Source organism: Chitinimonas naiadis, assembly GCF_054780835.1.
In genome coordinates this window covers 1-113,003 of sequence record NZ_BAAGVO010000003.1, presented here as the reverse complement: position 1 = coordinate 113,003, position 113,003 = coordinate 1, and the positions used below count along the sequence as shown (strand labels likewise).

General features: G+C 60.9%; 108 protein-coding genes and 2 tRNA genes (1 of these 110 running past the window's edge). 49 read left to right on the top strand and 61 right to left on the bottom strand.

Annotated elements, in window-relative coordinates; genetic code table 11:
• The 3 genes in view from ACYVHK_RS05830 to ACYVHK_RS05820 are tightly spaced (at most 51 nt apart) and all read right to left on the bottom strand, a layout consistent with a single transcriptional unit that may run on beyond the window.
• Positions 1-33 carry the 5' portion of an ExbD/TolR family protein gene (locus ACYVHK_RS05830; protein ID WP_460528573.1) on the bottom strand. Its footprint begins 342 nt before the window's first position, so the window shows 33 of its 375 coding nt (coding positions 1-33); the start codon lies at positions 31-33; its stop codon lies beyond the left edge, outside the window.
• 46 nt (positions 34-79) lie between these two features.
• The gene (locus ACYVHK_RS05825; RefSeq protein ID WP_460528571.1) at positions 80-829 is read right to left on the bottom strand and encodes a MotA/TolQ/ExbB proton channel family protein; all 750 of its coding nucleotides are present in this window, start codon (positions 827-829) and stop codon (positions 80-82) included.
• A gap of 51 nt (positions 830-880) precedes the next feature.
• A complete protein-coding gene (locus ACYVHK_RS05820; RefSeq protein WP_460528569.1) occupies positions 881-1,531 on the bottom strand; it encodes an energy transducer TonB in 651 nt (216 codons plus the stop codon).
• 133 nt (positions 1,532-1,664) lie between these two features.
• Between ACYVHK_RS05820 and ACYVHK_RS05815 the strand changes: the two genes are divergently transcribed.
• Positions 1,665-2,702 (top strand): YheT family hydrolase, encoded by a 1,038-nt coding sequence (locus ACYVHK_RS05815; RefSeq protein WP_460528567.1) that lies wholly within the window; start codon positions 1,665-1,667, stop codon positions 2,700-2,702.
• 4 nt (positions 2,703-2,706) lie between these two features.
• Complete coding sequence (locus ACYVHK_RS05810; protein ID WP_460528565.1) at positions 2,707-4,077, top strand: phosphomannomutase/phosphoglucomutase; 1,371 nt, start codon at positions 2,707-2,709, stop codon at positions 4,075-4,077.
• A 123-nt stretch (positions 4,078-4,200) separates the two neighbouring features.
• Here ACYVHK_RS05810 and ACYVHK_RS05805 read toward each other — a convergent pair whose 3' ends face one another.
• From ACYVHK_RS05805 to purU, 11 genes are all read right to left on the bottom strand, one after another.
• On the bottom strand, positions 4,201-6,996 hold the full coding sequence (locus ACYVHK_RS05805) for a TonB-dependent receptor plug domain-containing protein (RefSeq protein WP_460528563.1): 2,796 nt from the start codon (positions 6,994-6,996) through the stop codon (positions 4,201-4,203).
• Between the two features lie 304 nt (positions 6,997-7,300).
• On the bottom strand, positions 7,301-8,236 hold the full coding sequence (gene gspK, locus ACYVHK_RS05800; protein ID WP_460528561.1) for a type II secretion system minor pseudopilin: 936 nt from the start codon (positions 8,234-8,236) through the stop codon (positions 7,301-7,303).
• Positions 8,233-8,814 carry a GspJ family type II secretion system protein gene (gene gspJ, locus ACYVHK_RS05795; RefSeq protein ID WP_460528559.1) on the bottom strand — a complete coding sequence of 194 codons (582 nt, stop codon included), beginning with the start codon at positions 8,812-8,814 and terminating at the stop codon, positions 8,233-8,235. The genes gspK and gspJ overlap by 4 nt, the downstream gene beginning before the upstream one ends.
• Positions 8,801-9,175, bottom strand: a complete 375-nt coding sequence (gene gspI, locus ACYVHK_RS05790) for a type II secretion system minor pseudopilin GspI (protein WP_460528557.1) — start codon at positions 9,173-9,175, stop codon at positions 8,801-8,803. Before gspI ends, gspJ begins: the two co-directional genes overlap by 14 nt.
• A complete protein-coding gene (locus ACYVHK_RS05785) occupies positions 9,172-9,693 on the bottom strand; it encodes a GspH/FimT family pseudopilin (RefSeq protein WP_460528555.1) in 522 nt (173 codons plus the stop codon). Before ACYVHK_RS05785 ends, gspI begins: the two co-directional genes overlap by 4 nt.
• A 5-nt stretch (positions 9,694-9,698) precedes the next feature.
• Complete coding sequence (gene gspG / locus ACYVHK_RS05780) at positions 9,699-10,124, bottom strand: type II secretion system protein GspG (protein ID WP_460528553.1); 426 nt, start codon at positions 10,122-10,124, stop codon at positions 9,699-9,701.
• A 34-nt stretch (positions 10,125-10,158) separates the two neighbouring features.
• Positions 10,159-10,494, bottom strand: coding sequence for a nucleotide pyrophosphohydrolase (locus ACYVHK_RS05775; protein ID WP_460528551.1), 336 nt, complete (start codon positions 10,492-10,494; stop codon positions 10,159-10,161).
• The gene (gene gspF, locus ACYVHK_RS05770; RefSeq protein WP_460528549.1) at positions 10,494-11,702 is read right to left on the bottom strand and encodes a type II secretion system F family protein; all 1,209 of its coding nucleotides are present in this window, start codon (positions 11,700-11,702) and stop codon (positions 10,494-10,496) included. The genes ACYVHK_RS05775 and gspF overlap by 1 nt, the downstream gene beginning before the upstream one ends.
• A gap of 1 nt (position 11,703) precedes the next feature.
• Positions 11,704-12,279 (bottom strand): hypothetical protein, encoded by a 576-nt coding sequence (locus tag ACYVHK_RS05765; RefSeq protein WP_460528547.1) that lies wholly within the window; start codon positions 12,277-12,279, stop codon positions 11,704-11,706.
• A gap of 52 nt (positions 12,280-12,331) precedes the next feature.
• Positions 12,332-12,721 carry a hypothetical protein gene (locus tag ACYVHK_RS05760; RefSeq protein WP_460528545.1) on the bottom strand — a complete coding sequence of 130 codons (390 nt, stop codon included), beginning with the start codon at positions 12,719-12,721 and terminating at the stop codon, positions 12,332-12,334.
• Between the two features lie 193 nt (positions 12,722-12,914).
• Positions 12,915-13,769, bottom strand: coding sequence for a formyltetrahydrofolate deformylase (purU, locus tag ACYVHK_RS05755; protein ID WP_460528543.1), 855 nt, complete (start codon positions 13,767-13,769; stop codon positions 12,915-12,917).
• Between the two features lie 325 nt (positions 13,770-14,094).
• On the opposite strand from purU, the gene ACYVHK_RS05750 reads away from it, so the two are divergent.
• The 3 genes from ACYVHK_RS05750 to ACYVHK_RS05740 all read left to right on the top strand — a co-directional run bounded on the left by ACYVHK_RS05750 (position 14,095) and on the right by ACYVHK_RS05740 (position 17,641).
• Positions 14,095-14,844 (top strand): electron transfer flavoprotein subunit beta/FixA family protein, encoded by a 750-nt coding sequence (locus ACYVHK_RS05750; RefSeq protein WP_460528541.1) that lies wholly within the window; start codon positions 14,095-14,097, stop codon positions 14,842-14,844.
• Between the two features lie 2 nt (positions 14,845-14,846).
• The gene (locus ACYVHK_RS05745; RefSeq protein WP_460528539.1) at positions 14,847-15,782 is read left to right on the top strand and encodes an electron transfer flavoprotein subunit alpha/FixB family protein; all 936 of its coding nucleotides are present in this window, start codon (positions 14,847-14,849) and stop codon (positions 15,780-15,782) included.
• Between the two features lie 74 nt (positions 15,783-15,856).
• Positions 15,857-17,641: an acyl-CoA dehydrogenase gene (locus ACYVHK_RS05740; RefSeq protein ID WP_460528537.1), complete on the top strand. Its 1,785-nt coding sequence runs from the start codon at positions 15,857-15,859 to the stop codon at positions 17,639-17,641.
• A gap of 48 nt (positions 17,642-17,689) precedes the next feature.
• On the opposite strand, the gene ACYVHK_RS05735 is transcribed toward ACYVHK_RS05740, so the two are convergent.
• Entirely contained in the window at positions 17,690-18,484 is a 795-nt protein-coding gene (locus ACYVHK_RS05735; RefSeq protein WP_460528535.1) for an oxygen-binding di-iron domain-containing protein, read from the bottom strand.
• A gap of 83 nt (positions 18,485-18,567) precedes the next feature.
• On the bottom strand, positions 18,568-19,302 hold the full coding sequence (locus ACYVHK_RS05730) for a hypothetical protein (RefSeq protein ID WP_460528533.1): 735 nt from the start codon (positions 19,300-19,302) through the stop codon (positions 18,568-18,570).
• A 215-nt stretch (positions 19,303-19,517) separates the two neighbouring features.
• Here ACYVHK_RS05730 and fabI point away from each other — a divergent pair, with 215 nt between their 5' ends.
• Positions 19,518-20,300, top strand: a complete 783-nt coding sequence (fabI, locus tag ACYVHK_RS05725; protein ID WP_460528531.1) for an enoyl-ACP reductase FabI — start codon at positions 19,518-19,520, stop codon at positions 20,298-20,300.
• A gap of 94 nt (positions 20,301-20,394) precedes the next feature.
• On the opposite strand, the gene fliD is transcribed toward fabI, so the two are convergent.
• Complete coding sequence (gene fliD / locus ACYVHK_RS05720; protein WP_460528529.1) at positions 20,395-21,753, bottom strand: flagellar filament capping protein FliD; 1,359 nt, start codon at positions 21,751-21,753, stop codon at positions 20,395-20,397.
• Positions 21,754-21,883: 130 nt separating this feature from the next.
• On the opposite strand from fliD, the gene ACYVHK_RS05715 reads away from it, so the two are divergent.
• Positions 21,884-22,651 (top strand): class II glutamine amidotransferase, encoded by a 768-nt coding sequence (locus ACYVHK_RS05715; RefSeq protein WP_460528527.1) that lies wholly within the window; start codon positions 21,884-21,886, stop codon positions 22,649-22,651.
• Here ACYVHK_RS05715 and ACYVHK_RS05710 read toward each other — a convergent pair.
• The 6 genes from ACYVHK_RS05710 to ACYVHK_RS05685 all read right to left on the bottom strand — a co-directional run bounded on the left by ACYVHK_RS05710 (position 22,648) and on the right by ACYVHK_RS05685 (position 32,083).
• The gene (locus ACYVHK_RS05710; RefSeq protein ID WP_460528525.1) at positions 22,648-23,397 is read right to left on the bottom strand and encodes a FecR family protein; all 750 of its coding nucleotides are present in this window, start codon (positions 23,395-23,397) and stop codon (positions 22,648-22,650) included. The genes ACYVHK_RS05715 and ACYVHK_RS05710 overlap by 4 nt on opposite strands.
• Positions 23,366-27,799 carry a beta strand repeat-containing protein gene (locus tag ACYVHK_RS05705; protein WP_460528523.1) on the bottom strand — a complete coding sequence of 1,478 codons (4,434 nt, stop codon included), beginning with the start codon at positions 27,797-27,799 and terminating at the stop codon, positions 23,366-23,368. Before ACYVHK_RS05705 ends, ACYVHK_RS05710 begins: the two co-directional genes overlap by 32 nt.
• Before the next feature lie 66 nt (positions 27,800-27,865).
• Entirely contained in the window at positions 27,866-29,401 is a 1,536-nt protein-coding gene (locus ACYVHK_RS05700) for a ShlB/FhaC/HecB family hemolysin secretion/activation protein (protein WP_460528521.1), read from the bottom strand.
• A gap of 137 nt (positions 29,402-29,538) precedes the next feature.
• Positions 29,539-30,636: a hypothetical protein gene (locus ACYVHK_RS05695; protein WP_460528520.1), complete on the bottom strand. Its 1,098-nt coding sequence runs from the start codon at positions 30,634-30,636 to the stop codon at positions 29,539-29,541.
• Between the two features lie 29 nt (positions 30,637-30,665).
• Positions 30,666-31,244, bottom strand: a complete 579-nt coding sequence (locus tag ACYVHK_RS05690) for a malonic semialdehyde reductase (protein ID WP_460528518.1) — start codon at positions 31,242-31,244, stop codon at positions 30,666-30,668.
• Positions 31,245-31,396: 152 nt separating this feature from the next.
• Positions 31,397-32,083, bottom strand: a complete 687-nt coding sequence (locus ACYVHK_RS05685) for a Bax inhibitor-1/YccA family protein (protein ID WP_460528516.1) — start codon at positions 32,081-32,083, stop codon at positions 31,397-31,399.
• Between the two features lie 209 nt (positions 32,084-32,292).
• Between ACYVHK_RS05685 and ACYVHK_RS05680 the strand changes: the two genes are divergently transcribed.
• Positions 32,293-32,382, top strand: a tRNA-Ser gene (locus ACYVHK_RS05680).
• Between the two features lie 135 nt (positions 32,383-32,517).
• Here the strand turns inward: ACYVHK_RS05680 and ACYVHK_RS05675 are convergent.
• A complete protein-coding gene (locus tag ACYVHK_RS05675; protein WP_460528514.1) occupies positions 32,518-33,564 on the bottom strand; it encodes an alpha/beta hydrolase in 1,047 nt (348 codons plus the stop codon).
• Between the two features lie 222 nt (positions 33,565-33,786).
• Between ACYVHK_RS05675 and ACYVHK_RS05670 the strand changes: the two genes are divergently transcribed.
• From ACYVHK_RS05670 to rbsD, 8 genes are all read left to right on the top strand, one after another.
• Entirely contained in the window at positions 33,787-34,845 is a 1,059-nt protein-coding gene (locus ACYVHK_RS05670; RefSeq protein ID WP_460528513.1) for an acyltransferase family protein, read from the top strand.
• Positions 34,846-35,145: 300 nt separating this feature from the next.
• The gene (locus tag ACYVHK_RS05665) at positions 35,146-36,114 is read left to right on the top strand and encodes a methyl-accepting chemotaxis protein (protein WP_460528511.1); all 969 of its coding nucleotides are present in this window, start codon (positions 35,146-35,148) and stop codon (positions 36,112-36,114) included.
• Positions 36,115-36,817: 703 nt separating this feature from the next.
• Positions 36,818-37,762: a sugar ABC transporter substrate-binding protein gene (locus ACYVHK_RS05660; protein WP_460528509.1), complete on the top strand. Its 945-nt coding sequence runs from the start codon at positions 36,818-36,820 to the stop codon at positions 37,760-37,762.
• 84 nt (positions 37,763-37,846) lie between these two features.
• Positions 37,847-39,373, top strand: coding sequence for a sugar ABC transporter ATP-binding protein (locus ACYVHK_RS05655; RefSeq protein WP_460528507.1), 1,527 nt, complete (start codon positions 37,847-37,849; stop codon positions 39,371-39,373).
• 39 nt (positions 39,374-39,412) lie between these two features.
• The gene (locus ACYVHK_RS05650) at positions 39,413-40,378 is read left to right on the top strand and encodes an ABC transporter permease (RefSeq protein WP_460528505.1); all 966 of its coding nucleotides are present in this window, start codon (positions 39,413-39,415) and stop codon (positions 40,376-40,378) included.
• Positions 40,375-41,394 (top strand): LacI family DNA-binding transcriptional regulator, encoded by a 1,020-nt coding sequence (locus ACYVHK_RS05645; RefSeq protein WP_460528503.1) that lies wholly within the window; start codon positions 40,375-40,377, stop codon positions 41,392-41,394. Before ACYVHK_RS05650 ends, ACYVHK_RS05645 begins: the two co-directional genes overlap by 4 nt.
• Positions 41,391-42,344: a ribokinase gene (gene rbsK / locus ACYVHK_RS05640; RefSeq protein ID WP_460528501.1), complete on the top strand. Its 954-nt coding sequence runs from the start codon at positions 41,391-41,393 to the stop codon at positions 42,342-42,344. Before ACYVHK_RS05645 ends, rbsK begins: the two co-directional genes overlap by 4 nt.
• Positions 42,341-42,736, top strand: coding sequence for a D-ribose pyranase (gene rbsD / locus ACYVHK_RS05635; RefSeq protein WP_460528499.1), 396 nt, complete (start codon positions 42,341-42,343; stop codon positions 42,734-42,736). The genes rbsK and rbsD overlap by 4 nt, the downstream gene beginning before the upstream one ends.
• A gap of 46 nt (positions 42,737-42,782) precedes the next feature.
• On the opposite strand, the gene cydX is transcribed toward rbsD, so the two are convergent.
• From cydX to ACYVHK_RS05540, 19 genes are all read right to left on the bottom strand, one after another.
• On the bottom strand, positions 42,783-42,926 hold the full coding sequence (cydX, locus tag ACYVHK_RS05630; RefSeq protein WP_460528497.1) for a cytochrome bd-I oxidase subunit CydX: 144 nt from the start codon (positions 42,924-42,926) through the stop codon (positions 42,783-42,785).
• A 13-nt stretch (positions 42,927-42,939) separates the two neighbouring features.
• On the bottom strand, positions 42,940-44,076 hold the full coding sequence (gene cydB / locus ACYVHK_RS05625; RefSeq protein ID WP_460528495.1) for a cytochrome d ubiquinol oxidase subunit II: 1,137 nt from the start codon (positions 44,074-44,076) through the stop codon (positions 42,940-42,942).
• A 10-nt stretch (positions 44,077-44,086) separates the two neighbouring features.
• Complete coding sequence (locus ACYVHK_RS05620; protein WP_460528493.1) at positions 44,087-45,655, bottom strand: cytochrome ubiquinol oxidase subunit I; 1,569 nt, start codon at positions 45,653-45,655, stop codon at positions 44,087-44,089.
• Positions 45,639-45,899, bottom strand: coding sequence for a cytochrome oxidase putative small subunit CydP (gene cydP / locus ACYVHK_RS05615; RefSeq protein WP_460528491.1), 261 nt, complete (start codon positions 45,897-45,899; stop codon positions 45,639-45,641). Before cydP ends, ACYVHK_RS05620 begins: the two co-directional genes overlap by 17 nt.
• Positions 45,900-45,902: 3 nt before the next feature.
• On the bottom strand, positions 45,903-46,469 hold the full coding sequence (locus ACYVHK_RS05610; RefSeq protein ID WP_460528489.1) for a GbsR/MarR family transcriptional regulator: 567 nt from the start codon (positions 46,467-46,469) through the stop codon (positions 45,903-45,905).
• A 110-nt stretch (positions 46,470-46,579) separates the two neighbouring features.
• Positions 46,580-46,873 (bottom strand): hypothetical protein, encoded by a 294-nt coding sequence (locus ACYVHK_RS05605; RefSeq protein ID WP_460528487.1) that lies wholly within the window; start codon positions 46,871-46,873, stop codon positions 46,580-46,582.
• Positions 46,858-47,703 (bottom strand): aminotransferase class IV, encoded by an 846-nt coding sequence (gene pabC / locus ACYVHK_RS05600; protein WP_460528486.1) that lies wholly within the window; start codon positions 47,701-47,703, stop codon positions 46,858-46,860. The genes ACYVHK_RS05605 and pabC overlap by 16 nt, the downstream gene beginning before the upstream one ends.
• Positions 47,700-48,485: an alpha/beta hydrolase gene (locus tag ACYVHK_RS05595; RefSeq protein ID WP_460528484.1), complete on the bottom strand. Its 786-nt coding sequence runs from the start codon at positions 48,483-48,485 to the stop codon at positions 47,700-47,702. Before ACYVHK_RS05595 ends, pabC begins: the two co-directional genes overlap by 4 nt.
• 30 nt (positions 48,486-48,515) lie before the next feature.
• Positions 48,516-49,814, bottom strand: a complete 1,299-nt coding sequence (locus ACYVHK_RS05590) for an aminodeoxychorismate synthase component I (RefSeq protein ID WP_460528482.1) — start codon at positions 49,812-49,814, stop codon at positions 48,516-48,518.
• A gap of 66 nt (positions 49,815-49,880) precedes the next feature.
• Positions 49,881-51,122: a beta-ketoacyl-ACP synthase II gene (fabF, locus tag ACYVHK_RS05585; RefSeq protein ID WP_460528480.1), complete on the bottom strand. Its 1,242-nt coding sequence runs from the start codon at positions 51,120-51,122 to the stop codon at positions 49,881-49,883.
• A gap of 188 nt (positions 51,123-51,310) precedes the next feature.
• Positions 51,311-51,550: an acyl carrier protein gene (gene acpP, locus ACYVHK_RS05580; protein ID WP_331981653.1), complete on the bottom strand. Its 240-nt coding sequence runs from the start codon at positions 51,548-51,550 to the stop codon at positions 51,311-51,313.
• A gap of 91 nt (positions 51,551-51,641) precedes the next feature.
• Complete coding sequence (fabG, locus tag ACYVHK_RS05575) at positions 51,642-52,385, bottom strand: 3-oxoacyl-ACP reductase family protein (protein WP_460528478.1); 744 nt, start codon at positions 52,383-52,385, stop codon at positions 51,642-51,644.
• 23 nt (positions 52,386-52,408) lie between these two features.
• Positions 52,409-52,690 (bottom strand): hypothetical protein, encoded by a 282-nt coding sequence (locus tag ACYVHK_RS05570; protein WP_460528476.1) that lies wholly within the window; start codon positions 52,688-52,690, stop codon positions 52,409-52,411.
• Positions 52,687-53,613 carry an ACP S-malonyltransferase gene (gene fabD / locus ACYVHK_RS05565; RefSeq protein ID WP_460528474.1) on the bottom strand — a complete coding sequence of 309 codons (927 nt, stop codon included), beginning with the start codon at positions 53,611-53,613 and terminating at the stop codon, positions 52,687-52,689. The genes ACYVHK_RS05570 and fabD overlap by 4 nt, the downstream gene beginning before the upstream one ends.
• A 16-nt stretch (positions 53,614-53,629) precedes the next feature.
• The gene (locus ACYVHK_RS05560) at positions 53,630-54,265 is read right to left on the bottom strand and encodes a glutathione S-transferase family protein (RefSeq protein ID WP_460528472.1); all 636 of its coding nucleotides are present in this window, start codon (positions 54,263-54,265) and stop codon (positions 53,630-53,632) included.
• Positions 54,266-54,379: 114 nt separating this feature from the next.
• Positions 54,380-55,339, bottom strand: coding sequence for a beta-ketoacyl-ACP synthase III (locus ACYVHK_RS05555; RefSeq protein ID WP_460528469.1), 960 nt, complete (start codon positions 55,337-55,339; stop codon positions 54,380-54,382).
• Between the two features lie 122 nt (positions 55,340-55,461).
• The gene (gene plsX / locus ACYVHK_RS05550) at positions 55,462-56,490 is read right to left on the bottom strand and encodes a phosphate acyltransferase (RefSeq protein WP_460528467.1); all 1,029 of its coding nucleotides are present in this window, start codon (positions 56,488-56,490) and stop codon (positions 55,462-55,464) included.
• 108 nt (positions 56,491-56,598) lie between these two features.
• Positions 56,599-56,778, bottom strand: a complete 180-nt coding sequence (gene rpmF, locus ACYVHK_RS05545) for a 50S ribosomal protein L32 (RefSeq protein WP_099405109.1) — start codon at positions 56,776-56,778, stop codon at positions 56,599-56,601.
• A 38-nt stretch (positions 56,779-56,816) separates the two neighbouring features.
• Positions 56,817-57,365, bottom strand: a complete 549-nt coding sequence (locus ACYVHK_RS05540; protein ID WP_460528464.1) for a YceD family protein — start codon at positions 57,363-57,365, stop codon at positions 56,817-56,819.
• A 66-nt stretch (positions 57,366-57,431) separates the two neighbouring features.
• On the opposite strand from ACYVHK_RS05540, the gene ACYVHK_RS05535 reads away from it, so the two are divergent.
• The 5 genes from ACYVHK_RS05535 (at position 57,432) to ACYVHK_RS05515 (ending at position 62,047) form a co-directional block, all read left to right on the top strand.
• Entirely contained in the window at positions 57,432-58,016 is a 585-nt protein-coding gene (locus ACYVHK_RS05535; RefSeq protein WP_460528462.1) for a Maf family protein, read from the top strand.
• A complete protein-coding gene (locus ACYVHK_RS05530; RefSeq protein ID WP_460528460.1) occupies positions 58,013-58,729 on the top strand; it encodes an SAM-dependent methyltransferase in 717 nt (238 codons plus the stop codon). Before ACYVHK_RS05535 ends, ACYVHK_RS05530 begins: the two co-directional genes overlap by 4 nt.
• Before the next feature lie 22 nt (positions 58,730-58,751).
• Positions 58,752-59,318: a LemA family protein gene (locus ACYVHK_RS05525; RefSeq protein ID WP_460528458.1), complete on the top strand. Its 567-nt coding sequence runs from the start codon at positions 58,752-58,754 to the stop codon at positions 59,316-59,318.
• A 31-nt stretch (positions 59,319-59,349) separates the two neighbouring features.
• Complete coding sequence (locus ACYVHK_RS05520; protein WP_460528456.1) at positions 59,350-60,357, top strand: GIDE domain-containing protein; 1,008 nt, start codon at positions 59,350-59,352, stop codon at positions 60,355-60,357.
• Between the two features lie 76 nt (positions 60,358-60,433).
• Positions 60,434-62,047, top strand: a complete 1,614-nt coding sequence (locus ACYVHK_RS05515) for a glutamine-dependent NAD(+) synthetase (RefSeq protein ID WP_460528454.1) — start codon at positions 60,434-60,436, stop codon at positions 62,045-62,047.
• Positions 62,048-62,207: 160 nt separating this feature from the next.
• Here ACYVHK_RS05515 and ACYVHK_RS05510 read toward each other — a convergent pair whose 3' ends face one another.
• From ACYVHK_RS05510 to ACYVHK_RS05500, 3 genes are all read right to left on the bottom strand, one after another.
• Complete coding sequence (locus ACYVHK_RS05510) at positions 62,208-64,961, bottom strand: TonB-dependent receptor (protein WP_460528452.1); 2,754 nt, start codon at positions 64,959-64,961, stop codon at positions 62,208-62,210.
• Between the two features lie 478 nt (positions 64,962-65,439).
• Entirely contained in the window at positions 65,440-68,139 is a 2,700-nt protein-coding gene (locus ACYVHK_RS05505) for a TonB-dependent receptor (protein ID WP_460528450.1), read from the bottom strand.
• A 396-nt stretch (positions 68,140-68,535) separates the two neighbouring features.
• A complete protein-coding gene (locus tag ACYVHK_RS05500) occupies positions 68,536-69,555 on the bottom strand; it encodes a GGDEF domain-containing response regulator (protein ID WP_460528448.1) in 1,020 nt (339 codons plus the stop codon).
• A gap of 119 nt (positions 69,556-69,674) precedes the next feature.
• Between ACYVHK_RS05500 and ACYVHK_RS05495 the strand changes: the two genes are divergently transcribed.
• A complete protein-coding gene (locus ACYVHK_RS05495; RefSeq protein ID WP_460528446.1) occupies positions 69,675-70,010 on the top strand; it encodes a hypothetical protein in 336 nt (111 codons plus the stop codon).
• Between the two features lie 24 nt (positions 70,011-70,034).
• Here ACYVHK_RS05495 and ACYVHK_RS05490 read toward each other — a convergent pair whose 3' ends face one another.
• Positions 70,035-70,748 carry a hypothetical protein gene (locus tag ACYVHK_RS05490; RefSeq protein ID WP_460528444.1) on the bottom strand — a complete coding sequence of 238 codons (714 nt, stop codon included), beginning with the start codon at positions 70,746-70,748 and terminating at the stop codon, positions 70,035-70,037.
• A 210-nt stretch (positions 70,749-70,958) separates the two neighbouring features.
• Here ACYVHK_RS05490 and ACYVHK_RS05485 point away from each other — a divergent pair, with 210 nt between their 5' ends.
• Complete coding sequence (locus ACYVHK_RS05485; protein WP_460528442.1) at positions 70,959-71,714, top strand: helix-turn-helix domain-containing protein; 756 nt, start codon at positions 70,959-70,961, stop codon at positions 71,712-71,714.
• A 122-nt stretch (positions 71,715-71,836) separates the two neighbouring features.
• On the opposite strand, the gene rpsT is transcribed toward ACYVHK_RS05485, so the two are convergent.
• Positions 71,837-72,100: a 30S ribosomal protein S20 gene (gene rpsT, locus ACYVHK_RS05480; protein WP_460528440.1), complete on the bottom strand. Its 264-nt coding sequence runs from the start codon at positions 72,098-72,100 to the stop codon at positions 71,837-71,839.
• A gap of 121 nt (positions 72,101-72,221) precedes the next feature.
• Here rpsT and murJ point away from each other — a divergent pair, with 121 nt between their 5' ends.
• The 3 genes from murJ to ACYVHK_RS05465 all read left to right on the top strand — a co-directional run bounded on the left by murJ (position 72,222) and on the right by ACYVHK_RS05465 (position 75,708).
• Positions 72,222-73,772 carry a murein biosynthesis integral membrane protein MurJ gene (murJ, locus tag ACYVHK_RS05475; RefSeq protein ID WP_460528438.1) on the top strand — a complete coding sequence of 517 codons (1,551 nt, stop codon included), beginning with the start codon at positions 72,222-72,224 and terminating at the stop codon, positions 73,770-73,772.
• Positions 73,773-73,800: 28 nt separating this feature from the next.
• Positions 73,801-74,313, top strand: a complete 513-nt coding sequence (locus ACYVHK_RS05470) for a GNAT family N-acetyltransferase (RefSeq protein WP_460528436.1) — start codon at positions 73,801-73,803, stop codon at positions 74,311-74,313.
• A gap of 198 nt (positions 74,314-74,511) precedes the next feature.
• Positions 74,512-75,708 (top strand): pyridoxal phosphate-dependent aminotransferase, encoded by a 1,197-nt coding sequence (locus ACYVHK_RS05465; protein ID WP_460528434.1) that lies wholly within the window; start codon positions 74,512-74,514, stop codon positions 75,706-75,708.
• A 187-nt stretch (positions 75,709-75,895) separates the two neighbouring features.
• On the opposite strand, the gene ACYVHK_RS05460 is transcribed toward ACYVHK_RS05465, so the two are convergent.
• Together ACYVHK_RS05460 and ACYVHK_RS05455 are read right to left on the bottom strand one after the other, a co-directional pair.
• A complete protein-coding gene (locus tag ACYVHK_RS05460; protein WP_460528432.1) occupies positions 75,896-76,531 on the bottom strand; it encodes a hypothetical protein in 636 nt (211 codons plus the stop codon).
• Between the two features lie 132 nt (positions 76,532-76,663).
• Positions 76,664-76,739, bottom strand: a tRNA-Asn gene (locus tag ACYVHK_RS05455).
• Positions 76,740-76,818: 79 nt separating this feature from the next.
• On the opposite strand from ACYVHK_RS05455, the gene ACYVHK_RS05450 reads away from it, so the two are divergent.
• Positions 76,819-78,078, top strand: a complete 1,260-nt coding sequence (locus ACYVHK_RS05450; RefSeq protein WP_460528430.1) for an AsmA family protein — start codon at positions 76,819-76,821, stop codon at positions 78,076-78,078.
• 74 nt (positions 78,079-78,152) lie between these two features.
• Entirely contained in the window at positions 78,153-79,169 is a 1,017-nt protein-coding gene (gene ygfZ / locus ACYVHK_RS05445) for a YgfZ/GcvT domain-containing protein (RefSeq protein WP_460528428.1), read from the top strand.
• Positions 79,170-79,240: 71 nt separating this feature from the next.
• On the opposite strand, the gene dxs is transcribed toward ygfZ, so the two are convergent.
• From dxs to ACYVHK_RS05430, 3 genes are all read right to left on the bottom strand, one after another.
• Positions 79,241-81,088: a 1-deoxy-D-xylulose-5-phosphate synthase gene (dxs, locus tag ACYVHK_RS05440; RefSeq protein ID WP_460528426.1), complete on the bottom strand. Its 1,848-nt coding sequence runs from the start codon at positions 81,086-81,088 to the stop codon at positions 79,241-79,243.
• A 62-nt stretch (positions 81,089-81,150) separates the two neighbouring features.
• Positions 81,151-82,047, bottom strand: coding sequence for a polyprenyl synthetase family protein (locus ACYVHK_RS05435; protein ID WP_460528424.1), 897 nt, complete (start codon positions 82,045-82,047; stop codon positions 81,151-81,153).
• Positions 82,044-82,274, bottom strand: a complete 231-nt coding sequence (locus tag ACYVHK_RS05430; protein ID WP_460528422.1) for an exodeoxyribonuclease VII small subunit — start codon at positions 82,272-82,274, stop codon at positions 82,044-82,046. Before ACYVHK_RS05430 ends, ACYVHK_RS05435 begins: the two co-directional genes overlap by 4 nt.
• Positions 82,275-82,705: 431 nt before the next feature.
• On the opposite strand from ACYVHK_RS05430, the gene ACYVHK_RS05425 reads away from it, so the two are divergent.
• The 6 genes from ACYVHK_RS05425 (at position 82,706) to ACYVHK_RS05400 (ending at position 88,320) form a co-directional block, all read left to right on the top strand.
• Positions 82,706-83,899, top strand: a complete 1,194-nt coding sequence (locus ACYVHK_RS05425) for an efflux RND transporter periplasmic adaptor subunit (RefSeq protein ID WP_460528419.1) — start codon at positions 82,706-82,708, stop codon at positions 83,897-83,899.
• Positions 83,896-84,600, top strand: a complete 705-nt coding sequence (locus ACYVHK_RS05420; protein WP_460528416.1) for an ABC transporter ATP-binding protein — start codon at positions 83,896-83,898, stop codon at positions 84,598-84,600. The genes ACYVHK_RS05425 and ACYVHK_RS05420 overlap by 4 nt, the downstream gene beginning before the upstream one ends.
• Positions 84,601-84,603: 3 nt before the next feature.
• Complete coding sequence (locus tag ACYVHK_RS05415; RefSeq protein WP_460528414.1) at positions 84,604-85,767, top strand: ABC transporter permease; 1,164 nt, start codon at positions 84,604-84,606, stop codon at positions 85,765-85,767.
• A 43-nt stretch (positions 85,768-85,810) separates the two neighbouring features.
• Positions 85,811-86,980 carry an ABC transporter permease gene (locus ACYVHK_RS05410; protein WP_460528412.1) on the top strand — a complete coding sequence of 390 codons (1,170 nt, stop codon included), beginning with the start codon at positions 85,811-85,813 and terminating at the stop codon, positions 86,978-86,980.
• 121 nt (positions 86,981-87,101) lie between these two features.
• Positions 87,102-87,677, top strand: coding sequence for a DUF5610 domain-containing protein (locus ACYVHK_RS05405; RefSeq protein ID WP_460528410.1), 576 nt, complete (start codon positions 87,102-87,104; stop codon positions 87,675-87,677).
• A 91-nt stretch (positions 87,678-87,768) separates the two neighbouring features.
• A complete protein-coding gene (locus ACYVHK_RS05400) occupies positions 87,769-88,320 on the top strand; it encodes a DUF2062 domain-containing protein (RefSeq protein ID WP_460528408.1) in 552 nt (183 codons plus the stop codon).
• Between the two features lie 27 nt (positions 88,321-88,347).
• Here the strand turns inward: ACYVHK_RS05400 and ACYVHK_RS05395 are convergent, their stop codons facing one another.
• Entirely contained in the window at positions 88,348-89,178 is an 831-nt protein-coding gene (locus tag ACYVHK_RS05395; protein WP_460528406.1) for a mechanosensitive ion channel family protein, read from the bottom strand.
• 126 nt (positions 89,179-89,304) lie between these two features.
• Positions 89,305-91,077: a PHA/PHB synthase family protein gene (locus ACYVHK_RS05390; RefSeq protein WP_460528404.1), complete on the bottom strand. Its 1,773-nt coding sequence runs from the start codon at positions 91,075-91,077 to the stop codon at positions 89,305-89,307.
• Between the two features lie 199 nt (positions 91,078-91,276).
• Between ACYVHK_RS05390 and ACYVHK_RS05385 the strand changes: the two genes are divergently transcribed.
• The 13 genes from ACYVHK_RS05385 (at position 91,277) to ACYVHK_RS05325 (ending at position 103,212) form a co-directional block, all read left to right on the top strand.
• The gene (locus ACYVHK_RS05385) at positions 91,277-92,062 is read left to right on the top strand and encodes a dioxygenase family protein (RefSeq protein ID WP_460528402.1); all 786 of its coding nucleotides are present in this window, start codon (positions 91,277-91,279) and stop codon (positions 92,060-92,062) included.
• A 121-nt stretch (positions 92,063-92,183) separates the two neighbouring features.
• On the top strand, positions 92,184-93,797 hold the full coding sequence (locus ACYVHK_RS05380) for a methyl-accepting chemotaxis protein (RefSeq protein WP_460528400.1): 1,614 nt from the start codon (positions 92,184-92,186) through the stop codon (positions 93,795-93,797).
• A gap of 236 nt (positions 93,798-94,033) precedes the next feature.
• Complete coding sequence (locus ACYVHK_RS05375) at positions 94,034-94,486, top strand: hotdog family protein (RefSeq protein ID WP_460528398.1); 453 nt, start codon at positions 94,034-94,036, stop codon at positions 94,484-94,486.
• A gap of 144 nt (positions 94,487-94,630) precedes the next feature.
• Positions 94,631-95,038 carry a DUF2141 domain-containing protein gene (locus ACYVHK_RS05370; RefSeq protein WP_460528396.1) on the top strand — a complete coding sequence of 136 codons (408 nt, stop codon included), beginning with the start codon at positions 94,631-94,633 and terminating at the stop codon, positions 95,036-95,038.
• A 35-nt stretch (positions 95,039-95,073) separates the two neighbouring features.
• Positions 95,074-95,349 (top strand): 2TM domain-containing protein, encoded by a 276-nt coding sequence (locus tag ACYVHK_RS05365; RefSeq protein WP_460528394.1) that lies wholly within the window; start codon positions 95,074-95,076, stop codon positions 95,347-95,349.
• A gap of 1 nt (position 95,350) precedes the next feature.
• Positions 95,351-96,826, top strand: a complete 1,476-nt coding sequence (locus ACYVHK_RS05360; protein WP_460528392.1) for a carotenoid oxygenase family protein — start codon at positions 95,351-95,353, stop codon at positions 96,824-96,826.
• A gap of 126 nt (positions 96,827-96,952) precedes the next feature.
• Positions 96,953-97,225: a 2TM domain-containing protein gene (locus ACYVHK_RS05355; protein WP_460528390.1), complete on the top strand. Its 273-nt coding sequence runs from the start codon at positions 96,953-96,955 to the stop codon at positions 97,223-97,225.
• A gap of 10 nt (positions 97,226-97,235) precedes the next feature.
• Positions 97,236-98,417: a sensor histidine kinase gene (locus tag ACYVHK_RS05350; RefSeq protein WP_460528388.1), complete on the top strand. Its 1,182-nt coding sequence runs from the start codon at positions 97,236-97,238 to the stop codon at positions 98,415-98,417.
• Between the two features lie 13 nt (positions 98,418-98,430).
• Positions 98,431-99,207: a LytR/AlgR family response regulator transcription factor gene (locus tag ACYVHK_RS05345; protein ID WP_460528386.1), complete on the top strand. Its 777-nt coding sequence runs from the start codon at positions 98,431-98,433 to the stop codon at positions 99,205-99,207.
• Positions 99,208-99,294: 87 nt separating this feature from the next.
• Positions 99,295-100,716, top strand: coding sequence for a HAMP domain-containing sensor histidine kinase (locus tag ACYVHK_RS05340; protein WP_460528384.1), 1,422 nt, complete (start codon positions 99,295-99,297; stop codon positions 100,714-100,716).
• Positions 100,706-101,272 carry a hypothetical protein gene (locus tag ACYVHK_RS05335; RefSeq protein ID WP_460528382.1) on the top strand — a complete coding sequence of 189 codons (567 nt, stop codon included), beginning with the start codon at positions 100,706-100,708 and terminating at the stop codon, positions 101,270-101,272. The genes ACYVHK_RS05340 and ACYVHK_RS05335 overlap by 11 nt, the downstream gene beginning before the upstream one ends.
• Complete coding sequence (locus ACYVHK_RS05330; RefSeq protein WP_460528380.1) at positions 101,269-102,627, top strand: sigma 54-interacting transcriptional regulator; 1,359 nt, start codon at positions 101,269-101,271, stop codon at positions 102,625-102,627. Before ACYVHK_RS05335 ends, ACYVHK_RS05330 begins: the two co-directional genes overlap by 4 nt.
• Positions 102,628-102,870: 243 nt before the next feature.
• Positions 102,871-103,212, top strand: a complete 342-nt coding sequence (locus ACYVHK_RS05325) for a BON domain-containing protein (RefSeq protein ID WP_460528378.1) — start codon at positions 102,871-102,873, stop codon at positions 103,210-103,212.
• A 169-nt stretch (positions 103,213-103,381) separates the two neighbouring features.
• On the opposite strand, the gene ACYVHK_RS05320 is transcribed toward ACYVHK_RS05325, so the two are convergent.
• Together ACYVHK_RS05320 and ACYVHK_RS05315 are read right to left on the bottom strand one after the other, a co-directional pair.
• Positions 103,382-104,089, bottom strand: coding sequence for a class I SAM-dependent methyltransferase (locus ACYVHK_RS05320; protein WP_460528376.1), 708 nt, complete (start codon positions 104,087-104,089; stop codon positions 103,382-103,384).
• Positions 104,090-104,139: 50 nt separating this feature from the next.
• Positions 104,140-105,615 carry an aminotransferase-like domain-containing protein gene (locus ACYVHK_RS05315; RefSeq protein WP_460528374.1) on the bottom strand — a complete coding sequence of 492 codons (1,476 nt, stop codon included), beginning with the start codon at positions 105,613-105,615 and terminating at the stop codon, positions 104,140-104,142.
• 197 nt (positions 105,616-105,812) lie between these two features.
• Here ACYVHK_RS05315 and ACYVHK_RS05310 point away from each other — a divergent pair, with 197 nt between their 5' ends.
• A complete protein-coding gene (locus tag ACYVHK_RS05310) occupies positions 105,813-106,088 on the top strand; it encodes a DUF2917 domain-containing protein (protein ID WP_460528372.1) in 276 nt (91 codons plus the stop codon).
• Between the two features lie 81 nt (positions 106,089-106,169).
• On the opposite strand, the gene ACYVHK_RS05305 is transcribed toward ACYVHK_RS05310, so the two are convergent.
• The 3 genes from ACYVHK_RS05305 to ACYVHK_RS05295 form a co-directional block, all read right to left on the bottom strand.
• Positions 106,170-107,735, bottom strand: a complete 1,566-nt coding sequence (locus tag ACYVHK_RS05305; protein ID WP_460528370.1) for a SpoVR family protein — start codon at positions 107,733-107,735, stop codon at positions 106,170-106,172.
• Positions 107,732-109,000, bottom strand: coding sequence for a YeaH/YhbH family protein (locus ACYVHK_RS05300; protein WP_460528368.1), 1,269 nt, complete (start codon positions 108,998-109,000; stop codon positions 107,732-107,734). The genes ACYVHK_RS05305 and ACYVHK_RS05300 overlap by 4 nt, the downstream gene beginning before the upstream one ends.
• A 73-nt stretch (positions 109,001-109,073) precedes the next feature.
• Entirely contained in the window at positions 109,074-110,996 is a 1,923-nt protein-coding gene (locus tag ACYVHK_RS05295; protein ID WP_460528366.1) for a PrkA family serine protein kinase, read from the bottom strand.
• Positions 110,997-111,228: 232 nt separating this feature from the next.
• Here ACYVHK_RS05295 and ACYVHK_RS05290 point away from each other — a divergent pair, with 232 nt between their 5' ends.
• The gene (locus ACYVHK_RS05290; protein WP_460528364.1) at positions 111,229-111,816 is read left to right on the top strand and encodes a LexA family protein; all 588 of its coding nucleotides are present in this window, start codon (positions 111,229-111,231) and stop codon (positions 111,814-111,816) included.
• Positions 111,817-111,943: 127 nt separating this feature from the next.
• Here the strand turns inward: ACYVHK_RS05290 and ACYVHK_RS05285 are convergent, their stop codons facing one another.
• Positions 111,944-112,801, bottom strand: a complete 858-nt coding sequence (locus tag ACYVHK_RS05285) for a DUF2306 domain-containing protein (protein ID WP_460528362.1) — start codon at positions 112,799-112,801, stop codon at positions 111,944-111,946.
• Between the last annotated feature and the right edge of the window lie 202 nt (positions 112,802-113,003).

The window sequence follows — 113,003 nt, the reverse complement described above, 5'->3', positions numbered from 1 at the left end:
GTCGACCAGCGGCGTCATGTTGATCTCGCTCATCTGGCCACCGGGACCTTGTCCGTCCAATCCGCCACCAAATGCCATCTCAGTGGCCTCCCACGTTGCTCGGCATCGTCTTGACCGAGGTCAGTACCGGCTTGCCGCCTTCGTTCTTGACGACCGGCGCGCCGGTCACGAAGTAGGCGTGCAGGTCATGGGCGAAGCGGTTGACGCGGCCCAGCAGCGCATTGTTGCCACGGATCAGGGCGTTGTAGCCCAGCACGGCTGGGATCGCCACGACAAGGCCAAAGGCCGTCATGATCAACGCCTCGCCGACGGGGCCGGCCACCTTGTCGATGCTGGCCTGGCCCGAGAAGCCGATGCTGATCAAGGCATGGAAGATGCCCCAAACCGTGCCCAGCAGACCAATGAACGGAGCGGTGGAACCGACCGAGGCCAGGATGGAGAGGCCGGACTGCATGCGCTCCATCGACTCATCGATCGAACGACGCAGGCAGCTCGTCACCCAGTCGGACAGTGTCAGTTGACCATGCAAGTCGCCCTGGCTGTCGCGGTGGTGGGCGACGGCATCGCGGGCTTCTTCCGCCAGATCACGGAACGGGTTGCTGTCACGATTGCCGTCCAAGAGATGCAGACCTTCGCTGAAGGACTGGGCGTGCCAGAACTCGGTCGTCGCCGCCTGCGCCATGCGGCGCTGCCGTATCTGCCGCAGGAAGCGGGTGACGATGACGTACCACGATGCGATGGACATCAAGAGCAGGGCGATACCTACGCCACGCGTCACGAAATCGCCTTGCGACCAGACTGCACCAAGGCTGAAGTGATACTGATCCATTACCTGATTCTCCTGAAACTTTGAAACTCGCCCAGGCAAGGGCGCAAAAGGTTAACTGTTGAGCGACCAGTCGAACGGCTGCACAAACCAGAAGTTGATGGGTGTGCCAGCCTGCTTGGCCGGGATGTATTTCCAGCGCTTGACGGCATTCAACGCCGCATCATCCAGTCGATCGTAGCCGCTGGATTTCTTGAGCTTGATCTCGCCGACGGTGCCATCCGCCAGGATGTAGACCGACAGCAGCACTCTGCCCTGCTCACCCAGCTTGCGCGACAGGCCCGGGTAGGCCGGCATCTGGTTATTCAAGTGTTGTGCATCGCTACGCGGGTGTTCGATCGGGGCCGGAGCAGGCGGCGCTTCCGGCGCGGCTTTCGCCACCTGCACCGGAGGCGGCGGTTCTACCGGCGGGGTGCTGATTGCATTGGGGGATGGCGGGGTGTTCGGTATCGGCGGCAAAGGCGCAGGCGTCGGCTTGGGCCTGACAACAGGTTGCGGCTTCGGAGGTGTCGGTGTGGGCTCGCTTGGCGCAGCCACGATCGGCAGTGGCGTCGGCGGCAACATCATCGCGGTGATGGTCTCGGGCAACTTGGGCGGGTCAGGCCGCACCACGCCGGCAGCCAGCGCATAAAGTGCAGCACCATGGGCAGCGGTGATGAGGAGTAGCGCAGGCAGCTCGCGGGATTTGATCAGTTTGCCGTTCATGACGGAGATGTGAGCCGGGACACTTGCAAGGGTGGATGATTATTCTAATGAGAACAATTTTCATTAGCAACCTAAATTGATGCCGTGCAACATGCCAGATACCAAACGGCTTCACACCCGATACAATCAAGACATGGAATCCCTCTTGCCTGCCTACCACCCACCGCGCTGGTTGATCGGTTCGCATACCGAGACCATCTATCCGGCACTGGCGCTCAAGCGACCACCACCGGCCTATCGCCGTGAAATCTGGCCGACTCCGGATGGCGACGAGATCGCAGTCGACTGGCTGACCGGCCAGGCTGACGGATGGACGCCACTGCTGGTTCATTTCCACGGCCTGGAAGGCAGTGCCAACAGCCATTACGCGGTCGAGCTCATGCAGGCGACCGCCCAGCGTGGCTGGCACGGCGCAGTCGCGCATTTTCGTGGTTGTGGCGGGCATCTGAACCGCAAGCCCCGGGCCTACCATGCAGGTGACTCGGCCGAGATAGACTGGATACTGAGACGGTTCCGCGAACGGCATGCCGGCCCCATCTATGCAGCGGGTGTCTCCCTGGGTGGCAACGCCCTGGCAAAGTGGCTGGGCGAGCAAGGGAGCGAAGCACGGTCCATCCTGTCAGCAGCAGCCGTCATATCGGCCCCGCTTGATCTAGTGGCCGCCGGACGAGTGCTGGACCGCGGCCTGAACCGTGCCATCTACACCCGGGAGTTCCTGCGTACGCTGCGGCCCAAGACCCTGGCCCAGCTTTCCACCTTCGGGCATGAACTGGCCTTCCTGGGCGTCTCGGCCGAGGAGGTCAATCGAACCCGAACCTTCAAGGAATTCGACAACCGGGTCACCGCACCGTTGCATGGATTCCAGGATGCGCACGATTACTGGACCCGTTCGAGCAGCAAGACCGGGCTCAATCAGATCATCGTACCGACCTTGCTGATCAATGCCCGCAATGATCCTTTCCTGCCGGCCGATGCCCTGCCCGGCCGGGATGATGTCAGCGCGGCGGTCACGCTGTTGCAGACAGATCGGGGTGGCCACGTCGGCTTTGTCGAAGGCCCCTTTCCTGGTCGTATTGACTGGCTGCCACGCTGCCTGCATGCCTATTTCGATGCCCACTCGCAGCCCGCCGATCGGCTGCTAGAATCCGCCCTGATTCCCACCCCGACCTGAGCCCATGCCGTCCATCTCCCCCCTGATATTCAAGGCTTACGACATACGCGGCATCGTTAGCAAAACACTGGATACAGACAGTGCCCGGCTCATCGGCATCGCCATAGGCAGCGAAGCCGCTGCGCGCCAGCAAGCACGAATTGTCCTCGGACGCGATGGGCGGGATTCCAGCCCGGCACTCGCCCAGGCGGTCATCGAGGGATTGCTGAGTACCGGGATCGAGGTGATCGATATCGGCATGGTCACCACGCCACTGGTCTGGTTCGCCGCGCACCATCTTGAAACGCTCACCGGCGTCATGATCACCGGCAGCCACAACCCACCCGAATACAACGGGATCAAGATCATGCTGGCGGGTGAGACCCTAGCCGGGGATGCAATCCAGCAGTTACGGCAACGGATCGAAGCGGGCGACTTCGCCTCCGGTATAGGCAAGTATGGCGAGACCGACGTCCGCGAGGATTACTACCAGCGGATCTGTGGCGACCTCAACCTGCAACGCCGCATGAGTGTAGTCGTCGATGCCGGTAACAGCATCTCGGGCAGCATCGCCCCCCTACTCTACCGGCGACTGGGTTGCCGGGTGCGCGAGCTGTTCTGCGAGGTTGATGGCAGTTTCCCCAATCATCACCCAGACCCGGCCAAGGCCGAGAACCTGGTGGATCTGAAGCATGCGCTGGCGGTCACCGAGGCCGAGCTAGGTCTGGCCTTTGATGGCGATGGCGATCGCCTGGGCGTGGTAACCAAGGACGGCAATATCATCTACCCCGACCGTCTGCTGATGGCGTTTGCCGCCGATGCACTGAGCCGACAGCCTGGTGGCAAGGTGGTCTACGACGTCAAATCCAGCCGATTGGTCGCTCCTTGGGTGAAGCAGCACAAAGGCAGGGCGGTGATGGCGCGTACCGGCCACAGCTATATGAAGGCCAAGATGAAAGAGACTGGCGCCCTGGTTGGTGGCGAACTGAGCGGCCACCTATTCTTTGCCGAGCGCTGGTATGGTTTCGACGATGGCATCTATGCCGGAGCCCGCCTGCTGGAGATTCTGTCGCAGATCGATGAGCCCAGCCTGTTACTGAACAACCTGCCACAGGGGGTCAGCACCCCGGAAATCCAGATACCGATGGCCGAAGGCGCAGCGCATGCCCTGATCGAGAGGCTGCAGAAGGAAGCCCACTTTCCAGATGCCGACGTGGTGACCCTAGATGGTTTGCGGGTGGAGTATCAGGATGGCTTCGGTCTATTGCGCGCGTCCAATACCACCCCTGTTCTGGTTCTGCGTTTCGAGGGTGATGACAGCAAGGCGCTCAAGCGTATCCAGGCGACCTTCCGCAAGCTGCTGGCTACGGAGATCAGCGGAAAATTGCCGTTCTGAGCAGAGACAGCCGGTTGTACCTATCTAGTCCAATGTGGCTGTATATAAAAAAGACCCGCTCGAGAGCGGGTCTTTTTATCGGCCTATGTCGGCGGGGTGAACCCCACCTATCAGACCAATCGCTTACCAGAACTTGTAGTTCGCACCGACGTTCAGGTAGCGACCGTACGGGTTGTGGAAGCCAGGGTTGTAACCCAACGCGGTGTTGTCCGGATCGTACGGTGCCTTGCGGTTGGCAACGTTACGCATCACGGCGCTCAGGGTCAGGTTCTTCACGCCCTTGTACACCACACCCAGGTCCACGGTGGTCCAGGAACCCACGCGGCAAGCACCCCAATTGTCACCCAGCAAGGTGCCGGCTGCGTTGTTCAGGGCACACTCGCCGCTATCACCGTAAAACCAGCCGCCGGTGTAGTTCAAGCGGGCGGTACCGGTCCAGGCACCCTTTTCCAGCGCCGTGGCGATCGTGCCCTTGAAGCGCGGCAACTCGCCAGCCGGACCGTAGGAACCGACGTACTCGATGAACGGATCACCCTGGAACTGGGCTTGCTTGTAGCTCAGGTAGTAGGTGCCGTTGAAGGTAGTGTTCAGACGACCGAACTCACCCAGATTGTTCTTCAGGCGCAGGTCAAGGTCGATACCCTTGACGCGCGACTCACCCAGGTTGAAGAACTTACGGGTCGTGCTGGTGATCAGGCCGGAGTTCGGGATCACATTGCCCTGCTTGTCCTTGACCCAGGTAGCCGGGTTTTCGGAGCGCTGGATCTGGCTGGCGTAGAACTGGTTGCCTTCCTTGTAGACCTGATTGATCAGGTACTGCGAGCTGAGGCGGTCAATCTCGTTACGACGACGGATTTCCCACAGATCGAAGGAGCCGTTGAAATCGTTGGTCGGCGAGAACACCAAACCGAAGGTGTAGCTCTTGGACTTCTCAGGTTGCAGATCCGGATTGGCGGCAATACGCGACGACAAGGTGATACCGGTTGTGCATTCGGTCGTGGTCGAACGAGTAGCTGCATCCACCGTGGGACCGCAGCGCAACGGGTCGATGATACCGCTGTTGAACGACTGCACGCTGGACTTCGATACCTGGGTCAGGCTAGGCGCACGGAAGCCTTCTGCATAGGTACCACGCAGCGAGATCTTGCTGTCCGGCGTCCACTTGAAGCCGATCTTCGGCGTGGTGGAGTTGCCGAAATCGCTGTAGTGGTCATAGCGCAGGGCGGTTTCCAGCGTCAGAGACTTCAGCACCGGCAGGTTGACTTCACCGTACAACGACTGGACGTTGCGGCTACCGCTGGCGGAAGACGAACCCAGACCGATGAACTCGGCATTCTGCAAATGCGAGTCAGCCGTCACCTCGATGCTCTCGCGACGGGCTTCTGCGCCGATGGCTACACCAATACGACCGCCAGCCAGTTGGCCGAACTCGCTCGAACCCTTGATATCGCCAATGGTGACTTCGGTCTTGCCGCTGTCAACACGAGTCGGGCTGATTTTCGCAATCGTGGCAGCACTGTTCTGACGACCCGGACGGTAGGACAGGTCGTTGATGGCGTCCTGCAATTCCTTCGCCAGGATACGACCGGTTTCATTGGTTTCACGCTCAGCCTTGTTGTACAGCAGGCCGGCTTTCCAGTCCCAGTCGAAGTTGCTGCCATCAAGACCCAGCAACACGCGGGTGTTCTTGGTGGTGACTTCGGTTTCTACCGGTACATCAGTAAAGCGATAACGCACGGCCACCTTGGCCTTGTTGTTCGCATTGGCCTGGAACAACGGATTATCCGGGTGGTTGGCCGGCAGCAAGAAGGTGAATTCCTTGCGCACGCCATCTACGGTGAACCAGGTAGTTGCCGAGTTACCGTTCAGACCCAGGGAACTGCCTGGATAGGAGCTCTTGGTTTCGTTGTAGCCCAGTTCGGAGAACGCAGTGATGTCCTCAGTCAGTGCCAGCGAACCACGGACAAACAGGTTGCCCGACTTCTGGTCGCTTTGCTGGATCTGCTTGTTCCAGGTATTAAAGTAACAGGCCTTGCCGTTGTCAGCCGTCGAGGCCGGCAGGATGTGCTCAGGTGCGCAATTCGCATCAGCGCCGACGAGCTTGGTATAGGCACCGTTGCCAACCGTGGTCTCACGATAGTAGTTACCCGGGTTGGACACGGTTGTGTAGTTCGTGTCCAGGCGAGTATTGATCTTCTTGTACAGATCCTGACGAATACCATTGGTCTTGTAGGCATCGGTTTCATGGCGATTGCGATAATCACCCGCCACAATCAGGTTCCAGTGATCGGCTGCAAAGTCGCCCACACCGACAATGGCGGAAGCCGAATCGGTACGGAAACCACCTTGGGTCGCGCCGGTGGCGTTGCCCGAAGCTTCGAAACCCTGATAGTCCTTCTTCAGGATGAAGTTGATCACACCAGCGATGGCATCGGAACCGTACACGGCCGAAGCACCATCCTTGAACACGTCGATGCGTTCAATGGCGGAAGCAGGGATATTGTTCAGATTGTACAGGGTCGACTGGCCGCTGTTCGGGTCGGCATAAGCGGCCGGCGACATGCGGCGACCGTTCAGCAGGACCAGCGTAGCGGATGAACCCAGACCGCGCAGCGACACCGTGGAGGTGCCCGACGAGAAGCCGGTGCCGGAACCCAGGTCGTCCAGACCGCCGGAGCTGATAGCGGGAACCAGCTTAAGCATTTCAGCGACAGTCGTGGCGCCCGAACGCTTGATTTCTTCGGCACGGATCACCTGAATGGGTGATGCCGTTTCAGTTGCAGTGCGCTTGATGTTGGAACCCGTGACTTCGATCTTTTCGACCTTCTTCACGTCATCTGCCGCGTTTGCCACAGTATGGGCGGCCAAGCCGGCAAAGCCCACCAACATCAGGGCATGACTGAGTTGCTTCAACTTCATCTTGTAGTTTCTCCCAATTCTTGGATTACGCGCACACAACCGGATCACGGTTGCAGTCACGATTCAATGGCACATGCCGCCAGCGGCGGAGACGTGCTTACGCATCCCTAAATGGGGTACGTATTGGGGTGGAATCCTAAAGCCCACTACGAGATGAATGTTACAAATAACCCATATTCGTAAAAATATGTTGCACGTATAACACAATTAAATAATCGCATTCTTGCATTCCAAATGCATAGAATCTGCGGGGGTGCGGGTTACAGGTTACGGGTTCAAACCTAGCGTCGGGAAAAAGAAGAGATCAGCGGCGACGCATCCACACCACGCGTGGCACTTGATCGAGGTTACGTTCGAGCAGGGCGCGGTAGGCGACATAGACACGCCCAAAGCGGGCATCGACATCTGCCAGGAAATAGCGGCTCTCATAACCCAGGCGGGTGGGGTCAACTTCGGCCTGTACGGCGTCGGACAGCTCTTCCTTGAAATCTGCATCCTTGGTAAAGGGCTTGGCATCGCGTTTGCGGACTATCGCCTTTGCACTCGACAAATCAAGGCTGGGCAGTATGGCCGATAGCACCTCGGGCGGTGCAAAGTTGACGTTGACCTGCGTGCCGGCCGTTGGCAGCGCCGACACGTAGGGTAGTAACTTGTTGACCACCTCATCGGTGTAGCCATGTACCTGCCGGAGTTCGTCGATATCGAACAAGGGGCGGTTGGCCACCCGCCGCGGTGGATTATCCGCGAGGTATTCGCGATCTTCCCCGCCGCCCGGGTAGCGGGATTCGCTATCGGCATCCATCCAGTCAAGCAGGGCCGGCATCAGGTCTGCAGACAGGCCCAGCATGCCCAGCAGCCGCTCGAAGGCCTCCGTGTCGAGCTTGCTGACCTGGCCATTACTGGCAATCAGGTTGTTGAGATTGAAGCGCCCCTGAACATCGCTGATACGGCCACCGGCATTACCTTGCTCAACGGGCAGGTTGGGGATGGGGATCGCCCAGGCTTCCTGTGCATGATCGACCTTGTTCTGCCGGGCATCGTCGCGCAACGTAAGTCGGCTAAGGTCAATCGCGGCACGGGCAACGCCACGAGCCTGGGCCAGGTCGTGCTGGTTCTCGACTTGCCTTAGCCAGAGGCTATGACGGAACGCCATGAAGCCCGCCAGTGCAGCGACAAGTGCGGCGACTACGACGGCCGTTACAATGGCGATACCTTGCTGGCGTGGGTAGGTGATGATCATGGGAGCGCAAACAATCGCGTCACCGTCTCACCACTTTCCAGGGTGATGGTGACTTCAACGCCACGAGGCAATTGGGCGGCTTCCGCCCCTTGCGGCCAACTGAGTTGCCACTGGCCGGCGCCGTCCAGAAAGCGCAGCGAAAACGTCTTGACCTTGTCCAGCATGGCCAAGGCAGTGGGGCTGCTGCGCGGCGCGAGATCCAGCGCGTTCCACAGCAGGAGTTCGAGATGGCCATCGCGCAAGCGGTAGCCAAGATGGGTCAGCCGCTCGCCGTCATAGCGCACCAGCTCGAGCTGGGCACCGTTGGCGTCCAGCGCGCCCGCAGCTCCCCTGACCGCGGACTGGGTGGTGCCGCCTTCATCGCGCCACGGACGATTGGCCACCTGGGCGAAGTCGTCATCGAAACGGGCCAGCGCGACCGTCAGTTCGCGCCATTTGCGATTGTCTGCATCCATGACCTGCTTGGCATTGGCCAGCCTCGCCACCCCCTGATAGGCGATCACGGCCAGCACGCTGAACACCGCCAGCGCGACCAAAATCTCGATCAAGGTGAAACCACGTTTACTAGCGCGGTGCATTGGCGATATACCCTATCAGCACGGCGTCGGCATGGTCGCCCGTATCGGCCGGGGTCGACACCCGGACTTCAACGCGACGGAATGACTTGTTGGGTGTTTCCGAGACGGTCTCGCGCCAGACAAACTCGATGCCCGCCTGACTCTCCCGTCCCTCGCTGCTACCGATATCCGGAAACTGCCCGCGCGCGAGATAAGTGCTTAGCCGGTTCTGGGCGACCCAGCCGCCGGCCAGGTGGCGTCGCAGTGCCAGGGAACCGTCAGCAATGGCGGTAGTGGCACGCACCGCCGCCGCCAGTGCGATGCCCAGCACCGCCAGCGCGACCAGCACCTCGATCAGGGTAAAGCCGCGGGTTTGTCTCATCGTGCCGCCTCGGCCCCGGGGGCTTGAGGGGTCTGGATGGTGATCCGTCCCAGCGCATCAGCACGCAAGGTCCGGGTGTCCAGCCCCGCACGCAAGGTCAGGCTGAACGGCGCATTGACACCGGAAGGCGAGAACACGATGCGGCTACCGGCCACCAGCGCCTGCAGGTTGACCTGGACGTCTTCGAGCAGCAAGGGGGCGGGTAGCTCCCGCAATCTCAACATCTCGCCGTCCGCGACCGGTTGCCAGCCGGTTTCGGTGTTCTGTATCCAGAAACGGTAGCCACTGGTTTCGGGTGTGAAACCCATCGTACTGCCACTCGCGATCGCCTCATCGCGTGCGGCCTCCAGCAACAGGGAAAGGCGCTCGCTTTCGCGCTGCAGGGTGTCCACGTCGCTCTGGCCGAATCGCACGGCAGCCAAGGCCACGATGATGCTGATGATGACCATCACCACCAGTATCTCGATCAAGGTGAAGCCGGCTCGACGCCGCATCGGCAAGACAGACAGTTTGTTCACCCGGCCTACAGCATCCAGGAACCGATATCGGCATCGTGACCTTCACCGCCGGTCTGGCCGTCAGCACCATAGCTCATGACATCGATCTCACCCTTGATGCCGGGGTTCAGGAACACATAGTCATGACCCCAAGGGTCGCGCGGCAATTTGTCGAGGTAGGACTTCCAGTTGTTCGGGATCTGGCCGGCAGTCGGCTTCTCGACCAGCGCCTTGAGGCCTTGTTCGGTCGAGGGATAGACACCGTTATCCAGCTTGTAGAGCTTGAGCGACTGGACCAGGGCCTGCACATCCTGCTTGGCGGCAACGACACGGGCCTCGTCGGGACGGCTCATGATCTTGGGTACGACAAGCGCACCCAGGATGGCCAGGATGGCGATCACCACCAGGATTTCGATCAGGGTAAAACCGCTAAGGCGCTTACGCTGCTGCATCACATCGCTCCATGTCATATTTTCGGTTGTGTATTCAACTACCCAGTGGCTTGCCGCCCTGGGACGGAAACCGCGTTTCATTCTTTGCCAGCTTGCCCTTGATGGCGGATGCCACGTCGATACCCTGGCTATTGGCGAATGCCAATGCATAGATCAATACGTCTGCCAGCTCTTCCGCAACTTCGGCAGGATCGGATTGACCATCGGCCTCCGGCTCCCACTGGAAATGCTCCATCAGTTCGGCGGCTTCGATCGCAATGCTCATCGCCAGGTTCTTGCCGGTATGAAAGCGGTGCCAATCCCGGTCGGCCGCAAAACGGGCGATACTTTGCTTCAAATCCGCCAGCGTCGTGAGATTGTCCTGCGACATCATTTCACCAGTTGGTTCATCTCGAACACCGGCAACAGGATTGCCAGCACGATCAGTAACACCGCGCCGCCCATCAGCAGCACCATGACAGGGCCGAGCAGGCTGGTGAAAGTGGCGACCTTCTGTTCCAGCTCACCGGACTGTTGCTGCGCAGCCTTATCGAGCATGACTTCCAACCGGCCGCTGGCTTCGCCACTCGCGATCAGATGCACCAGCACCGGGGGGAACAGCTTCTGTCGCTGCAAGGCCTTGGATAGCGTGGCGCCCTCCCGGACATCGCGGGCAGCGCTGATCACCGCCTCGCGCAAGACCAAGTTGCCGACCACACCTGCCGCAGCCTCCATGGCTTTGAGCAAAGGCACCCCGCTGCCAACCAGGATGGACAAGGTGCTGGCAAGGCGCGCGGTATTGCCTGCGCGATTCAGCCGTCCGAACAAGGGTAGCCGCAGCAAGAACCCATCAACCTTCAAGCGGAAAGCGGGACGCTTGAGCAGGCGGGAAAAACCAAAACCAGCGGCGCCTAGGAGTATCAGCACCACCAGCCCGTATTCACGAATCCCGCCTGAGATCGCCAACAGGGCGCGGGTCAGGAAAGGCAGGGTCTGCTTGGCGCTCTGGAACACGGTCACCATCTGCGGTACCACCCACCACAGCATCCCGATAATGACCAGAAGCGACACCGACAGCACGACGGCTGGGTAGACAAAGGCCAGGGCGACCTTGGCACTCAACGCCTGTCGTGCCTCGATATAGTCGGCCAAGCGCTGCATGACACCCGCGGCCTTGCCGGACTCCTCACCCGCACGGACGATAGTGCGATACAACTCCGGAAACACCCGTGGATGACGGCTCAGGGCGACGCTCATCGGCGCACCGGCCAGCACTTCACTGCGTACGCCGGCCAGTACGTCCCGGGTACGCAGGCTCTCGGCCTGTTCGATCAGCACGGTCAGTGCGCGCTCTATGGTCAGGCCCGCATCCAGCAAGGTAGCGAACTGGCGGGTGATCAGGGCCAGCTCGGCGCTGGAGACACCACCGCTGCGGGTAGTGCGACCGGATTGTTCGACCTGCGCCAGCTCGCTCATGTCGACCACCCATAAGCCCTGCTCACGTAGGTTGGCACGCGCCAGGCGGGCGTTATCGGCTTCGATCACGCCTTCGCTGCTACGTCCGCCACCATCCAGTGCCTGATATCGGAAGCCGGCCATTTCAGTTTCCCTGCGATTGGGCAGGCTCAGCCTGCAGCAGCATGGCATCCGGGCGCCAGCCCAACTGCATGAGTATCAGGGTCAGCACCATGGCCAGCAGAAAGGCAACGGGTAGCGAGACGATCGCGCCGCGCACCACGTGGCGAACGCCGATACCGGTAGAGATCGCCAACGCACGCACCCCCAGCACCAGTTGATAGAGCTTCAGCGCAATGATCAGGGGTGAGGCGATCAGCTTGGGCAGCAGAGCCAGTACAGGAACCAGCAGCTCACTACTACTGAGCAGTACCAGCAAGGGGAAGAGACTGCGCTCGCCAAGGGCCGCCTTGCCTTCCGGCAGGCGTCGCAACCACCAGCCGAAGAACATCGCATAAAACAGCACGCGACCCCAGCTACCGAGCACCGACCAGGCCAGATGCTCGCCAAAGCCCATGCCGCGGATATTGCCGGCAAACATGGGGGCGATACTCAGCAGCATCAGCCACAGTACCGGCTGCCACCAGTCATAGGCGTACTGCTCCAGCGGCTTGATCCGGAAGCGGGCGAGATCGGTTACATCCTGCAGAAATGATGGCATAAGCAAAAAAAACAGAGCCGCCTGGATGGCGGCCCCTGGTATGTGTGGGGGATCAGCCTTTACGGCAATCGCCTCGGTCTTCCACCTGCTGCACGACCAGGCTGAAGTCCTGCCGCAGGGGGTTTTCACGCTTGGCGGCCAGATAGTAGCGCTTGCAGGCTTCAACGGTAAACGGTACATCTTTTACGACAGGGTCATGAAACCCCGCGACCGGTGCCGCACTAACCCGCAGAACCCGTTCGCCCGGCTCGGCCCGCACCGGATTGACATCAATGGTGTAGTCCTTGTCGATGGCCAGCACCCGGACCGGGTAGGTATTCAACTCCGTACGGCCAAACTGTCGGCTGCCATCGAGCAGGCTGGTATTGGTTACCTGCAGACTGGCGCATGCGCCCAGGCCCAGCGACAAGAGCAGGACCACCGCAATATTACGTGTGTTCATTTCAAGGCTCCTCAGTTCGGTAGTACGCCCTCATTATCCGCCGCTTTATAGACGGCGACCGGGGTTTGTACACAGATGTTTACGGCTGAAGCACTCGTTACCAATTCCGGCCGGAATCGATGCACAGCCCAGCCTTACGCAGACCTGAGAGACCGCGCAGAGTTCCTGTTCACGGGCCGTCAGGGGGCCTGGCTCAGTCGAATACCACCGTCTTGTGGCCGTATACCAGGACGCGATGATCCAAATGCCAGCGAACGGCACGAGACAGCACGATACGCTCCAGATCCCGGCCCTTCTGGATCAGGTCATCCACGGTCTCCCGATGCGAGATGCGGGTGACGTCCTGCTCAATGATCGGGCCGTCGTCCAGCACCTCGGTCACATAATGGCTGGTAGCGCCGATCAGCTTCACACCGCGGGCATGCGCCCGGTGATAGGGCTTGGCCCCTTCGAAAGCCGGCAGGAAGCTGTGATGGATATTGATGACGCGCTGCGGATACTGGGCGGTGAAGGCATGTGACAGGACCTGCATGTAGCGCGCCAGGATGATCAGATCGATGCCATGTTCGCGTAGCAAGGCCTGCTGTGCGGCCTCGGCCGCGTCCTTGTTGTCCTTGCCGACGGGAATGACGTGGTAGGCGATGCCGTAGAACTCCACGATGCGCCGGCAGTCCTCATGATTGGAAATGATCAGCGGGATATCGCAGGCCAGCTCGCCGCTATGCCAGCGGTGCAACAGGTCGACCAGGCAGTGATCGTACTTCGAGACAAAGATCGCCAGCTTGGGCTTCTGGGCGGAACGCTTGAGCTTCCACTCCATGCCAAACCGTTCGGCGATCGGCGCGAATGCCGCCTCAAAGGCACCCATATCGAGCGCAAACCCCTCCAGGTCCCATTCGATCCGCATCAGGAACAGACCGGCGTCGTCATCCTGGTGCTGATCGGCATGCAGGATGTTGGCATTGTAGGTATAGAGAAAATTGGCGATGGCCGCGACCAGCCCCTTACGGTCAGGACAGGAAATCAGCAAGGTAGCGGTGTTTTTCATCAGGTCAGCCTGGGAAGGGGTCAGCAAAGGTGGGGCCACGGCAGTCCCACTGCCCCATCAGTATGAGGGGCCAGCGGACGATTCTGGCAAAGCCCGGTGGTGCAATGCAAACCCCACGCAATGTCGCGTGGTACTCACACCAACAAATCAAACGCTTGTTTTAATCCCTTCTTCAGTGCTAACTTGCTACAAAACAAGCATGTAGCAAGCCCGTTTCAGACTACAGTCGCGATGACGGCGCTCTTGGCCGGTGCTATGCTTCCTACCCTTTCCGTACTTGTTACGGAAACCCCAATTCCTATCCGACCCCCCAGCGGAGGCAGTTTTGAAGATCCTGGTCGCAGTGAAGCGCGTTGTTGATTACAACGTCAAAGTCCGTTGCAAACCTGACGGCAGCGATGTCGATATCGCCAACGTCAAGATGTCCATGAATCCCTTTGACGAGATTGCCGTCGAAGAAGCTGTTCGTCTCAAGGAAGCCGGCAAGGCTGCCGAGATCGTCGTGGTCTCGCTGGGGCCCAAGCAGTGTGAGGAAACCCTTCGCACGGCGCTGGCCATGGGCGCTGACCGCGCGATCCATGTCGAGACCGATGCCGTGCTGCAGCCCCTGGCCGTGGCCAAGCTGTTGAAGGCGATCGCCGACAAGGAACAGCCACAATTGCTGATCCTGGGTAAGCAGGCGATCGACGACGACGCCAACCAGACCGGCCAGATGCTGGCAGCCCTGCTGAACGCCCCGCAAGGCACCTTCGCCTCCAAGGTCGAACTGAGCGGTGACAAGGTGCTGGTCACCCGCGAGATCGACGGCGGCCTCGAGACCGTTTCGCTGTCCCTGCCGGCCATCATCACCACCGACCTGCGCCTCAACGAGCCGCGCTACGTCAAGCTGCCCAACATCATGGCCGCCAAGAAGAAGCCGCTGGACAAGACCAGCCCGGCGGATCTGGGCGTAGACCCCGCGCCGCGCCTGACCTTGGTCAAGGTGTCCGAGCCGCCTGTCCGCAAGGCCGGCATCAAGGTCGGCTCGGTTGGCGAACTGGTTGCCAAACTGAAGAACGAAGCAAAGGTGATCTGATCATGACGATCCTGGTTATTGCAGAACACGACAACGCCACCCTCAAGTCGGCCACCCTCAACACCGTTGCCGCGGCAAGCAAGATCGGTGGTGAAGTGCATGTACTGGTCGCCGGCCATAACGCCCAGGCCGCCGCCCAGGCTGCGAGCAAGCTCGCCGGCGTCGCCAAGGTATTGCTGGCTGACGCGGCCCACCTGGCTCACGGCCTGGCGGAGAACCTGACCCCGGTCGTCGTCGATCTGGCCAAGTCCTACAGCCATGTCCTGGCCCCCGCGACGACCTATGGCAAGAACCTGCTGCCCCGCGTCGCCGCCTTGCTGGACGTCGCCCAGATTTCCGACGTGATCGGCATCGAAGGCGCCGATACCTTCGTGCGCCCCATCTACGCCGGCAACGTGATCGCCACCGTGCGCTCCAGCGATGCGATCAAAGTCCTGACCGTCCGCACCACGGCTTTCGATGCCGTTGCCGAAGGTGGTGCCGCAGCGATTGAAACCACCGGCACCGGCAGCGATGTCGGCAAGTCCGGTTTCGTATCACAGGAGCTGACCAAGTCGAGCCGCCCTGAACTCGGCGCGGCCAAGATCATCGTGTCGGGCGGCCGAGCGCTGGCCTCCAGCGAGCAGTTCCATGGCGTACTCGAGCCCTTGGCCGATAAGCTGGGTGCCGCTATCGGGGCATCCCGCGCGGCGGTGGATGCCGGCTACGCACCGAATGACTATCAGGTCGGCCAGACCGGCAAGATCGTCGCGCCGCAGCTTTACATCGCCGTGGGCATCTCCGGTGCCATCCAGCATCTGGCCGGCATGAAGGACTCCAAGGTGATCGTCGCGATCAACAAGGATGAAGAAGCCCCGATCTTCCAGGTGGCGGACTATGGCCTGGTGGCCGATCTGTTCACCGCCGTACCGGAATTGATCAGCGAACTGAACAAGTAAGCACTAGAACGGTCACCACGGTGGCCGTTTTTTCAGCAGCTTTTACCGAGCAAGCGCTCGAATAGGAGAATCTCATGAGCTACAAAGCCCCCCTCGCCGATATGCGCTTCGTGCTGAACGAGCTGGCTGGCCTCAATGAAGTGGCCGCCCTGCCCGGCTTTGAGGATGTGAATCCAGAACTGGTCGACGCCATCCTGGACGAAGCGGCCAAGCTCGCCGAAAACGTGCTGGCCCCGCTCAATCGTATCGGCGACCAGCACGGCAACAAGCTCAATGACGGCGTGGTCACCACCGCCCCCGGCTTCAAGGACGCTTACAGCCAGTTCGTCGAGAACGGTTGGGTTGGCCTGCACGCTCCCGCCGAATTCGGCGGCCAGGGCATGCCGCACCTGGTTGCGACCGCGGTCGAGGAAATGTGGAAAGGCTCGAACATGGCCTTTTCGCTGTGTCCGCTGCTGACGCTCGGCGCGATCGCCGCTATCGAACACCATGCCTCGCCGGACCTGCAAGCCACCTACCTGCCCAAGATGGCTGAAGGCACCTGGACCGGCACCATGAACCTGACCGAGCCGCAAGCCGGCTCCGATCTGGCTCAGGTCCGCTCCAAGGCAGTGCCGTCCGATGATGGTACCTACAAGATCTCCGGCCAGAAGATTTTCATCACCTACGGTGAGCATGACATGGCCGAGAACATCGTCCATCTCGTCCTGGCCCGCCTGCCTGACGCCCCCGCCGGCGTGAAAGGCATCTCGCTGTTCGTGGTGCCGAAGTTCCTGGTCAATGCCGATGGTTCGCTCGGTGCCCGTAATGATGTGAAGTGCGTCTCGATCGAGCACAAGCTGGGCATCCACGGCTCGCCCACCTGCGTGATGAGCTACGGCGACAACGGCGGCGCGACCGGCTGGCTGGTTGGCGAAGCCAACCGTGGCCTGAGCTATATGTTCACCATGATGAACGCAGCCCGCCTGGGCGTAGGCGTCGAAGGCATGGCACTGGCCGAGGCGGCCTATCAGAAGGCCGTGGGTTACGCCAAGGATCGCGTACAAAGCCGTGAACTGGGCTCCGAGAACCCGGCACCTGCCGCCATCATTCGCCATGCCGACATCCGTCGCATGTTGATGACCATGCGCGCACTGACCGAAGCCGAACGTGCCCTGACCTATTTCGCCTGCGGCGCGCTCGACAAGGCCAACCGCCACCCGGACAGTGCCGAGCAGCAGAAATGGAACGCCGTGGTCGGCTACCTGACCCCCATCGTCAAGGGCTGGAACACCGAAAACGCCAGCCGCATTGCCAGCCTGGGTGTACAGGTACACGGCGGCATGGGCTTCATCGAGGAAACCGGCGCAGCGCAGTACCTGCGGGATGCCCGTATCAGCGCCATCTATGAAGGCACTACCGGTATCCAGGCCATGGACTTGATCGGCCGCAAGACCGCCTCCGAGAAGGGCATGACCGCCAAGGCCCTGCTGGGTGAGGCAGAAGCCGTCGTAGCCCAGCTGCGCGGTGCCGGCCTGGAAGACATCGCAACGGCACTCGACAAGTCGCTGTCCCACGCCCGCAGCACCACCAGCTACGTGGTCGAACAGTTCGATGCGCAACCCAAGGCCGTTGCCGCGGGTTCGGTTCCGTTCCTGGAACTGATGGGCCTGACGCTGGGTGGCTGGCAACTGGGTCGTGCCGCCTTGATCGCCAAGCAAAAGCTGGCGGCGGGTGAAGGTGATGCGGCGTTCTACGAAGCCAAGGTCACGACCGCACGCTTCTACGCGGCCTACCTGCTGCCACAAACCAGCAGCCTGGCCGAAGTGATCCTGCACGGTGCGGATAGCGTCCTTGCCCTGCCGGACGACGCGTTCTAAACCCTGGCAAGTGATTGCATCAAGGCCACCCAAACGGGTGGCCTTTTTTCATGCCGGCATGCGGTAGTGTCCCTGATCAAAACGATCAATCCCGCAGCTCAGTTGCTCGATCCAGTCGAGGAAGGCCAGCAGTACGGTCTTGCCCACGAAATAGCGGCCATGCTGGGGGACCAGCATGGTGATCTCGCCACTTTGCACCTTGGGCCGGATCATGGTGGCCCATAGCCGGCAGACCTTGTTGGACACCATATAGCGTCGATGGAAACCCTCCATTGCCGAGATATGCTGGGTGAAATCATTCACGCTGGAGACCGGCTCGTCGACCTGGCCACAGGCCACCATGGAGGCGCCCATATCGCCCGAAAACAGGATGCGGGACAGGGGATCAAAGAAATGGAAGTTACCCTCGGCGTGCAGGAAATGGGCGGGTACCAGGCCCAGCCGCTGCTCCCCCAGGGCGATCCAGCCGCCCTCGTCCGGTACGCCGATGATGCGACCCGCCGCATTGCCCACATTGCAAAAATGCGGCACGAAACGGGCCCACAGCTTGGAGACCACCAGTTGGCATTCAGTGCTGACCAGCCACTTGTTGAGCGAGGCGACAATATCGGGATCGGCGTGGGACGCCAGGATGTATTTGAGCTCCCTGGCCGGGAAATAGCGGGCCATGGCCATGATCAGCGCGTTGTAGGTCATGTTGCCAGCCGGATCGATCAAGGCGCCTTCGCGTCCCGAGACAATCAGGAACTGGTTGGCCTGGACCGCGTGATCATCATCGTCGTCGACCAGATCGGCGAACATCAGGCACCGGTGGTGGCCGTCATCAAATAGCGAAATCGCCATGGTGCATATCCCGTCAGGCAAACGGGGCACCTTACCGGGCCGCATCGTTACCAGCCTTGATCCAGATCAAGGCCTGCGGACCGCTAGCCGCCCAACTTGAGCGAGACGATGACGGCGTCCAGTTTATGCAGAAGGGCGTCATCCACCTGCTTGCTGCAGTAGAAGTAGCGCAGTGCCCCCTGCGGACTATCGGCGTAGCGACGCACTGCCAGCGCACCACGCTCCTCCGGCAGCGCAGCCAACAGACCGTCGGCCTCCTCCCCGGCGAATAACGACACGTCAGCCATCTGGCGATAGATCATGCGGGCAAGATTGAGATTGCTCTCCGGCAAGCGCACGATGGTGGCCTTGCTGGAGGCAATCCAGCCATCGAGCTGCTCGCCATAGGAATATCCCTCCCGGAACACAAAACGCAGCCCCGGCGTCTGCAACAGGGCCTGGAATCCCTGCACCCCCTGCAGCTTGGGATTGTCGCCACGAACCAGGGCGGCATAAGGTTGGTCACGGTAGAAGGGCAGACTGAACTTGCCGCTGCTCATGCGGGCAGCGGTCTTGAAACGACCGACAGCGCAGGCGTATTCCAGATTTTTTTCGATAATGGCCATATGGCGATTGAAAGGCACATCGCGCAAGTCCAGCGTAATACCTAGCTGTTGCAGTGCCTGCATGGCGGGTTTGCCCTGCAGACCGGTCAAGACGCCATCCTTGAACTCGGTGTAGGGCGGGCGGAATTCGTAATAGACCACCAGGCTTTCCGCCTTGGCCGGCAACATTACCGGCAGCAAGCAGATGGTCCCTAGCAGGCGCGGTACGCTCATCGCTTCACCCAAGTAGATACCCCTGACACCGTGATCAACCCCTGATGGCACCAACCGTGCCGACATTCCTCTTTGTAGCAGCCGGAAGCCATCTTCAGTACCCAAACAGGGCAGGCACAGGCCTGCAAACCAAGCGATTGACCGGTTCAGCAGCGTTGGCCCAAGTCCGCCGGAGAGCTACAATCGCCCGTTCCAACGTACAGGAAGAGACCAAGATGGGCTTTCTCGCCGACAAGAAAATACTGATCACCGGCCTGCTGTCGAATCGCTCGATCGCCTTCGGTATTGCCAAAGCCTGCAAGCGCGAAGGGGCTACGCTCGCGTTCACCTACGTCAACGACAAGCTGAAGGATCGCGTGGTCGAAATGGCCAATGAACTCGGCAGCGATATCGTGCTGCGCTGCGATGTCAGCTCGGATGAAGAGATTGCCACGATGGCGGCCGACCTCGGCAAGGTCTGGGACAAGGTAGATGGTGTCGTCCACTCGATCGGTTTTGCCCCGCGTGAAGCCCTGTCCGGGGATTATCTCGATTCGGTCAGCCGCGAAGCCTTCCAGATCGCGCACGATATCAGCAGCTACAGCTTTGCCGCGCTGGCCAAGGCCCTGCGCCCACAACTGAGCCAGGACGCAGCCCTCTTGACCCTGAGCTACCTTGGCGCCGAACGTGCCGTGGTCAACTACAACGTGATGGGCCTGGCCAAGGCCAGCCTGGAAGCCAACGTGCGCTACATGGCCTCCGCGCTCGGCAGCCAGGGTATCCGCGTCAACGGTATCTCCGCCGGCCCGATCAAGACACTGGCGGCAGCCGGTATCGCCGGCTTTTCCAAGATCCTGCACCATGTCGAGGAGTCCGCCCCGCTCAAGCGCAATGTCACGATCGAAGAGGTGGGTAACGTCGCCGCCTTCCTGCTGTCCGACCTCTCCTCTGCGGTAACCGGCGAGATCATGCACGTGGACGCAGGCTACAGTACCGTCGCGGCAGGCATGGGCGAATAAGGCCTGTCCGACCAGACAACAGAACGCCCGGCTTGCCGGGCGTTTTTGTTCAATCACAGGCCTGCGCTTGCCATCGCCATCCTTGTCCTTTCGCCTAGAGGCCGCTTATGGATAGGTACTGGGACAAGCCATAGAGATTGCGGGTAGTGGGCGAGTAACTCAACAGGCTGTTCTGCAAACCTAAACGCTCCTGCAACTGGTTGGCCTGGCGCGAATACGGGTTGCTGCCGTCGGCATTACCACGCAAGGCATTGCTGGTCGTACGCAAGGTATCGGACTGCGCTTTGCTACCTGCGTTTTCCAGCCTGTCGGCCACGCTGGCCAGCAGCTTGCTGACGCCTTCTGCATCCTTGGTAAACGCTTGCTGGAATTTTTGCTCGTTCACTGCCAGCTTGCCATCCTGGCTACGCGCGATGCCCGCCTGCGCCAGCGTGAGGCGACTCTGCCCGGTACCCACCTCGGCACCATCCAGAGCCTGATCGACCGAGCTACCGATCCGGCGGGTCAGGCCATCTGCCGGCACGTTGGCCGATTGCGACAAGAAAGCGTTATAGGCATCTGCCAGCGCCTTCGCGCTTTTCCCGGCCTGGGTCGAATCCCGGCTGATGGTGATATTGGCGCTACCCGTTTCGCTGACACTGAGGCCTATGCCCGGCACCGCATTGCGGAAACTATTGCTGGCGCTGAATAGCGGCCGACCATCTACCTGCAACTGGGCATCCTGGGCGCTACGCAAGCTGGTCAGATTCTGGCCCACGCCCTGCCCGGCTGCAGGATCATAGGCCAGCCGGGAGAGGCCCTGGCTGCTGTCGCTATTTCCACCATCGTTGTCGCCAACTTGTATGCGGAATGCCTGATTACCTCCGGTCGATTTACCGATGAACTCCAGCCGACTATTGCTGCCATCCTGCACAACCTTGGCGCTGATGCCGATATTGGCCCGATTCACCGCCGTCGCAATGCCGTTGAGGGTGCTGTCACTCGCGCTGATATTCACGGTCCTCGACGGGCCGTTGGCGGTAACGCTGCCACCACTGCCGATGCTGCCCGACTGAAAGGTCAGCGAGCCGCCACCCAGTTGGGTCGTATCGGCGTCAGCGAAGGCCTGGCTCTGTAGTCGTTGCGATTGCGCCAGTTGCGTTACCTGGACGGCCAGTGTCTTCACCGCGCCTTGCGGTTGATCGACCGATGCCGTGATACTGGATTTGTCCGACTTGGCGCTGTAGGTCGCCACTTCATTCGGAGTGTCGTAACGGCTGGCGATATTACCTAAATCGGACAGTGCCGATTGCAGCCGGCCATAACCCGATAGCCTGACCTGGGTAGAGCTGATGGCGCTGCTGCCCGCCGTGGCATTGTCGATCTGCCCCGCACGATAGCGTTGCAAAAACAGATCGTCGGAGTACAAACCGTAGGTACGATTGAGTGTATTGGCGATGGATGACAAGTTCATGGCAACCCCGCATTGACGGCGAGCACGACCTGAGCAACAGTCTTACCTGCAGGATAGTCGCCAGCGCGGTGTTCGAAAATGCCGTTCGGCTGACAAGCCATTGTTATTACGGATGATTCAGGATTAAACGATGTGCCAGCTCTTGGGCATGAACTGCAATGTGCCCACCGATATCTGCTTCTCTTTTGAGGGTTTTCGCCGTCGCGGTGGCGAAACGGACCACCATGCCGATGGCTGGGGCATCGGTTTCTTCGAGGGGCGTGGTTGTCGGGCATTTATCGACTGGCAATCCTCGAGCACCTCGCCCATTGCCGAACTGGTCCGCAACTACCCGATCAAGTCGACCAATGTGATCGCCCACATCCGCAAGGCGACGGTCGGCCGGATTTCGCTCGCCAATACCCATCCCTTCATGCGGGAACTATGGGGACACTACTGGCTGTTCGCCCACAATGGAGACCTGAAGACCTTGCCGGCGCTACAGGGCAACCGATTCACCCCGGTAGGCGACACCGATAGCGAGCACGCCTTCTGCTGGTTGCTGGAATCCCTGGCATTGAAGTTCCCGGAAGAGCCCTCCCCACCCGAACTGCAAGCCGCGCTCAAGATATTGGTCGCGGAGCTCGCCGGCCATGGCTCGCTGAACTTCCTGCTGTCAAACGGTCACTGGTTGGCGGCCCACTGCGCAACCAAGCTGCAGTACATCGTTCGCCAGGCCCCTTTTGGGCAGGCGCACCTGATCGACCAGGATGTCAGCGTGGATTTCGACGCGCTCACCACCCCGCAGGACAGGGTGGCGCTGATCGCCACCGAGCCACTGACCGATAACGAGCAATGGACCAAGATGGAGGCCGGTGAACTGGTGATCTTTAGCGACGGCCTGCCAACGCTGATCTAGTCCACGACGCACTCGAAGGTCTTCCGGCCAGATGGATCGCTGGGCGTACTGCCTGCAGGCTGGAAAAACGGCGGTGGCGTGAATGAGGTGCTCGGGCTTTGCGGCATGATGACCGGTGGTGTGTTGGGTGCTGCCACGAAACCGAACTGGCCGGCATTGAACAATTGCGAACCACCGGGGTTGCTGATGATGATGGCCCCCTGCGTGACATCGACGTGCAGGCCATTGGCTGGCGTCGAACCGCTGGGTGTCGGAATGCCACCGCAATCGGACTGGCAGAACAAGGCACCGTAGTGCGTACCACGGATACCGATGGTCGCGGTCGGTGTCGCCATACGGTAGGCATCCAGATTGTTACGCTTGCCAACCAGGCCGGTTACGGCGCGCAGGCCGCCCTTGATCAACCGGAAGAAGGCATTGTCTTCCTGCGGCTTGGCCTGATCAAAACGATAGTCGTCAATCCTGAGCTGGGTATTGGGGCGTAGCGTCAGCTCACCACCGTCGCTAAACTTGATGCGCGCGTAGGTATTGTTATTGGTGGCCAGCAGGTCGCCACTTTCCACCGAAGACTGCACATCCAGGATCTTGAGCGCTCCATTGGCCTTCTCTGCTGTCATGACGCCGGCAAGCTGGGTGACGGTACCCGCGTTCGCTGCATACGCCATCGGCGCCCCGAGCATCATGACCAGACTGGCCAGGATGCCGGACAGCGACTTAGCACTTGATGAGTTTTTTGGTCTTGGCATCGTCTTTTTCCTGCTTGGCCTTGCTGTCGTCGTTACCCGCTTTGCCCAGGCTCTTCTTGATATCCGATTGATTGGCGGGATTGGTACTGTCGGTGCTGTTGATATCAGTCAGGTTGTTGACCGCATTGATCACGACACCGCCGGAGTCTGGTGAGTTATTCAAGCCCCCCACCGTGCTGCCGACCAGCAGGGTACCGTCCGGGCCGCGGATGATGGCGAGACCAGCACCGCTTTGCAGCAGTAGCCTGTCCTGCGGCACATCGGCCTGCAACACGATGCTACCGCCGGCTGACGCGTCCAGCCCGCCGCTGCGCACGTTCAGCACGCCAGCGGTGGTCGGTACGATACTGCCCTGGTTGCTGCGCAAGGAGATGGCGCCGCTGCCGGCATCCAGCAGCGCCAGACTCATATTGCCCAAGGCACTGTAGGCGATGGCCCCGCCGTTGGAGAAGGAACTCGCCCCCGGCGCCATGATCAGGTCGCCACCCAGCGCAGCCATGCGTATGGCGCCACCCTGGGTCGTGATATTGGCGTTCTGCAGGATGCTGCCGCCGGCCTGCACATCACAGGCGCCAGAGGTCGCGGCGAGGTTGCCGTTGATGGTGACATTGTCGTTGCCCGACGCACTGGCGACGGACAACAGCGTGATACTGGCGGCGGTCACCCCCCCGCTGCCGATCAGCAGCGGACTATGGGTAATCAGGTCGACAGCGCCCGTCGCCACGACGGGACCGGAGGTCGACAATCCACCAAAGGTCTCGAGACGCAAATCGCCACCCACCGTAGCGAGCAACAACTGGGTGGCCTTCTGGTTGCTCACGGCGACATTGCCGGCCGCCTTCACGCTGAGCTGGTCCACGGCCAGATTCAGACCCGTTATCGCGCCGCCGGCCTGGAGATCCCCGGTCGTTGCCTGCAGGTTCGGACCAGAGCCGGAACCGAGCAGGTTGCCTGCCGCGATCACACGCACACTGCCCTGGCTGGTCAGTTGGGCCAGCGTGAGATCGCCGACGTCATCCTGCAGCTGCACGGCACCGGATGCGGTGCCCGTGACGGTTCCCAAGTCATTCCCCGCCTGCGTCAGCGTGATGGCCCCACCGTTCAGACGGGTCTGGCCACTGATCTTCAAGCTGCTGGTCTGGCTGATGTTGCCGGCTGCGGTAAAGCTGCCATTGGTAGCCCGGATATCGCCCAGTACCAGATCACCGCTGGCTTGGGTCAAGGACAGGGTACCGCTGCCCAGTTGGGCGATGCTGCCCCCGGTTTGCGAGAAGAGTTGCGAGATCGTCATGCTGCCGACCTGTACGGTGCCGCCCGATTGCTGCCATTGCGCACCGGTCAATGCACCGGTCACATCCAGCTGACCGCCCGACATGACGATGCGCCCTGCGGAATTCAATGCATCCAGTTGCACCGTACCCGCCGCCGCATCAAACACCACGCTGGTACCAGCCGGCAGACTGACACTGGCCACGTTGGCAAAATCCGGTACGGCCCCATTGGCCCAGTTGGCCGGGTCGCTCCAGTTGCCGGACGCGGCGCCCGTCCAGCTGACCAGCGCCGCACGGGTGATATCGGCCTGGCCGGTACCCGCATGGGAGGCCAGCGTGTAGTTGCCCGCATCCAGGCCCGCCAGCTGTATGCCGGTCACCGTCACGGCTTTGCCCGTGCCGACATTCTTGTCCACAAAGACACCGCTACCGCCGCTTACCTGCACGTCGTCCCCGGCAATCAGGCCGCCCAGGGTGCCGTAGCTGCTGAGCGTCGCCGAGGTATTACCGTCATAGACCTTGTTGGCCGCCAGGATGCCACTGAGCGTCAACATCGCCGGCGTGATATCGCCTACCAGCGTTCCACTGGCACTAGCCAGCACGTAATTGCCTGCATCCGCGCCTTGCAGGGTAGCACCAGTCACATTGACGGGCTTGGCGTTGCCGACATTCTTGTCCAGGAAACTACCCGACCCCGCCAGGCTCACCACGTCGCCAGCCAGCAAGCCAGTCAGGCTGGTGGTGCCGCTCAATTTGGCCAGTACCGTGCCGTCGTAGACCTTGCTGCCAATCGAGCCGCTCAGGTTCAGTTGTACGGGCGTCACCACCACGGAGCCGGTACCGGAAACAAACTGGTAGCCCAGGCTCGACAGCAGTCCACTACCGTAGGTGATGCCGTACGTACCCGCTGCCGTATTGCCTGAGCCCGTGGTTACCGCGCCGGGGACCAGGAATGTGGGCGTACCGTTCAGACCAATGGTTGTCGGCGTGTCGCTATCGATCAGACCCGCCGTACCCACCGTGTAGCCGGTCGGTAAGGCACTGCCATAGGACACGGTGCCACCATCGGGCGTGACCGTCAGCGTGGGCGTGATGCTGTAGAGGAACCAGTTGCCGCTGGTGGCGTAGCTGGGCGTGGTACCGCTATAGGAAACGCCGTAGTGCTTGCTATAGCTACCTGCGCCATTCCTGTTGCTGGTGGTGGGGTCGCTCGTATAGACCAGATAGCGGCCACCGATGCTCATATTGGCGACGGTGCTGTTGAAGCTGCTATTGGCAACCAAAACCGTATCGCCAACACGGTTCAGCGTGGTATTGAGGTTAATGGTCGAGCCCAGAAGATTCAGTGTAGCGTTGCCATCGATGCCTCCCAACGTGCCGGTGCTGATCGTCAGCATGGACCCGGCGCCACAGCCACCGATCTCAAGGCCGAAACCCGCGCTGTAGGGCTCGATGGTTACCGTCGGTGCATTGACCAGGGCGCCGCAGCCCCCGCTGATGGTCAGACCATCAGCGAGCATATGAACCTTGCTACCCGCATCGACATTAGAGCTGACGTAAATCGACGGGGCCTTCAGCGTCACCGCCGATGGCGCGTAGATCGTGTTGTAGACATTGATCGCATTACCGGCCTCGGCAGTCAGCGACTTGCCTGCCGTGGCAATGGAAACCGGATCGTAGAAATTGATGCTGTTAGTGGCTTGCAGACTGACATTGGTCGTCGCGCTACTGATCGTCGCACCCAGGATGGTGGAGGAACCGCTGCCGGGTATATCGCCAAAGGCGATGATGGGCAGGCTGAAACCGCAACTGGAACCGCAATCGATGACGTCCAGATCGGTTGGATCAAGCAGCAAGGTACCCAGCTTGCCCATCGCAGCGGTCGTATCAACCTTGCTGTAGAAATCGAGTATGTCTTTGCCGGAGACTTCGACGAATCCACCGTCGCCTCCGGCAATTCCACCGCGGGCCGCGATATTGCCTTGTGCAACCGTATGACCATCGGACCAGACTATCACCCGACCACCGTTACCGCTGCCGGTGGCACTGGCGTCGATCGAGGCATCACCTGCCAGTACGGTCTGGCTGGCGTTGTGGATCGCGGCGTTCTTGCCCTGGTAATCACCGCCCACCAGCACCGTGCCGCCGCCGTCGCGGCCGCTGGCATCGACCCTGGCTGATCCGAACAGGCCGACACGACCGCCGAGCAATTGTGCTTCGCCACCTTTGCCCTGGCTATTGGATACGTCCACCCTGCCGTTCAGCAACATATCGCCACGACCGGCGTCCGCCAGTATCTGACCACCCTGGGCCTCGGTGACGCTCCCCGCCGCCAGCACCACATCGCCACCGCTGGCCTTGAAAACGATGCGGCCCCCTTCACCCTGCTCCACCCGGTTGGCGCTGACCAATCCTTGCTGCCGGATCGCCGCGGCGAATACACCGATCCGCCCTTGCTCGGCGATCAGTTGCCCGACATTGAGCACCTGGCCAGCCGGCACATCCAGTTTGACCCGCAGGCTGGTGTCCACACCATCCACCAGCTCCACGCTCTGGCCGCCAGCCAGCAGGATCTCTCCCTTGGGCGACACAATGACGCCACTGTTCTCTACGCTGGGCGCGATCAGATAGACAAAGCCGCCACCAGGCGTCGTGATATGGGCAGCATTCTGAATGGAGCCATTACCGGCCCCTGTAAATTTCAGCTTACCGGCCTTGAAGTCGGCATCACTGATATTGAGCGTCGACGCCACCAGGCCCGCGGTATCAACCCGCGCGCCCTGGCCGAAGACAATACCGTTCGGATTGATCAGGAATACCCGGCCATTCGATTGCAGTTGTCCCAGAATCTGCGATGGATCCTGTCCAGTAACGCGGTTCAACACCGCGCTATTGGCGTTCTGTTGCACAAAGCGGGTCAGCTCATCCCGGCCGATGGAGAAACCTGCCCAATTGATGATGGCACCAGGCGTATTGGTCACCACCAGGCTATTGCCCTGCTGCTGGAAGCTCGCAGAACCAGACACCACCGATGCGCCATTGGGATTAGCGAGCGCCAGCGGCGCATAGCAAGCCAGCGTGGCGAGGAACAGCGTATTCAGGGTAAAGCGCGATGGATGGGGCGTATTCATGTTCTCTCCTCCCGCCGATCACGGCGGCTGGGTGGCAAGTCCACCCGACTTTCAGCTTGCATCAGATCAATAGGACACTGTGGCCGAGAAATGGACCCGGGTATCATGCTTGCTCTCGCCGCCACCGTCCTTCAAAGCTTGTGCGACATCCAGCTTGAGCGAGGCCCGCTTGCCCCAGCCCAGCCGCAAGCCCAGACCGGCCCCCGCGAGCGAGGTACTGGATTGTTCACCCGGCAAGGCCCGGTTCCGGCTGATATGGCCCCAATCGACGAAGGCTACGCCTCGCAGCAGCCAGTCGCCGCCGACGAGCCCCTGGGCGACGTCGGGCGAATAGGCTTCCAGGCTGCCCAGCACCCCCTCGTCATCCGCCAGCACACGCTCGCCATAGCCACGCAGGGTATTGGCACCACCGAGGCCAAATTGCTCGGCCGGCGGTAGGGCATCACTCGTGAGCTGCGCGTTGAGCGACAGATGCGTCATCCAGTCTACTGGCAGGCTGTAATACACATTGCCGCCCAGACGGGCGACGGTATAGCGATCCTTGGCCACCGTACGGCCCGACACCCTGGCTAGGTCCTCGCCGGTAGGCAGATTGTGAGCAAGGCTGGCATTCCAATCGGTTGACCATCGACTGTCCTGCCACTGCGCCTGATAGGCCAGGCTAACGGGGCGCAGGGTATAACTGCTGGCGGGCAATTGACTGCCGGCGAAAGCGGTATCGGTATCAAAACGTCGCCAATCCAGCCCCCAGGCCAACTTCTGCTGGTAGGCGCCCAGAGTGGACAAGGCCTGGTTGTAGCGGCCACCTGCAACCTTGCCCTTGCCACTGACGTTGAACAAACCTTGCAAGGCGCCGGATTCGACACTGGAATAGCCGGCAAAGAAACTCAGGCTGTCGCCTGCATCGTAAAGCGGCAGCTTGTAACCCAGACCAAAGATCCGGACCTTGTCGGGCTTCTCCGGCGAGGTAGTGAACTGGGCGGTAAAGACATGGTCACGATCAAACAGGTTGGCGTGCTGCACGCCCAAGGAGAGACGGGTCTGACCCGTTTCCTCGCTGCCGGAGTTGTCCAGGCTGCTGAACGCGCGCCAGGGTTTCTCATCGGTCACCTTGACCACGGCATCGACGGTCTGAGGGGCCTGTGCCGCCTGCAAGGTAACCGCGAGACGACGCGAGGGGCTCTCGTTCGCCAGGCGCAGGTTATCCGCCATGCGACCGGTATTGGGCACCGAGCCAGGTTGCAATGCAGGCAGGGCATGACGCACGTTGTTCTCGCCAAAATACTGGTTACCCTCTATCCGCACTTGCCCCAGCCTAGGCTCGATCACCTTGATCTCAACTACGCCCTGCTTCAGTTCCTGCTCGGGCAGGTAGACCTGCAAGGCGCCAAAGCCGGCTTGCCGGTAGAGATTCTCCAGGGCCTCAAGGGCGTGCTGGACATCGGCAAAGTCACGCTGCTCGCCCGTGTAAGGGGCCAGCACGGCCTGAATACGCGCCTCCGGCAGGACAGTATTGCCCTCAACCCGGTACTGCTTGATGGTGAAGCGCGGCGATTCCTGGGCGGCAACCGCCACGGTGGCGAGCGCTAGAAAGGGTATCAATACGGACGGTCTCATCCTGGTCCCTAGGGGATTGTTGCAGCCTCACTTTAGACGGCCACTGTCACCAGTACCAGTTAAAACCAGCCTAAGCGAGCGCTATCGAGCGTTAAAAATACACTAAGCCCAGGGGACTGCGCTCAGAAGCCACCCACAATGGACATGGACTGCAGCAACTGCAATCCCTGGTCCGAGACATAGTGACGGAAATTGAACTGCTTGAGTTGCCTCAGCACCGTGCTGGGATCGAACTTGCCAGCCGATATCTGGTCGCGAATGCGCTTGAACCGACCGCACTCCAGCAACAGCGCCTGCCGCCGCTTGATCACCAGCTGGGCATGATGCTTCTCGATGATGACCGACAACTGCAGCCAGACCAGCAGGCCACCCGCCACCCACCACCACTCCATGAACAGGGAGATCACGCAGAACAGCACCAGCAACAGATACCAGACCAGATCGGCATGCGGGAAATCGGGCGCCCAGTTGCCGAGTTTGGGCCAGTTGAGCTTGAGCTGGCTGATGATGCGCTCCCGGTCATTGGCATCGCGCTTGAGGCGAGCCCAGATCGCATCGAATTCCAGCGCCAGGTACCACTTGTCATACAGCTTGGACTGCAGCCAGCCACTGGCCCGGTAGTTCTCGATCTTGCTGCTGAGCAGTTCCCGGTAGCTATCGCTCGCCAACGCAGGCAGCAGCTCCCACTCAGGGTGGGCCAATTGGCGGCGAACGATCAGCGGAAAGCCCAGTATCTCGATCAACTGCCCTTTGCGGACCTCGATGGCGGCACGATCCAGGCGTTCATCCATCTTTTCCAGATCGGCGTACTCGTCGATCAGGACATCCAGCTTCTCCAGCGAGGGCGACACCAGCGGGTTCTTGACCAGCGCCCGGCGCAGGTTGTTGAGCTCCTCGTGTATGCCCGGCACGAGGTACTGCGCCTCGGGTGGCCAAGGCATGCGCAGGCAGCTTTCAACCTTGAAGAACACCTCTTCGTAATGGGAGGCGAACGCGCGTTTGTACTCCTCCTGCGCCTGCGCATCCTTGTCACGCTCATTGGTATTGATGGGCGGTGAAGGCGGTCGGCGCTGCACGTCCAGGCGCAGATTGTTGATCATCTGGGCAAACTCAGGCGCTACGCCAACCCGGGCGAACATGGGCGCGAGTTCCTTATGGCGCTGGCGCAACTCATCCAGTTCCTTCCAGATATCCCACTGCGGTTTGGTGTTCTCGGCCATCGTGGCGTCGCGCCTATCTCACTCGATCATCATTCAATACGGCAGGCGGCTGCAAAATCCAGACGCGGGTTACGAGCATAGAGACCATCATCGGCACCGTACCCGACATTGATCAGGAAATTGGACTTGATCGTGGTGCCGGCAAAGAACGCCTCATCCACCTTGGCATTGTCGAAACCGGACATGGGGCCACAGTCGAGCCCGAGCGCACGCGCGGCCAACATCAGGTAGGCGCCTTGCAGGGTGCCGTTGCGGAAAGCCGTGGTCTGGATCAGGGCTTCATTGCCGGTAAACCAGGCCTTGGCATCGGTATGCGGAAACAAGGTCGCCAGTTGATCGTAGAAGGCCAGGTCGTGGCCAACAATCACCGTCAGTGGTGCCTTCAGCGTCTTGGCACGGTTGCCTTCCGACAGCGCGGGGTCCAGCTTGGCCTTGGCATCGGCGGACTTCACGAATACAAAGCGGGCCGGCGAGGCATTGGCACTGGTCGGGCCCCATTTTAGCAAGTCGTACAGCGCATGGATCGTTGCATCGTCGACCGGCTTGTCACTGAAGCTGCTATAGGTCCGGGCATTCAGGAACAGTTGTTCGAGGGACTGGGATGGCAAAGCAGATTTCATGGCGGGATAGGGCTCAGGATCAAGATGGGGCCAAGCATAGCCGGCCGCCAACCTGAATGCCAGCCTGATGCCTTGCTGTGTGGCTAGTGCATGAAAAACGCCCCGACTGGCGGGGCGTTTTCACCGGTTGCTTACCGCGCTCAATCGCGATCGCCACTGAAGGCCATCAACAGGTTCAGCAAGCTGATGAATACGTTGTAGATATCCAGGTACAGCTGCAGCGTGGCGGTGATGTAGTTGGTCTGACCACCATTCACAATCTGGCTGACATCGTAGAGGATGTAGGCGGAGAAGATAAGGGTTGCGACCACCGAGATCGTCAGCGACAACGCCGGGATCGCCAGGAATACATTCGCCAGCGCGGCGATGATCATCAGCACAAGGCCCACGAACAGAAACTTGCCCATGAAGGAGAAATCCTTCTTGGTCACGGTCGCAATCGTTGCCAGTGTGAAGAAGATCGCCGCCGTACCGCCGGCCGCCATCGCGATCATTTGCCCGCCATTGGAGAAACGTAGCGCGACTTGCAGGTACTGCGACAGCCACAGGCCCATGAAGCCGGTATAAGCCAGCAGTAACACCACGCCCATCGGGCTGTTCTTGGTCTTCTCTATGCCGTAGAAGGCACCGAAGCTCACGCCCAGGAACAGGATCAGGCCCATCCAGCCACGCAGCATGAAGTGCATTGAGACACCCGCCATCGCACCCAGTGCGGTCGGGATCATCGATAAGGCCAGCAACATGTAGGTGTTGCGCAGTACCTTGTTGCGGCTGGCGGCAAGGTCATACCCCTGCTCGTAAGTCGTGGTCTGTCCTGGGAATTGCATGTTTGGCTCCTCGTGGTGCAAGTCATTCCGGAACTGGCCGAACCGGTGTTCGACTGTCCTCGCCCATCAGATTACGGCAAAGCCATAAAGTTTCAAGCCCCGCAGGGAATGGTCAAACGCGGCCGCTTGCGGTAGCATGCCGGCCTGATTTATCGCGCTGAAAGCGATAATCACCCGGTGAAGGGCCTGCCCCACCGGTACTCCCCAAGGGAAGCGTGGCCGAGTGGTTTAAGGCAGCGGTCTTGAAAACCGCCGACGTCGCAAGGCGTCCGTGAGTTCGAATCTCACCGCTTCCGCCAGAACATGTCATTAAAAAAGCCCTGACGCTGTCGGGGCTTTTTCATTTCGAACCATTCCATACCAGGGCAACAATCAACCAATCGATCGCGGAAGTTGTCTTGCTCGGCGGTGATTGTCTTATTTTTCGGTCCGGCTCAGCGTTCCTTGGGCAGCGCCCACAGCAGGCCGCGCGTAATCAGCAGCGGGTAGACCGTGCTGTGGTCCTCCTCCTCAAATACCTTGCCGGCCACATCCAACCCGGTGTAGCGATGGCTTTGCATCTGGCGCACAAACCGGCGCATATCCCCCACCATCTCGCCCTCCTTGTCGAAGCGCGGGCCTTTGCCGGGCGCCTCGAAGCTGCCCATATACAACCGCACCTTGGCCGGCAGGCTACGGTGGCTGGCTGCGTATTGCCGTTCCAGCCGGAACAGCTCGTGGTCATCGAACCACAGTGATGGGCTGCCGATGATGTAATGGCTGAACAAGGTCGGTTCGCGGAACAGGGCGGTGAGGCCCAGCAGCCCACCGAAAGAGTGTCCGGCGAAGATACGTCGCGCAGGGTCACCGCCATAGTGCTGCTCGACCTGCGGAAATACGACCGTCTTGAGGAAGTTCAGATAGGCCGCCGCTTCACCATAGTGTTTGCCCGCCAGTTGGTCGCCGCTGCGGCTGCCATCGCTGGGCGTGTAATCGCGTCGCCGGCTGTCCATCGGGCTATCGTCCTTGGCGTAGGAGAGGCCAACCAGAATGAAAGGCTCCAAGCCTGGCCCGTGCTTGGTGATACTGCTGCTGATCGAACGCACCAAGGGGAAGCTGTAGTTGGCATCGGTCAGGTAGAGCACCGGGTAGCGTCGGCCCGGCTGATAGCCTGCCGGCAGCGAGACAAAGACTTCGTAGTCGCGCCCTGCTGCCGTGAACGGCGTTGCCAGCACCTCGGTACCAGGCAGTGTGTATGGCGGCAGCGTATCGTCCGCCAGGGCAGCGGCAAACAGGCACAACAGGGCGAAGGTGGTACGCAGCAGGTGGGGGACACGCATGGGCGATGGATGGTGATCAAGTGAGGGCGGGAGTGTAAACGACGGCACCAGCTGCGTGGCGTGCCGCGGGCGCCCCCGCTCACCGATGTTCAAGGCGATGCTCGACTCGGTACTAGGCTGCGCCAGCCAGCGCTGACCGGGTGGCTCAACCAGCGTTGCCATCTGGCCAGGATTCGCGCCCGGCCATCCATCGCTTGTCATTGCGCATTCGACCCAGATAGCCCGTGTGGTGGCAAGCGCGCGACATAATCGTTGCAAGGCACGTCTCTCGCTGATTGCCCGCCTGGCTGGCCCGATGCAAAGCAATAGGACGCCATTACAGTCTTATACATAATAAAAAAATTAAATTTTCATAAATTAATATAAATCCATTCAAAACCGGTCATGAGTCGTACTTATTCCGCCTATCTGGACATCATCCGATTCATTGCTGCCTTGGCCGTCTTCCTGGCTCACCTGTCATCCCGGCCTTTCACCGACAATTTGCTCTGGTGGCCATTGGATTATTTCGGCAGTGCAGCGGTCACCCTATTCTTCGTACTTTCGGGCTACATCATTTCCTATGTGGTGGCACATAGGGAGGACACGCCGAAAGCCTATTACAAGAGCCGTCTCTCCCGGTTGTATTCCGTTGTGCTGATCGCATTGCCGCTGACCTTTGCGCTGGATATGGCCGGCATGGCGCTCAATCCCGACTTCTATGCCAATCAGAAAGTGCTGTGGAAACCGGAAAGCTGGGCCGGATATCTCTCGGCCTTCTTTCTGGTCAATGAGTATCAGATATTCGGCTTCAACGGCATCTCTCCCGGCACCAATGGCCCGTTCTGGTCGCTGAGTTTTGAGGCCACCTACTACCTGCTGGCCGGTCTGGCCCTGTTCAGCAAACGCATCGTCTGGATTCCCGCAACCCTCATCATCCTGATGCTGGCCGGCCGAACCATCACCGCCATGTTGCCACTCTGGCTACTGGGCTTCGCGCTCTATCGCCTTCGGGTACCTGCACTGCGTTCCAAGATGCGGGCACAGGTGCTGTTGATAGGCTCAGCCTTGCTCATCGTGCTCTCTCCTCTCCTCCAGCGGTATCTGCCGCAGGCCGGCAGTTGGCTATGGCTGCCCTGGGGAAGAGCGCCCTTCAATCGGGATATCGTCTACGACTACTACATTGCCTCGGCCTTTGCGATACACCTGTTTGCCGCCCAGGCCCTCATGCAGGACGGCTTCCGGCCACTCGAACGCATGGCAGGATTCGCGCATTGGCTCGGTTCCCTCACCTTTCCGCTGTACGCACTTCATTACCCCATGTTCTGCCTCCTGGCCGCTCTATGTCCCGGGTATTGGACGCCACTTGAACGGGTCATGTTCATTGCGACACTGACCGGGCTGATGGTCATCCTGATCACCCCCTTTGCGACTGGCTCAAACGTGCATTACGAAATCGGATGACACCGGCAGAAAACCGTGCCTGGGCGCCGGTCGTCGCAGGACAACAGGCTTGAGGTGGATTGCCGCGCCGGCGTGGTTGGTCGGCATGACCTGTGGATTTGCCGTAGTGTAGGCAACAGCATCAAGCATGCCTGCGACCTGGCGTGATACCTAGCGCCCAGCATGCGGCGAGCAGGACAAGCTATCTTCCGTGCTGCATAAACCCTATATTGGGGCCACGTCAGCACCACCGTGCTCAGCCAGCAAGTTGCCTCTGGTCTGAGCCGCTTCTGCCAGCCCCCACCTCCACCGGAGTTCCGCATGTCCCTGTTGGCCATCTTCCTTATCCTGGCACTGATCGCCGCCCTCGCCCTGGGCGCTTACGCCTGGTCGCTCAAGCAAGAACTGGATACGGCGCGGCGGCGCATCGCAACGACGCCGGTGGATGCGGGCCTGGACATGAAGCAGAGCCAGGCCACGCTGGCGACGGTGGAGGAAGCCAGCGCCGCCATGAAAAAATCCGTCGGGCTCGCACAAGGTGCGATCAGCAGCCAGCAACAGCAGACCAAGCAGATTCGCGATGCGATCGAGCGGCTGGCGGCGGAAGCCCATAGCGCAGCGGGTTTCGCCGCCCAGACAGTTGCCCTGAGCCAGCACTCCCGCACCGCTGCCAGCGAAGGCGCCCGCCTGACCGGGGATGCCGATGCACGGATTACCGAGCTGGACCAACGGGTGACCTTGATGGGGAATGAGTTGGGCAGCCTGTTCGAGTCCACTCGCGAGATCGGCCAATCCTTGAATGTGATCGAAGACGTCGCCAAGCAGACCAACCTGCTGGCGCTGAATGCCGCGATCGAGGCGGCCCGGGCCGGCGAACAGGGCCGCGGCTTTGCGGTCGTCGCCGACGAGGTACGGATACTCGCCTCGCGGGTACAGAACGTGACCAAGGATATCAACGGCATGATGGCTGGGCTGACGGAAGTCACCGCACGCGCCAAGCAATCGCTGCTGGAGACCAACAGCATCGTGCTGGAAGTGAAGCAGTTGTCGGCAGCGTCCGGCGCCTGTCTCAACAAGATCGGCGAGGCAGCCAGTTCGGTCAGCGACTCGACCAGCAGCATCTCGCAATCGCTCACTCAGCAGAGCCGTTTTTCCAACGAAATTTCCGACGCCAGCAGCAAGCTGACGGACATCACCGATCGCATCATGCAGGGCGTGGTTGCGGACCAGACCGCCACGGTGGCCTTGCATGAACAGGTATTGGCGTTAAAACGCCTGCACCAGGCCTGACCCACGGCCGCAATGACACCACGCGATGAAACAATGAGCATGCCGACTGTGCACAGAGTCTGTGCATAAGTCGGTGAATGGGCCTGTATAGCCACGCTTAGCCCCGGATTTGCAAGGCACTTTCCCGAGTCGCCTAAAAAACAGTCAACCGGACCGGCCAACAGCAAAGGCGCCTTATTGGCGCCTTTATCATTTGCGATCGTTTGGCGGTGGTGCGATCAGACGCGAACCTCGTCGTGGTCCGTCGAATGCACGACCGACACTCAGCGGGACAGCTTGGCAGGGTGTCCTGACTGCCGGTGACCGGCGACCACCGTCGGAGCACGCCTCTCACACCATGGCAGCCTATTGGTCGATGTGCGTCCTGATTGGGACCAGCGAGATGCGCTCAAGAAAGCGGGTCTGGAGGAAATCCGGTTCGGTTTTGTAGTGGAATCCGACAAAACTACAGAAAAGTGAACCGCACCCCACCATCGTCGCAGCGCAGCAAGAAACCGCGGCAAGCCGCGACCCGCCACAATCTGCACCAATATTGCACCGCAACAAGTGCCTCATTTCCCGCAGAGGCAGTCTGCAAAAGGGCTGGCGCTGAATTGACAAGCCTATTCGGCCTCACCACACTATGCCGCGCAAACGATTGCGCAATCGGTTGCCAACCAATGCGCCATCGAGTTCGCAGACAAATCCAACGGAGACATGAGACATGAACCAACGCCGCACCACGTTCAAGCTGCTGGCCCTCTCGGCTGCCCTGTTCGCGTTCCCCTCGGTCGAGGCACTGGCCGCTCCCAAGCCCAAGGTCGCGCTGGTGATGAAGTCGCTGGCCAATGAGTTCTTCCAGACCATGGAAGACGGTGCGCGCGCCCACCAGAAGCAGAACGCGGCAAGCTACGACCTGATCGCCAACGGCATCAAGGACGAAACCGATACCGCCAACCAGATCAAGATCGTCGAACAGATGATCGCCAACCATGTCGACGCCATCGTGATCGCCCCGGCCGACTCCAAGGCTTTGGTGCCGGTGGTGAAGCAGGCCATCGACAAGGGCATCCTGGTCATCAATATCGACAACAAGCTGGCCGATGCCGTGCTGACCGAGAAGAAGATCAACGTCCCCTTCATCGGCCCGAGCAACCGCGCTGGCGCCAAGCTGGCTGGCGACTATCTTGCCAAGCAACTGAAGTCCGGCGACAAGGTCGGCATCATCGAAGGTGTCTCCACCACCCAGAACGCCCAGGACCGTACCGCTGGCTTCCAGGACGCGATGAAGGCCGCTGGTGTCACCGTGGTCGGCGTGCAGTCCGGCTCGTGGGAAATCGACAAGGGCAATACCGTCGCCGCCGCCATGCTGCGTGAAAATCCGGAACTGAAGGCCTTGCTGGCCGGTAACGACAATATGGCCCTGGGTGCCGTGTCGGCGATCAAGTCGGCTGGCAAGACCGGCAAGGTGAAGGTCATCGGCTACGACAACATCTCCGCCATCAAGCCCATGCTGGCTGATGGCCGTGTTCTGGCCACCGTGGACCAGTACGCCGCCAAGCAGGCCGTGTTCGGCATCGAACTGGCGCTGAAGTCGCTGGCCGCCAAGACCGCACAGGCCAACCTGCCCAAGACGGTCGAAACCCAGGTCACCCTGGTCACCAAGTAAGTCGCAAAGAAAGATGGCCTAACAGCCCACCTGGGAGCGTGCCTGGCACGTTCCCAGGTCCTACGTCGCATACCCGGAGTCCACATGGCGACCCCAACTCCTCCCCTGCTGCAGTTGCGCGGCATGGGCAAGACCTATGTCACCCCCGTACTGGCCGATGTCGACCTGGAACTGGCAGCGGGCGAAGTACTCGCCCTGACCGGTGAGAATGGTGCCGGCAAGAGCACGCTATCCAAGATCATCGCCGGCCTGGTCGATCCCACCCATGGCCAGATGCAGCTCAACGGCCTGCCCTACGCCCCCGTCTCGCGCACCGCCGCCGAGGGACTGGGCGTGCGCATGGTGATGCAGGAACTGAGCTTGATCCCGACCCTGACAGTGGCGGAGAACCTGCTGCTGGACCGCCTGCCGGCCAGCCTGGGCCTGATCCGCCGTCGCGAACTGAACACGCTGGCAGCAGGACAGATGGCCGCGATAGGCCTGACCGACATCAGCCCCGACACACTGGTCGGCGAGTTGGGTGTCGGCCATCAGCAGATGGTGGAAATCGCCCGCAATCTGGTGGGTGACTGCAAGCTGCTGATCCTCGACGAACCCACCGCCATGCTGACCGACCGCGAGGTGGAGCGGCTGTTCGAACAGATTGCCCTGCTCAAAGCCCGTGGCGTGGGCTTGATCTATATCTCGCATCGGCTCGATGAACTGCAACGCATCGCCGACCGGGTGACCGTACTGCGCGACGGTCGCCATATCGATACCCAGGCGATGTCGGCCCTGAGCCAGGACGATATCGTCCGCCGCATGGTCGGCCGCGATGTACAGGAAGGCCTGGCCCGCCAGAGCCAGGCTGGTGCGCCGGTGCTTCGCGTCGAAAAACTGGGTCGTGGTACCGCCGTGCGGGACGTGACGCTGAGCGTACATGCCGGCGAGATCGTCGGCGTGGCCGGCCTGGTCGGCGCTGGTCGGACCGAACTGCTACGGCTGATCTTTGGTGCCGATCGCAAGGACAGCGGGCAGATCTACCTGAACGGTAGCAATACGCCAAGCCGGATCGCCTCGCCCCGCCAGGCGATCGCCCAGGGTATCGGCCTGATCACCGAGGATCGCAAGCGCGAAGGTCTGCTGCTGGGATTGCCCATCGCCCTCAACACTACCCTGGCACACCTGCGTTCGGTATCTCGCCGCGGCTGGCTGCGCGGCGCGGCGGAAGAAAGCATCGCCAACCGTTATATCGACGAGCTGGGCGTACGCTGCCAGTCCCCGCGCCAGGCTGTCGGCGAGCTCTCTGGCGGCAATCAGCAGAAGGTTGTGCTGGCCCGCTGGCTGCATCGCGACTGTCGGGTGCTGCTGCTCGATGAACCGACCCGTGGCGTAGATATCGGCGCGCGCGAGGACATTTACCAGCGCATGGCGCTGGAAGCAGACGCCGGCAAGGGCTTGCTCGTGGTATCGAGCGATCTGCGGGAGCTGATGCAGATCTGCGACCGTATCGTGGTGATGAGTGCCGGCCGCCTGGCTGGTGATTTCCGCCGCGGCGAATGGACCCAGCAAGCGCTGCTGGATGCGGCCTTCAGCGGCTACCGCGACCCACAGGCCGCCGCCCGGCACTGAGCCCGGCGGACGATGAACCCACAGCGATGAACTGACACGATGACAAACTCCAAACCCAACTGGCTACGCGCCACCTTCGGCAGCTATATCGGCTTCGTCCTGGCCATCGCGGCCATGATCGTGCTGTTTGGCACGCTCAGCGAATACTTCCTGACCGCCAGTACCTTCATCACCATTGCCAACGATATTCCGGCCATTGCGGTCATGGCCGTCGGCATGACCTTTGTCTTGATCATCGCCGGCATCGATCTCTCGGTGGGTTCGGTGATGGCCTTGGCGGGCGCCACGGTCGGCATTGCGATGACCCAGTGGGGCTGGCCGCTGCTGCCGGCCATGCTGCTGGCCATCCTGGTGGGCCTGCTGTGCGGTGCCCTGACCGGCAGTGTCAGCGTTGCCTGGCGCCTGCCCACCTTCATTGTGTCGCTGGGCATGCTGGAGATCGCCCGAGGCGGTGCTTACCTCGCCACCAACTCCCGCACCCAGTACATCGGTGGCGCCATCGACTGGCTCAGCGCTCCGCTGGTTGGCGGCATTTCACCGGCCTTCATGCTGGCCTTCCTGATCGTGATCGCCGGGCAGTTGCTGCTGACACGGACCGTGCTGGGTCGCTACATGATCGGCATCGGCACCAATGAGGAAGCCATGCGCCTCGCCGGCATCGATCCGCGTCCGATCAAGGTACTGGTCTTTGCGCTGACCGGCGCCTTGGCTGGCCTGGCGGGCGTATTCCAGACCTCGCGCCTGGAAGCGGCCGACCCCAATACCGGCGCCGGTATCGAACTGCAGGTCATCGCCGCCGTGGTGATCGGCGGTACCAGCCTGATGGGTGGCCGCGGTTCGGTGGTCAATACCTTCTTCGGCGTACTGATCATCTCGCTGCTGGAAGCCGGCCTTGCGCAGATCGGCGCCAGCGATCCGGCCAAGCGCATCGTCACCGGCTGCGTGATCATCGCGGCGGTGGTGCTTGATGGTTATCGCAGCCGTCGGCAGGCTCGCCGCGCATGAGCACGATGAAACAGGTGGCGGAACGGGCCGGGGTATCGGTCAGTTCGGTATCGCACGTGATCAACAACACCCGCTTTGTCAGCCCGGATGCACGCGCGCGCATCGAAGCGGCGATCAGCGAGCTGTCCTATGTGCCCAGCGCCGTCGCCCGTAGCCTGCGTCATGATGTGACGCACACGATCGGCATGCTGCTACCCAATAGCTCCAACCCCTACTTCGCCGAAGTGCTGCGCGAGATCGAGGCCCGCTGCTTCGCGGCCGGCTTCAACCTGATCCTGTGCAATACGGACGATGAGCCCAGCAAACAGGCCAGCTATCTGCGGGTATTGGTGGAGAAGCGGGTGGACGGCATCATCGTCGTCACCGCCGGCGAAGACGCCGACCTGCACCAGTTGCTGGCCGGGCTCAACCGCCCCCTGGTCCTGGTAGACCGCGAGATCGCAGGCGTGGACAGCGATCTGGTGGAAGTCGACCATGCCAGCGGCGCCATCCTTGCCACCCGCCACTTGACGGAACTGGGTCACCGGCGCGTCGCTTGCATTGCCGGCCCACAGGGGCTGGCCCCGAGCGACCAGCGTATTGCCGGCTGGCAGCAAGTCTGCCGGGAAGAAGACTTGCAAAAGGGTGACTGCCCGCTGCTGCATGCCGACTTTTCCAGCCAGGGCGGCTACGCTGCAATGAAGGCCCTGCTTGCCGAGCCGAGCCGCCCCAGCGCGGTCTTTGTCGCCAACGACCTGATGGCCATCGGCGTGCTGTGTGCCGTGCACGAGGCCAATCTGCGGGTGCCGGAGGACCTGTCGGTGATCGGCTTTGACGACATCGAGCTGGCGGCTTTCAGCAGCCCGCCGCTCAGCACGGTTGCCCAACCAAAGGCCGAGCTGGGCCGATTGACCACCGAACTGCTGTTCGAACGTATCCAGGCCAGGCGAGAGACGCCGGCCCGTCGCATCCTGCAGGCCGAGCTCCGCCTGCGGCAATCCACGGCACCGTACCAACCTGCGAAGTCCACATCATGAACCAGCCTCAACACAAGACGATCTGCGTACTGGGCAGCCTGAACATGGACCTGGTCATGCGCCTGCCACGTGTCCCCGACGCCGGCGAGACACTGATCGGCCATCAGTTCAATACCTATGGCGGCGGCAAGGGTGCCAACCAGGCCATGGCCTGCGCCAAGCTCGGTGCACGCGCCTCTATGGTGGGCCGGCTGGGCAAGGATGATTTCGGCCGGGCCTTGCACGGCGCGCTGGTGGACGCCGGTGTGGATACCCAGGAACTGAAGCTGCTCGATACGGTGGAAACCGGCGTCGCCATGATCATGGTGGACGACGCGGCACAGAACCGAATTGTGTTGGCGCAGGGCGCCAACCTGCACATCAAGCCGGCCGATATTGCAGCCCGACCCGATCTGATCGAGCAGGCCAGTCTGCTGATCTGTCAGCTGGAAATCCCGCTGGAAACCAACCAGTACGCGATCGGCCATGCGCATGCCCGGGGCGTGCCGGTGCTGCTTAACCCGGCCCCCGCTAGGGCCTTGCCGGCCGACTTGCTGGCCAAGGTCAGCTATCTGGTCCCCAACGAGACCGAGGCCAGCCTGCTGACAGGCGTACCGGTGATCGACCTCGCCAGCGCCGCCATGGCTGCTCGCCAGTTGCGCGACATGGGCTGCGAGCATGTGCTGATCACGCTGGGCGCGCAGGGGGTGCTGATTGCCGACACCCTGGGCATACGGCATTGGCCAGCCTTGCAGGTACAGGCCGTGGACACCACGGCAGCCGGCGATACCTTTATCGGCGGCCTGGCAACGGGGCTGGCAGAGGGACTGTCGCTGGACCAGGCTGCCCAGCTGGGCATGTGCGCCGCAGCGGTAAGCGTGACCCGCCCCGGCGCCCAGCCCGCCCTGCCCTATCGGCATGAACTGGCTGCCTACCCTTATCAGGCCACCTGGCTGGAGCAAACCCCATGAAACGTACCACCTTGCTCAATAGCGCCTTATCGGAAGTTATCGCCACACTGGGCCATGGCGACATGCTGGTGATCGGCGATGCTGGCCTGCCTATCCCGGCCGGGCCGCAACGTATCGATCTGGCCATCACCCGTGATCTACCGCGTTTTATGGAGGTGCTGGAGGTGGTGTTGAGCGAGATGCAGGTAGAAAGTGCGGTGGTGGCCAGCGAACTGAAGGATCGCAATCCGACGGTCGCAGCACGGATACCAACCCTGCTGGGCAAGACGCCGGTGGAAGCCATGTCGCACGAGGATTTCAAGCAGTTGACGCGATCGGCACGGGCCGTGGTGCGAACAGGTGAGTGTTCGCCGTACGCAAATATCATCTTGCGGGCCGGGGTGGTGTTCTAGCCAACAAAAAACGCAGCGATATGCTGCGTTTTTTGTTGGGAGCTGCTCAGCGGCGAAAGCGCTCGAAGCGGCGGCGGGTTTCGTCTTCGTCGCGGCTACCGAAGGCGTAGTGCGCCTCCAGCCACATGACGTTGATCACACCGAAGGCGAGCGCCAGGCCCAGGCCCAATATCCAGGTGAAGTACCACATCGGTCTGTCCTTTCTAGTAAGCGGTATGCGTATCGCGGCGGATGGCTTCGACCGTGACCGGGCCACGCATGACGCGATAGACCCAGGCGGTGTAGGTCAGCACGATGGGCAGGAAGACCGCGACCACGATCAGCATCACGCCCAGGGTCTTGTGGCTCGATACGGCATCCCAGACCGTGAGGCTGCTCTGGGCATCGAGACTGGATGGCAGGACAAAGGGGAACAGCGACAGGCCGGCGGTAGCCAGCACGCTGACCACCGTCGTGCTGCTGGCCAGAAAGCTCGGCCAGCGCCAGCCGCGCCAGGCGGAAAGGCTGGTAAACAGCGCAGCGACGATGCCAGCCGTCGGGAGCAGCCATAACCAGGTCCAGTGGCCATAATTGGCAAGCCAGCCACCAGGGGCCACCGAGACGGTTTTCTGGAAGGGCGTGAGTGCCTGATCCACATTGCCGACCGAAGCCAGCACCAGACCATCCATGCGACCGAGCCAGACACCACCCAGCGCGAACAGGGTGGCCAGTACGATACCGAGGAAGGTGACAAAGCGTCGGCTACGCTGCCAGACAGCGGCTTCTGTCCGCAGGACCAGCAAGGCGCCACCGTGGAGTGCCAGCAGGGTCGCCGACACCACGCCGCAGAACAGGCCGAAGACATTGAGCTGCTGCCAGAGACCGCCACCGTAACTGACCCTTAAACTGTCATCGAACTTGAAGGGCAGGCCGAGGAACAGGTTGCCGATCGCCACGCCGAATACCAATGCAGGCACCAGCCCGCCGACGAACAGGCCCCAGTCCCAGAAGCTGCGCCAGCGCGGGTCAGGCAGCTTGCTGCGATAATCGAAGCCGACTGGGCGCAGGAACAGCGCGCAAAGCGTGAGGACCAGCGCCATGTAGAACACCGAGAAGCCGGCCGCATAGACCAGCGGCCAGGCAGCGAACACAGCGCCGCCACCGAGCACCAGCCAGACCTGGTTGCCTTCCCAAGTGGGGCCGACCACGTTGATGGCGACCCGGCGTTCTTCGTCATTGCGGCCGACGAAGGGCAGCAGCATGGCCACCCCCATGTCGAAGCCATCCATCAGGGCGAAGCCGATCAGCAGCACCGCCACCAGCGCCCACCAGATGAGCTTGAGTGTTTCATAGTCGAGCATGGTCATCTCCTCAGGCGTGGGCCGTGGCGGCGGTTTCGCCGTGATAGCGGCCGGTAGACAGGCTGGCTGGCCCCAGGCGGATGTATTTGAGCATCAGGAACATCTCGACCACGAACAGGGCGGCGTAGATGCTGCAGATGCCGATCAGGCTGAACCAGACCTGGCTGGCATCGAGACTGGAGGCGGACATGGCTGTCGGCAGGATGCCACTGATGCTCCAGGGCTGGCGGCCGTGCTCGGCCACGAACCAGCCCATTTCGATCGCCACCCAGGGTAGCGGGATGGACAGTACGCACAGCTTGAGCAGCCAGCGCTGCGGTGCCAGGCGCTTGCGGATCAGGAACCAGAAGCTGGCTGCAAAGACGAACAGAAACAGCATGCCCAGCCCGACCATGATGCGGAAAGCCCAGAACAGCGGCGCCACATTGGGGATGGTGTCTTCCACCGCCTGGGCAATCTGCGTCTCGCTGGCATCCACTACCTTGGCGGTGTACTTCTTGAGCAAGAGGCCAAAGCCCAGGTCGGCCTTGTGTGCTTCAAACTGCTGTTTGACGGCGTCCGATTCGTCGCCAGCCTTGAGGCGGGTCAGGGCGTCATAGGCCACCATGCCGCTGCGGATGCGCAGCTCGTGTTCCTTCTTCAGATCCTTGATGCCCGTCACCGGCTTGTCGACGCTACGGGTGGCGATCAGCCCCAGCACGTAGGGAATCTTGACGGCATAGTCGGTGCGCTCTTCCTTCTGGTTGGGCAGACCAAACAGCGTGATGCCGGCCGGGGCTGGATGGGTTTCCCACTCCGCCTCGATGGCGGCCAGCTTGACCTTCTGTACTTCGCCGGTGGTGTAGCCCGACTCATCCCCGAGCACGATCACCGACAGCGACGACGCCAAGCCGAAACCCGCGGCCACGGCAAAAGAACGGATGGCGAAGCCGGTATCGCGCGCCTTCAGCAGATAGAAAGCCGAGATGCCGAGCACGAACATGGCGCCACAGACATAGCCTGCCGCAACCGTGTGCACGAACTTGGACTGCGCGACCGGATTGAAGAACACCTCGGTCAGGCTGGTCAGCTCCATGCGCATGGTGTGGTAGTTGAACTCCGCCCCGACCGGATTCTGCATCCAGCCATTGGCGATCAATATCCACAGCGCAGAGAGGTTGGTGCCGAGCGCGAGCAGCGAAGTCACCATCAGGTGCTTAACCCGCGACAACCGGTCCCAGCCAAAGAAGAACAGACCGACGAAGGTCGATTCCAGGAAGAAGGCCATGATGCCTTCGATGGCCAGCGGCACGCCGAAGATATCGCCGACATAGTGAGAGTAGTAGGCCCAGTTGGTACCGAACTGGAATTCCAACGTGAGGCCGGTGGCCACGCCCATGGCGAAGTTGATGCCGAACAGCTTGCCCCAGAAACGGGTCATGTCCTTGTAGACCTGTTGTCCGGTCATAACATAGACCGCCTCGCAGATCACCAGTATCCAGCTCAGGCCCAGCGTGAGCGGTACGAACAGGAAGTGGAACATCGCCGTCAGCGCGAACTGCAGGCGCGACAGGTTGACCACGTCATCGGGGGAGATCATTTGCTTGCTCCGGGGAAGGTGAAACAGGGGCGGACTTGCCGCCGAAGAACTGCTGCTCAATGCGCTCCGGCGCGACCCGCATATGGGGTGCCAGTGGCTGGCTGAACCAGAGCTGCTTGGCGAAATAGAGCAGCAGGACTTTCAGAAAGACGATCAGGCTCAGCTCCAGCCACAGGCGGGGCCGGCTACGAAGCCGACGCCAGAGGCAAGTGAGCGAACCGGCAGAGGCAGGCTGTTCCGGCATGGGCTAGAGGCCCCCGTCGGTATCGCGGCCGCCGAACTTGAGCTTGTCGGCAAACTCGAGCACCTTTTGTACCTTGGCACCCAGTTGCATCAGGCGGATGACGGTCTCCGGCGACAGGCGCTGAACGTCATCCAGCCAACCGGTGGTGAGTTCGATCAGCCCATGCATCTCGCGCATGCGGGCCTGTGCGATCTTGTCCGCTTCGCTATCCGGATTTTCGAGCAAGGCCTCGCGCAGCATCGAGAGCGTGGGTTCGATCTCACGGCGGCGACGCTCTTCCATCAGCACCCGGAAAATATCCCAGACATCCTTGGGCGGCTCGAAGTAGTCGCGCCGGTCTCCCGGCAGGTGGACCAGCTTCACCAGTCGCCAGGCTTGCAGCTCCTTGATGCCAATGCCGACATTGGAGCGGGAGAAGGCCAGCGTCTCACCGATGTCGTCCGCACAGAGCGGTCTTCCGCTGATGAAGAGCAGCGCGTAGATCTGCCCTACGGTACGGTTTACCCCCCAGCGGGAGCCCATTTCACCAAAGTGCAGGACAAAGCGTTCGGCCAGCGGCGTCAGATTCATTTGTTCAATTTCCAGTATTTTCTGGAAATTTAAACATTTCTAACCTTTGTGGCAAGCCCGGACATAAACAAAGCCGGCAGCATGCCGGCTTTGATTTTCGTCAAAAGACGTTATTTTTGCAGTCGCAAGCAGTATTTGTCGTAATCGTCGGCGATCTTCAGCTGCTTCTTTTCCATCTTCTCCTTATCCCAAGGCTGCACCATGCCCATGCGTTTGCGCTTTTCCATGATGGTCAGCTCTTCCACATATTTCTCGCAGCGCTCACGCTCCTTGCCCTGCAAGTGCTCGTAGAAGATCGGCGTGTACTTATCCGGCAGGATGATGGGCTCCGGCTTGGGAGCGGGCTTGCTGGCGGCGCTTACCGCGACGGACAGGACAGACAACAGAATCAGGCGGCCGAGCATGGATGACTTTCCTTGCGGGAGATCGAATCGATAGCTGCATGCAATTGCCGCGCCAGGCTGAAGTCCTGCCATCGCCGAGCGCCCAGGGTAGCCACCGGCACCACACCTGCCAGGCTATTGCTGAGCAGGACGGCATCGGCCGCCAGCAAGCGCTCCCTGCCAAAACTTGTCAGTTCCTGCCGCAGTCCGGCCTGCTCGGCTACCTCAAGCAGCAAGCTGCGCATGACCCCGGCCACGCCGCAATCGGTCAGCGGGTGGGTCAGCAGGCGCTGGCCTTCAACGATGAAGAGATTGCTCATCACCCCCTCCACCACCTCGTCCCGGCTGTTGAACATCAGCCCGTCGAACAGGGCGGGGTCATCCCATTCGCGGCGCGCCAGCACCTGCTCCAGCCGGTTCAGGTGCTTGACGCCCGCCAGGGCAGGCTGGATGCCCAGCAGGCTGTCGCATAGCCGGACCGCCACGCCTTGCGCCCGCAGGGTATCGCCATAGGCTGGCAAGGGGCCGCTTTGCACGATACGAGTGACCGGTGCCGCCGGATCGCAGGCATAGCCACGCCGCCCGGGACCGCGGGTCACGGTCAGCTTGATCACGGCATCGGCGGCACCGAGCCGGGCGATATCGTTCAGCCAGGCCGCCTCGGCCGGACAGGACAGGCCGAGTACCGAACAATCGGCCGCCAGTTTGGCATAGTGGCGCGGCCAGGCCAGTAAACGACCATCCACGGCTTTGAGGGTGCGGAACACACCGTCTCCATAGGCCAGTCCCCGGTCGGTCACGCTGACCGTATCCAGGCCAAGGCCATTCACCAGGACATGCCTGTCGCTCACGGTATGAGCACCGACTGCACGAAATCAGCCGCCACCGTCACGGCGAGGTCGATATTGCGCTCGCTCTGCGCCTCCGCGGCCTTGTCCCCGACAGCACCGACATGGAAGCTGTGATTGCCGCCCAGCACACTGACACGAACGCTGCGGCCGGCACTACCGGCGTACTGGTACAGCACCGGACTGTAGCAATAGGGGTCCTGCTCGCCGGCGATCAGCGCCAGCGGGCGGGCTTCGGCAGCAAGATCGGGATAGTTACTGTTCATCTGCGCGACCACCACGCCGCCATCCTCCTGGCTGCTGCAGACTGGCGTCAGCAATAGTCCGCCACTCAGGGCAGGCTCCGCCGTCAGCAAGCGCCATGTCACCAGGCTGCCGAGCGACTTGCCGCCAGCCATGATGCGCTTGGGATCAAAGCGGGCGTCCTGTCGGGCATGGCCCAGGACAGCCTGCATGTCTTCCACCTCGGTGGCGAGATCCTGCGCCGGCTCGCCGCGCTGGGGTTGTTGGGTGTAATAGGCCCAGTTGAAGCGCAGCACGGCGACGCCGCGATCACGCAAACTCGCGGACAGGCGCTCCAGCAACGGCATCTGCATGTGATATCCCTGGCCGGGTGCCAGGATCAGAACCGGAAAAGGCCCCGCCCCTTCCGGTATGTCCTGCAGCACCGACAGGGCAGCACCGCGCGGGGTGGTGATGGCAATGGGTTCAGCACCGGCCGCCAGCGTCATGCCAGCGGCCAGCATGGGGGCAAGCAACGCTTGCTTGGGGGATACCAGGGACATGCCGCATCCTCTTGTCTGTAAACCCCTACTCTATTGCGCAACCCCCAGCGCCCGCAACAGGCCGCGGGCCTTGGCGCGCGTCTCATTCAGTTCGCGCTCTGGATCGCTATCCGCCACGATGCCGGCGCCGGCCCGGAAATACAGCCGGTCACCGTCCTGCATGAAGGTACGGATCAGGATATTGAGGTCCATGGAACCATCCAGGTTGATATAGCCCAGGCTGCCGGTATACGCCCGCCGCGGCCGGTCCTCCAGTTCACGGATGATCTGCATGCAGCGCACCTTGGGGCAACCGGTGATCGTACCGCCCGGAAACAGCGCGCGCACCACGTCCGCTACGTGCAGGCCGGGACGGATCTGGCAACTGACAGTGGATTCGATATGGTGCACATAGGTGTAGCTGGTCACATCCATCAGGGCATCGACCTTGACCGTGCCTGGTACAGCAATACGACCAAGGTCGTTGCGCTCCAGGTCGATCAGCATGATGTGCTCGGCCCGCTCCTTGGTGGATTCGATCAGGCGCTGCTTCTGCCGCGCATCCTCGGCCGGATCTGCCGAGCGCGGGTGGGTTCCGGCGATCGGCCGGGTTTCCACCTTGCCGGCGCGGTCGATCCGCGCCAGGCGCTCGGGGGATGAGCTGACGATGGCCTGGCCATTGCCAAAATCCAGATAGGCCGAGAAGGGAGCGGGATTGGCCCTTCGCAGTTGCGCGAACAGGTCCAGCGGCCCGGCGCCATCGGCCAGTCTGGCATCCCAGCCACGCGAGAGATTGACCTGGAAAACATCACCTTCGCGGATATAGTCCTTGCAGCGCAAGGTACCCGCCAGGAAGGCGGCGGGGTCATCTTCGCTCAGGTCCGCCAGCGTGATCGCCGCACCGACGTACTCGGGGACGGCTGCCAGCAACTGCTGCAGGCGGACGAGCTGCGCCGGTGTCTCGGCCATCAGCACGCTACGACCCGTACCGCGCTCCTGCAGTATGGCCGCCGGGACCCGGGCCAGCAGGCCCAGCGGAAAGGCCTGGTCGTCGCGTGCGGCCACGGTGTGCTCGAGCGTCTCCAGCCATTCGTAACCTAGATAGGTGAACCAGCCACCGCTGAACGGCAGCCCTGAGGGCTCAGCCTGGGGCGCCACCGCGATGGCGGCCAGATCATCGAACAGGGCTTGGCCTTCATGTGCGCCGTAGATGCGCACCGATTGCGGCAGGGCAAACAGCACATCCCAGCCGGTATCGCCGGCCGACAGCAGCAGGTAGGGGAAATCGGCCGGGTAGGCCGATGCCAGCGCCAGCAGATCTGGCGTGGTGGGAAGCGATAAGGTAGGCATCGCGCAGCAGACAAAATAAACGCCGCGCAGTCTCCCGCGCGGCGTCTCTCTTGGCAAGCCCGGATATCAGACGCGTTTGAATACCAGCGTGCCGTTGGTACCGCCAAAACCGAAGGAGTTGGAGATCGCCACATTGATCTTCATGTCACGCGCCGTATTGGCAACGTAGTCGAGATCGCAGCCAGCCTCGATGTCCTGCTCGAAGATATTGATCGTCGGCGGGCTCTTCTGGTCACGAATGGCCAGTACCGAGTAGACGGCCTCCACCCCACCGGCGCCGCCCAGCAAGTGGCCGGTCATCGACTTGGTGGAATTGACGGCCAGTTTCTTCGCATGGTCGCCAAACGCTATCTTGAGGGCATTGGTCTCGTTGGCATCGCCCAGGGGGGTCGACGTGCCATGCGCGTTGACGTAGTCGACCTCGTCGGCGTTGATGCCGGCGTCGCGCAAGGCGTTGACCACGCCACGGGCCGGGCCTTCTGCACTCGGTGCGGTGATGTGGTAGGCGTCGGAGCTCATGCCAAAGCCGGCCAGCTCGGCGTAGATCTTGGCACCGCGCTTGACCGCATGTTCGTACTCTTCGAGCACCAGCACGCCAGCACCCTCGCCCATTACAAAGCCATCGCGCCCCTTGTCCCAGGGACGGGACGACGTGGCGGGATCGTCATTGCGGGTCGACATGGCCTTCATGGCAGCAAAGCCACCGATGCCGAGGCGCGCAATGGCGCCTTCGGAGCCACCGGCCACCATGATGTCGGCGTCGCCGTACTGGATCATGCGGGCACCGTCGCCAATGCAGTGCGCACCGGTGGTACAGGCCGACACGATGCCGTAGGTTGGACCCTGGTAGCCCTTGATGATGGACACGTGACCCGCGATCAGGTTGATCAGCGAACCGGGGATGAAGAAGGGGCCGATCTTGCGGGGGCCGCCTTCCATCAGGTCGACACCGGTTTCCTCGATCAATGGCAGACCACCGATACCGGAGCCGATATTGACACCCACGCGGGTCTTGTCGAGACCGGGCACGTCGTCCAGGCCCGAGTCCTTGATCGCATCCAGCGCGGCCGCTATGCCGTAATGGATGAAGCGATCCATCCGTCGTGCGTCTTTGGCCGAGATGTACTGGGTGATATCGAAATCGCGCACTTCACCAGCGATCTGGCAAGCCAGGTCGCTCGCATCAAACCGGGTAATAGTGCCGATGCCACTCTTGCCAGCCAGCAAGTTGGCCCAGCCGGTGCTGACATCGTTACCAACGGGAGAGATATGGCCCAGGCCAGTAACGACAACTCTGCGTTTGGACATGAAAGTTCCTAATCAGGACAGATAGTGCGCAGCTTAAACGGCCCGCGTGACAACACTATCAATCTGAGACTCAAACAAGCAACCGATCAAATTGACCGGCAGATGCAACAAGACCCCGCCACGATGCCATCGTGTCGGGGTCCCGTATTCCAGAGAGCCTTGCCTAACAAGGGTTGGCTCACTGCGACTTACTTGCCCAGGTGACCCTTGACGTAGTCGATAGCCAGCTGAACAGTGGTGATCTTTTCGGCTTCTTCATCCGGAATTTCGCACTCGAACTCTTCTTCGAGCGCCATCACGAGTTCAACGGTGTCGAGGGAGTCGGCGCCCAGGTCTTCAACAAAAGACGATTCGGCCTTGATATCGGCTTCGTTGACGCCCAGTTGCTCGGCGACGATCTTCTTCACGCGTTGTTCGATATTTTCCATTCTTGAACCCAAACCTTTCGTGTTGGATGGTCAAAAGCGCCCGCATTTTAGCAAAAAACACGGCGCGCAAGTAAAAGGGTAAATTCCCTAATTAATTCATGTACATACCACCATTTACGTGCAGGGTGTTACCCGTCACGTAGGCGGCTTTGTCACCAGAAAGGAAGGAAACCGCGTCGGCGATCTCCTGCGGCTGACCCAGCCGCTCAAGCGGAATCTGGCTCAACAGCTTCTGTTTGTAGTCGTCCGCCAGGCTCTTGGTCATGTCGGTATTGATAAAACCTGGCGCAACGCAGTTAACCGTAATGTTGCGGCTACCCACCTCGCGTGCAAGAGAGCGGGTGAAACCCATCATGCCAGCCTTGGCGGCCGCGTAGTTGGTCTGACCAGCAGAACCGGACGCCCCAACGACCGAGGCGATGCTGATGATGCGCCCCCAGCGGGCCTTCATCATGCCACGCAGAACGGCTTTCGACAGGCGGTAGACCGAGCGCAGGTTGGTATCCATGACGGCATCCCAATCCTCTTCCTTCATGCGCATCAGCAACTGGTCACGGGTAATGCCGGCATTGTTGACCAGCACCAGCACCGGGCCGTAGGCCTTCTCCACCGTCTCGAGCGCCGCATCCACCGCGGCGGTGTCGTTGACGTCGAGCGCCAGCCCGATGCCATTGAAACCCTGCTCCTTCAGGTAGCTGGAGATCGCCTCCGCCCCCGTCTCGCTGGTCGCGGTGCCGATCACGATCGCCCCGTCACGTGCGAGCGTCTCGGCAATCGCCCGGCCTATGCCGCGCGATGCACCTGTCACCAATGCTACTTTGCCCTGCAGGGACATACGTCGTCTCCCTTACTCAAAAATCATTCGATCGCAAAACGCCAGATCAGCGACGCAAGCCACAAGCCGCCGCCTGCCATCTGCAAGCCCAGCGGCCAGCCCCTGGCGGTACTGAAGTCGGCGTCCATGTACTGCCCCAATCGACCCAGCGCATACAGGCCAAACCCCGCACCAGCCGACAAGGACCAGACCGGCCCGCCCTGCAGGCCGTCTGCAATGCGGCTGATGGCCAGCAACAGGGCCACCGGCACGAACACCCTGTCCATCCAGCGCATGCGCTGGAACGCCAGGATCACACGATTCACAGCATGGCCTTGAGCGTATCGAACGCGGCCGGCTCGGTCAGCGCCACCGCCTGCAAGCCATCGACGATGCGCTTGTTCAGGCCGGCCAGCACCTTGCCAGGGCCACATTCGGCCACCACGCTGACACCGTCGGCAGACAGCTTCTGGATGGTTTCCACCCAGCGTACCGGGCTGTACAGCTGGCGCGCCAGGGCGTCCTTGATCTGCGAGGCGTCGGTATAGGCTGCGACGTCAGCGTTATGGATGACGGCGATCGTCGGCGTCTTGATCTCGACCTGCGCCAACGCTGCGGCAAGCTTTTCGGCCGCCGGCTTCATCAGGGCGCAATGGGACGGCACGGACACCGGCAAGGGCAAGGCGCGCTTGGCGCCACGGGCTTTACAGGCCTCGCAGGCGCGGGCCACGGCATCCTTGCTACCGGCAATCACGACCTGGCCCGGCGAATTGAAGTTCACCGCCTCGACCACCTCGCCCTGCGCGGCTTCGGCACAGGCGGCGCGGATGGCATCGTCATCCAGGCCCAGGATGGCGGCCATGCCGCCCTGCCCCTCGGGCACCGCGGCCTGCATGGCCTCGGCACGCAGGCGCACCAGCTTGATCGCATCCTTGAAATCAAGCGCACCCGCAGCCACCAGTGCCGAGTATTCACCCAGGCTGTGGCCTGCGAGCAGATCCGGCTGACGACCGCCCTGTGCCAGCCAGGCGCGGTAGGTTGCCACGCCGGCGACCAGCATGGCCGGCTGCGTGTTGATGGTGGCGTTCAGAGCCTCCACCGGGCCGGCGGCGATCATTGCAGCCAGATCGAAGCCCAGCGCTTCACGCGCCTCCTGCAGGGTGTCCTGCACGACCTTCAGCTCCGCAAAGGCGTTGAGCATGCCAACGGCTTGGGAGCCCTGGCCTGGAAATACAAAGGCAAAACTCATCGATAACTCCTCCGTCTCAACCCCGCGCTGCGCGTGCTGCATCCTGATCGGCGCGCACTTTAGCGTAGGCAGGGCGATGTTTCAGTTGTTCGAGATAGTCGGCAATCGGCAAGGCGGCGAGCCAATCCCTGCCGTAGACCTTGCTACCAATGCGGCTGATCAGCGGGAAATGCTCAGCGGCCGCGCAATCGGCCAGGGTGTATTGATCCCCGGCTATCCAAGGCGAAAACTGGGCAACCCGCCCCAGGGACGCCACGCCGCGCTCCAGTTGGCGAGCGACTTCATCCTTTACGGCGTCCGCCACCGGCGCGCCAAACAGCACGTGCGGTAACAACCGGCGGGCAACCAGTTCGACATCCTGCTCCAGAATCTGGATCAGTTCGCGCACCTTGGCACGGGCGATCGGGTCCGAAGGCAGCAAGGGCGTATCCGAGTAGCACTCTTCCAGGTACTCCAGGGCAGCTTGCGACTCGCAGAAGCGACCACCCTCCACCTCGAAGTACGGCACCTTGCCGGTAGGGCATTGTTGCAGGTAGGACGCGTCCTGGGACGGCGCTACCGGCACTTCCTCGAAGGACACACCCTTTTCCAGCAAGGCCAGCTTGACCTTGTTGTAGTAGTTCGAGAACGGCGAACCGTATAGCTTGAACATGACGGCCTCCCGCAGTTCGGCGACGTTATAGAAAAATGCGCGCGGATAGTACCCCTCATGCGCAAGAACTACTAGCAAGCAGGCGCTTGTTTGACGAACAAGACCCGCCAGCGCCTACCAGCGCAGCAGCGCCGAGCCCCAGGCAAAGCCACCGCCGATACCTTCCAGCATCATCAGCTCACCCTTCTTGAAGCGCCCCGCACGGGCCGCCTCATCCAGCGCCAGCGGAATGGAGGCCGCCGAGGTATTGCCGTGCCGATCAAGCGTAATCACCACCTTGTCCATGCTAAGACCCAGGTGCTTGGCGGTCGATTCGATAATGCGCAGATTGGCCTGATGCGGCACCAGCCAGCTGAGCTCGCTCTGCGGCAACCCAGCCGCCTCCAGCGTTTCGCTGGCCAGCTCCGCCAACGCCTTGACCGCAAACTTGAATACCGCCGGGCCATCCATGTGCAGGAAGGGCTTACCTTGCACGTCACCGTGCATGATGCTGGCCGGCGTGGTCAGGATATGCCGGTAGCGGCCATCCGCCTTGAGCTTGGTGGTGATGATGCCCGGCTCGTCGGATGCCTTGAGCACCACGGCGCCAGCACCGTCACCGAACAGCACGCAGGTGGCCCGATCCTCCCAGTCCAGAATGCGGGAAAAGACTTCGGCACCAACCACCAATGCCGTTTTGGCCATGCCACCACGTACAAACTGGTCCGCCGTGGCGAGCGCATAGACAAAACCGGCGCAGACCGCCTGCACGTCAAAGGCGGGGCAGCCATGCACGCCGAGCTTGTCCTGCAGGATGCAGGCGGTGCCAGGGAACACCACATCCGGCGTGGTGGTGGCGACGATGATCAGATCAATCTCGTCGGCCGTGACACCCGCCATCTCCATGGCGGCGAGGCTGGCCTTGAGCGCCAGATCGCTAGTCAGCTCATCCGGCGCTGCAATACGACGCTCACGGATGCCGGTACGGCTGACGATCCACTCATCACTGGTCTCGACCTGCTGAGCCAGCTCGGCATTGCTAAGGATACGGGCAGGCAGGTAGCTGCCGGTGCCGGCGATACGGGAATACTGCACTTCGGTCTCTCCATCCGCCGCACGGAGGCGACGTTACACTTGGGGAACGCCCGGACGGGACATAGCCGTCCGGATCATGAATCAGACAGGAGCAAACTCCTTGTCACAGGGAAGACGGGGACTCAGGCCTCTGCGGCCTCGCTGACCCTGGCATGGTCCGCCATGCTCTCGGTAATGCGATGCAGCACCCCCGAACGCGCTTCCTCCAGCGCTTGTTCGAGTGCGCAATAGAACGCAAACCGATCGGCACCACCGTGGCTCTTCACCACGATGCCGCGCAGACCCAGCAGGCTTGCACCGTTGTAGCGACGCGGATCCATGCGGTTCTTGAAGCTGATCAGGACCGGGCTTGCGACCATGGCAATCAGCTTGCGCCACCAGCTCTTGAAGAATTCCTCCTTCAGGAACTCGGTCAGCATCTTGGCCAGACCTTCGGACGCCTTCAGTACCACATTGCCGACGAAGCCATCGCAGACCACCACATCGACGGTGCCCTTGTAGATGTCGTTACCTTCCACGTTGCCCTGGAAGTTCAGCCGCGATGCCTTGAACAGCTCGGACGCTTCCTTGACCGTCTCGTTGCCCTTGATATCTTCCGAGCCGATATTGAGCAAGCCGACCGTTGGCCTGTCCTTGTGCTGCAGAGCACTGTACAGCATGGCCCCCATGACGCCGAACTGATAGAGCTGCTCGGGGGTGGAGTCGACATTGGCGCCGAGATCCAGCACGCAACTGGCACCGCGCATGGTCGGCAGCATCTTGGCGATCGCCGGCCGTTCGATGCCGGGCAGCATCTTCAATACAAAGCGGGCCGTCGCCATCAGCGCGCCGGTGTTACCGGCCGATACGCAGGCATGCGCCTCCCCGGTCTTCACCAGGTTTATCGCCACCCGCATGGACGAATCCTTCTTGTTCTTCAGCGCCAGTTGCGGCGCCTCATCCATGGCGACCACCTCGCTGGCGTGGTGGATGCGCAGGCGCGGCCCCACCTTGGCGTGCCGGGCCCGCAGTTCCGCCTCGATGGCATCCTGCAAGCCGACCAGCACCACATTGACATCGGGGTGGGCCTTGAGAAACTTGAGCGCGGCCGGCACGGTGACATGCGCACCGTGGTCGCCGCCCATTGCATCGATAGAGACTGTGATTTCCATGCAGGGAGCTTACGAGCTACAACGATTAGCGCCAAGCGCTAGCTTGAAACAAAAAGGCGCGCCCCCGTGGGAGCGCGCCTTGGCATTGCTTGCCGAAGCAAAGGACAATTACTCGCCCTTGGCCTTGACTACGCGACGACCACGGTAGAAGCCGTTCGGGCTGATGTGGTGACGCAGGTGTGCTTCGCCGGTGCTTGGCTCAACGGCCAGAGCGGGGGCGGTCAGAAAGTCGTGGGCGCGATGCATGCCGCGCTTGGACGGGGATTTTTTGTTCTGTTGAACGGCCATGGTTGTGCTCCTGAATCAAACTCGAAAATAACAAAAACTTAGTGTTCGCCGCGCTGCAACTTGCCTTTGAAATCCGCCAGCACGGCAAACGGGTTCGGCTTTTTCGGCACATCGGCCGTATCTGCCACCACCTGCGACTCGCACTCTTCATGCGTAGCCGCATAGGGCAACGACAGCAAAATCTCGTCCTCTATCAGGCCCAGCAGACTGAACTCGGGTTCAATCAGCAAGCCTTCCAGCTCATCATCCTCGGCATCAGCCGCTTCCAGCCTGGCTTCATCCACAAACAACGTGAAATGCGTCGCCACATCCAGATCAAACGCCACCGGCTTCAAGCAACGCTGGCACTTCAGCTGGACATGACCGGTAATCCCCAAGTCCAGCGTATAACGCCGATACTTGTCACTACCACCTACCAAGGCAAACTCCACCGCTTCGCCGGACAGCACTTCTGACGCCACGCGGGGCAGATCGGCTACTGCCAATTGGCCACGCAGGGTTCTTTTCAGCCGCGCAAATTCAGCGTTATCGAAGGTGAGGTTGGACATAAACGGCGGATGATATACTCCACACCCTTGAATCGTCAATCATATCTAGCCTTTGGGAACTGCCGTACAACACGGTGATCACCCTTGGGCCAAGCGACATCCTCCATGCCCACACCCACCCTGATACTCGGATCCACCTCGCGCTATCGGCGTGAACTGCTCAGCCGCCTTGGTTTGCCATTCGAAGTTGCCGCGCCCGATTGTGACGAGACGCCGTTACCCGGTGAGTCTGCCGCACAAACCGCAAGCCGGCTCGCCCGCATGAAGGCGCAGTCGCTCGCTGAACGCTTTCCCGCCGCATTGATCATCGGCTCGGACCAGGTCGCACTACTGAACGGCGAGCAACTGGGAAAACCCGGCGACTACCCTCGCGCCTTCGCACAGCTCACCGCCATGCGCGGCCAGACTATCGTCTTCCATACCGCGCTTGCCTTATATAACAGTGGCACGGGCCACACCCAGGAAGTGGTGGTTCCCTGGCGCGTCACCATGCGCGACTATAGCGATGCCGAGATCGATACCTATCTGCGCCGCGAGGAACCCTATGATTGCGCCGGTAGCGCCAAGACCGAAGGGTTGGGCGTCGCGATGATCGAACAGATGGAGGGCAGTGACCCGGCCGCCATCATCGGCCTGCCATTGATCGAACTTTGCCGCATGCTGCGAGAAGAAGGCTACCCACTGCTATGAGTCTCGGCACCCTCTACCTGGTCCCCGCCCCGCTGGGTGACAGCCCGCTCGACGCCATCCTTCCCCTGGAGGTCCGCGCCATTGCAAACCGTATCAACCACTGGGTCGTCGAGAACGCCAAGACCGCCCGGCGCTTTCTGAAGCTCTATGGCCCAGAGCGGATGATGGCGGATCTCGCCATGCAGGAATTGAACGAGCATACCAAGGATAGCGAGCTGGCAGCCTTGCTCGCACCGTTGCTGGCGGGCCAATCTGTCGGCTTGATCTCCGAGGCTGGCTGCCCCGGCGTCGCCGACCCTGGCGCAAACCTGGTCCGCCTGGCACACAGCCGCGGCATCCGGGTCGTACCGTTGGTCGGCCCCTCCTCGATCCTGCTGGCCCTGATGGCCTCCGGCGCCAGTGGCCAGCGCTTCCGCTTTCATGGCTATCTACCGGTCGAAGCCGGCCCGCGCCTCGAGCGGCTTCGGGAACTGGAGCGTGACTCCGCCAAGCTCGATGAAGCGCAGCTGTTCATCGAGACCCCCTACCGCAACGACGCGATGGTGGACGCCGTCTTGCAGGCCTGCCGCCCGACCACCCAGTTGACGGTCGCACGCGATCTCAGCTGCGCGGAGGAACTGGTCGTCTCGCAGCCGCTGACCAACTGGAAAAGCCTGCCTCGACCAGAACTGAAGAAGCGCCCCGCCATGTTTGTGCTTTATGCTGGCAAATAAGTACTGAACCGGAACCCGCCTCATGCCCTTACTGATCCTGCTCGCCATCCTGACCCTGGCCCTGATCTACCTGGTGATGCTCTACAACCAGCTGGTTGCCATCAAGCACAACGTCTTCAAGTCCTGGTCCAATATCGACGTATTGCTCAAGCAGCGGCATGACGAATTGCCCAAGCTGATCGAAACCTGCAAGCAGTACGGCCAGTTCGAGCAGGCTACGCTGACCCGCGTCATGGAAGCACGTGCAGCAGTCTCCAGCGCGCGGGAGCTGCAGGACATCGGCCAGTTGGGGCAGGCGGAAACCCGGCTGCGGGCCAGCCTGGGTAACCTGATCGCCACCGTCGAAGCCTATCCGGAGCTGAAGGCCAACGAACACTACCAGCACCTGATCCTGCGGATCACCGGCCTGGAAGATGCCATTGCCGACCGGCGCGAGTTCTACAACGAAGTCGTCAACGTCAACAATGTCCGCATCGAGCAGTTCCCGGACGTATTACTGGCCAAGCTGTTTGCCTTCCCCTCGGCCCAGCCGCTGCAGTTTGCCAGCGATGAAAAGCGCGACGTGGACGTGAAGTCGCTCTTCAACTGATTCCTGTGCCGACCCCGCTTGCCGCTGCACGATGCGCCACCTGCTAAGACAGTACTGGTGGCGGTTACTGACCTCGTTTGGCTGGTTGCCGCTGCTCTATATCGCCCTGCACCTGGATACCCTGCTCTTCAAGAGCGTGTTGGCATTGGCCTGCCTGCTCGGCCTATGGGCATGGACCAGCCATTGGCGACGCTACCGGGCCATTGCCGACACCCCTACGTCACGCCTGGCCTCCGCTGCGCAAGGCTATGTCGAACTGTTCGGGCGTGGGCGCAATACGGGTCAGGCCGCCATCTCCCCGCTTACCGGCCTGCCCTGCCTGTGGTATCGCTTCGAACGGCTGGGCAAGACCCGACGTAGCCAACTGGTCCAGCTATCGCAATCAGCCAAGCTTGGCCAGACACCCCGCTGGACGTTTAATCAAGGTACCTGGCTCAGGCACAGCGGCCAGAGCGACGCCCCTTTCCTGCTGGAAGATGGCAGCGGCACGGTGCGCATAGACCCGCGCCGCGCCGAAGTCTTTACCAGCCGTTACAGCGAGCATGTCCAGGATGGTTACCGCTATGGGGAGTGGTTGCTGCTGGAGCATGACCAGCTCTATGTATTGGGAGAACTGGTCAGCCACCGTGGCGCAGACCATATCCAGAACCAGCGCGCGGATATTGCGGCCAAACTGGCCGAATGGAAGGCCGATCCCACCGCGCTACTGGCCCGCTACGACCGGAATGGCGACGGGGAGCTCAGCCTGGAAGAGTGGGAACTGGCCCGCGCCGATGCCGCACATGAAGTCGCGGCGGAATACCGCGCGCAATCGGTCGCTCCCGTCAGTCACGCCTTGCGACGACCGCATGACGGACGCCCGTTCCTGATTGCCAACCAGGCGCCGGAACTGCTCGCCAACCGGCATCGTTACTGGGCCTGGCTGCAATTGCTGATCGCACTCGCGGCCGGCGGCTGCCTGCTGTGGTCCAGCCTTTCCCCACCAGACTGGTTGCACCCCGCCATCGAGTTTCACGCCGAAGCGCCCGACGACGAGTAGAATCGCAACCCTGTTCACGGTGCGGCAACCTCCCGGTTGTCGCACCGCATCACCATCGCACCAGGCTTACCTCATCATGAAAATCGCTGTCGCCCAGTTCAACGCCGTTGTTGGCGATCTCGCCGGCAATACCGATCAGATTCTCGAACTGATCAAGGAAGCGCGTGCCAACAAGGCCGATATCCTGCTGGTACCGGAGTTGAGCATCGCCGGTTACCCGCCGGAAGACCTGCTGCTGCGTACCAGCTTTTACCTGGCCTGCAACGAACAACTGGACCGCCTGCTGGATGCCGCGGACGACGTGACCCTGGTCGTCGGCCACCCCATGCAGCTCGGCACCGAGCGCTTCAACATGGTGACGGTCATGCGCGACGGCCACATCCTGGCGCGCGGCCAGAAGATGGTGCTACCGAACAACGAAGTATTCGACGAATGCCGCTACTTCACCCCTGGCGCCGCGCCCTGCGTCTACGAGCAGCGTTGTCATGACGGTAGTGTCGTGACGGTCGGCGTGCCGATCTGTGAGGATATCTGGCACGTGGAGCCAGCTTCCGAAGCGGCCGAGATGGGCGCGCAGCTCCTGCTGGTGCCCAACGCATCGCCCTATCACGTCGGCAAGGAAGGCGTCCGGCAGGAGATCGTTCGGCAGCGCATCGAAGAAACCCAGCTACCCGTGGTGTATTGCAACTGGGTCGGCGGTCAGGACGAGCTGGTGTTCGATGGAGGCAGCTTCGCCATGAGTCGCAGTGGCGAACTGGTCGCGCAACTGCCAAGCTTCGAGACCGCGACCGCCTACCTGGAGTTCCAGGATGGCGATATCCAGCCGGGCAGCGTCGCGCCTCAGCGCACGACGGAAGCGTCGGTCTACGACGCGCTGACGCTGGCAACGCGCGACTACATCCTGAAGAATGGCTTTCCCGGCGTGATAATCGGCCTGTCTGGCGGCATCGATTCGGCGCTGACCCTGGCGATTGCCGTCGACGCCCTAGGGGCCGACAAGGTACGGGCCGTGATGATGCCGACCCGCTATACCGCCCAGATCAGCCTCGATGACTCGCGCGAGATGATCAAGCGGCTGGGTGTGCAGTACGACGAGATCAACATCGAACCCTTGTTCGAGCAGTTCACCGCGACGCTCGCACCGCAGTTCGCTGGTCTGCCGGTGGATGCGACCGAGGAGAACCTGCAAAGCCGTATTCGTGGCGTGATCCTGATGGCGCTCTCCAACAAGAGCGGCCGGCTGGTGCTGACCACCGGTAACAAGTCCGAGATGACCACGGGCTATGCCACGCTGTATGGCGACATGGCAGGTGGCTATGCGGTCCTCAAGGATATCGCCAAGACCCTGGTCTACCGGCTTTGCCACTATCGCAACAGCGTGTCCGACGCCATCCCCGAGCGCATCATCACCCGCCCACCGTCGGCCGAGCTACGTGACAACCAGGTCGATCAGGACAGCCTGCCGCCTTACGACATACTCGACGCCATCATGGAACGTTATGTCGAACGCAATGAATCGATTGCCGACATCATCCGCGCCGGTTTCGAGGAAAAAGATGTGATGCGGGTGGTCAAGCTATTGAAGGTCAATGAATACAAGCGACGGCAAGCGGCGGTCGGCGCACGCATCACGCCCCGTAGTTTCGGCAAGGACTGGCGCTATCCGATTACCAATCGCTTCTTGCGCTAGAACCTGCCCACCCGTCACGACACAGTCAAACGCCCTCCTAATATAGAGGGCGTTTGACTTGATAGCAGCCTGACGCAAACCGACATGAAAAAACCCCAGGGCATAACCCTGGGGTTCTTAATCAACACCCCGATGCAGGCTGGGGCGCTATACGTTCCGCTTAGAAGAACTTGTAGCTGGCAGATACGTAGGCGAAACGAGCACGTGGGTCGTACTGCGTCACGTCGTAACCATACTGGAACTGGTTGCTGACCGGAATGAACAGCGGCGGTTCCTTGTCGAACACGTTACGCACGCCAACGCCCAGCTTCAGGTTCTTGATACCCTTGTAGCTCAGGTTGACGTCATACAGAGCCTGGCTAGGAACACGATGCGGGTCATCGTTCAGATCGTGGCCATCCTGGTAGCCCAGGTAGAAGTTCTGAGCGATACCGCCCGACCATGCACCTTGGGTCCAGTTAGCAGCCAGCGTGTGCTTCCAGCGCAGAATCACGCCGCCGTTCTGAGCGCCGAGTACCGGAGCGCCAGTTTCGTCAACAATGGTACCGACCTTGTGCGAAATCTGACCGCCAGGGCTGGTCTGATCGTACTTGGACATGTAGGTACCGGACAGATTCACGTCCAGACGGCCAGGGCCGAAGCGCTGGTTGAAGTTCAGGTCGAGGTCGACACCGTTGACCTTGGCTTCGCCGGTGTTCTGGGTCAGCTGGATGATGGAGGTCACGTCGTTGTTGGCATCCACCTTCACCAGGCCAGCGTAGGCTGCATCGCCAGCGCGGAAGCGCGAAACGATTTCCTGTGCCGACGGGGTCGCCAGGATTTCCTTCACCTTGATGTGGAAGAAATCAACGCTGGCGTTGAAGTTGGCCGAAGGGGCGAACACGAAGCCGAAGCTGTACTGGTCAGACTTCTCCGGCTTCAGGTTCGGGTTACCACCGGTGAGGGCGTTAACCTGAATGTCCTGAGCGCCAGTACCCGGATCGGTGAACTGCTCGGAGGTACCCAGCGATTGCGGCTGCCACAGGTCGGTCAGCGTCGGAGCGCGGAAGCCGGTACCGACCGAACCGCGAACCAGGAAGCTCTTGACCGGCTGGAAGCGGAAGCTGGCCTTGTAGTTGGTCGAACCACCGACGTCGTCGTAATGGTCGTTACGAACCGCCAGCGTACCTTCCAGGGTCGACAGGATAGGCACGTTCAATTCGCCGAAGAAGGCCGTTACCTTGCGGCTCTTGTCGACCGGAGGAACGCTACCACCCAGACCGGCGATGTCGCCAGAGCCGAGCGCGGCGCTCGGGCTGGTGGTGTAGTCTTCCTTGCGTGCCTGGAAGCCGGCAGCGTAAGCCACGGTGCCATCGCCCAGAGAGAACAGCTCGCCACCGATCTTACCGTCAGCCACGGTGCTCTTGGACTTGGCCTTGAGCGTATCACCAGTGTAGGCGGAAGCCTGCAGCTTCGCCAACAAAGCAGGATCACCGAGACCGTCAGCAGCCCATGGATTCCAGCTGTTGGTGTCGTTAATAATCTTGGCGTATTGAACCTGCGAGAAGTAACCAGCCAGCGCTTTGCTGGCGCCCTTGCTCTCATTGGACGACAGAGCGAACTCGTAATCGGTCGCACCGAACGTACCCTTCACACCCAGCACACCACGGGTTTGTTCGTTCTTGCTGAAGTCCGAACGACCACCGAAGCCCAGCGTACGCGAGGTAACGGCCAGTGTTTGGCCAACCAGGTTGCCGCGGCCGATCGACTGCAGGTATGCGGCAGCCTTGGCGTAGTTCGGATTGCTTGGCTTGAGCAGCAGAGCAGCGTCCACGCCAGAACCGTTAAAAGCCGAGTCAGTTTCCAGGAAGCTGGCGCGCAGCGGGTTAGCCTGATAGCTCTGAGTAATCTTGCTTTGCGAGTACAGCAGGTCGCCAAACAGGGTGGCGTTATCGGTCAGCTTGAAGTTGAAGTTACCAGTGAAACTGGCCAACTCGCTCTTCGGGATCAGGCCAACAGCAGGAGCGCTATCGTACTGGCAGTACTTACCGCCCTTGCTGGTATTGCCAGCCAGGAACATGCTTTGCGATTCGCAAGCATTGGTCGCGGCCAAGGGGTTACCGTAACCCGATGCAGGCGAGGTGCCCCACAGCGTAGCAGAGCGGCCGACGCCCTCAATCCAGACGCCTTCGATGTTGCCCTGGCCCGTAGCACTGTTGGTGAAGAACGGGGGCTTGTTACCGGTCTTGGAGAAGTCACGATCAGAGGCACGCAACGTGTCTTGCTTTTCATACGTTGCTGCAGCGGTCACGTTGTAGCCATCGGTGTCGAGGCTACCGAAACCGGCAACAATGTTGACCTTGTTGTTGTCGCCACCACCGCTACGGGTCGGCGCGCCGGAAGTCGCGCCGATTTCCAGGCCTTGGTAGTTCTTGGTCAGGATGAAGTTGACCACACCGGCAACGGCGTCAGAACCGTAAACACCCGATGCGCCGTCCTTCAGCACTTCGATACGCTCAATCGCGGCAACAGGGATGGAGTTAACGTTAACCGTTGCGCCACCGCCGCCAGCAAAGGCAGCAATGCGGCGGCCGTTGACCAGCACCAGCGTGCGGGCAGCTTCCAGGCCACGCAGGGAGATCGACGACAGACCGTAGGTCGACGTACCGGCGCCAGTGGCGTTCACCGTAGCACCAGCGGAGGAAATGGCGGAGATGGTGGCCAGCAGCTCTTCAGTGCTGGTAGCACCGGTGCGGGCGATCTCGTCCTTGGTTACCACTTGAACGGGCAGCGCGCCTTCCTTCTGGATGCGCTTGATGCTGGAACCCGTGATTTCAATCTTCTCAACCTTCTGAGCTTCGTCCGCAGCGTAAACATTTGCTACGCCAGCAATACCCAGAATGCTGATGGCGTAAGCCAGTTGCTTCATTCTCATCAGAGAATCTCCCCGTTGATGCGTCGGTGAAAGGTGTCGAGCGGTGCCTGTAGGACCGTCGCCACCCCAAAATTACGCCGGTAAGGCGCGATCAAGTCTGGAAGGGCGGAGCCCATTTCGTGGTGCCTCGCCTTCCCGATGTGCTTTTGATCGTACTTATATAAAGTAGGCGCAATCAATGACCACACACAAAATTACAACGATATGTGTTGATTTGTTGGTTGGTAGACACACAAAGCAGACTTACACGAGCCTTACCATAGAGGCAGGGGCTGAACGACCGTCCAATATTGGTGCACGGGTGACTGGCGCTTCGGTGAAGTATCGATCCCGCCTGCAGTCAACGATCGTTCGAAGCAGCAGGTGACCGCCCGACGGGATACCCAGCCCCCGTCACACGGCTTTTCTTGGGTTTTGATTGATGCGCGCCAAATAAAAAACCCCGGCACAAAGACCGGGGCTTCGAGGCTTATTCAGCCTATTTGAATGAATAACTGACACTACCGTACACGAACCGACCTCGCGGGTCGTAGTAGGTTGGGTCGTACACCGCCTGGAAGTAGTTGGGGTTAGGGACGATGGCCGGCGGTGCCTTATCGAACAGGTTCTTCACCCCCATCGTCAGCTTCAAGCCCTTAAAGCCGGAGTAGCTGCCTTGCAGATCGTAGGTAGTCAGCGAGGAGACTTCGTGCGGGTTGTCGTCGATATCCGGATTGTCCTGGTAGCCGGTCTGGAAGTTCTGCACCAGCGTGCCATGCCACGGACCATTATCGAGATTGACCGCCAGCACATGCTTCCAGCGCGGAATCACGCCGCTCTGGCTGTTGGCACCGAGTGCTGGCGTCAGATAGGTCGCGACGCTACCGGTCTTGGTGCCATCCGCCGCCGTGTAGTCGTACTTGGACATGTAGGTGCCATTCAGCGCCGCCGTCACGGTACCAAAGTCGTATTTGCCCAAGCGCGCCTTGAGATCAAAGTCCAGGCCCGACACATCGATCTTGGCAGCGTTCACACTGGTCTGAACGAAGTGGTCGATCTGGCCGGGCAGACTCGGGTTGGCTGGATCAGCCGCCTTGCGGACAAGCAGATAGCTGTAGGATGGGTTGTTCAGAATCGTCAGGGCATCGATGCCACTGGTGATGGCATCGGTCAGGTGGATATTGAAGAAATCCACACCGACCGAGAAACCGGTAACCGGCTCAAACACAAAACCAAACGAATTCTGCTTGGATTTCTCGGGCTTCAGGCTGGGGTTACCGCCACTCAGCGTCTGGAACTGGGTCGAGCAATCGAGTGCGTTGTTGGTTGTCGGACAACGCGCCGGGTCGCTGATCACGCCGGTGATCTGTGCAGTCTGCGGGGTATACAGGTCGCTCAGCGACGGCGCGCGGAAGCCTTCGCCATAGGACGCCCGTAGCAGCAATTGTTTGGTCGGCGACCAGCGGAAGCTGACCTTGGGATTGGTGGTATTGCCAAAGTCGCTGTAGTGATCCCGACGAATGGCAAGGTCTGCCTCCAGCGTACTCAGGATAGGGATATTGAATTCTGCGAACAGCGCATTGACGGTGCGGTCTTTGCTGATGGCCGGGATAGCCCCGCCGTAACCGGAAATATCACCGGTGGCGAGCGCCTCGCTCGGGACCGTATCGAGCTTTTCCTTGCGTGCCTGGATTCCGAAAGCACTGGCCAGCGCCCCTGCCGGCAGGTCAAACAGTTCGCCGGAGATACGCGCATCGACATCCGTTGTCACCGATTTGGCCGAGATCGCGGTACCAACGAAATTGCTGTCATGAATCGCCTGAGAGACTGCATCGTTTTGCAAGCCGGTCGCGAACGGATTGAACTGGTCGCTGTTGAGTATTGGCAGCAGCCTGGAATAGGTTGGGTAACCATTCTGGAGCACCTCCTTGACCTTGCTCTCATTGCGCGAGGCAGCAACATCGTAGTCCCAGCTACCCAAGCTGCCCTTGGCACCCAGCAGGAAACGGTTTTGCTCGGCCGTATCCTTGAAGACACGCAGACCGGCATCGAATGCACGGTAGGTCACCGACAACGGCTGGCCATTCACGTTATTGGCAATTGCCCAGTCGGTCGGATAGTACGGGCTGCTTGGGCGCACCAGGATTTCCGCCAGGGAGTCGCCATTCACGCCATAGGTGAAGGCGCTGGAAATCGGTACTGGTTGCTCGGTAAAGGTGTGCTCATTGCGTGAGTACATGCCCTCGCCGTAGACCTGCAAGTTGTCGAGTGCCTGCCAGTTGAACTTGGCGACCAGGTCCCCGCGATCCAACTTGGGCAACAAGCCCACATAGGGCGTCGCGTCGAATCGGCACTTGTTGGCGAAATTAGGATCATTGACGGAACTACCGCCGCAATTGGGATAACCCGGATTGCCACCCAATGACTGAAATACATTATTACTGTCGTAATAACCGAGAATATTTCCCGGGGTTGCATTACCACTCGTGGTATCCCCCAGGCTGTTATAGCCGGGATGGGAAAAACCCCTGTCCTTACCCATCAGCTTGGCTTGATGCTCAATGTCACCGGTCAGCAGAATATTGAATTTATCTTCAGCCAGATCACCAAAGCCTGCAACAAAACTGCCTCGCGAGATTTCGCCTCCGCCCTGCGTGGCGACACCGTAATAACCGGTCGCTTCAAAGCCTTGATAGTCCTTGCGCAGGATAAAGTTGATCACCCCGGCAACCGCGTCGCTACCATAGACAGCCGAAGCGCCATCCTTCAGTACCTCGACCCGTTCGATCGCTGCCATGGGAATGCTGTTGATATCGACCGTCGCCCCGTTGGTCGCGAAGTTCGCCAGCCGACGGCCATTGACCAGTACCAGGGTACGGGTATCGCCCAGCCCTCGCAGCGAAGCGCTGGCCTGACCAAAGCTCGATACGCTGAATGCGGATGAGGTCGAAACCGCACCGCCGGTATTCGCGGCTGCGATCGTTGCAACCAGTTGTTCGGTGGAGGTGGCACCACTACGCTGTATTTCGTCGCGACTGATCGTGGTAACCGGTAGCGCGCCTTCCTTGGCAATGCGCTTGATACTGGTACCGGTTACTTCAATCTTTTCAACCTTCTGCGGTTGCTCATCCGCATGGACATGCACCATGCCTGCAAGGCCCATCAGGCTGATTGCATAGGCGAGCTGCTTCATTCTCATCAGACCATCTCCACGTTACGCACCATTGAGAGATACGCACGACCCAACGGGTCCCGTATCCAACGCTGTGCATCCCCCGCAGGTCCTCATGGAGATAACGCCATGAATATCGTGCGGCCGAATGCCTTTAAACCGGGAGAAATGCTAATGAGGTAGTGAATTGACAATCAACGACCGTACATTCATTTACACGGCCGGTAAAAATGAAACGCGAATATATTGGTTTAAAGATACAAGCGTTTTTTACATTTATTCAATATCTCACCCTGCCAGCAACAGCAATGACGGATATATCGCCTACCACTGCGCCACCAATGAAAAGCCGCCCTCGAATGAGGGCGGCTTGGCAGGTTTGCACAGCAGCCTGGGGACCGAGCGATGGTCTCCCTGCGCTATTTATACACGTCCGTGCAATTGCAGCAGCGGCGTCAATTTCTCGATCAAGGCTTCCAGGCGCGGCAGTACGGTTTCAATCTCACCGCGGGCCAATTGCTCCAATGCACTGTCGATGCTGTAGTTCTGCTCCAGCCTGATCTTGGCCTTTTCCAGCAGGCCAGCGAATTCGGCAACGCCATCGGTATGGGCATTGGCCATGCCGATGTTGGCGGCGATGCGGATTTGTCCACCCTTGAAATTGACCTTGGCGGCGGCAATGGTCTCCCTGAGACGCTCAGCGTATATGCGGCTACCTTCAAGGTCGGCGTACAGCATGACGCAAAATCGTGGGCCTTCCAGGCGCGCCAGGGTTTCTTCCTTGCGCAAGCGCCCGCCCACCAGTTTGGCCACCAGGCTGATCAGTTGCTCGGCTACGGCGTCGCCCAGCTCGATACGCAGGCTCTCGAAGCGGTCTATCTCGAACAGCACCAGCGTGGTATCGCCACCATAGCGGGCGCCATGCGCCAGGGCCTTTTCGCCCTCGATCTGCAGCAGGTGTTCGCTGGCAGCGCCCGTCTGTGCATCCGTCGTACCAGAATGAGCCTGGACTTCTTCGCTGTTACGCAAATCCCTTGCTGTCTTGGCCAGCTTCACCGCCGCGGAAACCCGTGCCAGCATCTCGGCCCTGTCCGTCGACTTGGTCACGAAATCATTGGCACCGCGTTCGACCGCCAATTGCTTGGTCTCGCTGTCCTCCTCGCCCGAGATGATGATGACCGGGGTGTTCTTGATACGCGGATCCGCCGCCTTGCGAACCCTTGCCAGCAAACCGAAGCCGTCCAGCTTGGGCATGCTCAGGTCGCTCATCAGCACCAGGATGTCCGGATCGGATTCCAGACGGTTCCAGCCGGCCTCGCCATCCGCCTCCTCGAGAATCTCGAACTGAGTGGACAGATGTTTCTTTACCGTCGCCCGCACGATGCGGGAATCATCCACGACCAGGATGCGCGGCAGGTTGTTGGCAAGCTCAGTGTGACTCATGGTTGTGATGACCTTGATTGAACACCCACTCTATAGCACAGCAGTCGTGAACACTTGCATTGCGATGCGGCGGGGGTTTTGTTAAAAACAAGCTATTCGGGGCTTTCGGCGAGCCGATCATGGCACTGCATCATCGCGTACACCTTTCGGTTTTCCCCTTGGGCTCCAGTGAGCCGGCCAAGGTACTGGCGGCCATACGCGACGCCTGGATCAGTCCGACCTGGATAGCCAGCCGTGAAGTACACGGCGCCTGGTTCTTCGAGGCCGCCACAGAGGCTTCGCTGCCCGACGGGGATAATGAAGCCGCATTCGCAGAGCGCCTGTCCGTCGCCATCTGGCGCAAGCTCGGACGCTATGTTCGCGTGGCGGTCAACGCGACCGAAGTCGAATCAGATGCATCTTGCCATCATGAGCTGGGCCGAACCAGCTATCTGAAACTGATGCGCACAACCTGAACTGCCGATTCGCCGGCTTGTTGCTCAGTTTGGCGTGATCTCATCAATCTTATGATATTGCCATAAGTCGTTTGCCCTTGTCTGGCTGGACACCAATGTCCACGCGGTCTGTAGCACATCTACCCGATAGGCCAGAACCAGGGCGACCAGGGTCGCGAGTACATGCTTCAGCGTATGCCCGCTCAGACCGTGCAGATATTCGAACACAGTGTGGTCCGCTAGCTCTCCTCCCTTGGCCAGAATGTAAAACAGGATAGCGACAGCATAGACCTGTCTGCTTTGCGGGTTGGCGCCGTATGTGTACTGCAGTGTCGGTATCAGTAACAGCGGCAGGAGTTGCAACCAAAGATAGGGGCGCAGATCACCAGCACCGATCAGATCGGTGCCATACCAATAGCCCACGCTGGCAACAGCCAGCGCGCTCCACAGTCCAAGGTTGCCGCGGCTCGCCCCCGATGCACCTTGCCAATTGGCGGCCAAGAGGCCCGCGCAAGCCAGGGCGATAGGCAGGCGATCCCATACCAGGCGGATATTGTCCGGCGACCAGTGGTAATAGCCTGAACCCGCACCAGTCAACAGTACTGCGGCAAAGAACAGGTAGTAGCCTTTCTTGCCCAACCAGGCAGGCATCTTTGCCAGCCGCCACAACCCCAGGCAACCGACCAGTACAAAACCCAAGTTGGACAACACATCTGCCGCGTTCGGAATGCCATGCCAACGACGGGAGTCGGCAAACAAGTGGCAATCAGCAGGCTGGTGGATGGGGCCGGACAAGAGCATGCAGGCACCAGGCAGAAGCAAGGCAAGCACGGGCAGGTAACGTTTGAGCATCATGGCAGTCGACCGTCAAGAATGGGCGCAATGTGCACGGTTCCTGCGCCTACCGGGAGCTTGCCCTCACCCCTCGCATTTAATAGGATGATCGGTATCAGAAAACGATACCCACTCATGTCCCAAACAGCTCAATTGATCGTTGCTCTCAAGCGCTTGCTGAAATCACAAGGCATCACCTACGCCCAGGTCGGGCAGCATCTTGCCCTTAGCGAGGCCAGCGTGAAGCGACAGTTTTCGCAGCAGAGTTTCAGCCTGCACACGCTGGAAGCCATCTGCGATCTGATGGAAATGGACTTCGGCGAACTGATACGCGAAGCCGAGCAGGGACAATCCCGCCTGAGCGCCTTGAGCCCACGACAGGAGGCCGAACTGGTAGCTCGCCCTACCCTGTTGCTGGTGACCGTTTGCGTACTCAATCACTGGAGCCTAGCGCAGATCGTCACGACCTATCGGCTCAGCGAGGCCGAGTGCATACGCGAACTGCTACAACTGGATCGACTCGGGCTGATCACCCTGTTACCGGAAAACCGGGTCCGCCTGAAAGTGGCCCGCGACTTCACCTGGCTACCAGACGGTCCGATACGGTGTTTCTTTCGGGAAAGGGTACAAACAGAATTTCTGGACGGCCCGTTTGACCAGGAAGGCGCTTTGCTGCGTTTTCAGCACGCCATGCTCAGCCCGGCCGCCAACGCCAAATTCCAGTTGCGGCTCAAGCGTTTGCTGCAGGAATTTTCCGAATTGCATCAAGACTGCGTCGACAGTCCGCAAGGCGAACGTTATGGCACCAGCCTGCTGCTGGCTTTGCGCCCGTGGGAGCCGGCTGCGTTCGCCGACCTGCGACGCAGCCCCGACGAACGTCCGTACGGCTAGCCCACCGACTACCTGGGAGATTGCCCCCGAAGCAATCCGACGGGCAATAAAAAACCCGCTCCAGGGAGCGGGTTTTCTCGACATGCGATGCTGGCCAGCAAATCGTCTGTCTTGCGTACTGCTTAGGCCATTGCCTTGATAGCAGCAGCCAAGCGGCTCTTGTGACGAGCAGCCTTGTTCTTGTGGTACGCACCCTTGTCGGCCAGACGGTCGATGGCGCTGACCGAGGTCTTGAAAGTGTCTGCTGCTGCGGCCTTGTCACCAGCCTCGATGGCCTTCAGCACTTTCTTGACGGCAGTGCGGAATTCCGAGCGTTGGCTCTGGTTGTGAAGGCGCGCCTTGGCGGCCTGACGGGCACGCTTGCGGGCTTGTGCGCTATTTGCCATGTAAATCAACTCCTTAAACCGGTAAAAGGACTATCGCGAAACCGCGCATTATGCCCAAGCTGAGCCATCATGGCAAATGATCGCGTACACTGGCGCGATTTTGTCAACTTAGCACCCGTACATGAATCTGCTCAAGACCCTCGCCCGTACCAGCAGCATGACGATGTTGTCGCGCATTCTGGGTATGTTACGCGAAGTCATGAATGCATATCAGTTTGGCGGTGGTGCGGCGATGGACGCCTTCAATGTGGCGTTCCGGCTACCCAATATGTTCCGGCGCATTTTCGCCGAAGGGGCATTCTCACAAGCCTTCGTGCCCATCCTGGCCGAGTACAAGACCCAGCAGGGCGATGAGGAAACCCGCAAGTTTGTGGCCGACGTAGCCGGCCTGCTCAGCCTGATCCTGCTGGTCTTCACCGTCATTGCCATCGTGGCAGCCCCGGTATTTGTCGCCCTGCTGGCCGCTGGCTACAGCAAGGATGCCGACAAATTTGCCCTGACCGTATCCCTGACCCGCATCACGTTCCCGTACATCCTGCTGATTTCGCTTTCCTCGCTGGTGGGTAGCATCCTCAACACCTGGAACCGCTTTTCAATACCCGCCTTCACACCTACCTTGCTCAACGTCTCCATGATCGGGCTCGGGCTGGGCTTGTCACCCTACTTCGCGGAACCGATCTACGCACTGGCGATATCGGTCGTGGTGGGCGGCATCGCGCAACTGGCGTTCCAGCTGCCCTTTCTTGCCCGCATCGGCATGCTGAGCTGGCCCAGGCTCAATTTTCGTGATGCCGGCGTACTCAGGGTGCTCAAGCAGATGGGGCCGGCCATGTTCGGGGTCTCCATCGCCCAGATCAGCCTGGTCATCAACTCGCAATTTGCCTCCTGGCTGCAGGAAGGGAGCGTGTCTTCGCTCAACTATGCCGACCGCCTGATGGAGTTGCCCAGCGGCGTACTGGGCGTCGCACTGGGTACCATCCTGCTGCCCAGCCTCGCACGGCTGAAAGCTGCCGGCTCAGATCTGGAATACTCGGCCATGCTGGACTGGGGCCTGCGACTTTGCTGGCTGCTGGCCCTGCCGGCCACCGTCGCACTGGCTGTCATCGCCGAGCCACTGGTGGCAACCCTGTACGAACGCGGCCAGTTCAATCTGCACAATGCCCTGATGACCACCCAGGCATTGCAGGCGTACGCCGTGGGGCTGATGGCGCTGATCTCGATCAAGGTCCTTGCACCGGCCTTCTACGCGCAGCAGGACATCAGGACACCGGTCAGGATCGGCATTGTCGCCCTGATCGTCACCCAGCTCTTCAACCTGTTGCTGGTCGGCAGCCTGAACCATCTGGGACTGGCCCATGCGGGCCTGGCGCTAGCTATCAGCCTGGGTGCCTGTGTCAATGCAGGTCTGCTGTTGGCAGGCCTGAAACGTCGCGGCATCTACCGACCACGGCCGGGCTGGTCGGCCTTTCTGTCCAAGCTGGGCCTCGCCGTGATCCTGATGGCCGCCGTGCTGGCCTGCCTGCAATGGCAACTGGGCGCCTGGCATGGCATCCCCACCCTGCACAAGATCGGCAAGCTGACCTTGCTGGTCAGCGCAGGCATCGCCACCTATTTTGGCGTGCTGGCCGCCTTCGGCTTCAGGCCGCGCGATTTTTCGCGGCGTTCGGTATAGCCAACCCCATCCAGTGCAAAGGACCAACATGTCGCACGCCAGCTACCTGATACGTCCCGCAACCGCAGCCGACATATCCGTCATCATCCGGCTGGCGCACGAGATCTGGCATGCGCACTACCCCGGCATCGTCAGCATTGAGCAGATCGACTACATGCTGGGGCAACGCTACAACGAAGCCACCTTGCTCGAGCAACTGAGTGGCGCGGAACAATGGCTGGACCTGGCGCTGCTCGACGATCGGCCCGTCGGTTTTACCCAGTACCTGCGAATCGCACCGGGCACGATCAAGCTGGACAAGCTTTACCTGCTGCCAGAGCTACATGGCCAGGGATTTGGAAGCCGCATGCTGGACCATGTGGAGCACCGTGCTCGCGAACTGGCGGGGAAGCAGCTGACGCTGGCTGTCAACAAGCAGAATGAAAAGGCAATCGCCGCCTACCTGCGCAATGGTTTCTCCATTGCAGACAGCACGCAGGTAGATATTGGCCAGGGCTTCATCATGGATGACTACGTGATGGTCAAACCCCTTCCGCTTTGACAGGAGCGACGTTGACGTAAACGTCAAATCCGCCTTTGCTTCAAACCCTTAGCCCAAGCTGAAGCAAAAAATTTCCTTGCCGCCCATGGCGGATGTCGCCCATTTTTGGCACGACGGGAAGTTATAATGGCAGCCCTTTTATCGACCGCCGGATCACCATCGATTCAGCGCGCACACCGTCATTCGGAAGGACTGCCCGTGGAACTCTCGCATCGCGTTCAAGCCATCAAGGAATCGCCCACCCTTGCCATCACCGCCAAGGCCCAGAAGCTCAAAGCTGACGGTCGTGACGTCGTGGCACTCGCCGCTGGCGAGCCGGACTTTGATACCCCGGAGCACATCAAGGCTGCGGCCATCGACGCGATCCAGAAGGGTTTCACCAAGTACACCCCCGTATCCGGTACGCCCGGCCTGAAGAACGCCATCATCGCCAAGTTCAAACGCGATCAGGGCCTGGACTACAACGCCAAGCAGGTACTGGTGAGCTGCGGTGGCAAACAGAGTTTCTACAACCTGTGCCAAGCCTATATCAACGATGGTGACGAGGTCATCATTCCCGCCCCGTACTGGGTCTCCTACCCGGACATGGTCATCCTGGCCCAGGGCAAGCCGGTGATCGTTGCATGTGGCATCGAGCAGGGCTACAAGCTGAGCCCGGCGCAACTGGCCGCCGCCATCACGCCGCGCACCAAGCTCGTAGTAATCAATTCGCCGTCCAATCCGACCGGCGCGGTTTACACCACGGAGGAGCTGAAGGCCCTGGGCGAGGTACTCCGCCAACACCCTAAGGTCCTGATTGCGTCGGACGACATGTACGAGCACGTGATGCTGGGCGACACGCAATTTGCCAACATCCTCAATGCCTGCCCGGACCTCTACCCGCAGACCATACTGCTGAACGGCGTATCCAAGGCCTACTCCATGACCGGCTGGCGCATCGGCTATGCCGCCGGGCCGGAATGGCTGATCAAGGCCATGGAAAACATCCAGTCGCAGTCGACCTCCAACCCGACCTCGATTTCCCAGGTGGCGGCAGAAGCAGCACTCAACGGCCCACAGGCTGACTGCTTTGCGCCCATGCTCAAGGCCTTCAACGAACGCCACGTTTTCGTGCTCGGCAAGTTCAACCAGATTCGCGGCCTGAAGTGCCTCGCGGCCGGCGGCGCGTTCTATGCCTTCGTCGACGCGCGGGTCGCCATCCAGAATCTGTACGCCGAAGGCAAGATCGCTGCACCGACCGATCTGGCCTTGGGCAGCTACCTGCTGGAAGCCCAGGACGTCGCCGTCGTTCCCGGCTCAGCATTTGGCGCTGAGGGTTATTTCCGTATCAGCTTTGCCACCAGCATGGCCAATCTGGAGAAGGCGCTGGCACGTATCGAGCAAGCCCTGAACTGACCCGATCGCGGCGGAACCGCGCAGGTTCTGCCACCTCGCCGCATCAACGCCGCCCAGTGCGTCGTTTTGCCATCTGATCAACGTGCCAGTCCCGACTCGCTGCAAATATTTGCACCAAGGGCCACGCACAAGGACGGCATGAAAAAGGCCCGCGTCGATGACGTGGGCCTTTTCTTGTTCTGGGCAATTACTTGTGAGCCGGCTTGGCCTCGGCCGCCTTGCCATCCTTGGCGGGATCCGCCTTACTATCGTAACCACCAGGCTTGCTGTTCATCGCGTCGATCGCACCACGCAGGTTCAGGCATTTCACATCTTCCTTGCTCTTGATGGCCCCTCCCTGCAGTTCGCATTCCTTGTCACCAAACTTGAGCATGGCGCCCTTAACGGCCTTCTCCACCTTCGGGCTGCTGCCACCCGCCTGGATGCTGGCACGTATTTCCTGCAGCACCTTGTCCATGGTCTCTCGCTCTATCTTGGCGCGCTCCAGATCTTCCTTGAGCTGAGTCAGATCCTTGGCCTGCATGCTGGCCTGTTCCTTGACGGTTTCCAGTTCGTGCTCAAGCTCAGCCTTCTCTTTGCCGAGCTTGGCCTGGGCAAGCTTGGCCGACTTGGCGATGGCAATCAGATTTTGTTCGGCCGCCTGGTTCCGCTTGGTCGCGAGCGCCATACCACCAAGCAAGCCCCCGACAACACCCGCAATCACCAATAAAATCAAGAGCAGAACCAATACCGCCGAGATCCCGCCCCCCACTCCGCCGCGCACGGCTAGGACAATGCGCTTCATCAAGGGTAGTTTGGCGACTTGTTCATTTGACGTTGTCATGCGATCCTCTCGCCTTCGAATGTGGACACAGCTTTGGTCCTAGCCGTTTTAGCGATTACCGTGCATTGCGTCAAACATGACGCAGAAAAACAAAAACCGCGCTATCTTTCGATAACGCGGTTTTCTGAAACTTGGCTCCTCGACCTGGGCTCGAACCAGGGACCTACGGATTAACAGTCCGGCGCTCTACCGACTGAGCTATCGAGGAACTAAAGAAGCCGCTATACTAAAAGGCTGCCCTGAGCGTGTCAACACCCGTTTCTAATTTACCCGGATAAAGAGGCCGCATGTCAGCCCTCAAGAAACTGTTGATCGTAGTCGCCATACTGGTGGCCATCGTTGCCGCCATCCCGCTGGTGCTACCGTATGATAACTATAAGGCCGATATTGAAAAGGCCATCTCTGCCCGCCTGGATATTGATGTCAGGATCAGCGCCATTCATTTTGAATACAGCCCCAAACCTCGCCTGATTCTGGACAGGGTCAGCTTTGGCAAAGCAGGTGAAGGGGAGGTTGCCCAGGTAATCGTTCCTGTCACCCTCAAGAATCTGGTCAATATCCGCAAGGAACTGGCCGATGTCACCTTGAACAAGGCCCAATTCACGCAGGACTTCGCCTTGTCGCTGCCAGGACGCCTGAAGGCCGATCCGAGCGGCAAGGATATCTACTTCGCCATGCTCAAGCTCGAGGACCTGTCGGTCCAGCTCAAGAAGGACAATCTTGGGCCCTTGTCCGGCACACTGCGCTTTAACCAGAACGGCACCATCAAGCTCATCACCCTCAGCGACAAGGATGGCCGCGCCAACCTCAGCATCAAACCGAACGGTCAACAGTACGCACTCGACTTCGATGCCAAGAACTGGTCGCCACCCGGGGCTTATGAGGATGCCCGATTTGACCAATTGGTACTGCGCGGCACCGCCAACAACGAAGGCATTGTCATTGACGATGTAAATGGTCTCATCTTCGGTTCGGCAGCCGTTGGCCAGGCCACCCTGAACTGGGTCGATGGCTGGAAGCTGAGCGGTAACCTGCAGACCAAGAGCATGCATGTCGAACCGCTGATCTCGCTGGTTAGCCCGACAACCCGCTCGACCGGACGAATGGCCGCCAATGCGGAATTCGAATTCTTCGGGGAAGGCTATGAAAGCCTGTTCCAGCATTCGCGTATCGCCATGAACTTTACGGTGAGTGACGGCAATCTGCATAACCTGGATCTCATCACACCGCTGAAATCACAAAGCCCGTCGGTGCTGCAACGCGGTGGTCAGACTCGCTTTGATACCTTATCGGGTGAAGCACTGATCGAGAACGGGGCGACGTCCCTGCGCAACCTGAACCTGAACTCGGGGAAGTTCACGGCGACGGGCACCATGGCCATCACACCGGACAAGAAACTGAGCGGCAAGATCAATGCCAAGCTTGCCAGCGGCTCCATCGTGGTCAATGCCCCCCTGGGGCTTGCCGGAAGCCTGAGCGCACCCGAGATTCGCTCTGGCGGCGCCTACAAGCCGGGTGGCGGTGAAGGCACAACCCGGATATTCTGAGCGCCGTAGAGGTTCAGCATTGCTTTGCATCGCCGGCCCCTGAGCCGGCGATGTTGTTTCCAGGAAAGACACACATGAACTGGCAAGACTTTCTGGGCACGCAGGGTGCCACTATCGACGCAGATGGCCTGGCACGTTTCGGCTCGCCTGCAGCAGCTGCCACTGCCGCACAGTGCACACTGGTCCCGCTCAACGATTTTGGGCTGATCCGCTTCAGCGGCGAAGAGACCATCAGCTTCCTGCATGGCCAGCTATCCAGCGACATCAAGAAGCTGCCTGCTGACGGTTTGCAGTACTCAAGCTACTCCACCCCCAAGGGCCGCATGCTCAGCAGCCTTCTGCTGCTTCGGGAGGGTGATGACCTGTTGCTGATGCTGCCGCGAGCACTGCTGCCGGCCATACAGAAACGCCTGGCCATGTATGTAATGCGCAGCAAGACCAAGGCCAGCGACGCCTCGGCTGAACGCGCCATCCTCGGCCTGATCGGGCCCCAGGCGCGGTCCGTGGCCGAGCAGATTTACGGCACCTTGCCAACGGAAGCCATGCACAGCGTGGCGGTGGAAGGCGGCCATGTGAGCTGGCTGGGTCAGGATCGGTTCCTGCTGGATCTGACCCCCGAAGACGCCATCATCGCCTGGCCGAAGCTGGTTGCGATCGGTGCCGTGCCGGGCAATGACGCTGCCTGGCTGCTCTCGGACATCCGTGCCGGTATCCTGTGGGTACAGCCAGAAACCCAGGAAGCGTTCGTGGCGCAAATGGCCAATATGGAACTGATCGGCGCGGTGAGCTTCAAGAAGGGCTGCTATCCCGGTCAGGAAATCGTGGCGCGCACCCAGTATCTGGGCAAGCTCAAGCGCCGCACCTTCCGCGTTGCTGCCAGCCAAGCCATGCAAGCCGGCCAGCCGCTTTACAGCCCGGAAATGAACGGACAGGCCTGCGGTCAGATTGCGATGGCCGCGCCGGTTGCCGATGGTGGCTGGGAGGCGCTGGCGGTGGTCCAGCTAGCCAGCGTGCCGCAGGGGGTGCACCTGGAAAACGACGCCGGCCCCGCGCTGCAATTTCTCGATCTGCCGTACGCCGTTCACGAATAGTGCATCACCGAGTGATGACAAACAAAAAGCCCGCTGACGATGCGGGCTTTTTGTTGGCTCGAGCGTGATGATCAGACCGCCAGTGCTTTGCGGATACTGGCCTCTATGCCTGCTGCATCAAGACCGCATTCGGCCAACTGGATGGCAGGGTCGCCATGATCGACATAACGATCCGGCAGCCCCAGGTGCAACACCCGCTTGGCAAGACCCAGGGCATTGAGTGCCTCGCTGACTGCCGAGCCAGCACCACCCATGATGACATTCTCTTCTACCGTGACCAAGAGCTCATGCTGCTCTGCCAGCTGTCGGACCAAGTCCACGTCCAGGGGCTTGACCCAACGCATATTGGCCACCGTGGCATCCAGCAGCTCGGCCGCCTTCAAGGCGGGTGCCAGCATGGTGCCAAAAGCGAGGATGGCGACCTTTCCGCCCTGGCGACGAACCTCTCCCTTGCCGACGGGCAGTGCGGTGAAACCCTTGACCACCTCGACCCCAGGTCCGGTTCCGCGCGGATAGCGTACCGCTGTCGGCTGATCCATCTGGAACGCCGTATAGAGCATCTGCCGGCATTCATTCTCATCGCTCGGGCACAGCACCGCCATGTTCGGGATACAGCGCAGGAAACTGATGTCGAAACTGCCCGCGTGCGTAGGACCATCGGCGCCCACCTGCCCAGCCCGGTCGATGGCAAATACCACCGGCAGGTTCTGCAGCGCGACATCATGGATCAATTGGTCATAGGCGCGCTGCAGAAAGGTCGAGTAGATCGCCACGACGGGCTTCAATCCTTCGCAAGCCAGGCCGGCGGCAAAGGTCACCGCGTGCTGCTCGGCAATGCCCACGTCGTAGTAGCGATCCGGGAACCGCTGCTCGAACTGCACCATGCCGGACCCCTCGCGCATGGCAGGCGTAATACCCACCAGCCGCGTATCCTGGGCCGCCATATCGCATAACCATTCACCGAAGACATGCATATAGCTGGGCTTGCCCGCCGCCTTGGCCGCCATGCCGTCCGCCGGCGTAAAGGGGGTGACCGCGTGATATTTGACCGGATCACCCTCGGCCAGCTTGTAGCCCTGCCCCTTTTTGGTCACCACATGCAGGAACTGCGGCCCGCTCAGGCTCTTGATGTTCTGCAACGTGGGGATCAGCACATCCAAGTCGTGCCCGTCGATCGGCCCGACATAATGGAAGCCGAACTCCTCGAACAAGGTGGAAGGCGAGAAGAGGCCCTTCATGTGTTCCTCACCGCGGCGCACCAGTTCATGCAGCGGCGGTACGTTCTCCAGCACCTTGGAGCCGGTATTACGGAAGCCCTGGTAGAACTTGCCCGACAGCAGTTTGGCGAGATAAGCGTTGAAGGCCCCGACGTTAGGCGAAATCGACATTTCATTGTCGTTCAGGATCACCAACAGATCAGTATCCTTGTCGCCCGCGTTGTTCAAGCCCTCGAACGCCATGCCGGCCGTCATGGCGCCATCACCGATGATGGCGATGCACTTGCGTTCTTGCCCCAACAGCTTGCTGGCCTCTGCCATGCCGGCGGCCGCACCGATACTGGTGGAGCTATGGCCCACGGCGAAGGTGTCGTATTCGCTCTCGTCCCGTTTGGGGAAACCTGCCAGGCCGCCATACTTGCGCATGGTCGACATACGCTCTCGCCGCCCTGTCAGCACTTTGTGCGGATAGGTCTGATGGCCCACATCCCAGACCAGCCTGTCGTCCGGCGTATTGAATACATAGTGCAACGCAATGGTTAGTTCCACTGCGCCCAGATTGGACGCGAAATGACCACCGGTCTGGCTGACGGACTCCAGCAGAAAGGCGCGCAGCTCTTGCGCCAAAGGCTGGAGCTGCGCCTCTTCCAGGCGTCGCAGGTCGGCTGGCAGGTGGATGGTATCGAGAAGCGGATAAGGCATAAGGGCAATCTTGTGGGTATGGGCGGGGTCAGGCACCCGTCAACGGGAAGCAGTCCGGCCGGTCAGAAGGCACGGCGGACAATGAAGTGCGCCAGCTCGCGCAGACGATGACCACGATTACCGAAGCCCGCCAGGCAGTCCAGCGCCTCGGCCTCCAGCTCTGCAGCCCGCTGCTTGGCCTCTTTCAGACCCAATAGTGAGACGTACGTCGGTTTATCGTTGGCGGCATCCTTGCCTGCCGTCTTGCCCAAGGTGGCGGTATCGGCCTCGACATCGAGTATGTCGTCCACCACCTGGAAGGCTAGCCCGACCAGCTTGGCGAAGCGATCCAGCTTGTCGCGTTCACCTGCAAGCAAGGAGGTACCGCAATAACTACCGAGGAGTACCGAGGCACGGATCAGCGCCCCCGTCTTGAGAATATGCATATGTTCGAGCTCTGGCAGACTCAAGGGCTTACCGACCGAAGCCAGGTCGATCGCCTGGCCGCCTGCCATGCCGGTAGCACCAGAGGCATTGGCCAGTATCCTGACCATGGTCAGTTGATCCGCCGCCTCATCGCATAGCGGCCGCCCGGACAGCACTTCGAAAGCTGCCGTCTGCAGCGCATCGCCGGCAAGCAGCGCGGTCGCCTCGTCAAACTCGACATGGACGGTCGGCTTGCCACGACGCAACACATCGTCGTCCATGCAAGGTAAATCATCATGGACCAGGGAATAAGCGTGCATCATCTCCACCGAGCTGGCGGCGTACTGCAGACGCTCCGCGGGCGCATCGACCAGCTCACCGGCGGCAAACACCAGCAAGGGCCGGACCCGCTTGCCACCGCCAAGCACGGCGTAGCGCATGGCTTCGTGCAGGCGCTCTGGCAAATGGTGCGGCGAAGGCAGGACACTGCCCATGGCCAGCTCCATCTGCTGCTGGATGGCAAACGACCAGGTCTGGAAGTCGGAATGGCTCATTCTGCCTCCTCCGCCTCGAACGGTTTGAGGCTGTCGCCATCGAGCATCTGAATCTGTTGCTCCGCCGCGGCCAATTGCTCCTGGCAATAGCGTATCAACTCACCACCACGCTTATAGGCAGTCAGCGATGCCTCCAGCGGTGCGTCCCCCCGCTCCATATCGGCTATCAGGGTTTCCAGTTCGGTCATGGCCGCCTCAAAACTGGCGGGCTTGATGGGTTTCGCCATTGGCCTAAAGGTGCTTGATCAATAATCGCGCGATTTTACCCTGTCCCGGCTATCGATGGCGCGGCTTTCCCATCCATTGCGACACCCATACAGCCAGATATGCAGCGATATCGGTCGGCAGCAGGAACGAAAAAAAGCGCGCCGGTGGTGACCGACGCGCCCTAAGTACCCAAGCGTAGGCAAACCGGCCGGGCTGGCCCGGCGGCTTCGCGCTGCATCTCGTAGTGAGCTGCAGAACGACTACGGAACGGAATGTAACACAGCTTCGGCACTTTCAAACAATCGTTTGATAGGTTGTTGCATTGCCGCAAATTTCTAGGGGAAAGCCCGCAATTACGTCCATATTGAATGCACCGTGGACCAGGCAAGCGCCTTGCCACGCGCCGCAACACACTTTCCGGATCGGCAAAAATCACCCAACCCATCACGCCATGACCGACAAACTGAAGAAACTCGCCATCGAACGCGGTAATCCGTCCAGGCAAACCAGGCGACGTCTGCGCAAGTGGCATGTCATCACCGTACTGATACTGCTGGCCCTGATCGCACTGTTTATCTCCCGCTCGGGGGGCAGCACGGAAGTCCATACCGCCAAGGTGGTACAAGCCTGGCCATCCGCAGCCATTTCTGAACTGACGGCGACAGGCTATGTGGTGCCACAAAAGAAAGCCGCCATCGCATCCAAGGCGACGGGACGCCTGGAATGGCTCGGCGTGCGCGAAGGCAGCCGGGTGCAAGAAGGCGAGGTGATCGCCCGCCTGGAGAGCGCGGAACAGCGAGCCCAGGTGGCGCAAGCCATCGCCAATGTCGAAGCCGCCAAAGCCAGACTGAAGCAGTTCGAGGCGGATGCCATTGAAGCCGATCGCGCTTATCGCCGCAGCGCCGAACTGCTGGAGCAGGGATTTATCGCCCGCTCCGCACACGACAACGCCATCTCCCGAACCAGCCAGTCCACCGCTGTCGTCGGCGCACAGATGGCCGCCATACGACAGGCGGAAGCCGCCGTCGTGCAAGCCCAGGTTGCCCTGGACAGCACCTTTATCAAGGCGCCTTTTGCTGGCGTGGTCCTCACCAAGACCGCGAACGTCGGCGACGTGATCTCTCCCTTCAACGCCAGTGCCGACTCCAAGGGTGCGGTCGTCAGCATGGCCGACATGTCGACGCTGGAAGTGGAAACCGATGTCTCAGAAGCCAGCCTGTTCAAGGCACGCCAGGGTCAGGCCTGCGAGATCCAGCTCGATGCCCTGCCCGATCTGCGCCTGCTGGGCACCGTGAACAGCATCGTCCCCTCGGTTGATCGCAGCAAGGCCACGGTCATGTTCAAGATCGGCTTCGTTGAACGGGACGCACGTGTCCTGCCTGAAATGAGCGCCAAGGTGAATTTCCTGAGCCGGGCCCTGAAGGCCGACGAGCGTACGGCACGCCTTGCGGTCAACCCCAAGGCCATCAAGGAGGGGGCGGTATTCGTCGTACGTGACGGACTGGTACATCGCACCGCCGTGCAAACCGGACAGAAATTGGGAGACCTGCTGGAGATCCGGCAGGGTTTGAAACGGGATGAGGTCGTGGTGCTCGAACCGGCTGAGCTGAAGGACGGCAGCAAGGTCACGGAGAAGAAGCCATGAGCCGGGCGGTCGCTGCGGTGGCGTTACGGCACGTCAGCAAGCACTACCAGCGGGGCGGGCAGATCGTGCCAGTGCTCAGCGACATCGATTTTGTCATCGAGCATGGTGACTTCCTGGCACTGATGGGCCCCTCCGGCTCGGGCAAGTCCACCCTGCTGAACCTGATCGCCGGCATAGACCAGCCCTCCAGCGGGCAGATCATCGTCGATGATGTCGACATCGCCAGCCTGCCGGAGAGTGATCTGGCCGACTGGCGCGCCCGTCACGTCGGCTTCATCTTCCAGTTCTACAACCTGATGCCGGTACTGAGTGCGCTGGAAAACGTCGAGCTGCCGTTGATGCTGACATCGCTGGGACGGCGCGAGCGACGTGCCCATGCGGAGCTGGCGCTCGACATGGTCGGCCTGTCTGATCGCCTGACCCACTATCCCAACGAACTCTCCGGTGGCCAGCAGCAGCGGGTTGCCATCGCGCGGGCGCTGGTCAGTGACCCGACCCTGATCGTCGCGGATGAACCTACCGGCGACCTGGATCGCAAATCGGCCGGCGAAATACTCGATCTGCTGGCGCAATTGAACACCGAACTGGGCAAGACCATCGTGATGGTCACCCATGACGCCCGGGCGGCCGAACGTGCCCACGCGATCCGGCACCTGGAAAAAGGCGAGCTGTCTGGCCTGGAACGCAGGCAGGAGGCTTGAGGCGTGCTGTTCTTCCTGCTAAAGATGTCCTTGAAAAATGCGCTGCGCCATCGGCTCAGGGCCTGCCTCACGCTGGCAGGACTGGCTGTTGCCATCCTGTCGTTTGGCCTCCTGAGCACCGTGGTGGCCGCCTGGTATGCCGGCGCCGATGCGGCATCGGACAAGCGACTGATCACTCGCAGCGCCATCTCGCTGGTCTTCCCCCTGCCTATCAGCTACAGCGAGCGGATACGCAGCGTCGAAGGCGTAACCGGCCTGTCCTGGGCCAACTGGTTCGGTGGCATCTATATCGAGCCCAAGAACTTCTTCCCGCAGTTTGCCGTCGAGCCCACAAGCTATCTCAAGCTCTATCCCGAGTTCGTGCTGACGGATGACGCCAGAGCAGCCTTCATCCGGGATCGGCAGGGCTGCCTGGTCGGTCGCAAACTGGCCAATCGCTACGGCTGGAAAGTCGGCGATACCATCCCCATCAAGGGCACGATCTTTCCCGGCACCTGGACCTTCGTATTGAGGGGGATCTACGACGGCCGCGACAAGACCACCGACCAGAACCAGTTCTTCTTCCACTGGGACTATCTGAATGAACGGGTCAAACAGCTTTCGCCTCGTCGCGCCAACAACACCGGTGTGTTCGTGGTCGGTATCGCCGACGGTAGCGCCGCAGCGCAGGTCAGCCAGCGGGTGGATGCACAGTTCCGTAACTCGCTGGCAGAAACGCTGACCGAGACGGAAAAAGCCTTCCAGCTGAGCTTTGTCGCCATGACCGATACCATCGTGCTGGCCATACAGGTGGTGAGCTATGTGGTGATCCTGATCATCATGGCGGTCATGGCCAACACCATGGCCATGTCGGCCCGCGAGCGCACGGCCGAATACGCCACCCTCAAGGCGCTGGGTTTCGGCCCCGGCGTCGTCGGCGCCCTGATTCTGGCGGAATCCTTGTTGCTATGCGCCATTGGTGCCGGCCTGGGCATCGCCCTAACCTGGCCGGTCGTCAGTGCCGTCGGTGGAGCGCTGGACAATATCTTCCCGGTGTTCAATATCGCGACCTCCACCGTCTGGCAACAAGCCGCGGCCGCCGTGATGGTCGCCCTGATTGCCGCAGCCGTCCCCGCCCGCCAGGCCATGCGGATACGGATCACGGAAGGACTGAGGGCCGTGGCATGACGCACCTTCATGGCGGCGCCGGCCTGACAGCGTGGGAACACGCATGAACCAGCTGCCGCTGAACTATATCTGGCGCAACCTGTTGACCCGCCGCTTGACCACGGCGCTGACGGCAGGCGGCATGGCGCTGGTGGTGTTCGTGTTCGCAACGGTGCTGATGCTGGACGCCGGCCTGAAACAGACGCTTGCTGCAACCGGCCTGCCGCAGAATGTGGTCGCTATCCGCAAGGGATCGCAGACTGAAGTGCAAAGCGGTGTCTCGCGCGCCGAGGCGGCCATTATTGAAAGCGATCCCGCCATTGCCCTGGATGCGACCGGCCGGCGCCTGCTGAGCAAGGAAAGCGTGGTGCTGATCTCGCTACAAAAACGTGGCGGTGGCAAGCCTTCCAACGTGGTCGTGCGCGGTGCAGGCCTGCAAGGCATGACGCTACGCCCGCAAATCAAGCTGATCGCCGGTCGGGCTGCGCGGCCCGGCAGTTCGGAGATCATCGTTGGCAGTGCCATCGCGCAGGGTTTCGATAATATCCAGCTCGGCGCCACCTTGCGCTTTGCCCGGCGCGACTGGCTGATCGTCGGGGTATTCGACGCAGGCAAGAGCGGCTTCAATTCGGAAATATGGGGTGACGCCGAGCAGATGATGCAGGCGTTCCGTCGCCTCAGTTTTTCGGCCGTGATCTTCCAGTTGCAGGACAGCGATGCCTACGACGCGGTCGCCAAGCGCCTGGAGGCCGATCAACGACTGACTGCCGAATACAAGCGGGAAACACAGTTCTACGCCGACCAGTCGCAGGTCATGTCGAGCTTCATTTCCATACTCGGCATGGTGCTGTCGGTCATCTTCTCGGTGGGTGCCATCATCGGCGCCATGATCACGATGTATGCCGCGGTGGCAAACCGGGTAGCGGAGATCGGCACCCTGCGGGCGCTGGGTTTTCGCAAGCACGGCGTCCTGGCCGCCTTCCTGCTGGAGTCGCTGCTGCTGTCGCTGCTGGGTGGGGTGACCGGGCTGCTGCTGGCCTCCGGCATGCAGTTCTTCGGGGTCTCCACCATGAACTGGCAGACATTCTCCGAACTCGCCTTCAGCTTTACCCTCACCGTCGGCATTGTCGTCAAATCCCTGCTATTTGCCTTGCTGATGGGTGTCATCGGCGGCTTCCTGCCTGCACTGCGGGCATCCCGGCTACAGATCGTCGAAGCCCTGCGCGCCGGTTGAATCCACGACCTTTCGTCGCCTACTCGGCGATTACCCTGTCAAATCAGGCATTTCTGCCGATATCCAGGTTTGCAGCCGGTCCAACCATAAACCGAGCGCGATAACGACAGGAGAAAAGCACATGAACATCAATAACCTGGACATCAACCAGCAGGCGCAGACCCAAGCCCAGACCAAGACGGGTGCAACGCAGAACAAGCTATCCGACTCGCAACGGCTCAACCTGCAGATGCAACAGGTCAAGGCCAGCTACAGCTTCAGTGCGTCAATCACCGAAGGTGACAACTACTACAACCTGCTGTTCCAGGCGACCTACGAATCCATCAGCAGCAGTCTGCAACTGGATACGTCGACCACCGCGGTCCAGCCCCCGACAACGCCGGATGACAGCCAGATCGATGTCAGCCCCGAGGCCACCGCCAAGCGCATACTCGATATGTCGACCGGCTTTCTGGAGCTGTTCAAGAAGCAGCACCCCGGCGAGGACGAGGCCACGGTACTGAAGAACTTCATGGACACCATCGGAAGCGGTATCGAACAGGGCTTCAAGGAAGCGCGCGGCATCCTGGACGGGCTGGGCGTATTGAAGGGTGACATCGCCGGCAATATCGACAAGACCTGGGACTTGGTCCAAAGTGGTTTGAAAGACTTTGCCGACAAGGCCGGCAAGCCGGCCGAACCCACGCTGAGCAAATGATGTGATCCGCTGATCCCTCGCTGATTACCCATATTGCACTTTTGCGGGCGGGGCGGGTCTGAGCCATCCCCCTATCATCGCCAGGCTGCCCATGCCCCGCAAATACCTACGCCGCTGGCTACCCGACCGAGATACGCTCAATCGCAACGCCTTTCTGAGGCGATGCGCACCTTACCTATCCCACCCCAACATCTGGCACCTGAACCGGCACTCGGTCGCCGGCGGGCTGGCCGTCGGCCTGTTCAGCGGCATGATCCCTGGCCCCTTGCAGATGCTGGGTGCGACCGTCCTGGCCATCCTGTTTCGGGTCAATCTGCCGGTGGCGGTGTTCGGCACGCTATTCAGCAATCCGTTCACTATCGTTCCGCTCTATCTCGCCGCCTACGGTCTGGGTCGGCTGATTACCGGCGCCAACGGCGCCCAGGCACCCGTGCCGGCGGCACCAGAGACCGACTGGGCCAATCTCGGCACGACCATGCACGCCTGGCTGGACTGGATGATGGCGCTCGGCACACCCTTGCTGGTCGGTTTGCTGGCGCTGGCCCTGCTGCTCGCCCTGGCCGGATATGGCCTGGTCCAACTGGGATGGCGCCTGCATGTATTGATGGCATTACGGCAACGTCGGCAGCGGCACAGCCATTGAATGGAGCTGCACCGCTAACAGGTGGCCTCAGGCGCCCGAGCCGACGTTGTGCAGATAGACCGTCTGCGCCGGTTGAGGGGCCGGGAAGCCCGCAGCGGCCAAGCCTTCCTTGAGCAAGGCCTGGGTATCGAAATACACCTGCCAGTAGTGGTCATTGTGGCAATAGGGCCGTACGGCCAGCACCGGCCCCACCAGATTGAATTCAAGGATCGCCACATCCGGTGCCGGCGTGGCCAGGACGTTGGGTATCGCCGCCAGCTCCCTTTGCAACAGGCTGATCGCGGCGCGATGGTCGGCGCTGCCAGCCAGTTGTGCCTTCAGATCCACCCGCCGAAAGGCATTGGCGCTGAAGTTCTGGATCGTGTCGCCGAAGATCTTGTTGTTGCCGACCATGGTCAGCACATTGTCCGGCGTGTTGATGGTGGTCGCGAACAAGCCGATTTCCTTGATCGTGCCGGTTACGCCACCCACCGTCACGAAATCGTTGACCTTGAACGGACGCAGCACGATCAGGAAGGCGCCCGCCGCAAAGTTGGCCAGCAAACCCGACCAGGCCATGCCGATCGCCACGCCTGCCGCGGCAATCAGAGCCGCGAACGTCGTGGTCTGTACCCCGAAATACCCCAGGATGCCGATGACCAGCAGGATGTTGAGCGTCACCGTCAGCACCCCGCCGATATAGCGCAGCACGGTCGGATCGACCTTTTGTCGCTCCAGCGAATTGCGCACCGCCCGCTCGGCGACCCCGATCAACCAGCGCCCGATTACCCAGAAGGCAATCGCCGCCAGCAGTTTGACCCCTAGCGTCGTGGCATAGCCCAGCAGCAGGTCCTGCCAATGTTCGATATCGAATTCCATTACCGCCCTCTCCCTCACCAATCACGGGCCGCCCATGCAGACCCCTGATCAGCTTAGGAGCTGGATCGTGCGAATTCATCCCGACCATGCAAAGTTCTGCCGCCAGGACCGCCCCCAAGCGGGCCGTCAGGCCAGTTTTGCCTGCACGTAGCTGCCCGGTGCCGGCTCCAGTGCCGCCAGCTTGCCCTTGCCAGGCACTCTCGCCGCAACCCGCTTGCCATTGAACGGTTGCAGCCAGGCCGACCAGTCCTGCCACCATGAGCCCTCATGGGCGGTGCTACCGCTAAGCCAGGTACGGGCGGACGGTGGTAGTTGCGTATTGCTGGCATAACCATACTTTCCCGCCGACGGCGGGTTGACGATGCCGGCGATATGGCCCGATCCCCCCAGAACGAAGCGCACCGGTCCCGCCAGCAGGCAGGCGCCGGCATAGGTCGATTGCCAGGGTGCGATATGGTCTTCCCGCGCGGAGATAAAATAGGCGGGCGTCTTGATGTTGCGGACGTCGATGGGTACGCCGGCGAGTTCGATACCGCCCGGGTCCTTGAGCACATTTTCCAGGTACATCTTGCGCAGGTAGAAGCGGTGCATGGCGGCAGGCATGCGTGTGGCGTCGCAATTCCAGTACAGGAGATCGAACGGCATGGGCTCACGCCCGAGCAGGTAGTTGTTGACAACGAAATTCCAGATCAGGTCGTTCTCTCGCAGCATATTGAACACGCCCGCCATCTGATGCCCTTCCAGATAGCCTTTCTCGTCCATATAGGCGTCGAGGCTCTGCAACTGCAGCTCATCGATGAAGACACCCAACTCGCCCGGATCGCTGAAGTCGATCATGGTGGTGAAGAAGCTGGCCGAAGCGATACGCTTGCTCGCCGACTTGTCCTTGGCTGCTGCCAGGTAGGCCAGCGTCGCCGCCAGCAACGTGCCGCCTATGCAATAGCCCGCGACGTTGACGACAGGCTCCCCGGTTGCCGCCTCGATCGCCGTCATCGCGGCCAGGATGCCCTCCTGCATATAGTTCTCGAAGTGCTTGTCCCTGTGCTGCTCGGTCGGATTGACCCAGGAAATTACGAACACCGTATGGCCCTGCTCCACCAGCCATTTGATCAGGGAGTTCTTGGGCTTGAGATCGAGGATATAGAACTTGTTGATCCACGGCGGCACGATCAGCAAGGGGGTCTGATGGACCTTGTCGGTCGCAGGAGCGTACTGGATCAGTTGCATCAGTTCGTTCTGGTAGATCACTGCCCCCGGCGTCAGCGCGATATTGTCGCCGAGCTTAAAGGCGCCCGGATCGGTCATCCGCGGCATCAGTCGGCCATCATTGCGCTCCAGGTCCTCAAGCAGATGCGCGAATCCCTTGATCAGGTTCTCCCCGCCCGACTCCACCGTGGCCTTGAGCGCAGCCGGGTTGGTCGCGAGGAAATTGGTCGGTGCCATGGCATCGACAAACTGGCGGGTATAGAACTGCACCCGCTGCGAAGTCGGCTTGTCTAGGCCATCGAGCTCAGCGACCGTATCCTGAATATGCCGTGCCGCCAGCAGGTAGGCCTGTTTCACGAAGCCGAACACCTGGTTGCTGGTCCAGAGCTCGTCCTTGAAGCGCTTGTCGCTCTGCTCCTCGCCAGCTGGAGCGCCCAGCCAGAAGCGCTGCCAGGTTTGCTGTGTCAGTTCGACATACTCTTGCCAGAACCGCATCTGGGCACGCCACATCGGCTCGGGCTGCTCCAGCACCACGCGCCAGAGCGCCTCAAAAGCCTGCTGCACGCTTTGCGGGTCTGGTATCTGGACCTTGGCGTCGCCACGGGCACGCTTTTGCAACTGCTCCTGCAAGAGTTTCTGCCAGCGCAGCGCCAGCTCGCTGAGTTGCGTCAGGCGATCATGGGGTTCGCTCATGGTGTCTCCTTGTTATCGTCCCAGTGTAGTCGGACTCTTCGGGCTCGGCAGCGCACCAGCACGGCAAGCAGGTCGGTGACACAGAAGAAGCCCAATCACAGCTGGTTCAAATAATCCGACATTGATGTTGATTTCTTTCCACTATCACGCTCTCAATAACAGACAGATACTAAGTGCAATGCATTGAAGGATTCTGACCATGTCTCGCATGCCTACCCTGTTTGTTTCCCATGGCTCCCCCATGCTGGCCCTGGATGCCGGCTCAACCGGCAAGGCCTGGGTGGAGGTCGCCCGCAGCCTGCCTCGCCCGAAGGCAGTGATCATGGCTTCGGCCCACTGGCTGACCACCATGCCGGCTGTCAGTACCTCGGCCAATCCTGCGACCATCCATGATTTCTACGGCTTTCCCGAGCCCTTGTTCCAGATCCAGTACACGCCGCCCGGTTCGCCCGAGATTGCCGAGCGCAGTGCGGCCTTGCTGGCGGAAGCGGGCTTTCAGGTCGGCATCGATCCGGGGCACGGCCTGGACCACGGTGCCTGGGTGCCGCTGAAGAATATGTATCCGGCTGCCGACGTACCGGTGTTCCAGCTGGCGATACAGCCACGCGAGAGCCCGGAGCATCATTGGCGAGTGGGCCAGGCGCTGGCCAGCCTGCGCGAAGAAGGCGTCCTGATCATTGGCTCCGGCAGCATCACCCACAATCTGCGAGAGCTGGAGCGCGACGTACCGGAAGGTGTTGCCGCCAACGAATACGTGCCGGCCTTCCAGCACTGGGTGTATGAGCGGCTGATGGCGGGCGACCGTACCGCCTTGTTCGACTATCGCCGTCAGGCGCCGGGCGCCCAGCGCGCACATCCCACCGACGAGCACTATCTGCCGCTCTATGTTCCCTTGGGCGCAGCAGGTGCAAACGCCCAGGCGGAGCGCCTTTACACCAATATCACCAATGGCGGACTGGGCATGGACCTTTATGCCTTCCACTGAGGTGACTGATCGATAAGCACCTGATCAGATAGGGAAATATCCGGGCGGTGCTTGCATGTGGGGCTTGGGCTGACTACACCACAAAGGGTACGTCAGCCCACCTACCCAATTGGAGCCCGCCATGCGCATCTCGCAAAAACTCGCCCTGGCCTTTGCCGCGCTGGTTGTCTTCGTCATTGCGATGGGACTCCTGGGCATTACCTCCCTGGCGGCGCTGGACCAGGCCCTGGTCGGTGTGACCGATGACGCCCTGCCCGGCGTGCGCTACACCGGTGCGATACGCGCCGAAGCCATCGATTTCCGCAATCGGGAGACCCAGTTGCTGATCGCCAAGGATGCCAGCGAAATCACCGAGACCCTGGGGCGTCTAGGCAAGAACCTCGAGGCCCTGAAGGGTTATGAGAGCGAATACGGCAAGTATCTGAAGGACGATAGCGAGAAGACGCTGTTTGCCGACTACCAGGCCAAGCTCGCGGCCTACCTGCTCAGCCATGACCGGTTCAAGCAGATCGTGCAGGAGGGCAATCACGAGGCCTCGCTTGCCTACTTTCGTGGCGACGGCCGCAAGGCTTTCCGCAGTTTCCTGCCGGTTATCGACAAGATGGTGGAGTACAACACCAAGGCCGCCGATGCCCTGACCAAGGAAGCCCATGCCGACTACGCCAACGGTCGCAGCCGCCTGATCACCATTGCGATCGTCGTCAGCCTGCTGGCGCTGGGCCTGTCCTACTGGATCGTACGCAGCATTACCGGCCAGTTGGTCAGGCTCTCCAGCACCATCAGGGAGATACAGCGGGATCTCGATTTCACCCGCAGGGTGGAGGTGCACGGGAACGACGAAGTGGCGGATACGGCTCGCGCCTTCAACGCCCTCGCGGAGAACGTGCAGGGAGTGCTGCGCAGTGCGGATAGTACCAGCGGCAAATTGATCGACATGGTACGGGAGCTGACGGCTTCGGCCCATCAGGTTTCGGAAGGGTCACGGCAACAGAGCGACGCCTCCACTAGCATGGCTGCAGCCATCGAGCAGCTCTCCACCAGCATCAGCCATCTGTCTGACAGCGCCCGCGAGGCCATGAGCCACTCGGTGGAGGCCGAGCACCATGCGGAGGATGGCGGCAAAGTGATCGGCAATACCGTCAAGGAGATGTCGGCGATTGCTTATAGCATCGAACAGACGGCGCAAGCGATGCGTGAGCTCGACCAGCGCTCGGAAGAGATAGGCAGCATCGTACAGGTGATCCGCGAGGTCGCTGACCAGACCAACCTGCTGGCGCTAAATGCTGCCATTGAGGCCGCCCGTGCCGGTGAGCAAGGACGAGGTTTTGCGGTGGTTGCCGACGAGGTCCGCAAGCTGGCCGAGCGCACCACGTCCGCGACCAGCGAGATCGGCGGCAAGATTGCCGGTATCCAGAAGTCGGCCCAGCAGGCAGCCGGTACTATGGGCAGCGCGGTGCAGCGCGTCAGCAATGGCGTGGAGTATGCACAGGAGGCGGGTCGAACGGTGGAAACCATTACCAGCGATGCCCATCTGGTCGAAAACGAGGTGCAGTCGATCTCGACCGCACTCAAGGAGCAAGACCAGGCAGGACACCAAATTGCGGCTGCGGTCGAGCAGATTGCCAATATGGTGGAACGCAACAGCTTGGCGGCAGAACATACCAGCCAGCATGCGCGGGACCTGGAGGGCATTGCTACCTCGATGCGCCAGGAGATTGCCCGATTCAGGGCGTAGAACCTGAAGCCCAGGTCAGCGGCGTATATCATCAATGGAAGCTGCACGGCTGCTCGGGTCGAGCGCCTAGCACGCGAGGCCTCGCTGACGCCCGTCAGCGTTCAGGATGACGCTTGACTATTCCCCCATGCCCGGCTTACGCCGGGCTCAATACACCGCTCAATCCACCGGCTCACACTGTTGACAACCAAGCGCTTGCTTGACAAACTATTTCCACAAATTGGGAGTAAACCGTCATGAAAGCCAGCACCTTCAAGCGCCTGATCAATCTCTGGCCGCCATTCCTGTTCACCGGCATTCACGCGACGCATATCAGCGCGGACTACCGTGAGGTCGACTGCCGGCTGACACTGCGCTGGTTCAATCGCAACTACGTCAACACCCACTTTGGCGGCAGCCTGTTTGCGATGACCGATGCCTGGTACATGCTGATGCTCATGCCCATACTCGGCAAGGACTACTTTGTCTGGGACCAGAGTGCGGCGATCGAATTCATCGCGCCGGCCCGGGGCGTCGTGACAGCCCGCTTCCGCCTGGACGACGCCACGCTGACCACCATCCGCGAACAAACTGCAGGCGGGGAGAAGTACCTGCCGCAATTCGTGGTCGACATCGTCGACGAGAGCAACACCGTCGTCGCCCGCGTGAACAAGACTGTCTACGTCCGCAAGAAACCGGCCAAGCGCTGATCCCCCAGCCTCCTCGCTGATATTGACGAACGGCGCCTGCAACTGGCGCCGTTTTGCTGTCGATTCGTCGCAAGTCCCAGTCGGCATCTGGCCAGCCGTCCACCATGTGCTCCATCGCAATCGGCGATATACCGGAGCACAGACATGACCATCCGCATCCTTCTCCCCCTTCTGATCCTGGGCGCCGGCGCGCAGGCGGCCGATCTGACCGTATCGGTCACCAATCTCAAGAACACGGATGGCCATGTACTGGTCGGTGCCTACAACCGTGCCGACACCTTCCTGAAGACCCCCGCTTTCGTAGCCCGCGTCAAAGCCGAACCCGGCACGGTCAGCACCACCTTGCACGACCTGCCTGCCGGCGACTACGCACTGTCCGTCTACCAGGACAGCAACGACAACATGAAACTGGACAGCAATGCAATCGGTATGCCAATCGAGCCTTATGGTTTCTCGCGCGATGCCGCAGGCAACTATGGCCCACCCAGCTATGAGCAGGCCAAGCTCAGCCTGCCTGCCGATGGGGCCGCCATCACGATCACCTTACGCTAATCGCCCCTCAACCGGGCAGGAATAGGGAGAACAACATGCAAACCGAAGACACGCTACGAGCACGTGCTGAACGTGCGGCCAGCGCCAAGATGAAGTTTTTCTGTTCGGCCGCCAGCTATGCCGCCATCGTGGGGTTTCTGCTCGCGATGAACTGGTGGCTGGAAGGGCGTATTACCTGGGCGATCTGGCCACTGCTGGGTCTGAGCTTCGCGCTGGCCATGCAGGGTGTGAAGGCCTGGGGGCGCAGCCACGCGATGTACGAGCGCCTGGTGGAGCGTGAGATGGATGCCCTGCAACGCAAGGAGAAATGACATGGATCGCCGTGACTTCCTGCTTCGTACCCTGGTCGGGGGTGCCTTTTCCGCCCTGCCCGGCAAGCTACTGGCCGACAGCAATACCTATCGCGACTTTCATCAAGGTATCCAGCAGTCCCCACGGCTCAACGCCCTGTCCGGCGTGGAGAGTGAGATGCTAAGCGCGGAAGCCAGCATCCAGGGGCGCTGGCCCCAGGAGCTGGCGGGCGTGTTCTACCGCAATGGACCAGGCCGGTTCGAGCGGGGCGGTGAGCGCTACGAGCATTGGTTTGACGGCGATGGCATGGTGCACGCCTGGCGCATCCGGGACGGCCGCGTGCGACATACCGGGCGCTTTGTCAGGACCAGCAAATTCCAGGAAGAATCGCAGGCCGGGCAGTTGCTCTACCCCACCTTTGGCACGGCCATTCAGCGCCGGCCGGTTGGCAACAACGACAGCATCAATACCGCCAATACCAACGCGGTGCCGCACGCGGGCCATCTGTATGCCTTATGGGAAGGCGGCTCTGCAACCGAGCTCGACCCCGATACCCTGGCGACCCGCGGCATCAAGACCTGGCGCGCCGATCTGGCAGCCCTGCCATTCTCTGCCCACCCCAGGATCGAACCCGACGGCACGCTCTGGAACTTCGGCGCGCTGCCAGGCAGCAACAAGCTGGTGCTGTGGCAGATCGGGGCGGACGGCAGCCTGGTGCGCGTCCAACTGATCAATGTGCCCAAACTGGCCATGGTGCATGACTTCGTGGTGACAGCGCGCTACCTGGTCTTTCTGGTTCCACCGTTCCGGCTGGAGCAAAAGCCGGGTGCGTCGTTCCTCGACATGCATGTCTGGGAGGGCGAGCGCCCCATGCGGGCCGTGATCGTCGACAAGACCGACTTCAGCCTCAAGCAGATCATCGAGATGCCAGCAGCCATGGTCTTTCACTTTGGCAATGCCTTTGACGATGGCGATAGCATCAAGCTCGATGCAACCCTGTTTCCCGATGCCAGCATCCTCGACGAAATGCGTCGCGCGATGCACGGCAGCACCATGGGGAGCGGCCGTCATTCCCAGGCAGTCTTGATTACCCTGGATCTGAAACAAGGCCTCAGCCGGCAGGAAACCTTGCTGGCCTTGACCGAGTTCCCCCGTGTCGCCCCCCTGCAGATTGGTCGCCGTCATGACGAGATCTTCATGCTGACCGGCGATCCCGGCCAGGGCTTTGGCCTATCCGGAGTGGCCAGGGTTTCGCTGCGCAACGGCAGGGTGGATCGTTACCACTTTGGCGAGGACTGGATCGTGGAAGAGCATATACCGGTCGCGAAGCGACACGGCCCGGGCCACTGGTTGATCGGGCCCGCCTACGACATACGACGCAAGAAGACCGCGCTGAATGTGTTCGATGCCAGCCATATCGCGGCAGGCCCCGTGGCCCAGGCACTGCTGCCGTATGCGGCGCCACTCGGCTTTCACGGCAATTTCCTGGCGGCCTAGTACTCCTGACTTGCATTGGCGCCGGACCGCTGCAACTCACGCAGGTCCGGTGTCGATTCATCGCAAGTCGCAGCGGCAACGATCGCCCGCTCGCACACTGGTGCCATTCACTATCCGGAGATTCGCATGCAGGCCGAACCCTCACTGCGCCAACAGGCCGAATGCCTGGTCGCACGCAAACTGCGGCTTTTGAGCATCGCACTGGGCTATGCCGCTATCGCGGGCGTACTCCTGCTGATCGATTTCTGGCATAACGGCCAGATAAGCTGGGCGATATGGCCATTGCTGGGCCTGGGCTTTGCCTTGGCTCGGCAGATCGGCCTGCAGGACCCGGCCGGCAATATCGCCGTTGCAACAGCCTTACCAAGAACGACCGAATCCAAGCGTACCAGACGCTGAAATGATGACGATGACACAGCCCGCCTCCCCCCCAGCACTGTCCCAGACCACCGACACGACCCAGCCGGAACGGTGCAAGCAGGACTATGACTGGCACCCGCTGGAACTGATTCCCTATTTCCGACGTTGGCCTGCCAACTGGAAACGCGACATCCTCTACACGTTCATCTGGAATACCGGCATCTTCACCTTCTTCTTGCTGATATCGCTGGTCCTGATCGGTGATCGTATCAGTTGGCGCAACATCGGGGCCAATCTGTTCATCACCCAAGTCATCGGTTTCACCATCCATGGCCTGTTCGACCTGAGCAGCAGGCTCCTGCGCCGCTGGCTGGATGTCGCCTCGTCCTGGCAACGCATACTCTATTTCATGGCCATCCCCACCCTGGGCGTGTTCCTGGGCTACGCCATCAGCTTTGCGATCATGGATTTTCCGGCTGCGCAGCGTTATGTGTTCAGTGCCAAGGGGGCACGCAGCGTCGCCGTGTTTGCCATCGGCATCTCCGGCCTGCTGTGCGGCCTGTTCGTGATCCGCGAGCGGCAGGCGCGAGCCGAGGTCGAGCTGGCCAGGGAACGGCAGCGGGCACTGGATGCCGAGCGGCGGGCACTGGAGTCCCAGTTGCGCATGCTGCAGGCGCAGATCGAACCGCATTTTCTCTACAACACCCTGGCCAACGCGGTGGGTTTGATCGGCCCGGCGCCGGACAAGGCAAGGCTGTTGCTGGAACGCCTGATCGACTACCTGCGCGCCTCGCTGACCAGCAGCCGGGAAGATCAGACCCTGCTGGGGCGAGAACTCGACACCCTGCGCGCCTACCTGGACCTGATGACCGTGCGCATGGGCGCCCGGCTTAACTACCGTGTGGAGCTGGAACCAGGACTGGAAAGCTTGCAGCTACCGCCCATGCTGCTGCAGCCCGTCGTCGAAAATGCCATACAGCATGGCCTGGAACCCAAGATCGAAGGCGGCGAGATACATATCGCCGCCAGCCGCCAGGCCGGCCAGTTGCAGATCACGATCAGCGATACCGGCCAGGGATTTACGCCGGAGGCTATGCCGAGGCCAGGTGGTGGCGTGGGGCTGGCCAACCTGCGTGATCGCCTGAAGAGCTTGTACGGCTCGGCAGGACTACTGACGATTACCGATAATCATCCCTGTGGCGTGAAGGTCACGCTGCGCCTACCACTCTGATCCCTTTGCCGCCATGACCACTGCCCTGATTGCTGACGATGAAATCGCTCTTGCCGAATATCTCAAGACCCAGTTGGCGAGCATCTGGCCGGAACTCAAGGTCATCGCCCTCGCACACAACGGTGTCGACGCGCTGCGCCTGATCGACGAAGAAGCACCGGACATCGCGTTTCTGGACATCCGCATGCCAGGCCTGACCGGCCTTGATGTCGCCAGCCGCTTGCTGGGTAGCGATGCCGCACCGCATATCGTGTTCGTGACCGCCTACGACCAGTATGCGGTCGACGCTTTCGAGCGCGAGGCCGTGGACTATCTGCTCAAGCCACCTAGCCTGGAACGGCTGCAGCGCACGGTGGAGAAGCTGAAGCGTCAACTGGTTGAGCCGGCGCCCCAACCCGCGGCGCCGTCACAGGACCTGCTGGGCCGGTTGGCCGACCTGCTGGGGCAGCAAGCCGGCGGCGGCCCTCGCCTGGACTGGATACGGGCTGCCCATGGCAACGAAACCCGCTTGATCGCCATTGATGAGGTGATCTACTTCGAGGCGCGTGACAAATACGTCAGCGTTTTTACCGGCGAGGGCGAATCGCTGATACGCACGCCGCTCAAGGAGCTGCTCGACGGGCTCGACCCCGCCCGGTTCTGGCAGATCCATCGCGGCACCATCGTCGCAGTCAGGCATATCGCCGGTACGGTCCGGGACTTCCGTGGTCGCACCCTGCTCAAGCTGAAGGCCCATCCGGAGCAATTGGTTGTCAGCCGTGCCTATCTGCATCTGTTCAAACAAATGTGACGCCTGTGGGCGACAAGCCTGACGGGCCGGAAGCGGACTTGCAGGGTTACGCAACGGGGAATTAATAGGCATCATCAGCAGCTCACCATGCTTAGTCTGCTGCGTCCCTCCTTCCGCCAGCTATTGATGCTGGCCTTCCTGCTGGTAGCCGGCCTCCTGGGTGCGGCTTCCTTGCGCGCCCTGCTGACGCTGGAGAAACTGGTCACCCAGAGCCGCAGCAGTGCGGCCCACGCGGTACAACTGAGTGCCGACGCCCAATTGCTGGCAGAACGTAGTGTCACCATGGAACGAGCTGCCCGCCAGTTCCTGGTACTGGACGATACCGCCCTGCAGCAGCGCTATGCGGAAGCCAGCCGAGATGCCCAGAAAGCGCTGGACCGGCTCGCTCAAAGCCTGCCAGAAGCCGGTACGGTCAAGGATTGGCGACGGCACCAGGCCAGCATCACCAGTCAGTTGGAGGCAGAAGCAGTACCGGTCCGTGATCGGGAAGTCATCATCGCAGCCGACTTCGGCGCCCTGGCCGCGCTCAACGAAAAACTGGCCGATCAGGTCCGCGGCCGGATAGAGCAGCGCAATACCGCCTTGCTCGATGCACTGGAAGCCGGTCGCCTGCAACTGAGCGGCCAATTGCTGGTGGCCCTGCTGCTGACAGTCTGCCTCGCACTGGTATTCGGCCTATGGCTGGCACGCCCTCTGCGCCGACTGGAAGACGCCATCATTGGCCTGGGCGAGAATCACCTGGACCGGGCTATCGATGTGCGCGGCCCCGCCGACTTGCGCCTGCTGGGCCAACGACTGGACTGGCTACGGCAGCGGCTGCTGGAACTCGATGCCGACAAGGCACGCTTTCTGCGGCATATCTCCCATGAGCTGAAAACCCCGCTGGCCGCCTTGCGCGAAGGCGTGGCCCTGCTGGAGGACGGCGTCGCCGGCCCCTTGACACCGCAACAGACCGAGATCGCCCAGATACTGGCGCAGAATGTCGCCGCCCAGCAGGGGCAGATCGAAGATCTGCTGCGCTTTCATGCCGCCGCGTTCGACGCCCGGCAACTTAACCGCAGCCCTACCCCGCTGCATGGTCTGCTGATCAATGTCGTCAATACACAGCGTTTGCAATGGCAGGCCAAGAGCCTGCACCTGAAGGCGGCGGGTGAGTCGCTGACGGTGGAGATTGATGCCGACAAGCTGGCGGTTGCACTGGGCAACCTACTCTCCAATGCCATCCGCTTCAGCCCCCTTGGCGGGGAAATCCTGCTGACCGTATCGAGCCGGCCCGGCTGGGTGCAGATCACGGTTTCCGATCAGGGACCGGGCATTGCACCTGCCGACCGCCCCCGTATCTTCGAACCTTTCTACCAGGGTCAGCGCCAGCCCGCCGGCGCCCGTCGCGGCAGTGGCATCGGCCTGTCCATCGTGCAGGAGTATGTTACAGCCCATGGTGGCCGCATCGTGCTGACCGACGATGAACCTGGCACCCGCTTTCTGATCGAACTCCCCCATGACACCTAAATTCCTGCTTAGCCTGCTGTGCGCTACCCTGCTGGGTGGCTGCGCCGTGCCCCAACCCCAACCGCCGCGCGAGATACGTATTCCCATCCGCGAGGTCGATGCCAGCAGCCTGGCGCTGCGGGCGGTGCTCAACTATCAGGATCGCTTGCGGCAGATGCCCGCTGCGGAGCTCACGAAAGAATCTGGCCGGCTGGCGGAAGCACCTGCCGGGCCCACCACCAATATGGAACAAGCGTTACTCCTGCTGCAGCAACGGGGCTCGGGCGATGTCACGCGGGCGATCACACTGCTTGATGGCGTGAACCGGGATACTCGTCCGGAAGCGCAGCCCTATCAGTCCCTGGCACGACTGCTGCTCGGTATGCTGAATGAGCAGCGCAAGCTCGAAGAACAGCTGGATCGACAGGCTCAGGCCCAACGGGAACAGCAGCGCGAGCAACAACGAGAACAGCAGAAAAAACTCGACCAGCTCACCGAGAAACTCGAGGCGCTCAAGGCCATCGAGCGCAGCCTGACCAGTCGGCCCGCACCGCCGACCAACGGAGCCAAGCCATGAGTGCCCATATCCTGCTCGTCGACGACGACCCCGACCTGCTCAAGCTATTAAGCATGCGCCTGACTGCGGCGGGATACCGGGTCAGCCCGGTTGCCAGCGCCGAGGCCGCGCTGGCCAGGATGGCCATCGAGCCGCCACAGTTGGTGCTGAGCGATGTCCGTTTGCCGGACAAGGATGGCCTGGCCCTGTTTGGCGAAATCCATGCGCGACACCCCAGCCTCCCTGTCATCCTGCTGACGGCGCACGGAACGATCCCGGATGCGGTCGAGGCCACTGCCCGCGGGGTATTCGGTTATCTGACCAAACCCTTCGATGGCAAGCAACTGCTCGACAAGATCGCCCAGGCCTTGTCGCTGGCCTCACCCGGCGGCAACCATGCCGGCGAGGACGACAGCTGGCGAGCCCAGATCGTCAGCCGCTCCAGCCGCATGGCCGAGGTCCTGTCGGAAGCCAGGCTGGTCGCCGGGACCGATGCCAGCGTGTTGATCCGCGGCGATAGCGGCAGTGGCAAGGAGCTGCTGGCGCAGGCCATCCATCGCGCCAGCCCCAGGGCCGGCAAGCCGTTTGTTGCGGTGAACTGCGGCGCCATCCCCGAGGCACTACTGGAATCCGAACTGTTCGGTCACGTCAAAGGCGCGTTCACCGGTGCGGTCAACAATCACCGTGGACTGTTCCAGGCGGCCGACGGTGGCAGCCTGTTCCTCGACGAGATTGGCGACATGCCCCTGCCTTTGCAGGTCAAGCTGCTCCGGGTGCTGCAAGAACGTTCAGTACGCCCGGTGGGCGCCAGCCAGCCCATCCCCATCGACGTGCGGCTATTGTCGGCGACCCACCGTGACCTGGAAACGGCCCTGACCGACGGGCAGTTCCGCGAGGATCTCTACTACCGGCTCAATGTCGTCAGCCTCTACCTGCCGACCCTGGCCGAGCGACGCGAAGACGTACCGCTGCTGGCCAACCATTTCCTGGCCCGGCTGGCGGACAAGTACCAGAAACCCCTGAACGGCTTTGCCCCGGATGCGCTGGAAGCCCTTGCCACGGCGCCGTGGCCGGGCAATGTACGGCAGCTCTATAACGTGGTGGAGCAGGTGTCTGCGCTGGCTACCTCGACCTTGATCCCGCTATCGCTGGTACAGCGCGCGTTGCGGGCCACTGCCGTGGAGATATTGAGCTACAACGATGCCAAGCAGCGCTTCGAACTGGACTATCTGGTGCGCCTGCTCAAGCTGACCGATGGCAATGTGGCGGATGCCGCGAGGCTGGCGGAGCGCAACCGCACCGAGTTTTATCGGCTGCTGCAGAAGCATGAACTCAATCCCGCGCAATTTCGCACGCAACCCCCTGTCGCCGAATAGCGACAGGTACTCCCACCCTGTTTTCAGCCTCTTAGCCGGGAGCGCCCTCTGCCTGTCGCCTCCCGGCGACACAATTGACCTGATCCAGCGGCCCATCCGTGAGCCGACCAGCCGCCAATCCGGCACACCAATCCCATCCAATTGAATTGAAAGCGTTTTTCAGAGCTGGCACGGGCATTGCAATAGTGGGGATGTAACGCCGAAAACGCGTTGCCTTTCCAAACAACCGAAAGGATTCCAACTATGCAAAACCGCTATCTCGTACCCAGCCTGCTTGCTGCCATGATGATCGCCGCTCCCGCCATCGCCGCCGAACAGGTCAGCGACGCCAAGACTGCAGGCCCTGCAGCAACGGCAGGCCAGTTTGTCGACGACACCACCATCACCGCGAAGGTGAAGGCTGCACTGGTGGGTGACAAGACGGTTTCGGCCTTTGATGTGAAGGTCAGCACCGAGCAAGGCGTCGTGACCCTGACTGGTACCGTCGACAAGCCGGAATCCAGCGAACACGCCCTGCGTCTGGCTGCGGCCGTCGACGGTGTGAAGAGCGTCAACAGCCATCTGCAGTTGAAGGCCGCCAAGTAAGGCGTGCCCTGCGCGGATTGTGCCGCGCATCAACCGGGGTGCGCGATCACTCCCACCCCGGTTCCTCTCCCTGGAGGTTGTGAGCGCCCGTTTACAACCTGCTTTCATGGATCGACCTTCGGGTCGGTCCATTTTTCTTTGCGCACGGGATAAGGGCGGGTACCCAGCCTCAATCGGCCTTCTGTACCAGTACGGCCGCCAATCCGAAAGCCCGCCAGTATTCCTGCCTGAGCTGCAGGCCAGCCGCAGCCAGCAAGGCACCACGGCGCTGATCGGAAACAGGATGGACGTTGACACGCAGGTGATGGAAATCCAGTTCCACCTGCTCTGGCCGGTCGCGGCTGGCGTCTTGCTGTGCCCGCCAGGCACGGAACAGGTTTTCGAACGTCGCCTCGCCAGGTTCACCGCCCAGATCGGCCAGCAGCAGGTAGCCACCCGGTCGCAGCGTCGTTGCCAGGGCGGACAGGAACTGTTGCTTGGCGCCGTCATCCGGCAGGAAGTGCATCACCAGCAATGACGTCACGGCGTCGTAGCCCTGCCCCAGCACGACCTCGCCGGGCTTGCCCTCGATCAGCCGCACACGCTCCGCGATGCCCGCCGCCTGGCACTTTTCGGCGGCCAGCGCATTCATGTCGCCCGAGGGCTCCACCCCCTGCAGCGACCAGGCGGGGGCCAGTGCAGCGTAGCGCAGCAACTCTTCACCGGTACCACTGCCGGCCACCAGCACCTTGGCGCTAGCGGGCAGCAGCTGACCCAGCAAGGCGGCCGAGAGCGTGTGCAGCCACTCGTAGGCCGGGATCAGTTGCCGTATCTTGCGATCATAGGCAGCGGCATGGCGCGCGTCGTAACGCACGCCTTGTTCGATGGAAGCAGTCATGGTCAGAGTCTAGCGCATCGGCTGCCGCTCACCGCCCCGGCAGGCGAGGATCAGCCCAGTTCGAACAGGTTATGCGTATCCAACGGGATAGCAGGACGACTGCTGGCCTCCAGCTGTCGCCGGGCAATCTCCCCCAGGCGCTTGAGCCGCGCCTCCACTTCGGCCGACCAGGGTTCGCCACAGCAAAGCCGCAGGTAGTTGCGATAGGCATTGCGTGCGGAGAACAGGGGGCCGGGGGCGAAGCTGATGCCCTCCTCGATCGACTCCTGCAGGATGCGGGTACTGTCTGAGCCCGCCGGCAGTTCGACCCAGCACAGATAACCACCACGCGGCCGTGTCCAGCGCGTTCCCTCCGGGAAGTAGCGGGCCAGGCCCTCGTTCATGTGATCCAGCTGATCGGCGCAGAGTCGCCGCAGGCGCCGCATATGGTGGTCGTAGCCACCGCTTTCCAGGAAGCGGGCCAGCGTGGCCTGGGTAATGGCAGGCGTGGAGAAGGTATTGATGTACTTGAGTATCTCCACCCGCGAGCGATACCGCCCCGGCGCGATCCAGCCCACCCGCATGCCCGGTGCCACCAGCTTGGTGTAGCTGGCGACGTAGAGCACGTTACCGGTCTCGTCAAAGGCCTTGGCCGGGCGGGGACGTTCGCGGCCCTGGTAGAACTCGCCGTAGATATCGTCCTCGATCAGGGGAACCTGGCGCTCGGCCAACAGCTGCACCACCTGCTGCTTGGCCTCGTCGCTCATCATGCTGCCGGTGGGGTTGCTGAAGTTGGGCATGAGTACGCAGGCGGCGATGCCGCCATCACGACTGGCCAGTTCCAGCGCGGGCACCGAGATACCGTGTACCGGATCGGTCGGTATCTCCAATGCCTTCAGACCCATGGATTCGAACAGCTGCAGCAAGCCAAAGTAGGTCGGCGATTCGACAGCGACAACATCACCCGGCTGCGTGGTCGCACGCAAAGCCAGGTTCAGGGCCTCGATGCCACCGGCGGTGATCTGGACATCGTCGGCGCTCAAGCGGCCGCCCCACTCCATCGCATGCCTTGCCACTTGCCGGCGCAGGACTTCCAGACCACGGGTACCGCCGTACTCGGACAACAGCGTGGGAGAGTGCCGCAGCGCCTCGTTCATCAGCTTCTGCAACTGGGTATTGGGGAAGCACTCCGGCGCCATGACTGCGTAGCAGAAGCCATGCTGGCGGCCGCGGGTCAGCTGCAGGTAGTCCCACAGCCGCCGGTTGACCGTGACTGCGGCGGGCGCGCTTGATGGGCGGGAGGGCGGCGGCGGCGCCACCAGCTTCTGCCGGACAAAGAATCCCGATTGCGGCCTGGCCTCCAGCAGCCCCCTATCCTCCAGCAAGCGGAAAGCCTCGGTCACGGTAGAGAGACTGATGCCACGACGATCACGCAATTCACGCAGGCTGGGCAACTTGTCGCCCGGCTGCAGGGTGCCACTGGCGATCTGCGCGGCGATCTCATCGGCTAACGCGGCATAGAGCGTGGCAGAGCGATCTTGAACCATGGCGGACCTTCCAGAGGATTTGGATAGTGATCTTGCGCCGCAACAAAGCGCCCGCCAAGAAACAGTTGTCACTGAAATGTACCGTGACAGTTGGGACAGCAACCGTACTGTTCTGCACCAAACAAGGACAGTCTGGGCCTAAAAATCCTCGCTTGTTCGACGTAATCTAGGCACCGTCACCAACCAGGAGTGCCGCCATGAAAACCCACCAGCTCGTCGCCAATGCCCTTTGCACCTGCAATGCCCCGGCCGGCACCCGCATCAAGGTGGAGAGCGGCATCATCTGGTTCACCGCTGCCGGTGCCGATATCGTCCTCGGTCGAGGCCATGACTACCAGCTCGCCATGGACGAAGAGTTGCTGATCCAAGCCATGACCGATAGCCGCTTCAGCGTCGATACCCGCCAGCTCGCGCATACCCAGCCCTACACGCAGCGCCTGAAAAACTGGCTGCCCCGTTTGTCATTGGGCTGACGTACCCAGGGCGAAAGGCGCGATGCCTTTCGCCTGCCTCGCCGCACGATGGGCGGGGTGAGGCAGGCCCCAGCACAAAATCTATGAGCCGCCGTGCCGCTTCTCCATCTTGCAGTCATAGGTCAGGATCACCCGACCATCCGCGTCGCAGCTCTCGAGCTTGACCGAGAACCCCCACAGCCTGGCGATATGCTTCAGCACCTCGTGCACCGAGTTGCCGAGCGGCCGGCGGTTATGCTGGATATGGCGCAGGGTCAATGAGCGGTCGCCACGGGTATTGACCTCCCAGACCTGGATATTGGGTTCGCGGTTGCCCAGGTTGTACTGATCGGCCAGGCGACGACGAATATCCCGATAGCCTTCGTCGTTATGGATGGCGCTGATCTCCAGTTGCGCCTCGTGATCATCGTCACGCACCGCGAACAGCCGGAAATCCCGGATCAGCTTTGGTGACAGGTATTGGGCGATAAAGCTCTCGTCCTTGAAGTTCTTCATGGCGAACTCCAGCGCCGGCCGCCATTCGGTACCCGCCAGATCCGGGAACCAGCGGTAGTCTTCCTCGGTCGGGGCCTCGCAGATCCGCTTGATGTCGTTGTACATGGCAAAACCCAGCGCATACGGGTTGATGCCCGAATACCAGCGGCTGTTGACCGGTGGCTGGTAGACGACGTTGGTGTGCGAGTGCAGAAACTCCATGATGGCGCCATCGCTGATCAGCCCCTCGTCGTACAGGCGATTCATGATGGTGTAGTGCCAGAAGGTCGCCCAGCCCTCGTTCATGACTTGGGTCTGGCGCTGCGGGTAGAAGTACTGCGCCACCTTGCGCACGATGCGGACCACTTCGCGCTGCCACGGCTCCAGCAGTGGCGCGAACTTCTCGATGAAATACAGCAGGTTCTCCTGGGGTTCGGCCGGGAAACGACGGGACTCCGCCTTCTCGGCCTCCTCCACCCGGCGCGGCAAGGTACGCCACAGGTCATTGACCTGGCTTTGCAGGTATTCCGCCCGCTCGCTCAGGCGGGCCTGCTCGTCCGCCGCCGAGAGCTTGGGCGGCCGCTTGTAGCGATCCACGCCGTAGTTCATCAAGGCGTGGCAGCTATCGAGCAGTTCTTCGACCGCGTCGACCCCGTAGCGCTCCTCGCACTGCCGGATGTACTGGCGGGCAAATACCAGGTAGTCGATGATCGCGCTGGCATCGGTCCAGGCCCGGAACAGGTAGTTACCCTTGAAGAAACTGTTGTGGCCAAAGGCGGCATGTGCGATCACCAGCGCCTGCATGGTGATCGAGTTCTCTTCCATCAGGTAGGCGATACAGGGGCTGGAATTGATGACGATCTCGTAGGCCAGCCCCATCTGGCCGCGCTTGTAGCCCTTCTCGGTGCTCAGGAAGTGTTTGCCGTAGCTCCAATGGTGGTACATCACCGGCATGCCCACCGAGGCATAGGCATCCATCATCTGCTCGGCGGTGATGATCTCGAGCTGGTTGGGATAGGTATCCAGCTCGAAATCCTTGGCGATCCGCTCTATCTCCCGGTAGTACTGGTCGATCAGGTCGAAGGTCCATTCCGACCCAGTGGACAAGGGACCCTTGGGGCGACGGGCCCGCTTGCGTTTGGCGCTACTGGGCGTGACCATGATCTCAGTCATACATTGGCCGCATTCTTCTTGAACAGGTCGCGGAACACCGGGTAGATATCCGCCGGTGACTGAATCTTGCGCATGGCGAACTGGGGACAGGCCTCGCTCACCCGCTCGTACTCCATCCAGAGGTTCTGCGGTTCTCCTTCGGTAATTTCGATATAGGCGTAATACTGCACCATGGGCAGGATGTGCCCGAGCAGGATGTCCTTGCAGACCACCGAGTCGCTGTCCCAGTTGTCGCCGTCGCTGGCCTGGGCGATGTAGATATTCCAGTCATTGGTCGGGAAGCGCTCGGCGATAATCTGATCCACCAGTTTCAGCGCCGAACTCACGACCGTCCCACCGGTATCGCGGGCATGGAAAAAGTCGTGCTCGTTCACCTCCTGCGCCTGGGTATGGTGCCGTACGAACACCACCTCGATCTTTTCGTAGGCCCGGGTCAGGAACAGGTAAAGCAGGATGAAGAAGCGCTTGGCCGTATCCTTCTTCTGCTCGTCCATCGAGCCTGATACGTCCATCACGCAGAACATCACCGCCTGGGTATGCGGCCGGGGCTGCTTGACCCGGTTGCTGTAGCGCAGGTCGAACGGGTCGATAAAGGGAATGCCGAGTATGCGGGTCTTGAGCGAATGGATTTCTTCACGCAGGGCGATGACCTCGGGGTCATCCTCGTCGCGCCGTTCCAGCAGGACATCCAGCTCCTCACGCGCTTCATTGAGACGTGCCATCGGCCCGGCCGTCAGCGCGATCCTGCGGCCCAACGCCCCCTTGAGCGAGCGGACCACATCAATATTGGAGGGGGTACCGTCGGTGCTGTAGCCAGCCCGCACATGCTTGAAGGCCTCGGTCGCCGTCAGCTGCGTCTTCACGAGGTTGGGCAGTTCAAGGTCCTCAAAGAAGAAATTGAGGAACTCTTCGCGGCTCAGTTCAAAGGCAAAATCATCCTCGCCCTCACCATCCTGGGAGGCCTTGCCGCCACCGCCACCACCGCCCTCTTCTGGCCGGTCTATCCTGTCCCCCTGCAGGTACTCCTTGTTGCCGGGGTGCACAGTCTCCCAGACCCCGCCTCGCGCGTGGCCGAAGACCGGTTCGGAGACGTCCTTGACCGGAATGGATACCTTCTCGCCGCTGTCGATATCGGTGATCGACCGCCCTTTGACGGCCCGGGTGACCGCCTCCTTGATCTGTCCCTTGAAGCGCCTCAGGAACCGATCCCGGTTGATGGCGGATTTGTTCTTGCCGTTGAGCCTTCGGTCTATCAGGTGCGCCATGTTGAACCTCGCGTAAGTCGTGTGCCGTCAGCTGGGCCTCGGTGCCCAGCGACCAGAACACCCGCCTTGCGCCTCAGGAAGACTTCCTTACCCGCAGATACCAATCACACAGCAGTCTGACCTGCTTGGCGGTGTAGCCCTTGGCCACCATGCGATTGACGAAATCCTCATGTTTCTTGGCGTCCTCATTGCTCGCCTTGGCATTGAAGGAAATCACCGGTAACAACTCTTCGGTATTGGAGAACATCTTCTTCTCGATCACCGAGCGCAGCTTCTCGTAGCTGGTCCAGGTCGGATTCTTGCCACCGTTGTTGGCCCGGGCACGCAGCACGAAGTTGACGATCTCGTTACGGAAGTCCTTGGGATTGCTGATACCCGCCGGCTTCTCGATCTTCTCCAGCTCATTGTTGAGCGCGTTGCGATCGAAACTCTCACCGGTATCCTGGTCACGGTACTCCTGGTCCTGGATCCAGAAGTCGGCAAAGGTCACATAGCGGTCGAAGATGTTCTGCCCGTACTCGGAATAGCTTTCCAGGTAAGCGGTCTGGATCTCCTTGCCGATGAACTCGACATAGCGCCCCGCCAGGTACTCCTTGATATAGGCGAGGTACTTCTGCTCGGTCTCGGGCGCGAACTGCTCGCGCTCCACCTGCTGCTCCAGCACATACAGCAGATGGACCGGGTTGGCAGCCACTTCGGAGTGATCGAAATTGAAGACCTTGGACAGGATCTTGAAGGCCCAGCGGGTCGACAAGCCATCCATGCCTTCATCGACACCTGCGAAGTCCCGGTATTCCTGAATGGATTTGGCCTTGGGATCGGTATCCTTCAGGTTGTCGCCATCGTAGACCTGCATCTTGGAATAGATACTGGAATTCTCCGGATCCTTCAGCCTCGACAGGATGGAGAACTGCGACATCATCTTGAGCGTGCCGGGGGCGCAGGGGGAATTGTTCAGCGAGGAATTACGGACCAGCTTCTCGTAGATCTTCACCTCTTCGCTGACGCGCAGACAGTAAGGCACTTTGACGATATAGATCCGGTCGAGGAAGGCTTCGTTGTTCTTGTTGTTCTTGAACTGCTTCCATTCAGATTCGTTCGAGTGGGCCAGCACGATGCCATCGAAGGGGATGGCACCAAAGCCTTCAGTTCCCTTGAAGTTGCCTTCCTGGGTCGCCGTCAGCAACGGATGCAGCACCTTGATCGGCGCCTTGAACATTTCGACGAATTCGAGCAAACCCTGATTGGCCAGACACAGGCCGCCCGAATAGCTATAGGCATCCGGGTCATCCTGGGCGTATTTCTCGAGTTTGCGGATATCGACCTTGCCAGTCAGCGAACTGATGTCCTGGTTGTTCTCGTCACCGGGCTCGGTCTTGGCGACCGCGATCTGCTTGAGCACGGAAGGGTAGCGCTTCACCACCCGGAACTGATCGATATCCCCGTTAAATTCCTGCAGCCGCTTCACCGCCCAGGGGCTAGGTATGCACTTCAAGTAGCGGCGCGGTATGCCGTATTGTTCCTCGAGGATGGGGCCGTCTTCCGCATCGCTGAACAGACCCAGCGGCGACTCATTGACCGGGCTCCCTTTAACGCAATAGAACGGCACCTTCTCCATCAGCTCCTTGAGCTTTTCGGCGATCGACGACTTACCGCCACCTACCGGGCCCAGCAAATAAAGGATCTGCTTCTTTTCCTCCAAGCCCTGCGCAGCGTGCCGGAAGTAGGCAACCACCTGCTCGATCACCTCCTCCATGCCGTAGAACTCGCGGAAGGCCGGGTAGATACGGATCATCTTGTTGGCGAATACCCGCGATAGCCTCGTATCGTTGCGGGTATCCAGCATCACCGGTTCACCTATCGCCATCAACATGCGTTCGGGAGCCGTTGCATAGGCGCCTGGCTCGCGCTTGCACAGGTCCAGATACTCGCGAAGGCTCATTTCCTCCTCGCGGGTACGGTCGTAACGGCTGCTGAAATTGGCGAAAATATCCATGGCGATCCCTCTCGTTCAGACATGTCGGACAGCGACACAAGGTTTGGAACGGTACGCGGGCAAAAGTTCGCGCGGGGAAGATGAAACAGGTCTTGTTGTTCTGCGGGGAGTCAATTCGGTATAGCACATGCTGGCCATTTGCCTTGTGCAAGCACACTCCCTGCACGAGGCACTTGCCAAGAGAACGTACGTTCTCTAAAGTTGGCGAACAAACGTTCACCATTGGATCATCATGAGCGAATTCGAACGCGATCTCGACTATCTGGGACGCCTTCAGGACTACTACGCAGATGAGCGATGTCTGCCCTCTTACGCCCGGCTGATGAGCCTGTTCGGCTTCGCCAGCAAATCGGCCGTCTCCAAGTTGCTGACACGGCTGCAGCTGCAAGGTTTCCTCTCCCGCAGCTCGGATGGCGACTGGGTGCCAGCGGATCGCTTCTTCGAGCGCACCATGTCGGCCGAGCCCGTCCCTGCCGGGATGCCGGTTGCTGCCCGGGATGTGGGTAGCGATGCGTTCGCGATCGACCAGTACCTGATCAACCGGCCATCACATACGCATCTGATCCCGGTGAAGGGCGACTCCATGATCGACGCCGGCATCCATTCCGGCGATCTGGCAGTGGTGGAGCGCAGGGCCATCGCCAACCCGGGGGACATCGTGGTCGCCATCGTCGACGACGAGTTCACGCTCAAGACCCTGGGGCGCGAAGCGGGCAAGTTCGTGCTGTTGCCAGCCAACCCGGCTTATCCGGTGATACGACCGCAAGGTACGCTGGAGATCTTTGGCGTCATGGTCGGCCTGGTACGCAAGTACCGCTGATACACCGTAGCGAACAAAAGCCCAGGCCCACGTCTGGGCTCTTTGCTATTGGTGTGGGCAAAATGACGGTTCCCGTTGGCCCGCTATCGGCACCGAGACCGGTCACGCATAAGGCCAGCCATGGTGGCTAACTCGCCATGCGTGGCAGCCACATTCCCATTGCGGCCACGGCCACACCACCCGCCATCGCCAGGCTCAGGCTGGTCAGCACGGCTGCAACCAGCAGGCTAAGCCATTTATCTGCCCGCCGCTGGGCCAGGAAATACAGCTCAAGCATGGCCAAGGGCAGCAGGTAGTCTGCAAATGCCAGCACCGTGAGCGTAGGTCCGGTAAAGCTATGCATATCGAAACCGACCGGCCCCTGGTTCAGCATCAGCCAGAACATGAGGCCCACCCGGAAAAACCACACGCCACTGACTACCATGAACAAGCGCAACGCCCAGCGCCGATGCTGGTCGAAGCGTCGTTGCCGGGCGGCCCGCCACGCCAGCGCGGCAAAGACAAAGATCAGGATTGCGTCGAGGGTCAGCCCCAGGTGTTGGCTCAGGTCACCAACCGCCCCTTTTACCCACACCATATAAAGGCCGGCACTGCTCGCCAGCAAGGCGCCGAGCATGTAGAGACGTCCATTCCATCGGTGCAGTAACGGTACTCTCTGCCGCAGCCAGGGCAGCAGCTGCAACAGGCCGCCACTGATGACCAGCCCGGCCAAGGCCACATGCACCACCATGGCGGCATTACCCAGCATATCGCCAGGCCGCCAGGCATGGGGAACCACCTTGTTCCAGGCAAGGAATTGCCCGGCCACTGCATGCCGTCCATAGAAAGCCAGCAGATAGGCCACGAACATCAGCTGCCCGACGACCACTGCGGAGAACCAGATGCGGCCGGCGCCATTGAGCAAGTGACGCGACCAGGCCGCCGCTCCTGCTGTGCCCCTTACTGCATATCCAAGCTGCGCATCTACTGCTGCGGGCGTAGTCATGTCGTTTCCAGGCTAAAGAGATCAATCAGCACTATGGAAAATGGGAATGAATTTGAGCAGGACTTCCAGATGGATTGCGCCAATCGGGGCATGAAATACCGTAAGCGCCGATACGATGCAGCGCTACCCGGAGCCCAGAACGCACCAAGCCCCGCGGGTTCACCGCGGGTGCTTGGTCTGGTTCAATGCGCTTATCTCGCGG

What these genes read in the sequence shown, in the direction of transcription:
- ACYVHK_RS05825 (WP_460528571.1), bottom strand. Translation starts at nt 829, where the DNA reads ATGGATCAGTATCACTTCAGCCTTGGTGCAGTCTGGTCGCAAGGCGAT.
- ACYVHK_RS05820 (WP_460528569.1), bottom strand. Translation starts at nt 1,531, where the DNA reads ATGAACGGCAAACTGATCAAATCCCGCGAGCTGCCTGCGCTACTCCTC.
- ACYVHK_RS05815 (WP_460528567.1), top strand. Translation starts at nt 1,665, where the DNA reads ATGGAATCCCTCTTGCCTGCCTACCACCCACCGCGCTGGTTGATCGGT.
- ACYVHK_RS05810 (WP_460528565.1), top strand. Translation starts at nt 2,707, where the DNA reads ATGCCGTCCATCTCCCCCCTGATATTCAAGGCTTACGACATACGCGGC.
- ACYVHK_RS05805 (WP_460528563.1), bottom strand. Translation starts at nt 6,996, where the DNA reads ATGAAGTTGAAGCAACTCAGTCATGCCCTGATGTTGGTGGGCTTTGCC.
- gspK (WP_460528561.1), bottom strand. Translation starts at nt 8,236, where the DNA reads ATGATCATCACCTACCCACGCCAGCAAGGTATCGCCATTGTAACGGCC.
- gspJ (WP_460528559.1), bottom strand. Translation starts at nt 8,814, where the DNA reads ATGCACCGCGCTAGTAAACGTGGTTTCACCTTGATCGAGATTTTGGTC.
- gspI (WP_460528557.1), bottom strand. Translation starts at nt 9,175, where the DNA reads ATGAGACAAACCCGCGGCTTTACCCTGATCGAGGTGCTGGTCGCGCTG.
- gspG (WP_460528553.1), bottom strand. Translation starts at nt 10,124, where the DNA reads ATGCAGCAGCGTAAGCGCCTTAGCGGTTTTACCCTGATCGAAATCCTG.
- ACYVHK_RS05775 (WP_460528551.1), bottom strand. Translation starts at nt 10,494, where the DNA reads ATGTCGCAGGACAATCTCACGACGCTGGCGGATTTGAAGCAAAGTATC.
- gspF (WP_460528549.1), bottom strand. Translation starts at nt 11,702, where the DNA reads ATGGCCGGCTTCCGATATCAGGCACTGGATGGTGGCGGACGTAGCAGC.
- ACYVHK_RS05765 (WP_460528547.1), bottom strand. Translation starts at nt 12,279, where the DNA reads ATGCCATCATTTCTGCAGGATGTAACCGATCTCGCCCGCTTCCGGATC.
- ACYVHK_RS05760 (WP_460528545.1), bottom strand. Translation starts at nt 12,721, where the DNA reads ATGAACACACGTAATATTGCGGTGGTCCTGCTCTTGTCGCTGGGCCTG.
- purU (WP_460528543.1), bottom strand. Translation starts at nt 13,769, where the DNA reads ATGAAAAACACCGCTACCTTGCTGATTTCCTGTCCTGACCGTAAGGGG.
- ACYVHK_RS05745 (WP_460528539.1), top strand. Translation starts at nt 14,847, where the DNA reads ATGACGATCCTGGTTATTGCAGAACACGACAACGCCACCCTCAAGTCG.
- ACYVHK_RS05740 (WP_460528537.1), top strand. Translation starts at nt 15,857, where the DNA reads ATGAGCTACAAAGCCCCCCTCGCCGATATGCGCTTCGTGCTGAACGAG.
- ACYVHK_RS05735 (WP_460528535.1), bottom strand. Translation starts at nt 18,484, where the DNA reads ATGGCGATTTCGCTATTTGATGACGGCCACCACCGGTGCCTGATGTTC.
- ACYVHK_RS05730 (WP_460528533.1), bottom strand. Translation starts at nt 19,302, where the DNA reads ATGAGCGTACCGCGCCTGCTAGGGACCATCTGCTTGCTGCCGGTAATG.
- fabI (WP_460528531.1), top strand. Translation starts at nt 19,518, where the DNA reads ATGGGCTTTCTCGCCGACAAGAAAATACTGATCACCGGCCTGCTGTCG.
- fliD (WP_460528529.1), bottom strand. Translation starts at nt 21,753, where the DNA reads ATGAACTTGTCATCCATCGCCAATACACTCAATCGTACCTACGGTTTG.
- ACYVHK_RS05715 (WP_460528527.1), top strand. Translation starts at nt 21,884, where the DNA reads ATGTGCCAGCTCTTGGGCATGAACTGCAATGTGCCCACCGATATCTGC.
- ACYVHK_RS05710 (WP_460528525.1), bottom strand. Translation starts at nt 23,397, where the DNA reads ATGCCAAGACCAAAAAACTCATCAAGTGCTAAGTCGCTGTCCGGCATC.
- ACYVHK_RS05705 (WP_460528523.1), bottom strand. Translation starts at nt 27,799, where the DNA reads ATGAATACGCCCCATCCATCGCGCTTTACCCTGAATACGCTGTTCCTC.
- ACYVHK_RS05695 (WP_460528520.1), bottom strand. Translation starts at nt 30,636, where the DNA reads ATGGCCGAGAACACCAAACCGCAGTGGGATATCTGGAAGGAACTGGAT.
- ACYVHK_RS05685 (WP_460528516.1), bottom strand. Translation starts at nt 32,083, where the DNA reads ATGCAATTCCCAGGACAGACCACGACTTACGAGCAGGGGTATGACCTT.
- ACYVHK_RS05675 (WP_460528514.1), bottom strand. Translation starts at nt 33,564, where the DNA reads ATGGCAACGCTGGTTGAGCCACCCGGTCAGCGCTGGCTGGCGCAGCCT.
- ACYVHK_RS05670 (WP_460528513.1), top strand. Translation starts at nt 33,787, where the DNA reads ATGAGTCGTACTTATTCCGCCTATCTGGACATCATCCGATTCATTGCT.
- ACYVHK_RS05665 (WP_460528511.1), top strand. Translation starts at nt 35,146, where the DNA reads ATGTCCCTGTTGGCCATCTTCCTTATCCTGGCACTGATCGCCGCCCTC.
- ACYVHK_RS05660 (WP_460528509.1), top strand. Translation starts at nt 36,818, where the DNA reads ATGAACCAACGCCGCACCACGTTCAAGCTGCTGGCCCTCTCGGCTGCC.
- ACYVHK_RS05655 (WP_460528507.1), top strand. Translation starts at nt 37,847, where the DNA reads ATGGCGACCCCAACTCCTCCCCTGCTGCAGTTGCGCGGCATGGGCAAG.
- ACYVHK_RS05650 (WP_460528505.1), top strand. Translation starts at nt 39,413, where the DNA reads ATGACAAACTCCAAACCCAACTGGCTACGCGCCACCTTCGGCAGCTAT.
- ACYVHK_RS05645 (WP_460528503.1), top strand. Translation starts at nt 40,375, where the DNA reads ATGAGCACGATGAAACAGGTGGCGGAACGGGCCGGGGTATCGGTCAGT.
- rbsK (WP_460528501.1), top strand. Translation starts at nt 41,391, where the DNA reads ATGAACCAGCCTCAACACAAGACGATCTGCGTACTGGGCAGCCTGAAC.
- rbsD (WP_460528499.1), top strand. Translation starts at nt 42,341, where the DNA reads ATGAAACGTACCACCTTGCTCAATAGCGCCTTATCGGAAGTTATCGCC.
- cydX (WP_460528497.1), bottom strand. Translation starts at nt 42,926, where the DNA reads ATGTGGTACTTCACCTGGATATTGGGCCTGGGCCTGGCGCTCGCCTTC.
- cydB (WP_460528495.1), bottom strand. Translation starts at nt 44,076, where the DNA reads ATGCTCGACTATGAAACACTCAAGCTCATCTGGTGGGCGCTGGTGGCG.
- ACYVHK_RS05620 (WP_460528493.1), bottom strand. Translation starts at nt 45,655, where the DNA reads ATGATCTCCCCCGATGACGTGGTCAACCTGTCGCGCCTGCAGTTCGCG.
- cydP (WP_460528491.1), bottom strand. Translation starts at nt 45,899, where the DNA reads ATGCCGGAACAGCCTGCCTCTGCCGGTTCGCTCACTTGCCTCTGGCGT.
- ACYVHK_RS05610 (WP_460528489.1), bottom strand. Translation starts at nt 46,469, where the DNA reads ATGAATCTGACGCCGCTGGCCGAACGCTTTGTCCTGCACTTTGGTGAA.
- ACYVHK_RS05605 (WP_460528487.1), bottom strand. Translation starts at nt 46,873, where the DNA reads ATGCTCGGCCGCCTGATTCTGTTGTCTGTCCTGTCCGTCGCGGTAAGC.
- ACYVHK_RS05595 (WP_460528484.1), bottom strand. Translation starts at nt 48,485, where the DNA reads ATGTCCCTGGTATCCCCCAAGCAAGCGTTGCTTGCCCCCATGCTGGCC.
- ACYVHK_RS05590 (WP_460528482.1), bottom strand. Translation starts at nt 49,814, where the DNA reads ATGCCTACCTTATCGCTTCCCACCACGCCAGATCTGCTGGCGCTGGCA.
- fabF (WP_460528480.1), bottom strand. Translation starts at nt 51,122, where the DNA reads ATGTCCAAACGCAGAGTTGTCGTTACTGGCCTGGGCCATATCTCTCCC.
- acpP (WP_331981653.1), bottom strand. Translation starts at nt 51,550, where the DNA reads ATGGAAAATATCGAACAACGCGTGAAGAAGATCGTCGCCGAGCAACTG.
- fabG (WP_460528478.1), bottom strand. Translation starts at nt 52,385, where the DNA reads ATGTCCCTGCAGGGCAAAGTAGCATTGGTGACAGGTGCATCGCGCGGC.
- fabD (WP_460528474.1), bottom strand. Translation starts at nt 53,613, where the DNA reads ATGAGTTTTGCCTTTGTATTTCCAGGCCAGGGCTCCCAAGCCGTTGGC.
- ACYVHK_RS05560 (WP_460528472.1), bottom strand. Translation starts at nt 54,265, where the DNA reads ATGTTCAAGCTATACGGTTCGCCGTTCTCGAACTACTACAACAAGGTC.
- plsX (WP_460528467.1), bottom strand. Translation starts at nt 56,490, where the DNA reads ATGGAAATCACAGTCTCTATCGATGCAATGGGCGGCGACCACGGTGCG.
- rpmF (WP_099405109.1), bottom strand. Translation starts at nt 56,778, where the DNA reads ATGGCCGTTCAACAGAACAAAAAATCCCCGTCCAAGCGCGGCATGCAT.
- ACYVHK_RS05535 (WP_460528462.1), top strand. Translation starts at nt 57,432, where the DNA reads ATGCCCACACCCACCCTGATACTCGGATCCACCTCGCGCTATCGGCGT.
- ACYVHK_RS05530 (WP_460528460.1), top strand. Translation starts at nt 58,013, where the DNA reads ATGAGTCTCGGCACCCTCTACCTGGTCCCCGCCCCGCTGGGTGACAGC.
- ACYVHK_RS05525 (WP_460528458.1), top strand. Translation starts at nt 58,752, where the DNA reads ATGCCCTTACTGATCCTGCTCGCCATCCTGACCCTGGCCCTGATCTAC.
- ACYVHK_RS05520 (WP_460528456.1), top strand. Translation starts at nt 59,350, where the DNA reads ATGCGCCACCTGCTAAGACAGTACTGGTGGCGGTTACTGACCTCGTTT.
- ACYVHK_RS05515 (WP_460528454.1), top strand. Translation starts at nt 60,434, where the DNA reads ATGAAAATCGCTGTCGCCCAGTTCAACGCCGTTGTTGGCGATCTCGCC.
- ACYVHK_RS05510 (WP_460528452.1), bottom strand. Translation starts at nt 64,961, where the DNA reads ATGAGAATGAAGCAACTGGCTTACGCCATCAGCATTCTGGGTATTGCT.
- ACYVHK_RS05505 (WP_460528450.1), bottom strand. Translation starts at nt 68,139, where the DNA reads ATGAGAATGAAGCAGCTCGCCTATGCAATCAGCCTGATGGGCCTTGCA.
- ACYVHK_RS05500 (WP_460528448.1), bottom strand. Translation starts at nt 69,555, where the DNA reads ATGAGTCACACTGAGCTTGCCAACAACCTGCCGCGCATCCTGGTCGTG.
- ACYVHK_RS05495 (WP_460528446.1), top strand. Translation starts at nt 69,675, where the DNA reads ATGGCACTGCATCATCGCGTACACCTTTCGGTTTTCCCCTTGGGCTCC.
- ACYVHK_RS05485 (WP_460528442.1), top strand. Translation starts at nt 70,959, where the DNA reads ATGTCCCAAACAGCTCAATTGATCGTTGCTCTCAAGCGCTTGCTGAAA.
- rpsT (WP_460528440.1), bottom strand. Translation starts at nt 72,100, where the DNA reads ATGGCAAATAGCGCACAAGCCCGCAAGCGTGCCCGTCAGGCCGCCAAG.
- murJ (WP_460528438.1), top strand. Translation starts at nt 72,222, where the DNA reads ATGAATCTGCTCAAGACCCTCGCCCGTACCAGCAGCATGACGATGTTG.
- ACYVHK_RS05470 (WP_460528436.1), top strand. Translation starts at nt 73,801, where the DNA reads ATGTCGCACGCCAGCTACCTGATACGTCCCGCAACCGCAGCCGACATA.
- ACYVHK_RS05460 (WP_460528432.1), bottom strand. Translation starts at nt 76,531, where the DNA reads ATGACAACGTCAAATGAACAAGTCGCCAAACTACCCTTGATGAAGCGC.
- ACYVHK_RS05450 (WP_460528430.1), top strand. Translation starts at nt 76,819, where the DNA reads ATGTCAGCCCTCAAGAAACTGTTGATCGTAGTCGCCATACTGGTGGCC.
- ygfZ (WP_460528428.1), top strand. Translation starts at nt 78,153, where the DNA reads ATGAACTGGCAAGACTTTCTGGGCACGCAGGGTGCCACTATCGACGCA.
- dxs (WP_460528426.1), bottom strand. Translation starts at nt 81,088, where the DNA reads ATGCCTTATCCGCTTCTCGATACCATCCACCTGCCAGCCGACCTGCGA.
- ACYVHK_RS05435 (WP_460528424.1), bottom strand. Translation starts at nt 82,047, where the DNA reads ATGAGCCATTCCGACTTCCAGACCTGGTCGTTTGCCATCCAGCAGCAG.
- ACYVHK_RS05430 (WP_460528422.1), bottom strand. Translation starts at nt 82,274, where the DNA reads ATGGCGAAACCCATCAAGCCCGCCAGTTTTGAGGCGGCCATGACCGAA.
- ACYVHK_RS05425 (WP_460528419.1), top strand. Translation starts at nt 82,706, where the DNA reads ATGACCGACAAACTGAAGAAACTCGCCATCGAACGCGGTAATCCGTCC.
- ACYVHK_RS05420 (WP_460528416.1), top strand. Translation starts at nt 83,896, where the DNA reads ATGAGCCGGGCGGTCGCTGCGGTGGCGTTACGGCACGTCAGCAAGCAC.
- ACYVHK_RS05410 (WP_460528412.1), top strand. Translation starts at nt 85,811, where the DNA reads ATGAACCAGCTGCCGCTGAACTATATCTGGCGCAACCTGTTGACCCGC.
- ACYVHK_RS05405 (WP_460528410.1), top strand. Translation starts at nt 87,102, where the DNA reads ATGAACATCAATAACCTGGACATCAACCAGCAGGCGCAGACCCAAGCC.
- ACYVHK_RS05400 (WP_460528408.1), top strand. Translation starts at nt 87,769, where the DNA reads ATGCCCCGCAAATACCTACGCCGCTGGCTACCCGACCGAGATACGCTC.
- ACYVHK_RS05395 (WP_460528406.1), bottom strand. Translation starts at nt 89,178, where the DNA reads ATGGAATTCGATATCGAACATTGGCAGGACCTGCTGCTGGGCTATGCC.
- ACYVHK_RS05390 (WP_460528404.1), bottom strand. Translation starts at nt 91,077, where the DNA reads ATGAGCGAACCCCATGATCGCCTGACGCAACTCAGCGAGCTGGCGCTG.
- ACYVHK_RS05385 (WP_460528402.1), top strand. Translation starts at nt 91,277, where the DNA reads ATGTCTCGCATGCCTACCCTGTTTGTTTCCCATGGCTCCCCCATGCTG.
- ACYVHK_RS05380 (WP_460528400.1), top strand. Translation starts at nt 92,184, where the DNA reads ATGCGCATCTCGCAAAAACTCGCCCTGGCCTTTGCCGCGCTGGTTGTC.
- ACYVHK_RS05375 (WP_460528398.1), top strand. Translation starts at nt 94,034, where the DNA reads ATGAAAGCCAGCACCTTCAAGCGCCTGATCAATCTCTGGCCGCCATTC.
- ACYVHK_RS05370 (WP_460528396.1), top strand. Translation starts at nt 94,631, where the DNA reads ATGACCATCCGCATCCTTCTCCCCCTTCTGATCCTGGGCGCCGGCGCG.
- ACYVHK_RS05365 (WP_460528394.1), top strand. Translation starts at nt 95,074, where the DNA reads ATGCAAACCGAAGACACGCTACGAGCACGTGCTGAACGTGCGGCCAGC.
- ACYVHK_RS05360 (WP_460528392.1), top strand. Translation starts at nt 95,351, where the DNA reads ATGGATCGCCGTGACTTCCTGCTTCGTACCCTGGTCGGGGGTGCCTTT.
- ACYVHK_RS05355 (WP_460528390.1), top strand. Translation starts at nt 96,953, where the DNA reads ATGCAGGCCGAACCCTCACTGCGCCAACAGGCCGAATGCCTGGTCGCA.
- ACYVHK_RS05350 (WP_460528388.1), top strand. Translation starts at nt 97,236, where the DNA reads ATGACACAGCCCGCCTCCCCCCCAGCACTGTCCCAGACCACCGACACG.
- ACYVHK_RS05345 (WP_460528386.1), top strand. Translation starts at nt 98,431, where the DNA reads ATGACCACTGCCCTGATTGCTGACGATGAAATCGCTCTTGCCGAATAT.
- ACYVHK_RS05340 (WP_460528384.1), top strand. Translation starts at nt 99,295, where the DNA reads ATGCTTAGTCTGCTGCGTCCCTCCTTCCGCCAGCTATTGATGCTGGCC.
- ACYVHK_RS05335 (WP_460528382.1), top strand. Translation starts at nt 100,706, where the DNA reads ATGACACCTAAATTCCTGCTTAGCCTGCTGTGCGCTACCCTGCTGGGT.
- ACYVHK_RS05330 (WP_460528380.1), top strand. Translation starts at nt 101,269, where the DNA reads ATGAGTGCCCATATCCTGCTCGTCGACGACGACCCCGACCTGCTCAAG.
- ACYVHK_RS05325 (WP_460528378.1), top strand. Translation starts at nt 102,871, where the DNA reads ATGCAAAACCGCTATCTCGTACCCAGCCTGCTTGCTGCCATGATGATC.
- ACYVHK_RS05320 (WP_460528376.1), bottom strand. Translation starts at nt 104,089, where the DNA reads ATGACTGCTTCCATCGAACAAGGCGTGCGTTACGACGCGCGCCATGCC.
- ACYVHK_RS05315 (WP_460528374.1), bottom strand. Translation starts at nt 105,615, where the DNA reads ATGGTTCAAGATCGCTCTGCCACGCTCTATGCCGCGTTAGCCGATGAG.
- ACYVHK_RS05310 (WP_460528372.1), top strand. Translation starts at nt 105,813, where the DNA reads ATGAAAACCCACCAGCTCGTCGCCAATGCCCTTTGCACCTGCAATGCC.
- ACYVHK_RS05305 (WP_460528370.1), bottom strand. Translation starts at nt 107,735, where the DNA reads ATGACTGAGATCATGGTCACGCCCAGTAGCGCCAAACGCAAGCGGGCC.
- ACYVHK_RS05300 (WP_460528368.1), bottom strand. Translation starts at nt 109,000, where the DNA reads ATGGCGCACCTGATAGACCGAAGGCTCAACGGCAAGAACAAATCCGCC.
- ACYVHK_RS05295 (WP_460528366.1), bottom strand. Translation starts at nt 110,996, where the DNA reads ATGGATATTTTCGCCAATTTCAGCAGCCGTTACGACCGTACCCGCGAG.
- ACYVHK_RS05290 (WP_460528364.1), top strand. Translation starts at nt 111,229, where the DNA reads ATGAGCGAATTCGAACGCGATCTCGACTATCTGGGACGCCTTCAGGAC.
- ACYVHK_RS05285 (WP_460528362.1), bottom strand. Translation starts at nt 112,801, where the DNA reads ATGACTACGCCCGCAGCAGTAGATGCGCAGCTTGGATATGCAGTAAGG.